We start from the raw sequence: 115343 nt of genomic DNA, 5'->3' as shown, positions 1-115343 counted from the left end.
TAGTCAGCTGCTTTTTATTATTGCTTCGCTATGGATCGAAAGGTACAGCGCTTAATCCCATTGAGCCGGAAAAACGTCCTGCGTTACTGAAAAAAGCAATCGGCATGTTTCTTTTATTTGCCCTTATCACTTTATTTTTCGCTGCTTCTTACTTTTCTACTTATTTGCTTCTCGGGATTGTTTTAGAAATAGCTACGTTGCTTCCTATCACAAACTACTTAATGAATATTGGAGGAATCTTTCATGAAAAAAACAATCGTTAAACAACTGACAAACCTATCTGACTTCTTTGTATCTGGCTGCTGCTTTGGTATGAGTTCTGAGTTCAAAATCCCTGAAAAATTAAAAAAATAATACGCTAATTGTGCTATAATTTGGAAAAACTCAATGGGAGCTGTACTTTATGTTTTTATGGTCTATAGCGTTGCAATACTTGATTTACACGAGTTGTGTATTACTCATTGATCACCGGGTACGAAAAAAGTATCTATTCGCTGCAACGATTCTGTTTTCTTGCTGGCTGATGGGTATCATTTACCCGTATTTGGGGATCTTTACTGCCTTATTTGCTATCGGAATGCTGATGCTTACTTTTTTCTTCTTTTCGACTTCGCGTCAACAGCTGATTTATGCATTTCCTTTTGGATTGCTGACATCGCTTTTAGGAGATCATTTGACGAGCATCGGCGATTTTTTTGTTTTGCAGTCAGATGTTATTGAGCCTGGTGATTCATTACAATATTTCCATCTTGCTTTATCTGCAGCATTGTCCTTATTATTAGCATTCGGGTTTAAAAAGTTATTGGATACTTGGTTTCATGCAGTAGATCGCCGCATGATTGGAACGATTGGTACTTTGGTATTGTTTACATACTACATCATTATTTTTTATACTCGTTTTTCTGGTGAAACGCCTGATATTTTAGCATTAAATACCAGTTTCTTTATACTTTATCTCTGTGTCGGCTTGATCATCTTAGTTTATTACTGGAAAATCTCCAATAAAAAGATGGCTGACAAACTGTTGGAACAGCAAGTGAAACTACAGCAGGATTACATCAAAGACCTTGAAAAGAATTATCAAGATCTGCGGGAATTCAAACATGATTACCAGAATCTGCTTTTTTCCTTACACAGCTATATTGCAGAAGGTGACCTTGAAGGCTTGCGTACGTATTATGACGAGAATGTTTTACCTACACGTGAAATGATGAATCATTTTCCAGCTAATCTGAGTTTACTGGATAACATGAAAGTACCTGAGATTCGAAGCTTGCTGTCTTTGAAGCTGATGATGGCACAGGAAAAAGGGCTGACTGTACAGCTGGTTTTCCCTCATGAGATCGATCTGGATACGAAACATACCGTGAATCTCGTGCGGATGCTCGGTATTATTTTGGACAACGCGATCGAAGGGGCAAGTGTCACGAAAAAGAAAAAAATAGAGTTGTCCCTGATGAAGAAAAACAGTTCAGTCATCATACGCGTGGTAAATACAACCATGAATCAGCTGCCATTGAGCCATTTGAAGCAAAAAGGCTTTTCGACGAAGCAAAACCCTAAAAATGAAGGACTTGGTCTATTCATACTAGATGAACTTACTAAAACGAATCCCTATCTGTTTCTTGAAACATCGATTGAAAACCAGCGATTCTCTCAAACGATTTATATACAGACAAAATAAAGGAGTAGTTCTATGATTCCCATTTATATTTGTGAAGATGATCCAAAGCAGTTAGAAGTCATATCTACTGTGATCAAGAATCGAATCATGATCGAAAACCTGGATAGTTATGTCCATATCGCCACCTCTGACCCGCTTGAACTTTTCGATGCCGCTAGAGTTCGTACCTCTTCTTTCGGCATTTATTTTCTAGATATCGAACTGAAGGACAGCGAATTGGATGGTGTGATGATTGGAAAACGGATCCGTGATCTGGACCCGTTGGGAAAAATCATTTATGTGACCTCGCATTCCGATTTATCCCTGACTATCTTAAAAAGCAATATCGAACCAACTGATTATATCATCAAAGAAGATCTCTTCGATCTGAAAGAGCGCGTAGAACAGATTTTGACGAAAATCTTTCATGATTTCCAAACTGCTCAGCTACAAAAAGATATTTTCAAAATCGAATTCAATGACGAGATCAAATTTTTGCCCATCAAGGATATCCAGTATTTTTCCACATCATCAGATACACCACATAAACTGGAGGTTCATCTGACACATGCGCAAATGCAATTTTATGAAAAAATCAAAGAGATCGAAAAAATGCACCGGAATTTTATCCGATGTCATAAATCATATGTCATCAATACGCAAAACGTCCGTGCAATCAACAAAAAAAGGCGTGAGATCACTTTAGCAAACGGCGAGATCATCCCTGCATCGATCCGTGGGTTAAAAAAGCTGATCTAGCAGCTTAAACAGAGGTTGTGACAGAAGTAGCTTCTTCGGAAAAAGGAGCTGCGACAAGACTTTTGTCACAGCTCCTGTTCTAATCGCTTGAATGTCCTTGTTACATCCATCCCTCAAAAACATCAGTTATCTTTCCTGATTTTTCCTTCTTCTGATCGCTACTAACGCATCTCCTAAATTCGACCAATCGACTGGTCTAGGCGGCGCTAACCAAACGATTTGTTTGATATTCGATGATTCATATAATTTCGTCGAATCACTTAAAATCAAATCAGTCTGACTGGAGACTGTATTCACCACTTGGATGTTGAAATTCGAAAAAAAGTGCAGATCTCTTTCAATGATCCGGTTGTAGTACTCCCCAAAAGAAAAATCAATACACACAGTTATTTCTTCATTCAGCATCGAGGTCGGTATCGATAAGGTCAGGATGAACAAATATTCTTTGAAGAGGAATTCCCGATTTTCTACGAGTATAGACAGTCCTCGTTTCTCTGCGTCTATCAAAAAAGTACGGCAAAATTCAAATATTTCGTAATTTGCTTCAAAAAAGTAGCTTACATCCATTTTTTTCGATAATTGCATTTGCTCGAGAAAAAAATAATTAATCTTAAAATGAAGTAAATCGATACTTGGTTTGATCGATTGGATCAGCTCTTCTTTCTTTTTTACAGACATTTGAAATTCTGTTCTGAAATAATCCAGGAATATACGTGTTAATTCCTCTACTTCTTGGCTTGCCGCAAATATCTTACTCAAAAGCTGCTTTGAATCAGGAATGATCTCTTCTACTAGCATGAATTCAGCTAACAAATGTCCCTCTGCTTGCTTATCGAAATGAGTTTCTGTCCATGACTGGATCAAACTGCACAACTCAGGAGAAGACTCTTCGATGATGTCCAGAAAATATTTTCTGTAGTGTGTATCTAATTTTGAATAATCGACTCCGCATTGCAATCCTCTCAGTACGGCGACGCACATATAATGCAGCAGGAGATACTCTTGGTGTTTCGTCATCCTTATTTTGCTATTTACGATTTTTTCAATGTACAACTGATTTTTTCGAAGAAGATCTTCTGAATACAGATCTGAGAAATCTGTCTCAAATATTTCTTTATAGAATTCTGTGAAAAACAAGCGGATCGTCTTCTCATCTCCGATCAATTGATATTTCTTACCGATCCGGACACCATAATGGATCAAAAATGTCTCAATCGTTTTCATTTTTTTATAGATTGCTGTATAGCTGGAAAAATGATCTTTTGCAAACCGATTGATCGATTTGAATTCCTGCTTGAACAGCAGCAAGATGATTTTCACCGAGAGCGATTCTCTCAATAAGTTCTTGATCAGAATATCGGAAGTCGCCCCTCCGTATTCTCTCAAAAAGATTTGGTGTTCTTCGATTTCGATCTTGAAAAAATCAGCTAACTGCTGCTTTTCGATATCATCGATCAAACCTTGAATCACTTTTTCCAGCACAAACTCAGAAAAACCAAGTTCTTTCATCAACGTTAATTTAGATTCTGCCAGCATCGGAGAATTTTCGAGATAACAAAATAAATCGATTTTCCTCCGATCTTCTTTTTCCAATAAATTTATCACATTCATGTCATCACTGCCTTCTCTTCAGGTACTTCACCAAAAAGTAAACTGCCGGTCAGCAAATAAGCGGTTTGACCAGTGGAAGTATGGCAAGTAGAGTGATCACCTCCAGAGCCTAATGGTTGTGCTGGCTCATTCAGATAAATATCGCTGGTGTCTGTAAAGAGATGATTATCCAGATAAATTTTTTTATGTCTTCGATCAGTTTCTTTTGTGGCAGACAGCTTTTTGTTGTTTTTTGCTTCTGTTTCCTTTGACTCAGTTCTCTTTGTCTTCGTTTCTGTATCCGTTGTTGTTGTAGTAACAGCCGGTTCATTTTCAGATGCCTCGTGCTCCGGTTCAAGTGGCTTCACGATAACGGTCGGATCTTCAGGATCATAAATTTTCACTGCCTGGACAGTGATCCCGCCAAAAGACAAAGAAAAAAACAAGGAGCTGTAAAGAATAAAATTTCGTTTTCGCATCATTCATCTTCCCTACGCTTTTTCTTCAAAATCAAGAAGAGGATCAAGAATAGAATCAAAAGGATTAAGAGAAGGAGCAGCATGTACAGCCATGAGTGATCTGGTTTTATGGTCACATCTTTTTGATTCAGTCTGCTTGCTGTTTCTCCGCTGATCGTGAAATCTTTTTCCAGTAGCCAATGATTGGTATATGTCTCTTTCTTTCGTGTATATGTCCCGTCATCCGCTCGATTCCCGTATACATCTAATTTGATATGATAGGTGCCAGCTTGCAGCTTTTTCCCGTTCAAATGAACTGGGAAGTCAAAATGGGTATTCGGAGCGATCTGCATTTCGTCTTTACTTATGGAATAGAGGGAATCCGTACTGCCTTTTTTTGTGATCGTTCCGTCTACAGCGACTTGATTGATGTAGGTAGCTTCACTGTTCTGGATTTTCGCGGAAATGACGTTTCGTGCATTGACCTGATCTGCCTTGACTGCTAATAAATTCAGTTTTGGTGCGACCGCCGTTTGATTTTCCCTCAACAGTAATGCAATGACATAAGAGTATTCATTCGTAATTGCCAAGCCATCGGATTTTTCATCCATCTTTTCTTCTTTCTTTTCTTTGAACGTCAATCCGCCTGCGATCAGCCCGTCGAATGCGTCATTCGGCATATGGACTTTTATGTTGACTGCTTGAGAAGAATGCGGGTCAAGCGTGACTTCCTCCGGGACCTCCACTATGTCGTTCAGTTTATATTTCAAGCTTTTATCAGGCGTGATCTCATTGGGACCATATTCAACTACCCCGTTCAAATTCGTGGTCGCATTATTCAACCCTATTTCTATCGTCACGTTCTCATTCGTATCATTTGTCAAATCGATCGTTAATTCTTGCGAAGCATTTCTAGCGAGTAGCAAATCGAAATAAGTTTTCGTCTTATCGATCTGGTTTTCTGGTATGACAGGTGTTACCGCAAAATTGAATTCATTGGCATCCACTGTTTGTTGACAAAAGAAGAGCATGCCTATCAAGCCAGCAATCAAGAGATATTTTTTTTGTTTCTTCATTCTTTTTGTCTCCTTTATAAATCAGAAAAGAGGAGCTGTGACAAACGTCTTGTCGCAGCTCATTTTTTTCGAATAAATGGTGTAGCATTCATGCTCTGTACGAGATGGATCAATTTCCCGGAACATCCGATAAAATCCAGCTTAAATGTGTCGTATACATCCCTTTATATTTCGTGGTGGAGCCAGGTACTGACAACTGAATGCTTTCTGGTGCATCTGCTTTTGTTTGTCCCCAGGTATTTAAATACGTACCTGCCCCTTCTCCTTGTTTGGCTGACATGATGACAGATGCGGTCCCCGGTACTAAATCGGTTTCTGTGCTTGAAGCAGGCGCGGGTGATTGGGCATTTGTAACAATTTGTCCTGCTTTTAAATGAATCTGTGCACCAGTTAATTCGCTGGTTCCATTTTTGAACTGAGCAGTTTGTGTCAATTGCAGCGTCCAGCCGGTTTCAAGTCCACGATTATCGGTTATTTGAACATAATTAGGACCTTCAGCAGGTGTCGTATCATATACTGGGTCGCCATTTTGATCGACAGAGATCTGCTTTAGATATTTTTGTGGAGCGACATTGTAAATCTGATCCTTCGAGGTGATCATTTGTTTGCCAAAATCTAAACTGGAAGCAAAATCGATGGACAAGGGACCTTGTGTTCCGGGATTCGGCCCATTCGGATCTGTCGGATCGATTGGCTCTACTGGTTCTCCAGGGTTTTCAGGATCTACTGGGTCTGTCGGATCGTCGGATGTCTCAAATTCAACCTGCCCGTTAGATACATAGTTGCCGCCATCTGCGGCGTAAGCGGCTACTGAAAAGAAGAAGCCTCCTGTTAACATTGCTGAACAAAATAATAATTGTATTTTTTTCATTGTTTCCTCCATACATAAAAATAGACTCTTTTTCTCTTAAGGGGTATTTTGCAGCTGCCATTCGATCGTCCCATTGAATTCTCCTGCTGCTTGTTTTTCTACCGGCACTTGCAGTTTTATTCCATCACTTGAGTCATTCCAATTATCCGAAACACTATAATCTCCATCTTGCACATTAGTATGATCCAAGACTTTGACAAAATTTGTGCCGATCTGGATGGACTGTTGATGATCTGTATAATACAAATCGTCCGCAAGGGAAATCGCGTGGTTCGTTAATGGTGCGACTTGTTTTACCGCTAAATGCCACTCTGTTTTAGCAGCACCCCGGGAGTCATTCACTATTAAATTCCCTGTAGGTTTTCCCCAGATCGTTTGGGTCTTTGCTGCTATTTTCTGTTTTCCAAAATCGATATCGTCTGGTACTTCTTTCAAAGTCAATGTGCCGTTAGCTACTTGGACAACGACTGTCTTCGCAGCATTCCCAGTTGTATCGGCAAAGCTGTAAACCACAGGAAACTGTTTAGGCAGCTGATCTGCTGTGACATTTTTGATTTCTGAAAATACAGCTGGTTCCATTAACGGCAGTTTTGCCGTCCCATCTGCCTGAATCACCACTGCTTGTGTATAGTTGTTGTCCAGCTCTTCTTCGTTGAGTAACTGATTTGCTTCTGTAAGTGTGAGCGTAGCATCCGATGCGAGTAAAGCGAACGGCCTATCTTTTGAAGGAAATACAGATGAATCAGCAACAACGATCAGATGAACAGTTTTCTTTGATTGCTGACTGGTCCCTGCTTGATAAGAAATCTGATGTACTTTATATCCTGGCGCGCGAATCGGCTCCTTGATGGCGGTCAAATCTGCATCATTTGTGACAGAAGGGACACCGGTCAAACCATTATAAGCAGAAACATCTTCTTTATCCATCAAACCTTTTGCTTCAGATTCTGTGATGATCGCATCATGGACCTCCCATTTGACCACATTGGTGAAATTCACCTTCACTTGATAGCTGTAAGTTAGATCCGGTACTTTCCATGTGACAATCTTCCCATCCTTTTGTTCTGAAAGAGTCGTGTCCTGACTATTTCTCTCGCTTGAATGGATCGTCCCTTGATAAAACCAAGAAGCACTTGGCTGATCGGGTGCAAAATCAAGCTGAGGTGAAACTGCAGCACCTTTTGGAATGACTAATCGTCCTTTAGAGACTTTCGTACCTGCGATCTCTGTCCCCCATACTTTTACAGGTAATGGTGTGTTGCCATTGATGACTTCCGACACATGATGCGAGATATAGCCCGTCCCTGTGTCCTCTGCCAATCCAGTTCCTATGACTTGATAATCAATGACCGATCCTTCAAGCATGATGCCGTAACCAGAAGAAGAGGTGCTTTGTTCGTTATCTCCGATGTACGTTTTTCCAGTAGCAGTCTCTTCGCCTTTGAAATTCATAGGTGTCAGATTTACGGCATTTTTTCCGTCCGGATCAATGGTCAAGACTTGGAACGCTTTATTGCTGCCGAACCAAGTACCGTTGCTGTCGACCATTTTTGTTTCGTCACTGGTTGTCGGTTTTTTCCAGTTCAGCCGGGTATCGTCATCTGCCATAACCACATCTGAGACATTGACCATTCCTTTTCCCGGGATCGATGTAAGATAAGCTTCTCCTGATAAGGAAAGTTTCCCTAATGAAAGAATACTGTTTTCTGACGTGACCCCAAGCTCTGCACCGTCTGTGATCGTCACGTCGCCAAATGTACTGTAGGTAGTACCGTGATTTGCGGCTGTAGCGCCATTTCCATTTACAATAGAGCCTCCTGCAGCCAGCAGTCTGGTTTGATGATCGATGTTTAGTTTCGTAAAATTCCTGATCCCGTCTTCTAGAATCTCAATGGGCTGTTCTGTTTCATATTCATCGCTGGTGACTTTTGTCCCAATATTGATGATCGATCCGTTCGTGCTTGCATTGACGATGTTATCTGTGAATGTATCTTCTTTTTTTCCGCCAGAGATCATGTTCAAGCTTTTCACACGCTGAATGTTCGTAGTGACATTCCGTAGAATATGCCCGCTGGAGATATTCGAGTATTGTGTCGCTGCTAATGACCCGATAGAAGAATCTGGTGCGTCGATATTCATGACGATACTGCCGGACTTCGTTTTATCCTGCAAAGTTCCCCCGTCGCCGTAAATCGTTGCACCATTCAAAACATCCGCACCGGAACCAGTATAGATATTCAACGTGATCTTGTTGTCTTCATTTGATCCCAGAGAAGTATTTCTTCCATCTGGTCTTCCGCCTGTGATCGAGATTCCTTTTGGCAGTTTGAACGGATTTCCTTCCCTCAAGTCGATCGTCAATTCTGCATCGCCAGTCAATGTTCCTAAATTGGTGATTCCTGCTGAAAAGCCTCGGATACCTCCTGCATGGCTAGGAAATCCTGAAAAATCCCCGCCTTTGACTAATACAGCTGCATTTCCTTCCACTGTATGAGCGGAAGAAGCGCCATATGAACCGCCAATAGGACAATTGATGACTCCTCCAGTGACTTGTGCAGAAGCATTACCGACGATTTTTTCATCATTCCATCCCCCACCGGAAAAGAAGAAATCTACTTCGCCGTTTTTCATGGCTGCACTTGTATCTCCATAAATGCGCTGTCCGTTATAGCCGCCGCCTTCTAAGGTATCCACTAATCCGTCATTCAATTCGATGGATGAACCGCCTTCGATGACACCAGAAAAACCGCCCCCATAAGTCCATCGCGCCAAAACATTATTTTCGATATTTTTTGTCTTGCCTTTGATATAAATACTCCAAGGCTCGCCTGGGTCTCCCCCGCCACCGACAATATCATAACTGTCTAGGTACGTACGTAAAGTAGAAGATGCGCCTGTGTTTGTCGAAGAAATGTAGCTCAAGTCACCATCCCAGATATGGCGGTTGACAGCTGTCCGAGAATAAACAAGTCCTTCCCCTCCAGCGCCGCCATTTGGATTCTCAGTTCCTACCGTAATCGTCGTATTTCCATCGATGTAACCACTGAATCCGGCTCCTCGCGTATAATCATCCTCTCCGACACCACCGCTCATCATACCACCTAGCAGATTTGTCGTTATATCGCCATAGACTTTGAATGTCGCATTCTGCTCTGCGAGACTCGCTCTTTGATCGGGTGTCATTTGGTCATAAGCTGTTTTATCAGAAGCACCAAGCTTACTTTGGCTCAAGCGATCGCCATTCGTACCCGTACCGCCAGAAACCGACTCAAATGAACCTTTGTTGTTGGTGCCGGCTTTTATCGTATTGTGGATAGATCCTGTGATCGTTCCTCTCAAGCGGTTTGCACCGACAAAATCAGCACTTCCTCCGCTGAATGAACTTGTATCTATGTCCGTTGTGATCGCCGTCTGGTCTCGGCTTGTCCCTACGTTTCCAGTTTCACTGCCACCGACGAATAAATCAGCATTTGAAGTCCAGCTCCCATTCCCTTTGATGTTATTCGTAATGGTCCCTGATACATTCCCAGAGAAACTGCCTCCATAGTAGTTATTCAGTTTCAATTGCGTAGCAGGATTCTGGACATCAACGGTCGTTTGGATATTCCCATTGACATTTCCATCGATTCCGCCACCATAGAGATTCGTTACTGTTCCGCTGGCATCATTGATCATGAGCGTTATGTCACCATTCAATGTCCCGCCTTCATTGTTTCCGCCATAAATATTCCATGTGCCATTACCTGTTGAGTTGACTGTTAAACTAGGTGATGCGTTCAAGTCAGCGTTTTTTGTCCCCATAAACAAATTGATCCCGCTACCGCCATAAGAACCGTGATCAAGTGTGAGATCATACCCATTTGCATAAATCGAGGCAGCATCATAGCTGATATTTCGAAATACTGTATTCGTTCCGAAAAACACGTCACTGCCGAAATTCAGATTTCTTGCATCTGCTGGAGAAGCAGTTGTTGTGTCAGCCGGATCAGAGACACTGCTTACCATAGTCAAAGTGATGTTTGGATCATTCAGTGTCGCGAAATTCATGGAACTGGCAGATGGTGCAGGAATCACTGTATTGTCTGTCACTGAGGTTCCTAGACTAAAATCTCCGCCGATATAAATGGTATAATCCTGCTTGTTCTGATAGATATCAAATAAAGCATTTTTCATCCCCGCTTCATTCGGATCATATGTTTTATATTCCGTTCCCCCATCAGGAGCTGGAAAAAGAGCTAGCTTTTTTTCATCTCCTGCTTGAAGCAGACCGGAAATCGAATGAGTCACAGGAGCAGATAGTCGATTCTGGTCCTTCTTTTCAGAAAGCTGCGCTTTTATTTCTGTCGTTTGTGTAAACAAAATTGTGCGCAATTCTTTTTCTGTATAAAGCTTTCCGTCAATCAGCCAGCCTTCAAAGCGTTCTGTTTCACCTAAGTCGACTTCAGGAAGCTGGGATTCTGAAAGACTGGCTCCAGCTGTTAGCTGTATTGTCTGTCTATCCTCACCATTTTCAAAGTGACTGCCTGATACTGTGAAAATCAGATCGATCATGTTTTTTTCAGATGGCTTTGTTTCTGCAATGGTTTCATCGCTTGTGCCCGTCTGCCTATCGACTGAAGCTGATTCTGCTGTTTCCTTGTTCACTGTATCCTTTGACCGTACTTCTGACTGACTGCTAGCTGACTGCTGTGTTTCGACAGAGGATTCCGTCTTGGTATCAGGACTTGGCGCTTCTACTGCAAAAACGGGTGAAGTACATAAGATCGTATTCATCAACAGCGTGACCATGATGGATAAAGAAATTATTTTTTTCATCTTATAATTGGTTCCCCCCTTTAAGTTTCTGGAATGTCAGCGATTGTCCAAACAAGCTCGGTCCGGTACGTGACAGCTGATTTCGGCGTTGTTCCAGGTATCTCCAAGATAACGCCATCATTTATGCTTACCACCTGGGTTCTCCGATGGCTGTCTGTTTCCGTTGTCTCGCGTATTTCTCCCCAATGATCGGCCCATGTGCCCATCCCTGTCCCGTTTTGTGCCGCAACAATGATCGATTCTGCGCCATTCGGGTCTAGTCTGATGTTATCTACTGGTACTGGTTTTCTTTGTTCTATCGAATTACTTTCTAATTTTGGATGGGTCAGTAGGATTTCCGCACCATCGAGCGTTTCGTATTCTACCTTTTCAGTAGCTGTGAACTGACCTTTTTGCTTTATTTTCAGCACCCAGCCACCACCAGTCCCTCGGTCATCCGTTATTTGGACATAGTTAGGTGTAACGTTTCCATCTTTGCCTTTATATGTCTGAGGTCGAGCAAAATAAGACTGATCCTTGTTTGATATCTCGTGGTTCCCAAAATCAAAACTGGAAGCAAAATCAATGGACAGCGGCCCCTTTGTCCCCTGTTCCGGTCCGTTGGGATTGGTTGGATCTTCTGGATAAACAGGATGGTTCGGGTCTGGTTTTTCCGGATCAACAATTCCGGGAAACTCACTCCCCGACCTGAATTCAATAGACGCATGGCTATCATAGTTTTGGACAGCAGCAGTTACATTTGCCGGTAATATGAACAAAAAGAAAAGAGATGCCGTACTGAAAAAGCTGAAACTTTTTTTCATAAGATCGCCCCTTGTTCCCTTTATGGATTTGGAGGAGTTGTGTTATCAGGAGTATCTGAGAGTGTCCATGTGATGGTAGTTGTATACGCTTTTGCTAATTTAACTGTTTTTCCTGGTACGACAAGCTTGACTGCATCTGCCCCAGACGCAGCATCGTTCCCAAAGCGATAGATCCATGTTCCCATCCCTTTTCCTGCTTCTGCATTGACAACTGTTCCAGAATCCTGACCAGGAATAAGTGTGACATTAGCTTTTGCTGTTGGTGCATAAGCTGCATCTGTTTCCGAAGCGACTTCCCCTTTGGTCAATGTGATTTGAGCGCCTTCTAAAACTTCATCTTCTGCTGTTTTGAAACTGTCATCTTGCATCACACTTAATTTCCAGCCTTGCATCGTTCCTCTTTTGTCTGTTACCTGTACATAATTGACATCATCATCTGAATTGGTGAAGGACTGCAACTTTGCATAATACGTTTTGTCTGTCGTCGTGATTTTTTGCGTACCAAAATCAAAACTGGAAGCAAAGTCTAGAGATAATGGGCCAGAAGTTCCTGGATTTGGTGTAGGGTCCGGATCAACTGGCGTGGTTGGATCAGTTGGATCAACAGGAGGTGTAGGTGAATTATCTGCTTCAAAGGCGACATGGCCATTTGTGGTATAAGTACTGTCAGCGGCATAGGCAACTGAACCGCCTGTCACTAGGCTACTTAAAAGCAATGTAGTGAACAATAACTGATTTTTCTTCATTTGAATTCCTTCTTTCTGTTTTTACTGGTGTATCCGTAATAAACGATCAGGAGAAGTGTAGCTCCAAGAAACAGACTACTTTTTGATTCTCTTTCTGCCGTTTTCGGATACTGTTTGATGGTTGTGTTGTTTTTTTCACTAATAGTATTTTCTGAAGTGTCATCCGGATACTCATACTTGCCGAAAAATGCAGTTTCCCCATTTGACACATACTTGTTTTCCTCAGCGAACGACTGATCCGTCCAAGTAAATAATGCAACAAACAGTAGCGCTATCATCACCTTTTTCATAAACTATCCTCCTTCAAACCACAAAATAATTAAATACTACTAGTAATTTGTATTATAGCCACAATTCCACTGGGAAAGTTGTTATCTTTTTTTTGATTTTTCCAAAAAAAAAGATAGCTATTTGAACACAACGCGAAAACTCGCAATCTTCCACGGGATTCTTCAAACAAAAGAAGCTGTGACAAAAGTCTTGTCACAGCTCCTCTTTCCGAATAAACGGTGTTCCAGAAGTAGCTTCTTCGAAAATAAGCCGAAATTTCACAAAAATTTGAGAAGCAATTTTCGTAAATTCCTTCTTATTTCTTGAAGCTGCCCACTTCTGTCACAACCTCTTTGTCTTAGTTATTTTTGCTCAATGCAAAAGCATTTCTTGAGCGATTTCTTCGCCGGTCATTGTTTCAGGATAAAAAGTCGGCCAGTTTTCCACTTCTTTCAATAAAGCTTCTTGGCTTTCATTGCCTAAATAGATATGAAAGTGATCTGATTTTGTCGGAGCGATGGAATGATCGCTGAATTGTACATATTTGAATGCACCGTTATTTGCATCTTCTGCTTCGAACAAGTAACGGACGCCGCGATTACCGGCTGCATACGTCAAAGTTTGTCTTCCTGCGTAACGGTATGCTGATTCTTTTTCTGTTCCGTCTTTATAGATAAATCTCATAGAGTTATCGGTGATCTCAATGTGAGCTACATCGGTTCGATAACCGGTCTCATAGTATTTTTTATACTCTGCTGCTGTTTTGTCGCGATTTGCTTTTGCTTTGTATTCAAAGACTGGGTCAAGCGTACCGTCTTCTAAATAAGGATCGACAGACTGCCAGCTGCCTTTCCAGTCAGAAAGCGGACGATCATGGATATCTTCGTCTTCAAAATAGCCATTATACACATTTTTTTCTTTTTCCGGTGTCAAAGTATCTTCTAGCGGATTCTCGATTTCTGTTGTTTTTTTCAGCGATTCCAGATTGGCTTCCATGATCGAAAGATAGTTTTCTCCATTTGCCATCTGTTCTTTAGTAAGTCCTTCTAACGGGTTCAGGACTGCCATAGAAACGTTGGCTTCATCAGCTAGGGTTTTGGCGATACTGTCTTTCGCATTTTCTTCAAAATAGATGTATTGAATCCCATGTTCTCTCACGAATGTTTTGAGCTCGGCGATTCTAGCTGCTGATGGTTCTTCACTGGAGGAAAGACCTGCAATCGAGACTTGGTTCAAGCCATATTCCAGCGCTAAATAATTGAAGGCTGCATGCTGTGTGACAAATGAAGTCTGTTTTGCTTTACTGAATGTATCTTGGTATTTCTGATGGAGTCCTTGAAGCTTTTCCAGATAGGCTGACGCATTTTTGGTCCATGCTTCTTTCTTCTGCGGGTAGGCAGCGATCAGCTGGTCACGGATATTTTCCACTTGTTTCATCGCTAAATTTGGCGCTAGCCAGACATGGGGGTCCAATTCATGAGAATGTCCCTCTTCTTCGTGATCGTGGTCATGTCCGTCTTCGCTTCCTGGAAGCAGGAGCATGCCTTTTGTTGCCTTGATCGTCTGTACGTTGCCTTCTTTTAATGTCTGCTCAATAGCAGGTACCCATGTTTCCATGTTTTCGTCATTGTACACAAAAACATCTGCCTCTTGGATCTTAGCCATTTCCTTTGCTGACGGCTCATAATCATGGGAGTCTGTCCCTGCTGGAATCAGTAATTCGACTGTTCCTTCTTTTCCTACTATTTCTTTTGTAAAATCATACATGGGGTAAAAAGTCGCGATCACGGATAATTGTTCTTCCTGATCAGCTGATTTCTGATGATTCCCGCAGCCTGTCAATAGACCTGCAAGAAATAGACCACCTAATACACCTAATAAACGCTTCATTTGTTACACTCCTTCTCATCTTCTTTCTGTTATGTTTACGATTTGCATTTGCAAATCGTAATAATTACGTTTTAACGCTATAAATAAATTTACCATGGTCAAGATAAACTGGTCAAGCGTTTTCTTTATTTTATGATTTATTGGGATCGTGACGGATGATCTGTATTGTTTTCTTTTTTTGAGCCGTTCTGGCTATAATGATTGTAAGGAGTAAGAAAGGAGAAAGATCAAGTGGAAAAAAACAACAAGGAAGATTCTCGCCTGATTCATTTTTTGGGAGGAAAAACTTCTTATTATGTCTTAGGTCTACTTATTTTGATTGCGTTAGTTATTTATTTTTATCAGCAAATCGCATTTATTTTCAAACCGTTTGTCGTTATCTTTGTGACTACACTCCCACCTGTGCTCTTTGCACTGATTCTATATTACTTGCTGGACCCGCTGATCCGGCGGCTGAGTCGCAAGATTTCCCGAAATTTATCGGTGATCGTTGTTTATGTGTTTATTTTGCTTTTCGTCGGCTTAGGCAGTGTGTGGCTTATCCCATTTCTTGAACAGCAGGCAAAATCACTGATTGAAAGTCTGCCTGATCTATTTCATGATTTCCAGCAAACGATTAGACAATTTCTGGATCAGACACCATTTGCCAGCACATTCGATCAGTTTTTCCTGTCGATCGATGATCTGACCTCACATGTTACTTCATTTGTTGGCGATTATTGGAAAAGCGGCGTACAAAGTATCGGAACGATTTTTTCTGCCGTCACAACTACGTTTATCACTTTATTCACAGGACCGATCATCGCCTTCTTTTTATTGAAAAATCCGCAAGCATTTTATCAATCGGTGTTAAGGATCATTCCGCCAGCTTTTCGGACAGATTTTAAAAGCTTGACGAAGATTGCCAATCAGCAATTAGGAGCATTTCTGAAAGGACAGATCATTGCTTCGTTCATCTTAGGTGCTGTGTATTGGGTGACTTTTTTACTGATCGGATTGGAGTTTGCAAGTATTTTGGCGATTGCGGCTGGGTTGTTATGTATTATTCCATATATTGGTCCTTTTATTGCTTTTTTCCCAGGGCTGTTTATTGCTTTTCAAGACTCGCCTTTTATGGCAGTCAAATTCGTTCTAGTCTGGTTTATTGTCCAGCTGCTACACGGGGATCTCGTGGTTCCGCGTGTCATGGGGGACCGATTGCAGATCCACCCTATTACGATTCTGATCGTTCTTTTAGTGATGGGCGATTTGATGGGGCTCATGGGTGTTATTTTCGGGATTCCGATCTATACCTTGATCAAGTTGTTTATTGTGTTTATTTTTCGGAAATTCAAGCAGCGCTATAACAAATATTATGGAGATTCAGGTGTTTATCAACAAGCAGATTTTTCGGAAAAAGACTACTTTGATCAGTAAAACTGAATCTTGAAAAATGACAATAGAGGCTAGAACAACCATATGTTCTCGCCTCTATTGTCATTTTATTTCGTTCGAATTTGCTTACCACGAAAAACTGAACATAGCTATTACAACCTCTTCCATAACCCGATTGCCTGATACGGCTGGAGTTGCAAGGTCGTCTGCAGCTTCGTTTCCTCATAATTGTCGATCAGGATTTTTGCTTCGATGAAATCTTCTGGAATATCGATTTCGGTCACTGTGTCGTAAAAGTTAGTCAGCACAAGCAATTGCTGTCCTTTTAGACTTCGAAGATAAGCATAGACTTTAGGATGCTCTGGTTCATAAGCCTGGTAGTCGCCTTCAGCGATAACCGGATAGCTTTTACGCAACTGGATCAGTTTTTTATAATAAGCAAAAATAGAAGTTGGGGAAGCTATTTCATTTGCTACATTGATTTCTTCATGGTTGGCTCCGAGCCCTAACCACGGCGTTCCTGAAGTAAAACCAGCTTGTTCCTGATTGGTCCACTGCATTGGGGTACGCGAATTATCTCTTGATTTAGCTTTGATACGGCGGAAAGCTTCTTTTTCTGAGAATCCTTGAGCGATCAGTAAACTATACGCATTCAGACTTTCTACATCGATGTAATCAGAAATCGATGGAAAATCCGGGTCGATCATCCCGATTTCTTCGCCCATATAAATATAAGGAGTTCCGCGGTTCAGATGGATCATCGTTGCCAGCATCTCTGCTCCTTGCTTTCGATACTTTTCGATCTTGACGAATCGATTCAGCGCGCGAGGCTGATCATGGTTATTCAAAAATAAAGCATTCCATCCATTACCGGCACTCATTTTTTCTCCCCATGTATGGAACAGGCTTTTCAATTCAGCAAAATCAAAAGGCGGTGTTGTCCATTTATTGCCGTTTTCATAATCGACTTTCAGATGGTGGAAATTGAATACCATAGACAGCTCTTTACGACTCGGTTCGGTATACAAAATACAATTTTCGATCGTTGTCGAACTCATTTCACCGACAGTGATGATTTCAGGGTCGGTTCCGAATGTCTGCTGGTTCAATTTATTCAAGTACGTATGGGTGATCGGTCTATCGGTATATTCAGGTTTTCCGTCATCAAACGGATTGTTTTTCAGCACCTCGTCTTTTCCGATCACATTGATCACATCAAAACGAAATCCTTTGACCCCTTTGTCCATCCAGAAACGGACTACTTTGAACAGCTCTTCTTGAACTGCTTCATTCCTCCAGTTCAAATCAGCCTGGGTTCGATCATACAAATGCAAATAATACTTGCCTGTATCTCCGAATGGTGCCCAAGCATTCCCGCCGAATTTCGAGACCCAATCTGTAGGTTCATCTCTTAAAATGAAGAAATCCTGATAATACGGGTCACCAGCCAAAGCTTTTTGGAACCACTCATGTTCGATCGAGACATGATTGAGCACCATATCTAGCATAATCTCGATCCCGTACTGTTTCGCTTCATCGATCACCGCCTCAAATTCTTCCATTGTTCCAAATATCGGATCGATGGCTGTGTAATCAGAGATATCATAGCCATTATCTTTTTGCGGACTTGGATAGATCGGGTTCAACCATATCATGTCAATCCCCAATTCATTCAGATAAGGGAGTTTTTCTTTGATTCCTTTCAAATCGCCAATCCCATCGCCATTACTGTCACGGTAAGATTTCGGATAAATTTGATAAATGACCTTTTCTTTAAATGACATGTATTTATGCCTCCAATTTGCTTTTTCGTCGAACTCTTAACTTATATATACAAGTTATTAACAATGATTATAACTGAAAAGGAAGCGTTTGTAAAATGAGCAGAATATCTAGTAAATATAAAAAGGCTGTGACACTGCGATTCAGCTTTGAGTAGTAAGAAACTTTTTGTGAAAATGACTTCCCTCATTTTTGCATCAATTTGGCTTATCGTCGAGAAACTGGAACTGGAACACCGTTTATCCAAAAAAGGAGTCGCGACATTTGTTTGTCACAACTCCGGGTAAGAATATTATTCAATTTCAGTAAACGGTGTTCAAGCAGCTGACCTTCAATATTAGCTCATAAAAATGAAAAATATGGGTAGCTATTTTACATTTTTTCTCTCTAATAACTGAGGTCAAAGCACTGCTTTCACAACCTCTTGATAAACGGTGTTCAAGCAGCTGACCTTCTACTCATTCGATTTCAATGCATCGATCATATGGATATGCTTCAGTTTGAAATGCGTAACGATCATGACGATGACTGTGAACAAGATCGTCAATCCTGCTGAAAGAACATAGGCTCCCCAAGTAATCACCAGAGGAAACACCACATTTTCCATTGACGCCTGCTGCAAAATAAAATCAGTCAGTACGTACCCTACACCAAATCCTCCAATGATCCCTAAAATCGTAAAAATAATATTTTCGCGAACGATATACATCGTCACTTCATTATCAAAAAAGCCTAATACTTTGATTGTCGAAAGCTCGCGCACACGTTCAGAAATATTGATGTTCGTCAGATTGTACAAAACGATGAATGCCAGCAGACCAGATAGCACAACAAAGATCAGTACGACTGAGTCTAAATTCGCCATCGATTCTTCCTGCGTCTCGATTTGCTTGGAGACAAACGAAGTATTGGTCACTGATCCTGACGCAAGCAACTCTTTTGAAAGCGATTCTTCTTGCGTGCGTGTCATTGGTTTTGTCTGGACTAGATAAGCATTATCCGTCATTTCCTCATCAGCGATTTCCTGATAATACGCAGGGCTCATATAGACGAAGTTCCCTAGATAATTTTCAAGGATCTCACTGATCTCCCCTTTCCATTCCTTCTGATCTTCGTCATACAGCGAAATGGTCTCGCCCTTTTCCAGATGGAACAATTCCGCTGTTTTTTGCGTGATCGCGATCCCTTTTTCCGGAAGAGCAACCGATTGACCATTCTCATCTTTCAAATGAACAAATGATGCCAGCCGTTGTGTCTGTTCTGGAACGATCATTGTCAGGCTTTGTTTCGCATGCCCTTTTTTTCTGATCTCAAGCTGTTGTGTATCGATTGCTAGTTTGTCTGTTACTTTCTCTTCTTTTTCCAAGACTGACGCTGTTTTTTCTTTACCGGACTCTTCCGCGCTGAATGTCACAATGGCTTGATAATCAACGATTGGTCCGAACTGTTTGGACGAAACTGAACTGAGCGAGTCCTTCAAACCGACTCCTGCAACCATCAGCCCCGCACAGCCGGCAATGCCGATGATGGCCATGAACATCCTTGATTTATAGCGGAAAAGGTTCCGATAACTGATTTTTTGATTGAAACTGAGTCTTGACCAAAGTGGCGTGATATATTCCAAAATGATCCGTTTGCCCGGTTTCGGCGCTTTCGGCTGGAGCAAAGCGGCGGGACGTTCCCGCAAATCTTTGAATAGCACAAGCATCGCTGCACCAAAAGCGGCAATGAAAAATGCGGCGGCCGCTTGGATAATTGGCGGCCAGTCATAAAAGATGATCGCTTTACCGATGTCATAACGTTCATTGGACAATTCAAAGATGATCCTTGGCAGGAGATTCGTGCCCAAAATCGTTCCTAAGATGATCCCGATTCCCGAAGCAAGACTGGCATAGATCGCATACTTTCGAGCGATTTCCAATTTTGTATATCCTAATGCTTTCAGCGTACCGATCTCTCGGCGATTTTCTTCGACCATCCGTGTCATAGTCGTGAAAGTGATCAGTGCCGCAATAAAGAAAAAGAATACGGGAAAGACATTGGCAATTGCTGCGATTCGATCTGCTAAATCACCGAATTCTTGGAATCCGACATTTTCAGATCGCTGATTGTAGAGATAGGACGGTTTTGAAAGCGTTCGTGCTTTTTCTTCATTTTCCGCCACTTCTTTTTCGGCATTGTTCAGTTCCTTTTCTTTCTCAGTCAGCTGAGTTTCCTGATCTGTCAATTGCTGTTTTTGCTGCGCTAGCTGGCTTGCTGCGTTTGCCCTTTGTGCTTCTGGCAGCTGTTGGATCGCTGTTTCTTGTTGTGCGATCTGTTCCTTTGCAGCCGTTAGTTGTTCACTGGCGTTAGCTAGCTGGGCTTTTCCTGCTGCGATTTCCTGTTTCGCAGGTTCAAGCGCTTCTTCTGCTGATTGTTTCAATTGATCCAAGCGCTGCTGCGGACGGTTTTTCAATATTTTTTCTGCATTTTCCTGATTTTTTTCCATCTTGTCCTGATAAGCTTTGCTATAAGTATTCAACCCGTCAACGTTAGAAAAATCAAGATACAAGACGGAGTACAGTTCTGTCTGGAAATTCGTTTCAGGCAGATACACAAAGTAATCGACATGGCCATTGCCGACGTTGGCAGCGCCGCGCTCTAAGTTGTTGATGAATAAAGGCGACCGTACAAAACCCGCGATTCGATACTCTTTTTCTTTCAGATCACTAGAATCGATCTGATAGCTGCTCCCGATTCGATAGCCTTTGTTTCTTGCCTTTTCATCTAAGACGAGTTGATCTTCTTTTTCAGGAAGTTTTCCTTCCACGACTTCTAGTTGGTTCTGTTTATCTGCTTTGTTATATGAAAATACTTGGACGACTTCATTCTTGTTCGGGTTGGCGTAATAGAATTGCTTTCCTGTTTCGACCTTGGCATCAGGTATTTTTTCAGACTGAGCAACATCTTCTTCTGTCAGTCCGCCTGTCGAGAGGATCTGCAAGTCAGATAACTCCAGACGATCGACATAATGATCCATCGTTTTTTGCATCACAGGTCCAGCTGTTTTTACTCCGACATACAAAAGGGTGCCTAACATAACGATCAGGATGATCGCGATGAATCGTCCTTTTGATTGCCGGATTTCTCTAAATCCTGCTTTGAGATACGTCTTTGTCTTCATCACGTCCTCCTTACCACACAAGCTCATCGATTGATGAAGGATGATCGTTCAATTCAACTGTCCGGACCTTGGCATCATTGATATGGATCACACGATCAGCAATCGGTGCTAAGGCAGAATTATGCGTGATGATAAGTACGGTATTCCCGTGTTTTCTGCTGGCATTTTGCAGCAGCTTCAGTACTTGCTTTCCTGTTTCAAAATCCAAGGCACCAGTTGGTTCATCACATAATAATAGCTTTGGATTCTTCGCAAGCGCTCGTGCGATCGAGACACGCTGCTGCTCGCCGCCGGACAATTGGGAAGGGAAATTATTCAGCCGGTGAGCCAATCCTACTTGTGTAAGTACTTCTACAGGATCCAATGCATCTGGAGAAACTTCGGTCGCAAGCTCGACATTCTCTTTAGCCGTCAGATTCGGTACAAGATTATAAAACTGAAAAACGAACCCGACATCCGTCCGCCGGTAAGCTGTCAGCTGTTTATCTGAGAATTGTGCGATGTCTGTTCCATCGATGATGATCTGTCCTTCATCTGGCGTATCCATGCCGCCTAATATATTGAGGACTGTTGATTTTCCTGCGCCACTTGGACCTAAAATGATCACTAACTCGCCTTTTTCAATCGAAAAGGAGATATCGTCATTGGCTGTAATGGTGGTTTCCCCCATGGTGTATCGCTTGTATTCATGTTTGACTTCTACGTAGTTCACTCTTATTCCTCCGTTTTACGATATCGCTCGCCCGCTTTTTAGAATACGGTTTCTCGCTCTTTTATATTTTACCATTGAACGCATTTATACTAAAGAAAGGAATCGCCCAATAGTTGACAAAAGATTCATTTATGTTTTACTTACTAAAAAAGAACTATATTTGAAAGAAGGAACACCATGTACCTATCAGCAAATGATCTTATCTCTGATTTATCGAAAACAGCTTTTCTGGCTATCGATCTCCAAAAAGGAATCGTTGAAAACGGCACTTTGCTTCCTTACGATAATCAAACGATCCTAAAGAAAAACCAACAGCTTGCAGCAGCATTGATGAATACCGCTGCCATGAATATCCTGGTGAATGTCGATATCGAGACATTTCGCTATTTGAGTAAAAAAAACGATGTTACCCAAAACAGTATTTCTAAAGCCACACCACCTGCCGCTATCTCGAAAGAATTTACGGATCTGCTGCTTGCACCAGCCCTTGAGAAGGCCGCGAACACTCTAACGATCACCAAACACAACCCTAGCGCATTCTTCGGGACCTCGCTTGATCTGCAGCTTCGCCGGCGCGGAATCGATACATTGATCCTTTCAGGTGTTGCCACATCTAATGGTGTCTACGCTACAGCACTGGATGCTTTTCAATATGGGTATCATGTCATTGTGGCAGAAGATGCCTGCAGTGACCGCGAAGAAGAGATCCATCGTCTGTTTGTTGAGAAAATCTTTCCAAGGACTACTCGAGTACGATCAACGGAAACGATTCTCTCAGCAATAAAAAACACAAAGGACCGTAAGCAGCAATAAGCCGTCGCTCCTATGCACGATCTTCCCCATCATCTCTCGCAAGCAAGTTCGTGGAAATAAAAAAACAGGAGAGCCGTTTTTACATTTACTTCTTCCTCGTTTCATGGGAAAATAGCTTCAAGATATAGTTAGGAGTATGAATATGGCGAAAAAAAAGATCACGATCAAGGATGTCGCTAAGCATTCCGGCGTATCGATCACTACTGTCTCACTTATTCTAAACGGCAAGGAAGAAAGATTCAGCCAACAAACGGTTCAAAAAGTTCTTGCCGCAAAAGAAGCACTAGGTTATCAGCCTGATTATTTTGCTCGGCAGATGATCACGAAAGAAACAAAAACGATCGGTGTCTTAGTCCCTGATATCACGAATCCGTTCTTCAGTACACTGACAAGGGGAATCGAAGATATTTTATACCAGCAGCATTTCGTCACGATTTTATGCAACGCAGATTCGGATCATCAAAAAGAAATCGAATATCTGTTTGAATTGACTCGTCGCGGTGTCGACGGATTCATTATTGCCACCTCTGCTGTCACGACGAACGCAATCAATGAGAATCTGAAAAAACAAGGACGCCCATTCATCGTCTTGGATCAAAAAAAATCTGAAGGATTCAGCGATTCCGTACGTACAGACGATTTTCGCGGTGGCTATCTAGCTGGCATGCATCTGTTATCTCTAGGACATAAAGAAATCGCACTTGTCTATCCGGAAAACCCGCCGGAAAATGTCCAGGAACGTATCGAAGGATTCAAATCAGCGCTGGATGTCTATCAGATTTCTTATGATCATCTGCTGCTTTTACCGACTCATTTTTCAAAGCAAGGCGGGTACGATGTGGTCTCTGGATTGCTCGACTCTTCTGCTACGGCAGTTTTCTCATTGAACGATGAATTAGCATTCGGCCTTTATCGCGGATTAGAGGAAGCTGGAAAAAGGGTTCCCGAAGATTACAGCATCATCGGGTATGACAACGTCGATATGTGTGAGTATGTGAAACCGAAACTCACCACGATCGCTCAGCCTATCTTTGAATTAGGTCAAGCTTCCGCACAGCTGTTGCTTGATCGCATCCATTTTCCTGAGAAAGATTGGGAAGAAAAATTATTGCCAGTCCGATTAGAAAAAAGATTTTCAACAGCACCCTTGAAATAGCTTTCAAGGTGTGCTATATTTTTATCAAGCTATTAAAACGTTTTACTAAAACGTTTTAAAGAGGACGTTCTCACAAAAAAAGAACAGATATTTCTGGAGGTTGATGAAATGAACACGGTTACAGTCATTGGCAGTATAAATATGGATACGACGTTGCGTTTGCCTAAAATGCCCAAACCAGGAGAAACCATGCATACACATGAGATTTTCCATGCAGGTGGCGGAAAAGGCGCAAATCAGGCAGTCGCTGCACAACGTTCAGGTGCTCGCACTTCATTTATCGGAGGCATCGGCACCGACAGCGAAGGCGCACAATTAGCAGATTTATTAGCAAATGAACAAATCGACACATCAGGGATCTCGATCATCGAAGGCGCTGCTACGGGACAGGCAATGATCATGGTTGATGCCGCAGGAGAAAACAGTATTCTGATCCATGCCGGAGCGAATAATGCGTTCCACGAAGCAGAAGTATCAAAAAACAAGGAATTAATCGAAAACAGTGATTTCCTAATTGCCCAATTTGAAAGCAGTTTAGATGCCACGATTCTCGCCTTCTCCATTGCTAAAAAAGCAGGAAAACGGACGATCCTGAATCCGGCCCCTGCCCGTGAAACCATCCCTAACGAACTGCTTTCACAAACGGATATCATTATCCCGAATGAAACAGAGACCGAGATTATCACAGGGATCGAAATCTCAGACGAAGCTAGCTTACAAGCTGCGGCTGAAAAAATGCATCAATTCGGGATCGAAACAGTGATCATCACGTTAGGCAGCAAAGGCGCATTTTATCATACTGCGAACGAACAAGGAATCATCCCTGCTTTCAAAGTAGACGCCGTTGATACTACCGCTGCTGGGGACACGTTCATCGGGGCATTGAGCAGTGTACTGAATCCAGATTTCAGCAATCTGAAAGACGCGATCCGTTATGGAAACCTAGCCTCTTCTGTCGCTGTCCAAAGTTACGGCGCACAGCCTTCTATCCCTTATCGCGCACAATTGGAAACAGAAATCAAAACATTCGTAAAGGAAGGAAATTAACATGAAAAAAGGAAAAGTAATCAATTCAGATATTTCTAGAGTCATCGCACAAATGGGCCATTTTGATAAACTGAGTATCGGGGATGCAGGAATGCCTGTTCCTTCTGATACTGAAAAGATCGATCTGGCGGTTTCAAATGGACTTCCCGGTTTTATTGACGTTTTAGAAAATGTGCTCGAAGAATTAGAAGTGCAGTCGATCGAATTAGCCGAAGAAATCAAAACGATGAATCCGACGATACTGGAAAAAATCAAAGAAATCATGCCAGAAACACCGATCACTTTCATTCCCCACGAAGAAATGAAAAAAGATCTGACAAACTGCCATGCTTTCATACGAACAGGTGAAATGACCCCTTATGCCAATATTATTCTAGTGAGTGGAGTGGTCTTCTGATGGAAACAACAACAAATCCTGAAAAACTGCTTTTGGCTGATCAGATCCAATTGCTGATCGAACAGCTGGGCGGGAAGAAAAATATCGAATCCGTCCTTCCCTGTGCGACACGGCTGCGCATCAAATTGCGCGAGCAGCCGAATGAAAGCGTTCAAAAAGAAGCAGAACAGATTCCGAATGTGAAATACTTTATTCTTTTGAACAAATACGCTGAAGTCATCATGGAACAAGGACTGGCACCTGCTTATCAAGAACTGTCAGATCAGCTTGAGTTGGATACGCCAAAAGAAAAACTGAACCCAATCGAAAAATTATTCGGGCTGATCTCCGAGATCTTCACACCGATCATTCCGTTATTTGCCGGTTCAGGTATCTTAAAAGGATTAGTAGTCTTGGCGACAACACTTGGATGGCTGAATGAAGCAAGCGGGACGTATCACATTTTATCTGCGGCTTCTAATGCTGTGTTTTATTTCCTGCCGATTTTCCTTGCTTTTTCTGCAGCCAGAACTTTTAAGGTGAATGGTTATATCGCAGCAGTCATTGCAGCAGCACTTATTGAACCAAATTTGACTTCTTTACTGACCGATGGCGGGAAAGCATCTACTGATTTTCTAGGTATCCCAGTCGTTTTGATGCAGTATACTTCCACTGTGATGCCAGCGATCTTGGGGATTTTCTTTTATTCATTCGTTGAGAGATTCCTGAAAAAATATATACGCGAAAGTATGCAGCTGGTTTTCGTCCCCCTACTCTCTCTTGTGATCACGGTCCCTCTTACACTGATGGTCTTCGGTCCTGCTGGTGTATATCTTGGGGAAGGTCTAGCTTTTGCAATCACTTGGATGATGGATATCAATGGGCCGATCAGCGGAGCGATCATTGCAGGCGGCTGGAACATCTTAGTGATTTTTGGTATCCAGTGGGCGGTCAATCCAGTCATGATCAGCAATATTTCCACATTTGGATTTGACCGTATCGTTCCTTTGACAGGCGCAGCAAATTTTGGCATGGCTGGTGCTGCTTTAGGGGTCTTTTTAAGAAGTAAACGTTCGAAGACCCGTTCGATTTCCGGTTCTGCTTTTGCTTCGATCTTACTGGCTGGTGTCACAGAGCCGACTGTTTACGGAATCGCGATCCCATTGAAAAAACCGTTTGTAGCAGCTTGTATCGGTGCAGCAGCAGGCGGAGCTGTCATGGGATTTGCCCAGGTAAAAGCTATCGCATTCGTTTTCGGAAGCTTGACGACTCTGCCAGCGTTCATTTCCGGAACATTCTTGTGGTATGTCGCCGGTCTTGCAGTCAGCTTGATCGTTGCGATGATCACTACACTAGTTAGTGGATTTGATGAAGAACTGTTGGCCTACGAATAATCCTTTTTTCATAAATAATGAGAACAAATCTCTAAAACATGAGCGAATGATTTCATGTTTTAGAGATTTTTCTTTTTTACGTTCGTTATTTTTACAAATATTTTGTAGAATGTTCCATCCTTTGGTACAATGAAACTATGCATGACCATTTTTGATCCCCAGTTGTTTCCCCAACAATAAAAAGAATGCGCATGCAGCTAACTGAATGTTGAAATCAAACGATTACTCGTAGTTTTTGTCACACAATTATCGTGAATAGCTTGATTAGATTTGTACACTTTTGTACAAGTGTATAGATTACCTGACTTAATTCTAGTAGTTTTTGAAAAAAGCACTAAAATAAGAACAGAAATCAAGGAAAGGAAAAGGAATAACACATGATGAAAAATAAAAAAGCAATGCGCCTATTAGCGGCATCTTGGCTGATTGCTCCAACTATTTTATCGACACAATCCGTCTTTGCGACGGAGGAAAGCCCGCAAACTGCCGAAAGCTCAGTAGTTGCCGGCTCAGAAAGCACAGATACAACGGAAACATCAACCAGCAGCGACAGTCAAACAACTGAAACAACGGATTCTTCAACGGATACATCCGGATCGGAAAACACGTCAGAAACGGAAGAACCGCCAGTTGAGACAACCTATACACTTACGATCAATCCAGTGTTGTCTGGAAAAATTCAGCTTACGACAGTCGAACCGGCAGCACAACCATTAGTCATCACTGCAGCCGGAACAGTCGAAGGACTGAAACAAGGAACGAAAGTCTCTTATACCATCACGCCTAATGAAGGTGAACAAGTAAGTTCTGTAGAAATCAACGGCGCACAAGAAGTTGACTACACGAACCATACTTTTGTAGTGGGTGCTACAGACTTGTCGATCACGGGTACATTTGAACCAGTCCCAGGTTCATCAACCGAAGAATCAACTGATCCAAGTGAAGAAAAACCGGATACACCAGAGCCAGAAACACCGCAGCAGCCAAACACGCCAGATACTGGAAACAGTGGCAATAACAACAATGGAAACAACGGGAATTCTGGAAACAATGGAAATCACGGCAATAATGGCAACAGCGGGAATTCCGGAAATAACGGGAACAATAACTCAGCGCATCCGTCTAATCCAGCTGGTTCGAACAATAACAATGCCGGAAAAGAAACGGCTCCTGTGAATCCAGGAAGCAGCTCTTCCGCAAATCAGCCAGTAAGTCCGGCTGCTCCTGCAAATCCAGCAGCCATTGAGAATCCAGCAGCTGGTTCTTCTGATTTCGTGGTGAAGTCACCGATCGAAGCAGTCTTGCCAACAAACACGACAAGCGTCCAGCAGGCAATCGTCAGAGAAGCCTATAAATATCTTGGTGCTCCATATGTTTGGGGGGCAAAAGGCCCTTCTACTTTCGACTGCTCAGGACTGACTTATTATGTGTACATGAAAGCTACCGGTCACTATATCGGCGGCTGGACAGGTGAACAGCAATATGCCGGGACACAGATTCCAGTCAGTCAAGCACAACCGGGCGATCTGCTGTTTTGGGGTCCATCTTCTGGTGTCACTCACCATGTTGGGATCTATATCGGCAACGGACAGTTTATCCATGCACCACAGCCAGGCGATCATGTTCGAATCACTTCGATCTCGGACTTCACACCTGACTTTGCTGTACGTGTCAACATCGCTGGTTTACCTGCTGCGAATGGATCATTGAAAGATTCATCTATTTTAGATGGAATTGGTGGTTCTTTCCACTTTACTCAAAACCAGACGACCGATCAATTTTTGAAAAAAATCGCAGACGATGCACAGGATATTGGTCAAAAAGAAGGAATCTATGCATCAGTCATGATGGCACAAGCAATCTTAGAGAGCGGTTCTGGAAATAGCTTGCTTTCTAGTGAACCGAATTATAACCTGTTTGGAATAAAAGGTTCCTATAAAGGAAGCAGTGTATCATTCAATACTCTGGAACAAGACAATGCCGGACAAAGCTACCAGATACGCGCACAATTCCGTAAATATCCATCATACAAAGAAAGCTTGGAAGATTACGCTGAATTGATCAAAAAAGGCTTGTCCCATAATCCTGACTTCTATAAACCAACTTGGAAATCAGAAACGAAGGATTACAAAGAAGCAACAAAATATCTTGAAGGTCGCTACGCAACAGATAAGCAGTATTCTCAAAAATTGAATGCGATCATCGAAGCCTATGACCTTACACAATATGATGAACCGAAAAAAGAAGAATCTTCTAATAAAACCGTCACAAATATGTCTAGAAAATTCAACGTACCGATCCGCTGGAACAAAAACAGTGTCGTACCATTTATGACGAATAAAGATTTTTCATCAGTAAGCCCACTGAGTGAATCACCATTTTATTTCTCAGGCTTGCGAGTAGCAACTGTTTGGGATCTCTGGGATCATTTTACAACCAGACAGATTCCTGAAACACCAACATTGACTGTCAGATCTACAGCAGAACCGATCATCAGCTTTTTGAGCTTAGATAAATCCTTCTGGCTGGAACTGCCTTTGATGAAAGTAAAATGGTAATAAGTCAGTTCATCTGATCAAAAAAAGTTGCGACGTTTGTCGCAACTTTTTTTGATCATTTTTTGATTTGGTATTCCGTAATATAAGTTCTGACCTCGTTCGCTTTCAAAGAAACATCCCCAAAGCTTTCTAAGTGTTCTGATCCCGGAATCTCTTGCGCTTCGAATGTGATCCCTCCATGATGCACTAATTTTTTCCCGTGCATTACCGGACCTTCTTCCCCGAAATTAGCAGTAAACAAAACGATTCCTGAAGCATTCGTTCTGACATTGATTGCCACTTTTTTATCTGGGCTAGTGAGCTCTGCTGCTTCTAGTAACCCCTCCTGTTTTTTCAGTAAGAATGGATGATCCATCCCACCCACCATTTTTGCTTGGTGAAAGTCACTCTCGAATACTTCCGCTAGTGGTTTAGGTGATTGAAAATCAAACGCTGTCCCATTGACAGAAGCAACTGCTCCTGTAGGGGTCGTATCTTTGTTCAAAGTGGCGAACAGGCGGCTATTCAGCCAAAGCGTGTGCTGATCGATCGGTTCGTCCACGTTACCAGTCAAATTGAAGTAGACGTGGTTCGTCGGATTGAAAATCGTTTCCCGATCACTGATACCGTGTATGGTCACTCTCCATGTGTCATTATTTGTCAACGTGTAGCGTACTTCTACATCCAAGGTACCTGGAAAGCCGTTTTCCTGATCCGGACTCGTTGTATAGAAAATGACCGATGCTTCATTTTCGCCATCGATTATCGTGTAGTTCCATTGTTTTTCCTCAAAACTCGGCGCTCCTCCATGTAAGCAATGGCCAGTTTCCGGATCTGTTTTTACTTGGATCGTTTCGCCGTTCAGCTTAAATGTGCCCCCGGTGATCCTTCCTGCTGTTCGTCCGATAGTAGCACCGATATACGGATCTTTTTCCAGATATTCTTCTGCCTGATCAAAGCCCAGAACCAATTCTCTTTTCTCATTATCGATCATCGTCTCCAGCTGTACGATACGTGCACCTAGATCTGTGACTGCTAGAGAAGTCCCTGAATGATTCGTGATGGTAATCAGATGGTAATCGCTACCAAAATCCTGTTCATTGATTTTCATGTTACTGCACCTTCTTTTCTTAAATTTGTTCTGATTCTAGTATACATGGAAATCGTTTTCTTGACAGTATGTTCTGGGAGGGCAGAAGTAAAATTTATGGAATTCTCATAAAGAGGATGTGACAGAAGTGGGCAGTTTCAAGAAATAAGAAGGGATTTACGAAAATTGCTTCTCAAATTTTTGTAAAATTTCGGCTTATTTCGAAGAAGCTACTTCTGGAACACCATTTATCAGAGGTCGTGAAAAAGCTGCCCTGCATCATGTAGTAAGAACGATCCGATAAAAACAAAAAACTGCCAAAGAGCGCAACGGCCCTTTGACAGCTTTTTATTAATCTATCTTCTTCAAAACAATACTTGTATATAACCATGTGGTCAACACATAATAAACAAAATACAACACGAAGAAAATCACGAATGGCAACCAGATATCTTTGTAAGGATCGACCATCAGCAACTTGAACATTTGCAGTCCAAATAACACATGAACGACACCTAAGATTCCTGGTGCTAAGAATAATACACCCACTTCTCTACGGATGGATTGCTTCAGCAATGCGCGACGAGTCCCGATTTTTTCCAGCATTTCGTAACGAACAATATCGCTTTTGCTTCCAGATAGAATCTTGAACATCAAGCAGCTTGCCAACATGGTCAAGAATGCTAGTCCTAGGAAGAAGCCCATGAATTCAAAACCGGAGAACAGACTATTGAACATTTCATATGAATAATATTTTTGTCCCATGTCCATTTCTGTGTTTTGTAAAGATTCATTGTTCTTCGCATTTTCTTCCACAAGGGATTGGATTGGTGCCAGATTCGCTTCGAAATCTTTGACTTGGATCAATTGCAATGTCGTCTCTGGAAGAGCCAACTGTTCAAATTCTTCTTGTGAGACCAGTTTGATTTCTTTTCCTTTTTGTTCCGGTAATTCATAGCCTCGCAACTCATCTTGATACTCAAGCTGTTTGGATAATTCGTCAGCCGAAACAGTTTTCTTCGTCACTTTAGGTATGTCCCCTTGGCTTCGGCTCAGTACAGTCAATGGTTTTTCTTCAAATTGGCTGTAATTGTAGTAAATCGTTTGTGCATCTTCTTTTTGTGAATAAGTAGCATTGACTGTTGGAGACAAGCTGGCTACTTTTTCCTGATCTGCTTTTTGTGCATTATTCAAAAACAGATCATAGGCAGAAGTACTTTCTGTCATCAAAGAGATTTCATTCTTGAAGCCCAATCCTACGGTCAATGCGCCAAGTGCTAAAGCAAAAAGCATAGCGACCATCGAAAGCATCTGCGTATATTCACGGATTCTGAAACTTAACTGTGACAAAGTGAAATTATTCAGTTTCTTCAATGAGATACTTTCTGTTTTCTTCAACAGTGACAAGAAGAAAATGATCACTGAATGGAAAATAAAATAAGTGCCCAAGACGATCGTAACAAGCGCTACGCCGATCGCCATCAACTGGTACGTACCTATATTGGCCATCATATAGTAACCAACACCTAGGAAAATCAAACCCAAGACAACTTCAAGGAAGAACAGAAATTTGTGCTGCTTGACTCTTGCCGGGGTCTGATCTGCACGAATCAATGTCAGAATCGGTTTTTTTACGATAGAAAACGCATTGACAAATGCAGCTAATAAAAACAGTACGGCGAAGAAAATCACAGTGATAATCAGCCCATGCAAGTTAAATGGTGAAAAATGTGAAATCTTGATATTCAGCTGATCCACCAGTAGCCGGTGAACGATACTTGTCAAACCAACTCCGACCGCTGAACCGACAAATGTTGCAACGATCCCGACAATAAAAGTTTCTGAAAAAATCATCTGTGCGATTTTCCTGCCTTTTGCGCCCAGCATCATGAACATCGCATAATCTTTCTGACGCATCGTCATCAAAAAGGAATTGGCATACAAAATGTAAACAAACGTAATGATCCCCAATAAAATCGAACCTAACCGGAAGATGATTACGGTTGAAGCAACCATGGAATTACTTTTCAAAAAAGCATCATTGCTTGCCATTGATTCAAACATATAAAAAATCGCTGAAGCCATAACTAAACCAGAAAACAAAACGATATAATCTCTTAAACGGCTTTTGATCCCAGTAAGTGATAATTTCCAAAGCATGTGAATTCCCCCCTTACTGTTCTAAGTTTCCTAGAATGGATAAGATTTCCCGATAGAACGAGTCCCGACTTTGATCGCCGCGTTTTACTTCCTGGTGGATCCCGCCATCTTTGATAAATAAGATCCGCTGACAATAGCTTGCTGAGAATGGATCATGTGTTACTAAAAGGATCGATACACGGTCTTTTGTATTCAATTCGTCCATGGTATCAAGCAAATCACGCGCACTTTTAGAATCCAACGCCCCTGTTGGTTCATCTCCTAATAAGATCGTAGGCTGCGTGATCAATGCGCGAGCTGCTGCTACACGCTGTTTTTGTCCCCCAGAAATTTCAGAAGGATAGCTTTCCAGAATATGAGAGATTGATAGACGTTCGGCTATTTTGCGTACACGCTGCTTGATTTCTTTTGGTCGTACGCCTTGTAAAGAAAGAGGAACTGCGATGTTTTCTTGAGCAGTCAGATTTTCTAGTAAATTGAAATCCTGGAAAATAAATCCGATCTCTTTTGCTCGAAAATCAGCTAACTGATTGCCTTTAAGAGTTGTCACATCTTTCTCATTGATACGGATGTGTCCGTTTGTCGGTTTGTCCAATGTGGATAAAATGTTCAGCAATGTGGATTTCCCGGAACCTGATGCACCCATGATCCCGATGAATTCACCTTTTTCCACATCGAATGTGATTCCGTTCAATGCTTGTGTTTTTTTCTCATTGTTTTTTCCATAAACTTTTGTTACATCTTGTACTTCAACGATTTTGTCCATTTTTTACCTATCCTTTGTTTAATTTTTTTTCTGCTGTTTTTGGAATGTCTGATTGTTTCACTTCTTCATAAGAAGTAACACCTTTCTTTTTATTCCAAGTTACTTTTAGATACGCACTTTTGCGCAACGGACGATCTTGTTGACCTGTAAATTCTAATTGCTTCTCTTTTCCGTCTTCGTCATAGCCTGTCACTATGTATTTATAATTGATGTATTCTTGTCCGTTATCCGCTTTGACAATCTCTTTTTGACCATCTGTCGTGATTTGGACGTAATAGTCATCCCCACCCATCACGAGATGTTCAGCGATTTGCAAGCCGGCAAACCCGATGACAATCACAGCAAGAATACCGATTAGAAATTTCTTCACTTGACTTTCCCTTCTCTCTTCCTTGATGAATCAAGTATAAAAAAAATAAGGCAGAAGTGCCTTAGAATCAACTATCATCTTCCTTTCAATATTGTCATGTTCCTAAAAAAGAGGTTGTGACAGAAGTGGGCAGCTTCAAGAAATAAGAAGGAATTTACGAAAATTGCTTCTCAAATTTTTGTGAAATTTCGGCTTATTTCCGAAGAAGCTACTTCTAGAACACCGTGTGTGAGGTTGTGACAACTGCGTTCTGCTTTAAGGAATAAGGACACTGAACAGAAAATAGCTCCTCATATTTTCTTGTTCAGTGAACTTATCACCGAAAAGCTGGCGCTGGAACACCGTGAATCAGAGGTTGTGAGCTGCCGTTTAACTCTGAGGCACAAGGAACAATTTCAAAAAACAGCTTCTCATGTTTGATGAATATTGTGACTTGTGCCCGAGGAGTTGGTAGGAGAACACCGTTTATATCAAGAGGTTGTGAAAAAGCTGTTCTGCATCAAGCAGTAAGAACGATCAGATAAAAATAGCTTTCCATATTTTTCATCTGATTGGGCTTAGTGCCGCAGATGCAAGCTTTTGAACACCGTTTAGTGGAGAGGTTGTGACAAAGACGTTCAGCCTTGAGCGATAAGAAGCGATTTTGAAAAATAGCTTCCCATATTTTACAAAATCGTGCCTTATTGCCGATAGGCTGTCTCTGGAACACCGTTTATTCGTAAAAAGAGAATGTGACAAGACTTTTGTCACATCCCCTTTCACATTATGTCCATACACTTTGTCCAAACTCTCAAGTTTCATTATTTCTCTTTCAAATCACCAGTATTGATCACTGGCTGCGTGCCTTTATCTGTAATGATCGAAACAAGCAGGTTGTTGATCAATTGTACTTTTCGATCGTCTGTAAAATTGATTTCTTGCCCTTCTTCGATTTGTTCCAGCGCCATCTGCGTCATCGTCACTGCGCCTTCTACAATCGTTTGCCTTGCCGAAAGGATCGCTCTTGCCTGCTGGCGCTGTAGCATCGCACTGGCAATCTCTGTGGCGTACGCCAAATGGTTCAGTCTTGTTTCAAGGACTTCCACTCCGGCGACAGATAGACGTTCCTGCAATTCACTTGCCAGTTCGTCTGAGACTGCTGTGATATTTCCTCGCAACGTCAGATCATCGTCATTAAAGGTATCATAAGGATATTGGCTTGCGATATGTCTGACCGCCGTTTCACTTTGGATCTCAACAAAATCATGATAATACGCGACATCAAACAGTGCTTTGGCTGTATCGACGACTTTAAAAACGACGACGGCTGAGATCTCGATCGGATTGCCATCCAAGTCATTGACTTTCAAAACAGAGCTGTTGAAATTTCGTACTTTCAGCGAAATGTCGATTTTTTGCGCAAAAGGTACGGTCAGAAAAAAGCCGCTTTCCCGAATCGTCCCCATATACTGACCAAAAAATAGAATCACTTTTGCTTGATTAGGACTGACTACTGTTGCTGAGCTTAACAAGATCAGCGCAATCCCCCACGACACCACACCTAAAGCTACTGCCCAGAACTTTTCACTAGTTGTACCTAAGTAAAAGAAATAGGCACCTGCGACAGCTAATAAAAACAAACCTGCGATTCCTGCATACCCATTGACGTATGCTGCTTTTTTCTCTTTCATAAATAGGATTCTCCTTTATTTTTTCAGACACTGACTAAACCATTGCCTGTTTTTACCATCATCTCTATCTTCGTCAATCGTAAGGATATACTTATTGTTTCTTGCGTATTCTTGCCATCGCACCTTCTAGTTCCAGGTCTTTGTCTTCGGTGATATACCAGCCTCTTGCCTGGGTCCCGCCTGCAGCTGGCGGCAGATAGTCCAAGCTTGTCCTTACCCAATGTTTTTCTTCTGTAAAGTAATCTTCCACCAGGATTTCTAAATCCATTCCAGCCGACAGCACAAGATCTTCCCGGACCGACTTGAAGACGAAGCGCTCCAATTCTTCGTCATACTTCAGTATCCCAGTATCGAGAATCGGTAAAGAATAGTAATCCAGTTCTTTTTTGACAGTCAGCAGATGTTTGAAGACCTCATTATAGACTTGTTCCAATTGGCGTCCTTCTGACGTATTCGGATAGCTGATGGTGACTCTTTCTTTTTCATTGTCGTAATAGTTCTTGCTAAGTGAAGTGATGTAACTATGTAAAGATGCCATTTCTTTTCTCAATTTTTCACGCTGTGTTTCTTCTACTTTCATTTGCTTCTCCATCCTATGCTCCCCATTTACAAGCTTTCTTACAGCTTCTGTCTTTATTTTACTATAGTTGAAGGAGTTATGCGATGAAAAAAAGCAAAGAACGAAACAATCGCTGCTTTGCTTTTTCTGGCTATTTATATGTTGGGTACGGCTAATCTTCAAATTCTTCGTCGTCTGTCGTTATTCGTACCATATTGTTCTGACCAGTCACTTTTATTTTTTTCTTTCCTTGACTGAAGGAACTCGTAGTAGATTCTTCGTCGCTTCTTTCGATCCGCGAATCGCCTTCAAGCTGGATATCATATCCCCCAGTTTCCATCTCGTGGAATGTCAGCTGGCTATTTTGCATATCAACCGTTCCGCTACTTTCTGGGTCCAGACGAGTAAGGTAAAAGCGGCTGTCGCTAGCAGAAGCTTTCATGGTTTGAATGTTTGAACCGATCAGAGAAAAGGTGCCTAATTTATCATCAGCGACCAGAGAATCTGCAGTCAGAGCATTGATCGTCGCCCAACCATCGTACATATTCAACACTACTTTTTTGCTTGTCAATTCATCCATTTCGATGGCACTGTTACTGCTCTCGATCTGAAGTTCGGATAGTTCGATATCTTTCGGGATCGTTATGGTCAGCTCTGCATCTGCATCGTCCATATCGATCATTGCACGATGCGGTTTACTATTTGCGATAATGGACAAGCGTTTGTTTTTAACTGTGAGTTGCGGTCTTTCCGATTTTTCGTAAGTCATTGCTACTTCGAAATTCAGCCCGCGTTTGATAGTGACATGCTGATATTCTGCATGGATCATGATTTGCTCTACACCATCGATTTTTTTTGTTTCTTGAGCGATATCAAGCAGTTTAGGACCGTTTTCCCAAGCCATGCTTTTTTGTGCACCGGCATTATAAGTGATCCCGGCAAGGATTCCTCCGATAAACATCAGGCTGATCCCTGTAATCAAAAAATATTTTAATTTCATTTCTGCCCCTCCGCTTTCTTATATATTCGCTGAATGGAACTGACGTTTTGTGATAAAGCGTCGCCCTACCCATTTGACAAAGTTCATCATGACGTAAAACATCCATTTCGTTCCCTTCAGTAACAAAGGTGCGAAGAAAACAGCTGCTCCTGTCGCAAACAAACCCGTACCTGCAAAAAACAAGCCGCTTGTGACGGACTGTCCTAAGACACTGATTCCTGCGAGGATCATGACCAGCCCGATACCTAAAACCGTGATACAAATAACGTAGATCCCAATGATAATCGCGGCTAATGCACCCAAGATACCTCCAATGACCAAAATGAATCCCAAGGCCAATGGAATCAGCACAGGTGATGCGAACAAGCCTAAGAGGATCATCCAGATCAGCCGCATTTGCCGTTTAGGCCCTCCAGCTGGGTAATCCGCTGCTTCGCCACTTTCTTCTGAGAAATAACTGATTTTCAACTTCAACGCAAATTGTTTCGGTGTACCGTACTCTTCTACGATCTGATCCAGACTTTTTCCAGAGTCCAAAAAATATTCTTCATAATATTGGATAAGATCAAACCGATCATCTTCTGGTATCTCGTGAAGATTGTCCATGACTTCATTCAAATATTCATTCATTGTTATTGTCCTCCAATAGTCGGTCTAGGGAATCGCGAAAAACGATCCATTCATCAATAATCTCTTCTAAGTGCTGATGTCCCAGAGATGTCAAACGATAATATCGGCGGTTCCTACCTTCGAATGGTTCGTCATAAGTTTCTAAGTAGCCTTCTTGCTTCAGTCTTCGTAATACCGGATACATCGTTGATTCGCTGACAGACAAACTGCTCTGTACGATCTTCGTCAATGCGTAACCATACATATCTTCTCTGCTAAGCGCGGCTAATACTGTGCCATCCAGAAGAACAGTCGGGATTTGAATATGCATTCTTCCACCTTCTCTTTTCAAATGTAATATAATTTTATTTTCTATATTATATCACATATAATATTGTTTTGAAACATCGTATGGCAAAGAAAAAAAGAGGAACTGTGACAAAAAAATTGTCACAGCTCCTCTTTTCCGAATAAACGGTGTTCAAAAACTTACATCTACGGCACTAAGACCGATCAGATGAAAAATATTCTTTACTCACAGCAATGGCATGATCCAGTTGGTCCACATCCAGCTCAATGGCATGATGACAACCATCGCCGGAATCATATCCGCTACTGGGAACATTTTCACGTTGATCATCCGAAATCCTGTAGCGACCATCAAGAAACCGCCGCATGCTTTGAAATCCAAGATCATATCAGGTGTTGTCAGCGGATAGATGAATTTTGCCAGTAAAAACAAAATATAGAAGATAATGAATTGCGGAATCGCTACAACTGAAACAACATAACCTAGATTACATGCAAAGATCGCCGCAGTGAAAAAGTCTAATACAGATTTAGAGATCAGAATCGTGCTGTCGCCTGTCATCCCTGAATCCAAACTTCCGTAAATCCCTGTACCACTTGCACAGAACAATACGATCACTGTCACTAATGTAGTGATGAACTCATCATGCGTCATCCCTAATTTTTCACTCGGAAAAATTTTAGAGATCGGTTTTTGCATCAGTGCTGCACCTTTATTGATCCCATTACCTAAATGGATGATCAACCCGATCGCTGTCCCTATGACTAAAGCAAAAATAACAGCTGGCATATTTTTCATCGGTGCGATAGAATAAATCCCCATCCCCATCGAACAAACACCAAAAACCATCGTAAGCTGTGTTTTAAAATTCTCGCTTAACTTATTGCCCAACACACCGCCGATCAATCCGCCAAATAAGACAGAACCGACGTTGATCAAAACTCCTGTTGGCATAAAAAAACTCCTCCCATTTTCTTTATATGAAAAATATTTCAGAAAAATTTCTGTAAAAATTGTTTTTCATCGCAAAAATGATTGTACCAGATTGTTTTGTTTACACCAATTCAAATTTTGTGTTAAAGTATTCTCATTTGGAATAGATAGGAGGAGCATCATGGATATCCATAAATTTGAAGTTTTCCTTGATTTAGCGGAGACATTGAATTTTACCAAAACAGCTGAAAGGCAATTTACGACCCAAGGAAATGTTTCGAAACAGATTCTTTCTTTAGAATCAGAATTAAACATCAGATTATTCGAACGCTCGCATCGAAAAATCGAATTGACTGAGGTTGGCAGTTTGTTGTTGCCTTATGTAAAAAACGTAGTGGAACAATATCATTCCATGCAGGGAGTACTGGAAACTTATACGAATGAACACAATCTTTCATTAAATATCCTGACGATCCCGACGATGATCAACTATGATGGTTTTGCGAAAATCACCGAATTCCTGAAGCTTCATCCTGAATTCACTGTCCAGCTAAAAGAAGTGGAAAGCGTCGAACTCACCTATGACGAGCCGAATGAACACAGTGATACGATCCATTTTGCCCGTAGTTTCCAAGCACCACCGAAATCCATTGAATGGCTCCCTACAGAAAAAGATTATTTTGCGGCCGTTCTTCCGAAAAGACATCCTTTAGCAGCAAAAACGCACCTGCAACTGGAGGAATTGCAGAACGAGAATTTCTTAGTACTTGGACCAAGCACCAATCTGTATCAGCCTGTCCTTGATTTATGTCACGAAGCAGGATTCGAACCTAAGATATCTTATAAAGGCTCAAGGATCGATTTGATCATCAATATGATCGCCAATGATATGGGTGTAGCTATCGTCATGGAAAAAACAGTGAAGAATCTGCTCAAAGAAAATACCGTCCTCGTTCCGATCACGCCCACAAGAGAAAGCTACTTGGCATTCACGCGGAGAATCGGGGAACATTCGCTAGCTTCGGATGCTTTTTGGGCTTATCTGAAGCAAGACAGCAAGGAAAACTGAATTTTTCCACTCCACTATATAACTAAGGAGAGAACGGCCTCTATCTCCGCTCTCTCCTTGCATCATTCTCTCTTGATTTGATCCGCTTACGTATCACGCTTAGCTTTCCCGCAGTTCAATAAAAAATCAGCGATGCGATGTCGAAAGAACATATTTTATTTTCTCCATCTCGTTTCTTTTTCCTATCCTTTACTCAAACGGATCATTGCGGTCGTACCGACTCCTTCGATACTGCTGTAATCGATGTGCCCGTCATGCAACTCGACGATTTTCTTCACCAGTGAAAGTCCCAAGCCATTCCCTGCAAGCTGTCGGCTGGTATCCCCCTGATAAAATTTCTCGAAAATCCGTTGCTGTGTTTCTTTGTTCATTCCCACACCTGAATCCGTGATTTCAAGTAAGATGTCCTCCTGATTTTGTGTGAGCCGCACTTGGATGTTGCCATTGGGACGGTTATACTTGATGGCATTATCCAGGATATTCAGCCAGACTTGGTACAAGAATTCTTCATTTCCTGCGTAATGGATGTTTTCCAATTCGATGGACCATTCCAAGTTCTCCTTTTCCCATTTCGGCTGTAGGAATACGATCACTTCACGAACCTGCTCATCTAGCCGGAATTCCTTCTTCTCTAACTGGATCCGCTGATTTTCTAATTTATTCAATTTCAGTACATTATCGGTCAATTGCGTCAGCTGCGTGATGCTTTCAATCATCCGTTGCAAAAAAATCTGACGTTCTTCCTCAGAAATATCCGGTGTCTGCAGCAGCTGGACATACCCTTGGATCGTTGCCAGAGGAGTCTTGAATTCATGTGACACACTAGAAACAAAATCATTCCTCAACGTTTCGATGCTGCTCAATTCGTGGACCATCACATTGAAGTCTTTATACAATTGCTGTACTTCTTCCACTTTTTGCTGTTCATCCATCCGTATCGAAAAATCACCTTTTGCCACCTTACTCATATTCATGCGCAATTCGCTGATCGGCTGCAAGATCCTGCGACCGACGAAGATCGATATGCCTGTCCCGACCATCATACTGAATCCAGCAAAAACGAACAGTGGAGACAATGTCGGCTTTTCAGAAGCTGGAATCGACTGTTGGGTCAGTAAAAAAATAAAGCCAAGAAAGCAGAGCAGCGTGACTAAAATCGAGACAAAGACGATGCTAGCGAAATAGATCCATAATTGTGAGAATATTTTTTTCTTCATTTTGAGATGACCGCCTTATACCCCAGTCCGCGGACAGTCATAATTTGAAAATCATCGTTTTCTTCAAATCGGGTTCTTAAACGCTTGATATGTACATCGATCGTACGTTCTTCCGTGTTCGTGTCCAGTCCCCAGATATCATCCATCAATTGCTGCCGGGTAAAAATCTTATTCGGGTAAGCGAGCAGCTTATAGAGCAGCTGGAATTCTTTTTGCGGAAGAATCGTTGTTTGCTGTTGTTTGGTTACTTCATAAGAATCCTGATCCAAACACGTCTCGCCTATCAGCAGCTGGCTGCTGTGGTTGATTTTTGATCGTCTCAGTAATGCTTCGACACGTAAGATCATTTCATTCACGTCTACAGGTTTCGTCATATAGTCATCTACTCCTAGATGAAACCCGCGTTTTTTGTCTTCAAAATCTGCTTTAGCTGTAATCATCAGTATGGGCGTCTCACTATCACAGCTGCGGAGCATTTCGACTAATTCATAGCCATTCATTTCCGGCATCATGATATCTGTGATCACTAACTCGACATGGATATCTTCTAGTTTGTTCAGTGCTTCTTCGCCACTTGATGCAGTGATCGCCACAAAACCTGCCCGTTCTAGGACTGAACGATACAGCAATTGAAGCTTTTCATCATCTTCTACGATTAAGATACGATTCATTTTTCTCCCTCTGTTTTTGAAAAATTTCTAGATTTTTTCTTTCTGTTCATCTTCAGTTAATATTCATACCGTATACTACGATCATTGTTCTGATATACTTGTAAGTATACCGAATATTTCAACATGGGAGAAGGGTGAATATGCTACAACTAAAAGAAATAAAAAAATATTATAAAGTCGGCGAAACAACGACAAAAGCATTAGATGGCGTATCCGTTGCCTTCAGACAAAAAGAATTCGTGGCGATTCTCGGTCCAAGCGGCTCCGGAAAAACAACGATGCTGAATGTGATCGGCGGACTAGATAACTATGATTCTGGCGATATGGTCATCAACGGAAAATCGACCAAGGATTTCAAAGACAGCGACTGGGATGCGTACCGCAATAATTCCATCGGGTTTATTTTCCAAAGCTATAATCTGATCGGTCATTTGGGGATCGTTGAAAATGTCGAACTAGGTATGACACTCAGCGGTGTTTCAAAAGAAGAGAAACGGAAAAAAGCAGAAGAAGCTTTACATCGTGTCGGTCTATCCGCTCATATGAACAAAAAACCGAACCAGTTATCCGGTGGACAGATGCAGCGGGTAGCCATTGCCAGAGCTTTGGCAAATGACCCCGACATTCTTTTGTGTGACGAACCTACTGGCGCACTAGATACAGAGACTAGTGTCCAGATCATGGAACTGATCGAAGAATTATCAAACGAAAAACTAGTCATCATGGTCACGCATAATCCTGAACTTGCACATCAATATGCCGACCGCATCATCGAGTTTTCTGATGGAAAGATCTTATCCGATTCTCATCCGCATATTGAACGACCTAAAACGGATCAGTTCAATCTGCGAAAAACAAAGATGAGCTTCTGGACAGCATTGAAACTGTCCTTCAACAATATCCGTACGAAAAAAGGACGGACATTCCTGACCTCCTTTGCTTCAAGTATCGGGATCATCGGGATCGCGATCGTACTCTCTCTTTCTTCTGGTTTCCAGAAACAAATCGACAGTACGCAAGCAGAAACCATGGCCAAATTCCCGATCACGATCTCCAAAGTAACGACAAGTCAGACAAATGATCAAGCTGCTTTAGGCTCCAGCAAGGCAGATTATCCCGACAGTAAAACCATCACCGCAAAAATCAGTGATGAGGATCGCGCACAGCACGTCAATAAAATCGATCAGAAATATGTCGATTACGTGAAAGACATCGATCCAGATCTAAGTAACAATATCGGGTTTACACGTACAACAGGCATCAATCTTTTACGAGATGTCGATGGGAAAGTACAGCCTGTGAAATTCTCGAATCAAGATCCAGATTCGGAAACCTTGTCATTTTCAAGTACGATGTCCGCTATGACAGGTGTTGGGGTATCAAGTTTCCCTACACAGCTTGACAATCAAAAAGAAAACTTTCTGAAGGCAAATTATTCCTTGCTTGCCGGAGAATATCCTGCTTCTCCTACAGATGTTGTTTTGATCGTCGATGGAAACAACAACACGAATATCAATGCGTTGAAAAATCTTGGCTTCGATGTCAAAGACGGTCAGAAACTGGACTTTGACAACATCGTCGGCACAACGCTCAAGCTGGTAAACAACAACGACTATTACACAAAATTGCCAACTGGAAATTTTGTTCCAAACACTGATTATGACGCAATGTACGCAAATTCGACCGGCGAAGTAAAAATCGCAGGAATCCTGCGTGTGAAATCTTCTTCCACGATGAACCTGTTATCACCCGGAATTGCTTATAGCGATCAGTTGACAACACAAATCGTAGAAGAAAACAAAGATTCCGATATCGTAAAAGCACAAAAAGACAGCGACATGAACGTCCTGACTACGGAAAAAGTCGATGGCACGACCAAGCAATCACTGATCAGTCTTTTAGGCGGCGACAGCCTTCCTTCAAGTATCATGATCTACCCGAACAACTTTGGCGATAAAGACAAAGTCCTTGATTACCTGGATGATTATAACAAAGGAAAATCAGAAGAAGACAAGATCATCTATTCCGATCTGGCTGGTACAATGACAGAACTGACAGGTGGATTGATGGACGCTATCACTTATGTTTTAGTAGCATTTGCAGGGATCTCATTGGTAACAAGTATGATCATGATCAGCATCATCACTTATACTTCTGTGATCGAACGGACGAAAGAAATCGGTGTGTTAAAAGCATTAGGGGCACGTAAAAAAGATATCACACGTGTATTCGATGCCGAAACGTGTATTTTGGGAATCACTTCTGGTCTGTTAGGTGTGTTCATCGCATGGTTAGCGACTTTCCCGATCAACAGTATCTTATACCAGATGACTGATCTGAAAAACGTTGCACAACTGAATCCTGTGCATGCGCTGATCCTGATCGTCGTATCCACCGTTCTGACAATGCTTGGCGGGCATATTCCGGCACGTATGGCAGCGAAGAAAGATGCAGCAATAGCATTGCGTGCAGAATAAGGTTGTGACAACCACGTTCAACTTTGAGACATAAGAACACTGAACAGAAAATAGCTCCACATATTTTCTTGTTTCGTGGGCTTATGACCGAAAAGTTGTGGTTGGAACACCGTCTATCAGGTTGCGACAACCACGTTCAGCTTTGAGTCATAAGAACACTGAAATAGTAGAAAACAGCACGAAACGAGGAAGCAATATATTCCTTGTTTCGCGCTGTTTTTTTCTAATTGTTTTTTATAATTCTGGTATACTTTTCTTTCCTTCGTACCATAACTCTTCTGGTGTATACCTGTCTTTTCCATTCAGGATCACCGTGCCATCGTCTTCGATCCTCACCTCTGAGCCAATCCACATATTACGAGAAAGAGCGAGCAGATTTTTTCTTTTTCCCTTTCCATTTTTACCAAATCGAAAGGCACCAGTAACCTCTCCTACCCAATGCGTTTTTAGATACCTTACTTCACCATTCTCATATTTCACTCGTAAGATATTCGCAAGATTTTCCGCTTTTACTGCTTTTGGCAACTGATTTTCCATCATCGCTCCCCCTCCTTAATGTATGCGTTATCAACCTTGTTAATACTAGTTTACTACAAAAACTTCGATTGACAAAAAAAACGCATCCATTCCATAACGGAATAAATACACCAACAAGTTGAATTGTTTTCCCGAATGCTTCCTCGTACTATTTGATTGTACAGAAAAAGGGAGGAATTTGACATGACAGATCAACCATATGATTTGAGAAAAGTCATCGAAGAACTAAAAAGTCTTCCAGGACAATATCACGAAACAGACATCGAGATCGATCCAGAAGCAGAATTATCCGGTGTCTATCGTTACATCGGTGCTGGCGGTACAGTTAAACGACCAACACAAGAAGGACCAGCAATGACCTTCAACAATATCAAGGGCTTCCCTGGAAAACGCGTCAATATCGGTACGATGGCCAGTCGTAAACGCGTAGGTGAAATCCTGCACCATGATTACCGTACATTAGGACGCTTTTTGAAAGATGCCGTAGAAAATCCGATCAAACCAGTGAAAGTCGAAAAAACAGATGCTCCTGCACAAGAAGTCGTCCATCTTTCGTCCGATGCTGATTTTGATATTCGTAAAATCTTACCAGCACCAACAAATACACCAGAAGATGCTGGTCCATATATCACAATGGGCGTTGTTTTAGGTTCAGATCCTGAAAAAACAATGAGTGATGTAACGATCCATCGTATGGTTTTAGAAGATGAAGATACGATCGGCATGTACATCATGCCTGGCGGACGCCACATCGGTCACTTCCAAAAACAATTTGAAGCATTGAATAAACCAATGCCTATCACTATCAATATCGGTTTAGATCCAGCAATCGCCATTGGTACGACCTTCGAACCACCTACCACACCACTTGGCTACAACGAATTATGGTGCGCAGGTGCTTTGCGGAATGAACCTGTCCAAATCGTAGACGGTGTCGCAGTCGATGAAGTTGGTATCGCTCGTGCTGAATTCATCATCGAAGCAGAAATCATGCCAAATGAAACCATGCAAGAAGATATCAACACAAACTCAGGAAAAGCGATGCCGGAATTTCCTGGCTATACTGGTGATGCAAATCCAGCAGTCCATGTAGTCAAAGTAAAAGCAGTGACGCATCGCAAAGACAATCCAATCATGCAAACAACGATCGGACCAAGTGAAGAACATGTTTCAATGGCTGGTATCCCAACAGAAGCAAGTATTTTAGCACTCGTTGACAAAGCAATCCCTGGAAAAGTAGTGAATGTCTACAATCCTCCAGCAGGCGGCGGTAAATTGATGACGATCATGCAGATCCGTAAAGAAAATGAAGCAGATGAAGGAATCCAACGTCAAGCTGCTATCCTTGCATTATCTGCCTTCAAAGAATTGAAAACTGTTATTTTAGTAGACGAAGACGTCGATATCTTTGACATGAACGATGTCGTTTGGACATTCAACACTCGTTTCCAAGGAGACAAAGACGTGATCGTGATCCCTGGCATGAGAAATCATCCATTAGATCCATCTGAATTACCGCAATACAATCCAGGTTCTATCCGTTTCCGCGGGATGAGTGCCAAAACGATCTTCGACGGCACAGTCCCATATGACATGAAGGAACACTTTGTTCGTGCCCAATTCAAAGAAGTCGACGATTGGGAAAAATACTTGAAGTAAACGTATAACCCGCGCTGTTTTGAAAAATCAACAATAAAGGAAAGTGATGGATGACATGGAACAACGAAAGAAAAAAATCGTTATTGGCGTAAGTGGTGCTTCAGGGACGATTTATGCGATCAATCTCGTGAAAAAACTAAAGGAATATCCAATGGTCGAAACACACGGGATCATCAGTACCTGGGCAAAACAAAACCTGAAATTGGAATCTGACTTGTCTCTTCATGAATTTGAAGACTTGTTCGATTACCATTATTCAAATAATGATCTAGGTGCAGCTGTAGCCAGTGGTTCATTTTTGACAGACGGTATGATCATCGTTCCAGCAAGTATGAAGACGATTGCCGGGATTTCTGTCGGTTTAGGCGACAATCTGATTGCACGAGCGGCAGACGTCACTATGAAAGAACAGCGTAAGCTAGTGATCGTTCCTCGTGAAACACCGCTAAATGCGATTCATTTAGAGAATTTGACGAAATTGGCACGTTTAGGGGTACAGATCATCCCGCCGATCCCTGCTTTTTACAATCAGCCTCAGACGATTCAAGACCTTGTCGATCATCATACAATGAAGCTATTGGATCAGTTCGGGATCGAAAATGAGCATTCCAAGCGATGGCAAGGTGATTGAGATGGAAAAAGAGTATCTTTTTGAGGTAACGAAACTTGATTTCACGATACGAGCTGCAGTAACAGTCATTGGAAAAGATTTACTGGTGACGCTGACGGGCGGCGATACACCGCATATTGGTACGATCACCGCCTTCTCTCGCGAGACCGATGTCCAGACCATCCGTTTTCCTAGCCATGACGGACGATTCCATAAAGATGATGTCTTGGCTCAAAAAATTGCTGAGATCATCAAAGAAGCTGTTCCTGGAAGTTGTACCATCACTTCCGGTGTCCACGTTGATCACATTTCAAATGCACAAATCCAAGCTTCCTTCCCAATGGCTGAAACGGTTGGGAGGAAGATCCTGGATTGGTTGAATCACACAGATTTTCAAAGCAAAGAACCTGTTTATTATAAAAACGGCGAAAAACCATTGTAACCATACAAGAAACTACGCGAATATCGTGTGCCCCAAAAGTCAGACCAAGAAGTCGACCTTTGTGGGCGCAGGATATTTTTTTCTTCTATCTTCTGCCCATTGATATCCTTGCCGATATTTTTCTGCTTTCTTTTCATCTCCCAAGAACATCAATTAAATCATCTAGATTTTGCATCCTCGCTTCCTTGCCCTTGAGATAACAAAAAAGAACCAAAAACAGCAGATTGCCGTTTTTGGTTCTTTTTCTTTGTAGGGATTATTCCCCTTTTACTTCTTTCACTAATTTAGCTAATGCCTGTTTTTGATAATCCGCAGCTAAGTCTTTTGTCAATTTTGCTTGTTCTTCTTGACTCATTTTCGGATTTTCAGTCATTGCTTTCACTAAACCTTCTTGCACGAATGTTTTGGCTTCGCTTTCCATCGTGCTTTGTTTTTCCTTCACTAGTCCAGCTAATTTCTCTGCCTGATCGGTACTTAATTCGACCCAGTCTGCTGGGATCTTGAAGGTATTGACACGCTTGTCGTATTCATGGTTGTTATCTGCGATATTGAACCAGAATTTGTACATGTCGCTTTTGTAGATCCAATAGGTGGTTTTTGATACTTTCTCAGCATCGCCATCTGTTTTTTCTACTTTATTCGTTTCATTGTCTGTACCTGTTGCTTTTGGTTTCTTCTGACTTTCGTCTGTGCGGTAAAGATAGACTTTTTCTGTTCCGTTTCCAAGAGCTTTGTATAACAGCATATTGGCGCTGTCAGACTCTGTACTTGAGACAATTTTTGTCGTTTTCGTTTCCGTTACTTTTTCCATACCGAAGTGGTTGGATAAATTAGCGACGATCAAGCCTAACGATGCAACGAAGATCAAGCCGAATACTAAGGATAAAAGTGTCTGCCATGATTTTTTCGCAAAAACATTCGTTAAAGCAAACGCAAGTAAACTAACAATCAATACACCTAAAATCATGCATTATCCCCCGCTTTCGTTAGAACAGGTTCTTTTTTCTTCAATGCAAAGGCAATCAAGAAGCCGATGATCCCAAAGACGATCGCCACGAAGAATGCAGCGTGGTAACCAGATAATGTGGCATTGATAGCTTGGTCTTTATAAGCTAAAGGTGTGTTGTTCAACACAGATTTGCTAGGGATGTTTGCTTTCGTCACATTTGTCAGCACACTGATCAGAATCGCTGTCCCGATTGAGCTCGCAATTTGTCGGAAAGTGTTGTTCACTGCTGTCCCGTGACTGATCAGTTTATTTGGCAAGGCGTTCATACCAGATGTCGTTACCGGCATCATGACCATAGAAATACCAAACATGCGGATCGCATAAAGAACGACGATATATAGAACAGGTGTCGTTTTTGTCAAAAAGGCAAATGGCGCTGTTGCAGCTGTCAGGATGAACATCCCGGTGATTGCTAGGCGTTTTGCACCATATTTATCAAAGATCGCACCTGTGACCGGCATCATCGCCCCCATGATCAGCGCACCTGGAAGCAGCATCAAACCGGAATGGAATGCTGATTCGCCACGAATATTCTGGATATATAATGGTACGACCATTTCGGCCCCCACCATCGCCATATTCGTCACACCAGCTAAAATAGCAGCAATCGTAAAGGTTGAAGATTTAAATACGCGCAATTCCAAAAATGGATGTTCCAAATGAAGTTGGCGCCATGCAAAGAATGCAATGAAAATTACCCCAACGATCAAGAAACCGATAACTTTGGCACTTCCCCAGCCATCGTCCCCAACACTTGAGAATCCGTAAAGCAAACTACCGAACCCGATCGTTGAAAGGATTGCTGAAAGAATGTCGATACTTGGATTTGACAATGGGATAACGCTCTTCATCAAGAAAAAGGCTAAGACCAAAACAAGAACAACGATTGGCAGAACCATCCCGAATAAATCACGCCAATGATAGTTATCAATGATATAACCAGATAAAGTAGGGCCTAATGCAGGAGCTAGACCGATAACGATCCCTGACATCCCCATAGCTGATCCTCTTTTTTCTGGCGGGAAGATTGATAGCATGATGTTTTGCAATAATGGCATCGATACTCCGACACCACATGCTTGGATCAAACGTCCAATCAATAAAGTGCTGAAGTTAGGTGCGACAAAACAAGTGATTGTCCCAATCAAGAAAATAGTCATAGCAGATAAATAAAGATTTCTGGAACTAAATTTATTGATTAGCCATGCAGTAATTGGGATCATGATCCCATTGACTAATAAGAATCCTGTTGTCAGCCATTGTACATCGGAAGCTGAAATATCAAAAGCTTTCATCAATGTTGGAAAGGCTGTTGTCAATAAGGTTTGGTTCAAAACGGTACAAAATGTACCAATTAATAAGACAACAACTAAAAGTGTCCGATTATATGGTTTGCCGTAAATATCTACGGGCTGATTTTTACTCATATTTCTCCTTCTTTCTGATTTTTTTCTGAAACCACTAGAATACTTTATTCCTAATTGCAACTTTTGTCAACCTACTTGACACATTAGTTAATGAAAGTATAATGGAGGAAACTGGAAGGACAAAAGGAGTGGAAAAAATGGTTGGTGCTTCCCTAAAGCGTTTGTTAGAGAACGATCAATTAGTTGTTGGTATCAGTGAATTAAGCGAAATCGTCGGAGTATCCCCTCGGCAGTTGAGATATTGGGAACAAAAAGGTTTCATCCAATCGATAGAAGCAGATGTGAATTGTCCTAGAAAATATCGTTTGCCTATCGTCATAAAAGTCGAATTGATCAAACATTATCTAGATGAAGGATATACCTTGGCAAAAGCCGCAGAAAAAGCAGAGATCCGTCAAAAGAAAATGCACCATGTACGCAAAGTTTTTTCAAAAGCAATCAAAGATATCGAATTGTTCGATGAACGCTATACGATTTTGTCGATCGGAAAATTCAAAGAAGACGATGCTCAAATGTATATCATCCATGATGACCAGACAGACGAGCTAGCTTACAAGCTCTTACCTGCAGATGAAAAAGTCGACTATGAACAGTTATTGAAGGAAATCTGACTGCCTTTTTCTTGCCCGTAAATGCAAACGTTTTGAAAAAACAGCAAAACGAATCATCTCATGCACTTCCCTTTTCATAAAAAACATCCGAACGATCCGTTCCTGTTCCTGCCTTTCGCAGGTTCAGAAATGATCTTTCGGATGTTTTTTTGTCTGATTGGCGTTCCTCACCGTCAGTACTTTGCGACTTAGCTAATTGCGTTTCTTTATTTCTTTCAGCACTTCTGTCAGCCAGTTCGTATATTCTGTTTCCCGATTGATCGCATGTGTCAGGATCAGATAATGTCCATAATTCTCATGCTGCTCTTTTTCAGTCGGGAAAATCAGCTTTTGCCGTTCTAAAAGATGCTGCCGCTTTTCTTCATGCAATTCGCGCTGCTGGTCGATGATCTCGATGAGTGCCGGATCATTCACATCTTTGACAAAATAAAGCTTCAAGACAAATTCATCCCGATTGACAGGCAATTCATTTGTAGCTGCATGGATCCACTCGTTCAACTGTTCTTTGCCTTCTTCTGTCAGCTGATACACCTTTTTTTCCAGCTTCGAACCAGTGATCGCTATTTCATGCTTGATGATCCCCTGTTCTTCCATTTTTGCCAGCTCCGGATAAATCTGACTATGCTTCGCCTGCCAGAACTCGCCAATTTCATTTTTGAAAGATTGATTCAATTCGTAGCCCGACATCTTCTTCTTACTCAATAACCCTAATAATATATAGCGCAACGTGTTTTTTCTTGCCATCAGTTTTCCTCCTTGACAAATCTTTAAAAACATTCTATCATAAATGAGTAATCAAAAACATGTAGTTTATTACATGTTTTAATTTAAAAGGAGATGCTTAGGCATGAAAGAATTTAAAGAACTAGAAGACTTTATCGGAACACACTTTATCTATACGTATGACAATGGCTGGGAATACGAATGGTACGCAAAAAATGACCATACTGTAGACTACCGTATCCATGGCGGCATGGTGAAGGGTCGTTGGGTGAAAGACCAAGAAGCCGATATCGTTAAACTGACAGACGGCGTATTCAAAATCACTTGGACAGAGCCAACAGGTACAGACGTTGCTTTAGACTTTATGCCAAATGAAAAGAAACTTCACGGAATGATCTTTTTCCCTAAATGGGTTGAAGAACATCCAGAAATCACAGTGACTTTCCAAAACGAACATATCGCAGAAATGGAAGAAGCACGTGAAAAATATGAAACTTATCCAAAAATGCTCGTTCCTGAATTTGCAACGATCACTTATATGGGTGAAGCTGGGATCGATAACGAAGACGTTATCAGCGAAGAACCATACGATGGTATGCCAGATGATATCCGAAACGGCAAATACTTCGATGAAAATTACAAACGAATCAAATAAAAACATAGAAAGGGGATGTGACAAAACTATCGTCACATCCCCTTTTTCCGAATAAACGGTGTTCCAGAAGTAGCTTCTTCGAAAAATAAGTCGAAATTTCACAAAAATTTGAAAAGCAATTTTCGTAAATTCCTTCTTATTTCTTGAAGCTGCCCACTTCTGTCACAACCTCTTTTTTCTATTAAAAATCAGAGACTAATTTGACCTTTTCCGCCACTCCATCACGAATTCCTGTTCATTCACCGCTTCATCGATTTGCTGCGCTTGGATGGTAAATCCTTGTGAGAGATAAAAATGGAAGGCGGACTGATTTTTCTGATAGACGGTCAACGTCAGTGCATCATGGTCTTCTTTTATCTTTTGGATCAATTGCGTACCGATTTTTTGGTGCCGGTATTCTTTTTTCAGGAAAATCCCCGCAATCGATTGATCGATCACGCCGGCAAAGCCTACGATTTCCTGATCCAGTTCTGCCAGATAGATGACCGCTTCCGGCAAAACGTTTTTGACTGCTTCTAGCTGGTTTTCCCAATAGCTGCCTGTAATGAACGCATGACTATCTAAGTTGGCGGACAACCAAATAGACGCAATATTCTCCAGTTCTTCAGCAGTTAATCCTAGTGTTTTACGAATCATATTCTTCTCCTCACTGATGCTTCATCGATCTTGAAATGCCAGCCGTTTATGTGAAGTTCGCTGACAGATTTTCTTCCTTCAAAAAAGTGCATTTGTTCTTGTTTCAGTTTCTTGACTCCAAAAGATGCTGTGATCTTAGGGTCTTCGGTCGAAACGATCCGATAGGTCCCTCCTGGCAATTGTTCGAATCTGATCTGTCCTTTGCTATCGCTGGATACGAGAAATGGCTGACCCTCTCTGGTAAGCGTTCTTTTTTTGTGCTTCAGCACCAAGGAACGACCAGCTACCGGCTCTCCTGACTCAGTTTGTACAAAAAAAGAAAAATCCATACGCTTTCGACTCAATCGGTATCGATGGATCCCACGAATAAGAGACAATAAAATCAGTCCAGCTAAAAGAGCAGTGCCTAAAAGGATCAGTAATTGCCGGAAAGTCCGTTCCTGGTTCCCTTGTCCTTCCTCTTCTTCGACTGATTCACTGTAAGGAATCCGGTGGCCCGTGACTAACAAACGATGCGAATTGATCATATAAGGCGTACAGGTCAGTAAAGTAACAAGATCTTGCCCTTCTTCGATCTTCAAGGCAGATGTATCGTCTGGTGTGACGACTTGGATATTGTTCACTTCATAAGCAAGCTTTTCTCCTAAGACAGTCAAGATAAAGGTATCTCCGATCTCTAACTCCTCCAGATCCGTAAACAGCCGCCGACTAGGCAATCCGCTATGAGCAGAAATGACCGAGTGTACCGATTCTCCACCCAATGGAAAAGACGTCCCTTGCAACACTCCAGCGCCCTTTTCCAAAATCGCCTCATTCAGACGATCATAAAGCAGAATGTGTACATTGATCTTAGGAATATTCACACTTCCGATCCGATATTTCTCCGTTTCCTCTTTACTAGCCTTTTGTGTTTTTTCCTCGAAAGGATCTGCACCTGGATGCATCCCCTGATCAGCCAATCGTTCGTTTTCTGCTGTCATTCTTTCTCTTGCTGCCTTTTTTTCGGTCTCAGAGATTCTCTGGACTTGCTCGATTCGTCTCTGGTCCAAGAAACTGTTCAAAGAAGCCACATAAAATGGATACAAGGCAACCAGTAATCCTACTAAAACAAAAACCAACATCACCAGTTGAAATAACAGCTGCTTTCTGCTTCCTTTCTGCTTCTGTGCCACCCAACCCCTCCCTTTTTTCCCTTTACTTCTATTATAGAATGCTCTGAGTAAAAAAGAAATCAATAGGGGGATACGAGCTTTTTTCAGAATAAAATATTTATCATTTGAAAATTCACTTGTTTTTTTCTTGCAAACTTCATAAATTCTTTCATGTTTTTTCTAATTTCTTGCCTCCTTTTTCGTTAAGCTTTATGATGAGTTTAACGAAACCACAAAAAGGAGTTATCCAATTGAAAAAATACGGTTCTTTTTTAGCAATTTTTTTCATTGCTTTGGCATTTATTCTGCCGCATTTATTCACACATAAACTGATCCTTGGTGCAGATGCGCCGTTTCATTACAATCGGTTCTATGATGCCGCTGAGCAAATCAAAAACGGCGACTTCCATTATTTTCCCTCTCTTTATGGGTTTCAGCAAAGCGGACGGATCGTCAATGCGGTTTACGGGCCATTTTTTGCTTATTTCCAAGGCTTGATCGTATTGCTTTCTGGAAGCTGGTTCCATTATCAGATTCTATCCAATTTTATTCTTTTCTTGATATCTGGCTGGTCTATGCTAGGGTTATTGCGATATGCCAAGGTGAGGGATTGGGTGAGCGTACCGATTGCTGTACTGTTCATGAGTACGTATTCGATCCAATATTGGGCGGTCAACCAAGGATTCACTAGCTGGGGGACATGCTTTTATCCACTGTGTATGATCCCGATCATCGATTTCGTCGTACACAAAAGATTCCCGATAATCAAAGTCGCCATTTCGATAGCATTGATGACTCAGATCCATTTACTGTCATCGATCATGCTGGCTTTGATGTACGTTCCTTTTTATCTCTATTATTTCTTCCAGCAGACAGAAAAAGGAAAATCACTGCTCGCACTCGGAAAATCGATCTTGCTTTATTTCGTGCTGACTGCCAATATCTGGGGCGGCTTAGCGATCGTCTACAGCGGGAATAAGATCCTTCCGCCATTCGTGAATCGAGAAATGAGCCAAAAGGCGATCGATCTAGACGGCAGTTACTGGCTCCACTATCCGAAAGTATTCCCGCTTCTCTTATTAGCAGGATTCTTGCTTTTCGTCTTGTTTTATCATACACAGGAGATGCTTCCTAAGCTTTTGTTGTATACGAGCTTCGGATTCTTTCTTTTGTCGACCAGCTTGATCCCTTGGACAACGATGATCGAAAAAGAGGTTCCTTTCGTCAGTCTGATACAGTTTCCTTTTCGCTTTTTCGTGCCATTCACGCTTCTTTTTCTGCTCTTTTTAGCACTTACGCTGAATCAGTGGAGCAAAAGCAAATGGTTTCGGCTGGTCGGTGTTTTGAGCATTCTTATTTGCTCGATGCAGACGATCCAGAATCTTTATGAACATCTCGGAAAATGGGAAAAAGAGACATTCGTCAGCCGACACACTTATCTGTTCGATACACCGGCACAGGCAAGAAAAACTTTTTTCAGCAAAGACATGTCGACCAGTCTGTTTGTCTTTCAAAAAACGACTCCTGACTATCTGCCGATCTACAAAGAAACCAAAGCAAACAAATATGACCGTTATAATGAAGAGATTCTAGAAAGCGAGACGACATTCATCAAGACACATCCCGGCGGTTTATTGACTGTCAAATGGAAAAATACGGGAGAAGACACGGTCCATCTTCCAGTCGTCGTCTATGATCGGACGATCTTGAGTCAAAATGGCAGAGATCTAACAGATTATGAACTCACAGATATCGGGACTCCGATCATCAAACAGCAAAAAGGAATCAACGAAGTCACCTTGCGTTATCAGACACCTGTCTATTTCTACTTTATTTTAGGAATGACGATCCTCGGCTGGCTTTACCTGTTCGTCTTATTCATCCGTCAAAAATTCTTCAATAGCAAAAAGAGAGAAGTCGGGACTTAGTTTCCCAGCTTCTCTCTTTTTATTCTCCAAGCTTTACTGCCACACCAAAGTGATCACTGATGATCGCTTCTTGTTTTCCATCAAAAATGACTTGATATTGCAGGACTTCCCTATTCTCAGGTACAAAGATATAGTCGATCCTCAATTTTTCATTGTTGTTTTCCCAACCGTCGATCGTTTTCTCGATGGTGGCTTCTCCAATGGTCTTACGCGCTTTCGTGAAAGCATCTTGGATATGCAAGACACTTTTCTCCACTAGCTGATAGCCGCTTTCCCCAGATGGATTATTGAAATCACCCAGTAGGAAAATCGGGGTATCCTGTCGGGACAGGTGTTTTTGTGATTTCGCCCACTCATAAGCAAATCCGCTTTTCTCATCTTCCCACCATGAAAAATGGCAGCTTGCTGCAATGATCTCTTTTCCTTGAAAAAACGTTTTGCCAACTAAAAGTTTCCTTGTCCGATAATTCTCTTTCTCTTGGCTTTCAGACACGAGAAGTGCCTCGCTTTCTAATGGCGTACGCGAAAGAAGAGCATTTCCTTCTTCATAGATATCGTAGCCGATATGGCTCATTTCCCAGCTCCAAAAATACTCTTCTCCCAGTTCTCTCAACCGTTTGATCAAGCAATAGACGAAATTGTCTTGATGAATCGGTGTCTGATTTTCAACTGGACAAAAACCCGAAAGCTCTTCTTCGGTGACGGATTCGGAATCGATCAGCTGGTTGATCTCCTGTAAACCAATCACATCATATTGTTCTATTTGGATTTTTTTCGCTAGCTGCTCTAGCTTTTCTAGAGGTTCCTGCTCCAGCCAGCTATGCGTATTCACGGTCATCAGTTTCATCGTTTTCTCCTCCATGAACTAAAAAGGGGAGGAGCAATCGCTATTTCCTCCCCGTACATTCACTTTTTCTCACATAAATATTGGTCGCGCTAGATTTTGATCGAACCGATCTCTTCACCCGTTTTCGCTGTACCAAGCTGTTTGATCATGACTTCTTCTACTTTGTCGTTGGTAAACACGATCATGATCGTCGGGTCTTTTTCTTCTTTCTTCACGATATCAAGGTCCATTACTGCCAGTAGCTCTCCTGCTTTTACCTCTTGTCCTTCTTGAACAGTGATGTCAAATGCTGGATTCTTCATTTGGACTGTATCGATTCCCATATGGATCAGCACTTCTGCGCCTTCTGCTGTCAGCAAACCAATTGCATGTTTGCTTGGGAAGATACTCGTGATCTTTCCGGCAATCGGTGCTGTGACTTCTCCTGAGATCGGTACGACTGCGAAGCCATCCCCCATCATTTTTTGTGAAAAGACTGGATCATTTACTTCGCTTAAAGCAAGTACCTCTCCAGATGCTGGCGCATAAAGCTTTCTTTCTTCGCCTAAGAAGGCTGTGGTCTCTGTTTTACCTGTGACTATCGGGGTAACTCCTGATTCACTTTGAAGTTCCGGGATCTCAGCACCGGATTCCAGCAAATCTTCGATATCTGATTTCAGAACATCTGCTTTCGGTCCGTAAACTGCTTGAACGCCATTGTCTTTGACGATCAGACCCATTGCGCCTGCTCGCTTCCATGCTTCTTCTGACCCGACTTTCTCCCGATCTTTGACACTGACACGTAAACGAGTCATACAAGCATCGACATCTTTGATATTTTCTTTCCCGCCTAACAAATGGATGATCTGGATCACTTGTTTATCTGCAGCGATGGCCCCACCAGCTGTATGGGTTGTTTCATCACTATCGTTGTCATAGTTCCCATTACGTCCCGGTGTTGCAAAATTGAACTTTCTGATCATAAAGTTGGCTAAAAAGTACGTAACTACGCCGAAAAGAATGACACAAAGCACAAAATTGATCAGATCTCCGCCTAATCCGGCTTTGATCGCTAGTGGTGTCCGAGTCAGTAATTCGATGTTCCCAAATGAATGGACCCGAAGCGGCAAGATATCTGCCATCGCAAACGCCGCTCCCTGGATCACTGCATAGATCGCATACAATGGCACAGCGGCGAACATGAACATAAATTCCAGTGGCTCTGTCACACCAGTCAGGAATACGGCTAAAGCAGCCGAAAAGTACATGGATTTATATCTCGATTTTTTATCAGGATCGACATTTCGATACATCGCAAGCGCCAGCCCCATCAAGATACCTGAAGAACCGATCATCTGACCGACTTTGAAACGAGCAGGTGTCCAGTTGTTCAGCACGAACTCGTACTGAGACATGTCTCCTGCACCTTTGAGATTGACCAAGTCAGTTGCCCAAGCTAGCCATAAAGGATCTTGTCCAAACACTTGGGTTCCTGCTTGTGCACCTGACAGAATTTCATAAGATCCGCCCAACTGAGTATAGTTGATGGGGATCGTCAGCATGTGATGCAGCCCAAAAGGCAATAGCAGCCGTTCTAATGTTCCAAACAAGAAAGGTGCCAAAATCGGTGCGCTTTCTTGTGATTGTGCGATCCACAAACCAAAATTATTGATTCCTGCCTGAACGTTCGGCCAGATAACAGCAAGTACTAGTGCAACGATCGTTGACCATAAGATGACGACAAAAGGAACAAAGCGCTTTCCATTGAAAAAAGACAAGGCATCTGGCAGTTTTCGATAATTATAATACTTATTATACGCCATCGCTCCGACAAAACCGGCAATGATCCCTACGAATACGCCCATATTCAGCGCTGGAGCTTCCAGTACACTTGTGAAAAATCCTTTGACCATGATCTTTGTCCCGAACAACGTATGCGTGAAGGCCTCTTCATTTGCCAGCATTTCCGTTGTCACGCCGAAAATCGCTCCGGTGATACGATTGATCAGGATAAATGAAATACCAGCTGCGAAAGCTCCTCCTGCACGCTCTTTTGCCCAGCTTCCTCCTATTGCTAATGCAAATAAAAGATGAAGATTCCCGATGATCGCCCAGCCAATATTCTCGATCACACCACCAGTTGTTACTAATGGAGCTAGATTGGGATTGATGAGCGGGATCGATTTCCCGATACTGATCATCAACCCAGCTGCCGGCATGACAGCTACGACAACCATTAAAGCCTTTCCAAATTTTTGCCAAAACTCAAAACTGAATAACTTTTTCATACTCCTTATCTCCTTTACGCAATCGGTTTCGTTATTTTCATTATAGCTTGTGTTTCTTTTTTTGTAAATGCTTTATTTTTTATTTTTATTCTCTCTGCTTCTTTCATGCGTATCATACGATTAACCTTTCCCTTATTAAACGGACAGATTCCAGATTATTTCGATCGCTTCTCTTTTCGTCTGTCAGAATCTCTTATAGAATTTCTATTGACTTGTGCAATCGGTTGCGTTTATTATAGACTTATAAAATGAAGCACATAGGAGGCGTACAATGAAACAGATCAAACGATTATTCGAAATCGATCCTTGGAAAATCCGCACGACTCAGTTAGATAAGGAAAACCTTCGCTTGCAAGAATCTCTGACCAGTATCGGAAACGGATATATGGGCATGCGGGGGAATTTTGAAGAAGCTTATTCTGGCGACCATCACAAAGGAACGTACCTGGCCGGTGTCTGGTATCCTGACAAAACTCGCGTTGGCTGGTGGAAAAACGGGTATCCTGAATATTTTGGCAAAGTGATCAATGCCGTAGATTTTATCTCGATCGATCTTTTCGTCGATGACCAGTTGATCGACTTAGCTGCTTTGCTGCCAGAGGATTTCTACTGGGAACTAGATATGAGGAATGGCGTAGTATCACGAGGTTACACACTTACCTTAGCTTCTTGCAAAATCCGTCTATCTTTTGAACGTTTTTTGAGTATCACAAAAAATGAAACTGCTTATATTCGATTGACTGCCGAAATGCTAGAAGGCACAGCCGACATCCGTATCATTTCCAAACTGGACGGGAATGTCCAAAACGAAGATAGTAACTATGACGAACATTTCTGGAATCAGATTGATCGCCATTTCCATCAAGAAATCGGCTACTTAACGACAAAAACGATCCCAAATCCATTCGGGATCGAACAATTCACGGTCACTGCTGCGATGCGTCATTTCATTGACGGAAAAGCGGTTGTCCCTGATTACCATGAAGACACGTTGGCATTGCACGGACACTTGTCAGCAAAATTATCTCAAGGTGAAAAACTGGTGCTGGATAAAGAAGTCATTGTCTTGACAAGTCGAGATGTCCCAGAAGCACAACAGGCAGAACAAGCAGTCACGAAACTCCAGCAACTCGACCATCACTATACACAAGCAAAAGAAGCACAGACGAAAGCCTGGTCACAACGATGGAAACTAGCAGATGTCACGATCGAAGGAGACGCCGAAGCACAGCAAGGCATCCGCTTCAACCTCTTCCAGCTCTTCTCCACGTATTATGGCGAAGATGAGCGCTTGAACATCGGACCAAAAGGATTCACTGGAGAGAAATACGGTGGCGCCACTTACTGGGATACGGAAGCGTACGCGGTTCCTCTATATCTTGCTTTAGCAAAACCGGAAGTGACAAAAAATCTGCTGAGATATCGTCACAACCAGTTGCCGCAAGCAATCCACAATGCGCAGCAGCAAGGACTGAAAGGTGCTCTTTATCCAATGGTGACGTTCACTGGTGTAGAATGCCACAACGAATGGGAAATCACTTTTGAAGAGATCCATCGAAACGGTGCGATTGCTTATGCGATCTACAACTATACGAATTACACCGGTGATACAACTTATCTGAAAAAAGAAGGACTTGAAGTCTTAGCTGAGATCGCACGTTTCTGGGCGGACAGAGTCCATTTTTCTAAAAGAAAGAACAAGTACATGATCCATGGCGTGACTGGCCCGAATGAATACGAAAATAATATCAACAACAACTGGTACACTAACACTATCGCTGCCTGGGTATTGCGTTACACACGAGAAAATTATTTGTCTTATCGAAACGAAGCTTCAGTCGCGATCAGTGAAGATGAATTGGCGAAATGGAAAGAAATCGCAGATAATATGTATTTCCCAACAGATGAGGAATTAGGGATTTTTGTCCAGCATGATACTTTCTTGGATAAAGAACTGATGCCTGTGTCAGAATTACCAGCAAACGATCTGCCATTGAACCAGCACTGGTCTTGGGATAAAATCTTGCGCTCTTGCTTCATCAAACAAGCAGATGTGCTTCAGGGAATCTATTTCTTCAACGATTCATTTACAAAGGAAGAAAAACAGCGGAACTTTGACTTCTACGAACCGATGACTGTACACGAATCTTCCTTGTCGCCAAGCATCCATGCGATTTTAGCGGCAGAGCTCGGGATGGAAGAAAAAGCAGTGGAAATGTATCAGCGCACCGCCCGTTTGGATTTGGACAACTACAACAATGATACAGAAGACGGGTTGCATATCACTTCGATGACTGGTAGCTGGTTAGCGATCGTCCAAGGATTTGCACAAATGAAAACAGATCACGGACAACTAAGCTTTGCCCCATTCCTGCCGAAAACGTGGAAAGCTTACTCTTTCCATATCAATTATCGTGGTCGTCTACTCTTTGTTTCTGTCACAAACGACCAGGTGACTTTCGATTTGTTAGAAGGTGCGCCTCTTTCGATTTCGATCTATGAAAAGAACGAGACATTGACGGATAAACTACAGATCCCTTTGAGAAAGGATGCTGCTTATGTTTAAAGGTGTATTATTCGATCTGGATGGCGTGATCACAGACACAGCGGAATTCCATTATCGTGCATGGAAACAATTGGGACAAGAAATCGGCATCACGATCGACCGCGCATTCAACGAACAGCTAAAAGGTGTCAGTCGCGAAGATTCTTTATCTCTGCTACTCGCTTACGGACATAGAGAAGAGGATTTTTCACCGGAAGAATTCGCTGCTTTAGCAAAAAGAAAAAATGACTATTATCTCAAAATGATCCAAGAAATAACACCAGATGATGTATTTCCAGGAATACTAGAACTATTGACTGAATTGAAAGGTGCCAAGATCAAAACCGCATTGGCTTCCGCCAGCAAAAATGGTCCTTTTCTACTTGAAAAAATGGCGTTGTCTTCTTATTTTGACGTCATCGCTGATCCTGCAAAAGCAGCACACGGAAAACCTGCGCCTGATGTTTTCTTACTTGCTGCAGAAGGTCTTGGTATACCTGTGACTGACTGCATCGCTATTGAAGATGCGCAAGCAGGGATCCAAGCTATCCTTGCAAGCGGTGCACAGCCAATTGGTATCGGACAAACGGAAGACTTAGGGGAAGGATTCCCGATTCTTGAAGATACCTCTTTACTGACCTTCGATTATTTAAAAGAAATGTGGCAGGACTATGAGTGAACCAACGATCTCAGTCTGCTCTGTCCCCAAAACGAGATTAAAAAAAATCACACTGAAGAACGACTATCTAACAGTCGTTCTTCTCAATTACGGTGCACGTCTTCATCAGATATTCGCACCGGACAAAAACGGACGGATGGAAAACATTTTATTGTCCTACGATCACCTTGACGATGTCTTGGCTGACAAAAGCTATTTTGGCGCCACTGTGGGTCCAGTAGCCGGCAGGATCAGAAACGGCAGCTGGGATCAGCATCAGCTCGAAAAAAACTGTGGTGATCACCATATACATGGCGGATCAGATGGCTGGTCTTTCCAATATTGGGAAGTCGAGATTTTTAAAACACCTGTAGCGATCGGCGTTGTCTTTTACTTGAAAGACACTTCTTCCGGATACCCCGGACCGATCACCACTACCGTCACCTATCGTCTGATCAATGACACATTGGAATGGACAACCACCGCCAGCAGTGATTGCGAAACGATCTGCAATCCGACGAACCACGCCTATTTCAACCTGTCAGGCGACGGCAAAAGAGATATCGACACCCATCGATTGACGGTATACCTAGACGGATTACTGGCACTAGACACTGAGAAACTGCCGACTGGGAAATTGATCGAACAAGAAAAGCTGCCCGTTCGCTTCAAGCAGCCTACAAGCATGAAAGAGATCTTCTCTCACTTCCCAAATGGACTAGATGACGTCTTCGTTTTGCACAATCCAAGACTTTCCAAGACTTCTCTCGTGCTGGCTGAAAAAGAATCAGGACGACAACTGTCTATAGCGACGACGAACAAAAGTATGGTATTATTTTCTACGACCGGTTTCGACGCTGACCTTGTCTTGAATGGGAAAAAGATGCATTCCAATTACGGATTAGCGATCGAACCTCAGGAATTCCCCGATCTCGTTCACTTGCCCGATCTTGGATCGATCAGCTTGCATCCTGGGCAGGAACGGATCAGCCAAACGATCTATCAGTTTTCAGCCCACTAACGGACGGCAATAGAAAGGTGTTTTAACTAATGACTATCACAGTGAAAGATGTTGCGAAAAAAGCAGGCGTCGCCACTTCAACTGTTTCCCGCGTCATCAACGATCATCCAAGTATCTCAGACGCAACAAAGAAAAAAGTACGAAAGATCATGGACGAACTTGGCTATGTCCCGAATATCACTGCCAGAAATCTGGGCAAACGCATCTCAAATGCGATCGGCGTCATCTTGCCTCCACTTGATTCAAAAGAACGGATAGGAAACCCCTTTTATCTCGAGATCATGGAAGCAATCAATGAAGAAGCACGTCATTACAACATGACGACTGCGATCGCTACTGCCAAAAGCTTCGATGTCTTACTCGAAAATGTCCAGCGCATGCACTTGCAAAAACAAGTGGACGGCTTCATCCTCGTTTATTCCGATAGTGAAGATCCAGTGATCGATTATTTGTATCAGAACCACATCCCTTTCACTTTGATCGGACAGCCTTATCGTCATGAGAGTGAAATCATTTATGTCGATAACGACAATCAGTTATTAGGCAAACAGGCCACAGAGTTTCTGATTCGAAACGGGCATGAAAACATCCTCTTCGTTACTAATACGACCCATGAAAGCTTGTATTTCGAGCGTTATTTCGGTTACCAAAAAGCGATGATGCTGGCAGGACTCCCTTCCCTTCCTAGTGTCGCATTGGAGCAGGCAGAAGATTATCTGGCATTCGAACGTATCTTAGATGATGCGAAAGCCACTGCACTTGTGGTCATCGATGATATCTTCGCCCTTCGCACCATGCAGCTGGCACAGATGTATGGTTACGTCATCCCTGAGACATTATCGGTGATCAGCTTCAACAATTCGATTTTCTCGACATTGACACATCCTTATCTCACAAGTATCGACATCGATATTTCAGAATTGGGACGCGTCGCTATGCAGAAGCTGCAGGAACTGATCCATGACGAGATCAGTAACGGCGTACGTTTAGTCATCCCCCACCGTTTAGTCAAAAGAGAGACCGTTGTGCCCTTAGATACCCTACAATAATCGATGAGACATCTTGCGGAGCTGTGACAAAAATCTTGTTGCAGCTTCTTTTTTCGGATAAGCGGTGTTCCACCCTTCATCTAGCTATTCTAGATTATAAAATAACAGTAAAATAGCGTACATAACCGGATCAGATGATAAATTCGATCAGCATAACCATACTGAAGATTTTCATTTATAAGCATCTCATTTTCATCAAAAAAATCCCACCACAGCAGTCTGAACGCAATCTTTTCAGAAACTGCTATGGTGGGAGTATCATCAACTAATTAGATTACACTTTTTTTCGATTCAAGAAAAATCCGACGACTATCGTAAAGACAGGCGCAAGGATAGAGAAAAAGGCGAATGGTAGATAATGCAAGGCACTTACCTTCATCGTCCCCATAATGAACGTTCCGCTCACACCCCATGGAACAAGGGAATTCACTGTCGCGCCTGCATCCGCAAGGGTCCGAGTCAAGTAGATCTTATTCAATCCAGCTTGATCGAAAGAATGTTTGAACGTCTCACCAGGCAGAATGATCGACAAGTACTGTTCTCCAACGATCAGATTGATCCCGATACTACTCAAAGCGGTAAATCCAATCAAGCGAGAAGGCCGATCCATTTTTTCGCGCAATTCTTGGACGATCGTTTCAACTACCGTATATTTGATCAATAGTCCGCCAAGTGCTAACGCAAGCAGAATCAGACTCGCTGAACCTAGCATACTCATGATACCGCCACGTGACAGTAATTCATTGAGCTTGTTGTCTGCTGTATGCGCTACATACCCATTCATCAAGATATCTGCTACTTTCCCGATACTCAAACTCTTCTCATGGATGAAGGAGAGAATGATCGCAGCAGTTGAACCAGCCAGTAATGTAGGGATAGCCGGGATTTTCTTGATGGCTCCACCGAATAAAATAATCAAAGGAATCAATGTCCATGGAGATACCCAGAAACTGGCTTCCATGTTCCGGACCATTTCGTTGATGCTCGCCAGATCAGCCGAATGACTATTATGCCCTAAGATCGTGTAAAAGATCAAAGATAAGAGGAACGCAGGGAAATCTGTGTAACGCATCCCGGCAATATGCTCGAATAGATTCACTCCGCCAATGCCCGCTGCCAAGTTCGTCGTATCAGATAGAGGTGAACAGTTATTTCCTAGAAAAGCCCCTGATACAACAGCACCGGTAGTCATCGCATCATTGAACCCAAGGATATGTCCAATCCCTAAAAAGGCGATCCCGATCGTAGAGATCGTAGTAAACGAGCTCCCGACGGTAATCCCCACGATCGTACATACAAGAAAAGCTGTAGGTAAAAAGAAGCGGACAGAAATCAGCTTGAATCCGTATACCATGATCGTTGGGATCGTTCCAGACAAGATCCACGAAGCAACCAATACGCCAATCAGCAAAAAAATCAGGATCGGGATGATCCCTGGAGTGATCCCTTTGATGATCCCATCATGGATCTCATCCCATGAAAACCGTTTGAATCTACCATAAAATAACAACAACATAAAAGCTGCAAGGATCGGGATATGCGGGGTTAATTGAAAACCGATAATCAACACGCCTAACATTGCTAACAATACGACCAGAACAGCTATACTTTCTTTTATTGACATTTTTTTATTCACTGTACGTCTCCCACTTCTTAGAAAAAGGCCCTGCCATGAAAAAGCTATTCACTTGGCAGGACCTTCTACTGAATCAGCGACTATTTGTCATCTGAGTAGAATATTCTTTTATTTTTCTTCTAAACTTTTTTCTACTTCCGCTCCCCAAGAATCTTTCTTGAAATGATTGATGATTAACGGAATAACAAACATAACAACCGTGATGACTGCTACGAGCAATGCATCGCTAAGTGTTGCAGTACCTAAAGTAGCAAATACGACAACGATAATCGAGAAAATCAGCATGCAGCTGACTACCCAAGCGAAGCCGTTTCCTTTTTTACCAATACGGTATGGGCGATCCAGTTCTGGATGTTTGCTGCGCATTTTAAGTAGAGATATAGCGATTAACACATATACGATACAATAAATAACAGTTGTAGCATTTGTTAATGTCAAGAATACAGCACTTACATCATCCATGATTCCGTAAAGCAATGCAAATAATGAGATAACGATTGATTGTGTCAATACAACATTTCTTGACACACCATATTTGTTTTCTTTATGGAAGCCGAATTTTGGAGGCAAGAAGCCTTCACGTGCTACTTGGATAATTGTTTTTGAAGGTCCAGTTACCCATGCAGATAATTGCAGAAGTACACCGATAAATACCATGAAGCTGAAGATATTACCGATCACTTCAGGCAGACCTAAAATTTGGCAGTCAATCAGGATTGGCTGTGTGATATTTGCTAGTTCCATTTTGCCGTCAGGAACGACATTGGCAACAAGCATCGCATTGATGACGTTCAATAGAACTAGACCGATCAAGGCGATGAATACACCTTTTGTATAATTCTTCGTTGCATCTTTCAAACGAGGCATGTACACAGAGCTCATTTCGATCCCAACGAAAATAAAGGTGATCCCAGCTAAGTATTTCAATGAATCGATATGTTCTAAGTCAGGGAATGCTTTAGACCAAGAAAATGCGCCTAAATAACCGTTAGAAACCAAGCCGACTTTGAATGCTGCAAGCACGCCTAGAACGAACATGATGACAACTGGGATATATACCCCTAGCCACACACCGATGTCCCCACCGACTTTGGCCATATCGAATTTCAAGTTCAAAATCGTGATGATCCAATAAATAACTAAAATACAACCTAAAACAAACCAGTGATTATTGCCGAGTTCTACATTACCGAACGTGTTTCCTAGCAATGGGCCTAATGTAGAGGCGACCATTACCATCCCTGGGAACATTTGCACCCATAATAGCCAGGCAACAACAAATCCCCATTTGCTTCCTAATGCGGTTTTTACCCATAATTGAGGACCGCCTTCTTGAGGAAGCATGGTTGAAAGTTCACCGGAAACCATTGAAATTGGTCCGGCAAAAAACAAAACTGCGAAAATCGAATAAAAAATCAATGTCCAACCGACTGCGGCTAACGTAGGGATACTCCGAACGGTCGCACACAACGCCATGGTCAGACCAATAAAGGTCCCAAGACCCATTTTACTTACTTCAGATTTACTCACCGTTGACACTCTCCTTGATTTTTTGGATAAAAATAACGGTGTCATCGAAGCAGTCTAAGCAACAAACGAAAACGAGCGAATAATCAAGGGGATTCTTTGAGTCTATTGCTTGAAGACATACTTCAAAGACAACCTCAAAACAAAGGGAAGCGAAAGGGATTCGTCAAAAGACGTCCCTTTCGAACTTCCTGTCTCAGAAGCGATACACTTCTGTCATCATCGCCTTGCTTATTTTTCTTCGCTTGCCAATAATTGGTCTGCGTAGATTTTTTCCAATTTTTCTTGAAGAGCTGCTTTGATCTTTTCAGCATATTCTTCAAAATGTTCTTCTTTGTTCATGTATGGTGTCATGACGCTTGCACGTAATACTGTGACTTTTCCGGCACGATTCCATTCGTCATCTGAAAATCCTAAGTTATTGACGAATTGCAATGGGCTGTTTCCGTAGTCAGGAATAGCAAAGTCTGTATGTGAAGTCAAGAATTCATTACCATAGATGCTTCCTTTGACGTATGAAGAATAATCATACACGTCATGGTTCAATTTATTCATTGCAACTAGATCATCGTTGCCTTTTTCTTTGAACACATAGTCAACCATATTGAAATCTGGATAAGTCAATGGATGAACTTCGATTTCTTTATCACCGACTTTGAATGACAAGTCATTCAAGAAGTCATAGAAACGATGTGCACCTTCGATTGAAGCACCCATCAATTTACCATAACCAGTGACATTCAATGGCAATACATGATGTGCAGCCCAAACGCTGGCAGCTGTTGCTCCGGCTTTTGAACCTTCTAGGATATACGCACCAAGTAATGCAGGGATGTCTGCCCCTTTTTCGAATACGTATGTTGCGAAGTAAGAGATCACGTCTCTCATGCGGATATCTTTAATTACGATACCACCGGCAGAGTAAGGAACATAACCCATTTTGTGAGGGTCGATCGTTACTGATTCTGCTTCTTCGATCGCTTTGTACGCACTGTGTACTTCTTCTAGAATATAATCTTTATTTTCTGTAAAGACGTTGTTTTTGTAATGAACTTCTTTTAGTTCTTCGAAAGGAATGAAGTTGTTGTCTTCGTCTAAGAAAATCGCACGGCCATATCCGCCATAAGCAGCATCTACATGCAAGTAGAAGTAAATTCCGTCTTTTTCTAATACGCGACGTAAAGCAACGATTTTATCGATTCCATCGATTGCTCCTTCTTCGGTAGAACCAACCACACCGACAACACCCAAGATTGGTGTTTTTTCAGCAGCTAATTCGCGAACGATTTTTTCAAGTTCGTTGATGTCCATGCGGTAGTTGTGATCAACTGGCACTGGAATCACTTGGTCTAAACCGATACCGATGATGTCGGCAGCTTTTAGCCATGAGTAGTGTTTTGTTTGAGGCACTAACCATTTTCCTAGTTTTTCTAAATGTTTTCCGCTACGTGCAGAATGTGCTTTGATGTCATCGATTTTTTCTGGCACGCTGTCTAACAGATTCATGATTTCTTCTGTTGACAGGTTCATCAATTCCCAATCGCTTTTTCCAGCAACTAGTTCTGGTGCAACTTCTTTCATTGCAAGAGGCAGAGATTTGATATTACGTGCATACCAAAGTCCTTCTAAGTTTGCTAGAGAACCGTCGGCAACGATGTGTCCCCAGCCATCTTTATAGCTCATTAATTTTGCAAATTCCATCCCTACTTCTTCTTCCATTTGGCTTGTTGCAGGAGAAGATTCGTAAGCAACGTTGTTACCATTCCATAACATCGCGAAATTATACGCTAATAAAGATGGCATTAATGTTTCAGAGTTCATGTGACCCCAGTAACGTCCGGCATTATGCCAAGGAACGGAATGAGTACGCATCCGTGCTGAAATTTCTGATAAAACATCTTTTGTTCTGTTCACAGTGTGTTCGAAACTTGCACTGCTTTTTTCTTCTGGCGTAATGATAGGCATGTCTTGTGGCATGTAGTTTTGACGCCAGCCTAGATGTTCGTCCACTAATTCATTCAACAAAGCTTTATAGATTTGGCCGTTCTCAGCTTTGTCCCCGATGAATAGGGCATTTAGGTTTAGATCGTTTGACAATGATTCACTCATAAGTGAAACCCTCCTAAAAAAATATTTAAATTTTGTCGAGCCCTACATTACACCTGTTCTTCTATTCTGTAAACTGATTCTCCAGAGCTTTTTTAATCTTATTTTAATATGTATCAATTATTCGAATTATTCACACATTTAAAAAAATTAAAAAAAACGGGGGAATTTACAAAAGTAAATTCCCCCGTTAAGATTGTATTAACGACAACCAGCGTTTCCTTTTAGGATGGGTTTCAAAATTGGAATCTTGTAATAGACCCTGCCTTTTTCAAGGCAAAAACTTACTAAATTCTAATCAATTACTTTGGCCAAAAAGTAATTTTTCTTACCTTTTCGAATAACCACAAACTTACCATCGAACTCATCTGATGGATTTATGACAAAATTTAAATCGGTAACGCGGTCACCGTTAATACTAATAGCTCCATTTGAAACATCTTCACGTGCTTGACGTTTAGATGGTTCAATTTTTGTGGAAACAAGTAATTCCACGATATTTTCAGGTGTACTTGAGATTTCGACATTCGGCATTTTACCGAATCCTTGCGCGATTTCATCGGCATTTAGTTCTTTGATATTGCCAGAGAACAATGCTTCCGTTATTTTTTGCGCTTCTTTCAAGTCTTCTTCACTATGCACGAACTTCGTCACTTCTTCTGCTAAACGACGTTGTGCTTCACGTTTCTCAGGTTCTGTTTCGACTTTTTTCGCTAATTCATTGATTTCTTCTTGTGTTAAGAAGGTAAAGAATTTCAAGTATTTGACGACATCACGGTCATCTTGATTCAACCAGAATTGGTAGAACTCAAATGGTGATGTTTTCTTAGGATCCAGCCAGACTGCACCGCCTGCTGTTTTCCCAAATTTCGTTCCATCAGCTTTCAGCATCAATGGGATCGTCAATCCGAACGCTTCGGCTTCTGGTCCTTCTAATTTACGGATCAGATCTAATCCTGCAGTGATGTTCCCCCATTGGTCTGCCCCGCCGATTTGCAATTGGACATCGAAGGTTTTGTGCAAATGCAGAAAATCGATCGATTGGAGGATTTGGTACGTAAATTCAGTAAATGAGATTCCTACTTCTAAACGACTTGCTACGATATCTTTTGCCAACATTGTGTTGATGTTGAAGTTTTTACCGTAATCTCTCAAAAATTCCAGTAAAGAGATTTTTGACAACCAGTCGTAGTTGTTCACAAAAGTGATGTTTGCGTCTTTACCAAATAATTTTCTCATTTGGTTCGAAAGTGCATCGACATTATGTTGCACTTGTTCCATTGTCTGTAAGACACGTTCTGTTTTTCGGCCGCTTGGATCGCCGATTGTTCCTGTTCCGCCGCCAATCAGAATATATGGATGATGGCCCGCCAATTGAAATCTCTTCATCATCATAAAAGGGATCAAATGTCCGATATGCATTGAATCGCCGGTTGGATCAACACCGCAATAAAGTGAAATACTCTTTTCTTCAACAAGTTCACGAAGTCTTTCTTCGTTCGTTTGCTGATTAATGGCGTCGCGCCAAGTTAATTCATCGATAATATTCATTTTACTACCTCCGTATAGTTTTTTTATGAAAGCAGGAACCTGCTAGCATGCTGATTATCAAAAGTACATCAAATTGAGTGTAATAAAAAAAGTCCCTCGGCTAAGCTAGCCAAGGGACGAAAATTCGCGGTACCACCCAATTTATATGCTTCATGACAAAACATATCTCTCAAACATATAACGCTGTCGCGCGGCATGACTGCCAAAGACTCCTGAAATGTAATTCGCTTTAAAGCTTGTACTAGTTCACAGCGACCACTAGCTTTCTGAAACATTGGCTTTAACAACTACTTCGTTTCGATCTTCGTCTTGTTATTATTAATATGTGTCTATCATAGAGCGCAACTTTTTCTTTGTCAACAGGAAAAACTCATTTTTTTCAAAAAACCTATTTTTTCTATTTGAATTCGCATTAATTCCGAACTTTTTTTATATTTCCTTAAAATTTAAACAATTGAAAAAATAGATTCAGACTGGTTTTTTTCTGTAATTTTCACTAAAAGTCTTGTCGCTTCCCCTCCCTTCTTATCTTCGATACAATGGACGTTGGGGGATTAAAAAAATGAAAAAGTAAGGGACGAGATACATGGATAAAAAACAGAAAATCATTTTAGGGGCTACTTCTTTTTTGACTGCCGTTATTTTAATTTTAAGCTTATTTTTCGTAGTCCAAGCTACCAACAAAAAAGAAACAGTTGAATCTGAAACAAAAATAACAGAAACACCTACGAATGAAAAAACAGAAGAGACAAATACTGTCGCTCAAGCGAAGCATCTCGCGCAAAGTTATGATTATGACAAGGCGATCGAATTACTGGAAAAGCATCCTTCCTCTTCATCAGACACAAAGCAGCTTCTCAAAACGATAAAGCAGGAAAAAGAACAACTTGTCGCTTGGGATGATCCTACGACGATCTCTCATATTTTCTACCACAGCCTGATTGTCGATCCCACGAAGGCCTTCCACTCGAAACAAGCACAAGGCTACAAAGATTATATGGTCACGATTCCCGAATTCAACAAAACAATCGAAGAACTTTATCGAAACAATTATGTGTTAGTCAATCTGGAAAAACTGGTCAAGCGAGAATCAGACGGGAGCCTTACTTTTGTCGGGATCTCGTTACCGAAAAGGAAAAAACCACTTGTTCTCTCTCAAGATGATGTCAGCTATTATGAATATATGGATCATTCCGGTTTTGCTAGCCGACTAGTATTGACCAAAGACAACGAGGTCAAGAATATCTATAAAGATGAAGACAAAGAAGAAGTGGGCGATTTCGATATGGTCCCTCTTATCGACACATTCGTCAAGAAACATCCCGATTTTTCCTACCAAGGGGCAAAAGGGACATTAGCTCTTACCGGATACAACGATGTACTGGGCTACCGGACTTCCAAATCGCAGTATGGGGATAACGAAAAAACCAAAAAAGAGATCGAAGAAGCCGTAAAAGTAGCAGACCGATTGAAAAAAGACGGATGGAATTTCGCTTCTCATACATGGGGGCACCTGAATATGACACAAGCCTCTCTTGAAGATGTCAAACAAGACAATGAGCGTTGGCAGCAGGAAGTCGCACCGATACTAGGGAACACATCGATTCTGATCTATCCTTTCGGGGCAGATATCAGCGACTGGCAGCCTTACTCACAGGAAAACCAGAAATTCGACTATCTGAAAAGCCAAGGATTCACTATTTTTTGTAACGTCGATGCTTCCACACCTGCTTGGGGACAATTAGGTACTGACTTTTATCGCAACGCACGGATCAATGTCGACGGGATTCGATTCCAATCCGATCTTACTGGCGAAAACACTGTGCTGGAACAGTTCTTCAAAGTGACGGATGTCTACGATCGTGATTCGCGAGAAGCCTCTTGATCTTTCTTATAAAAAAGCGACTGGATCTCCATTTCGGATTCCGGTCGTTTTTTCTCTTTCATCACTTTTCTTATAATGATTCTACTAAGCGTGATCCTTTTTTATTCGGTGCGATTCCCTTTATCAGCAGTTCCGTCCATTCTTCTGTGTAAGGAAGCAGTTTCCCGTAGATTTCTGGACTGGAGATTCCTTCAACCATTGCTTGGAAATATAAAATCAGAAATTCATCGGAGTACTTCCAATCCACTTTCCCTTCTTTTCGTCCTCGGTGGAAAAGATCTAGCATCATCTCGAAACTTTCTTTCAGATAAGATTCCATCACTGAAGAAAAGCGTCCTTCTTCTTTCTTTGTGTAATAATCCATCAGATCAAGATAAAACTGTTTGTTCACTCGATTCAGATAGCTGATTTTATTCTTGCTCATTTTGATCAGTGTGTCTTCAAATGGCAGGTTTTCTGCTGCGATTTCTCTGGCAGATTGTCCGATCTCATCGATGAAACCAAAAAACACTTCGTAGATCAGTGATTCTTTGTTCCCAAAATACTTAAAGATCGTGGCTTTACTGACGTGTGACTGTTCTGCGACCTTTTCCATTGTCAGATTTGCTGTTCCCCCGTCTGTATTCATCAGTTCAAAAGCCGCTTTTAAGATTTGCTTTTTCTTTTCTTGCGCTCTTTTTTCAAAGCCGTTCATGACAGATGCTCCTTTTTTAAACTTTCACATAAAAAATAGTTTATTTTTTTATCATTATAACGACTAACGATGACTCCCGCAAGTAACTACAAATCAGAAGCTGATACTTTCTTTGACAGCAATATCCGAAAAGAATATTATATACTCATAATAACAAATCAGTCTATAAAACTTTTGTGATAAGCTTTTTTGGACTTTTAGAACAACTAGCAGTATACAAAAAAAGCGTTCCTATGGACGGAAGGAGCTCAACGACTATGACAGAGATCATCAAAGTCGAACACTTAAAAAAGAATTTCGGCAAATTTGAAGCGTTGAAAGACGTTTCCTTCACTGTGGATTCAGGCGAAGTTGTCGGTTTTATCGGACCAAATGGCTCAGGGAAATCAACGACTATCCGAACATTGCTAGGTATTATTCGAAAAGACGGCGGGACGGCTCAGATTTTCGGACAAGATGTCTGGAAGGACAGTCTAGCGATCCATCAGCGCTTATCTTATGTGCCTGGAGATGTTTCTTTATGGGGAAATCTGACTGGCGGAGCGATCATCGATTTTTTCATGAAGCTTCATGGAAAGGGCGACTATGCGAAGAAAGAATATCTGATCGACCGTTTTGAACTGGACCCTAAGAAAAAAGCTAAAAATTACTCGAAAGGAAATCGTCAGAAAGTCGGACTGATCGCTGCTTTATCTGTCGATTCTGATCTTTATCTACTCGATGAACCGACGGCTGGATTAGATCCATTGATGGAAGCTGTTTTTCAGGAAGAAGTACAGAAATTGAAACAAGAAGGCAAATCGATTCTGCTTTCTTCCCATATCCTCAGCGAAGTCGAACGTTTGGCTGACAGGGTCGTCATCATCCGGCAAGGAAAAGTCGTAGAAGAAGGGTCATTGAAAGAATTGCGGCATCTTACCCGCTCTGTGATCACTCTTGAGACCAGAAATGACAGCAGCAGTCTGGAAAATCTTGAAGGAGTCCATGATTTCACTAGACAAGGCAACGAAGTTCGTTTTTCTGCAGATAGCAATCAGCTCGATGGGATCTTAGCTGAGGCAGCCAGATTAGGTGTGAAAAAAATCGAATCGGTTCCTCCAACACTCGAAGATTTATTCATGCGTCATTATAAAGGATAGGAGGCGTTGTTACGATGAATGAACGATTCTCACACTGGACGCTTCTGCTTTTTCAGAACCTGTCTCGTGACTGGAAAAAAATATTCGTTTGGGTCTTCGGGACGGCCTTGTTTGCTGGCGGATTCGTTCCGGCATTTGAGGAAGTGACTTCAGGCAATGGATTGATTGGCTTATACGAAACATTGCAGAATCCTGCCATGATCGCTATGGTCGGGTCAACGCCTGTATCATCTGCTGATCAATACACACTGGGTGCGATGTACGCACAAGAAATGCTCTTGTTCTGTGGGGTATTCGCAGCTGTTCTTTCTATCCTGCAAGTCATCAGTCAGACACGAAAAAAAGAAGATCTGGGCTTGATCGAACTTGTTCGCTCTTATAGCGTCGGACGGCAAGCAAATTCTTTAGCGGTATTGATCGAAACAATCGTCATCAATTTGGTATTGGCTGGGGTGATCAGCGGTTTGATGATCGTTTTTCAAGTAGAGACGATCACTGTAGAAGGTGCACTTTTATTTGGACTGTCTGTCGGAAGCGCTGGTGTTTTCGGCGGGATGATCGCCTTGTTTTTTGCTCAGCTCATGCCGAATGCCTCAAGTGCAACAGGCGCTTCTCTTGCGTTTCTTGGTCTGATGTATCTCGTTCGAGCTGGTACGGATATAGGCGCTGAGGCTTTTTCGATGGCGAATCCTTTGGGCTGGATCTATCTGACTTATCCATTTACCGAAAATAACTGGCTGCCATTGCTTTACTTGGTATCCGTTGCTCTTATTGGTAGTGCCGCCGCTTTTTTCCTAGAGGAGCACCGGGACTTGAATACAGGCTATCTGCGGGAAAGAGAAGGTCGTGCAAGTACCAAACGTTCCCTTTTATCGATCCGCGGCTTGCTGCTGTATTTGAATCGCGGGATGATCCTCAGCTGGCTTGCTGCTTTTGCAGTATTAGGTGCGGCTTACGGCTCTATCTATGGGAATATGCAGACTTTCCTGGAAAGCAACGAGTTGATGAAGCAAATGTTCATCAAGTCAGGGATTTCGCTGGAAAAGAACTTTACAAGTACGATCTTAGTGGTCTTAGCTTGTTTAGCTGCTATTTTACCGATTGCCGTTGTCCATAAAACGTTTGCTGAAGAAAAACATGGACGTATGGCACAGCTGTTTTCGACAAAAGTCTCTCGAAACCAGTTGTACTGGTCCACGATGTTGATCGCAGCCGGAGCAGCTATTTTAGCTATCTTCGTCAGCGCAGGATCACTTGGTCTGGCTGCTTTATCCGTGATGGATGAGTCGACTACGATGGATCTACCAATGTTTCTCGGCTCAGGGTTCAATCTTTTGCCTTCGATTTTATTCTTTGGCAGTCTATCTGGCTTTCTTTTCGGATGGATTCCTAAAGCCGGGAAAATCGTCTATGTGTATCTAGGTTATTCATTTGCTATCAATTATTTCGGGAATCTTTTGGATTTGCCCGAATGGTTCACAAAGACTGCCATACAAAGCTGGGTGCCTCGTTTGCCAGTCGATTCTTTTGAGTGGCCAGTCTTCCTCACTATACTCTTTCTTAGTGTTTTATTGGCTGTGTTGGGTGCTGTCGGCTATCGGCATCGAGATCTGATCGAAGAAAATTGAGAACAAAAACCGCCTTCTCGATGGCAAGACTGCTTTTGTCAGAACCACGAGAAGGCGGTTTTTCAAATTTCTTCTAACTGTTCTTCTTCTATGATCAAGATGTTTCGTTTTTCTCTTTTGATAAAGCCTTTGCTTTCCAATAGCTTGAGCTTTCTTGAGATTGTTTCTGGTGTGGTGCCCATGAATGCTGCGAGTTCTTTCATTTTCATCGGGATGCTGACTTGGCTGCTCCCCGTTGCTTTAGCCAGATCAAGCAGATAGACAGCCAGCCGTTCTTCTACTCGTTCCATCATCAGAAATTGCGTTTGCTGCTGGATCGTTGCCATTTTCCCTGCATTTATCTCTAATAATTTGACACTGATCGCCGGATACTGGAGGAGTAATTCGGAAAAATCCGTCTGTTTCAGCACACAAACTTCTGTTTTTTCCAGAGCTTCTCCAAAAAGTGTCTCATTCGGCACGCCAAATAATTGGGATTCCCCTTCATATCCTCCTGGCTCAACGACTCGCAGCAGCTGTTCCTTGCCATTTGTGGATAATTGATACACTTTCAAGCTGCCGCGTGCGACGATGACGAGTTGTGCATCTCCATCTGGTGCAAAAATCTGTTCCCCTTTTTCCACTTTTCTGTGTGTCACCAGCGAATGGATTTTTTGCTGATCTTCTATTTCGAGATGATTGAATAACGGAACGAGTGAAACACACAACCCTTCATGCCTCATAGCCGATCCCTCCTTCAGTCTTCTTCCTCTTCTAACATCTTATCTATTGTATCTTTGCCTAAATATTGCTGGAAAAGAAAAATCTGATGTTTGAGCCATCCATAAAGTTCCTTTAAGAATGCTGCCAAGAGAAATTTTTCTTCTTGCTCAGCCAACGCAATCGCTCTTGTCACGAATAAGTTTTGCGTGTCAAGATCCTTGACTATTTCCCCTAATATCACTTCTGCCGGTTCATATTTCAGTTGACCGCTCTCTTTTATCATCGCATAGTTGTTAAATTCAGCAAAGGTCGTGGGAATGAGTTCTCCTTCATCTAATACCAATTGGCTCAGTCTGTCAAATAGCGTATCTTCTTTTTCCTCCATCGTTTTTAGCACTGGTTCTGCAAAAGTCCTTGCTGGGCCTTCAAGATAATGCTTGGCTTGTTTGACTTTTGTTCGATGGACCATCAAATTGGCTAGGATATGGCTGATCATCGCTCCTGCTGTAGGAGTATGATGGTCTTTTTCACTCTGGACACATTCTGCCTGATATTTTTCTTGGGCGTTCATTCTAGCTCAGCTCCTTCATTTTCGTCCCTTGCACATCATAGCCGAGTGCTTCGATCGCATTTGCTAATTTTTCCGGATCTGTCAAATCTGGATCGATCTCTGCCTTGACTTTGCTGGAGTTGAACAAGACTTTTACTTTTGCTACTCCTGCTTGCTGTTTGACTGCTTGTTCGATTTTCTGCATACATGATGGACATGTTAATGTCCCTAATTGGATAATGACTTTCTTCATTATTCATTCCTCCTTTGTTTGTTATTCTACTTGTTCTTTTAATTTGGATAATTGATTTGTATCAAGATTTTTTCTTTTTGTGCGATAAGAAAGCAGACGCATGCCATTTATGACTACGACCAGAATACTCATTTCATGGAAAAGCATACCGCTTGCCATATAGATTCGACCTAAGAGCAGACCAGATAATAAAAGTAATACGGTCCCGATCGCAATTGCGATATTTTCTTTCATATTAGCCATTGTTTTTTTCGTCAGCTGGTACGCGTGAACCAGTTTTTTAAAGCTTGACTGCATCAGGACGATATCAGAAGTTTCGATGGCGACATCTGTCCCATTTCCCATAGCGATCCCTATATCTGCCAAAGCAATCGACGGGCTGTCATTGATTCCATCGCCTACGAAAGCAACGATATTTCCTTCTTGTTGCAGCTTACGGATAAACGCTGCTTTTTGTTCAGGAAGCAGCCCCCCATGGATTTCAGTCAGATCAAGTTCGCGGCCAGTATGCTCCGCAGTGAGTTGATTATCACCTGTAAGCATGATCAGCTGTTTGATCCCCTCTTGTTTTAATTGAACGAGTGTTTCTTTTACACCTGGACGAATCTGATCTTTGATGCCGATTAGCTGGACGATTTCTCGGTCGACAGCCAGAAAGACGGTCGAGTGTCCTGTTGCTTGCAGTTCTTCTTCTTCTTTTCGGACGTCCTCTGCCAAAGAGATTTTCTGTTCGTTCATCAGCTGCTGGTTTCCGATCAATACCGGTTGTCCGTTGATTTCTGCTTCGATCCCTTTTCCTTTGTGGACAATCGTTCTCCCTAGTTGATAATCGCTGTAGTCAGATAGACCTCTTTTGTCTGCATATTGCACGATTGCTTCACCCAATGGATGATCAGATTCTCTTTCTGCGGCAGCTGCTAATCCTAAAAAAACAGAAGCATCAGAAGTATATTCTTTGATTACCGCAACACTTGGCTTCCCATTCGTCAAAGTACCTGTCTTGTCGAAGACCATCGTATCTACATGATGGAAAATGTCCATGACTTCGCTGCCTTTGATCAAGATGCCATTTTTAGCTCCGTTCCCGATTCCCGCTACATTCGACACCGGTACACCAATGATCAATGCCCCAGGACAGCCTAATACTAAAATAGTGATCGCTAAACGTACATCCATTGAAATAAAGCCAACCACTACTGCCAGAAGCAAAACAAACGGCGTGTAATATTTGGCGAAACGATCGATAAAGTCTTCTGCATTGGACTTACTGTCTTGTGCTTCTTCTACCAATTCGATGATTTTTCCGAAAGTCGTATCTTCACCTACTCGCTGTGCTTGGACTTTCAAGGTACCGTTATCCAAGATTGTCCCAGCAAACACTCGGCTTTCATTTGTTTTGTGTACTGTATTTGATTCACCTGTCACACTGGCTTCATTGACATAGCCATTTCCTTCTGTCACTATGCCGTCAACTGGTATCTGTGCGCCGGTCTTCACTAATAGCGTATCACCGATTGCCACTTCCTCAATCGCTACTTTTTCGATCGTTTCTCCTACGATTTTCCAGGCAGAAGCTGGTGCTAGCTGGACAAGTTTTTGAATAGCAGAGCGTGTTTTTTCCAGTGTTTTCTGTTCCAAGAAATGACCAAATAAAAAGAGAAATTCAACGATTGCCGATTCACTGTACTCGCCGATGATAAATGCCCCCGCCACAGCAATCGAGACAAGCAGATCGATACTGATGACTTTTACTCTTGCTGCTTGGAACGCTTGGATTGCGATCGGCAGAAATCCAATCACAGAGGCAATTGCCAAGGCAAAAGTATAAAGAATGGGTTGCTGAAACAGGAATCTTGCCGCCTCGGCCACTAGGATCAGGCTCCCGGTAATAATGGTAATGAGTGTTTTATGTCCTAAAATCATTTTTTGATACTTCATTTTCTTTCCCTCCTCTTCGTCCCTCAGTATACAAGTGTTCGAAAAGAGAAAAATTGACCAGCATCAAGAAAGAAGAAAAAAATAGTCATTTTGATACTATGTATAAGAAAAATGAAAATTGCGTCTTATGCCAAATGGGGCTGTGACAAAAGTCTTGTTACAATCTCTTTTTCCGAATAAACGGTGTTCCATCTGCTGCTTTTCGGTAATAAGCTCACTGAACAAGAAAATATGAGGAGCTATTTTCTGTTCAGTATCCTTATTCCTTAAAGCAGAACGCAGTTGTCACAACCTCTGATTCACGGTGTTCAAAAGCTTGCATCTACGGCACTAAGCCCAATCAGATGAAAAATATGGAAAGCTATTTTTATCTGATCGTTCTTACTGCTTGATGCAGAGCAGCTTTTTCACAACCTCTTATTGCTATAGCTGATTTTCTAAAAACTTACTAACATTCGGCTTTTTTTACCAAATGCTTCTGTTACTTGTTTGCCGAAACGTCCCTTTATTGCTTTTTCCAATCCAGTCGTTGCGGAGGATACCGCTTTTTTTGCCGTGCTTGCTTCCACTTCTGCGGCTTGCTTCGCCTTTTTGCGTTTCGTGACTTTATCTTGAGTCATCGCAATCCCTAAAGCTCTTGCTGAGATTTTTTGTATCTCTTTCTGGTAGTCTTCCCAATTTTTTTCATCTAGAACGATCACTTGTTATCCCCTTTCCTGTTACTGTCTGTTTAATTGTTGCAGATCAGCACGATAACGGCGTTCGACTTCATCTTGCTGATCATAGATTTTTTTTCGTTCCTGCATCAATTCATGAGAGAACCTCTCTTCTAAACGTCTGAGTTCTTTTTGTGCAAAATGCAAAGAGTCTTCCGGGCATTCAAAGGAACGCACCGAAAAACGTATGTCGGAATAAGTCGTTTCTGCCAGCTGCTGCATGTTCTTTTGCATCTGTCTGAGCTGATCTTCCTGATCTTCTAGCTGCAGGCGTTCTTTTCGATATGTTTCATGAAGCTGGGTTTCTTTTTCCATCTCACTACTCCTTGTTTTAAAATAATTGTCGTGCTAACTCCCGATCATGCTGGACTAGTTCATTGATTTTCGTTTCGATCTCTTTTGCCAGAGCAGAGAATTCTGCTGAAAGCTGCTTGATTTTGAAGATCTTTTCCCGGAATTCCTGCGTGGGTTCATCAACGATCGTCTGCTTGGTACACCCCACTTCTCGCAGGGCTTCGAGCATTTCATTCTGAGTCAAAAGCGGGGTCTGTCTGCGGACCATCGCAAGGCCATCTGTCCACAGCTGTTCCAAGTCCCTGATCCCACGTTGGTAAATGACTAGCACTTGTTCCATGGCTTGATCGAAGACGGAAGCTGCATGTTTCACGATCATCAGTGCCTGCTGATCATCCAAATAGATCTGTTCATTGGTCGACAGTCCGCCACTTCTTGCTGTGAATCTTTTCCGCCAAGTCACTAGCTTGGAGAAAGCACTGATTTGCAGCTGGAGCCATTTGTTTTCTTCTTTCAGTTGACTGATCCGGTCATTCTCCCACTGATTTTTTTCGCCATATGTCTCCATTTGACGAATCATTGCTTTGTTTTTGATGATTTGCTGGGCAAGCAAGGTCTGTTCGAGGGCGATCCCTCCATGCTGGTCGGAATAGATGACGATATCGCCATATTTATCGATGTAATTCCCACTTTTGTCGAGATCGAACTGACTCAGATCGTGCCCGTAGTTTTTCCAGCCGGCGTTGTCGATCCCGAAACTGTGGAAAGGCAATCGGCCTTTCCCGCCAGTCAGCCAGCCGCTAGTCACGATGTCTGAAGTGTCATACAGATTGACGAGCTGCCCTTCATAATTCTTGAGCTGGTTCTCACTCAGGCCTGGGCCTGCCGCAGCATATGTAAATCCGTGATAGCCTTTTAAAACAGCGACATAGCTCGCCTGTGCTCCGCCTAAGGAATGACCGGTCGTGAAAATGGTGAAGCCGTCTTTGACAGAATAGGTCTTTTCGATTGCATCGGCATACGCTAAAGCCGACTGGAAAGCACCGTTGTCGTGTTTGTCCTCGAAGCCGACTTCTCGGATGTTCGTTTTCCAGTCCTGCCAGTTTTTGGTGCCTGCGTAAGCGATGGTCAGTTCTTTTTTGATGACGGATTTGGGGTAGCCAGAAATTTGCTGTAATTGATTTGGCTTTTTACTTTTATATTCATCTTTGATTTCAGCCACGACCATGGCCTGCATACTGTTTTTCTTTGGTGTTTTTTCTTTTCCAATCGTATGTTTGTCGGTGTTTACTGTATCAAGGATGATATATTCATCGCGTATCCCTGTTCTGTCACCAATTTTAATTTTCCCTATTTCTACTTGATAAACTGTTTCTGAAAAAATTCGATTCTGATCCATCAATCGATCCCCCCATTATAGAATGTGACGATACTCACGGGTAGGCTCATATTGGTCTCTTGTTCTTTTCTACTGAGGTAATGATCTTGCCCCTGCTTTTCTATACCGCTATCAATTCGATAGATCCACTGGCCTGTTTCTACAGACTTCGCCCCTAATGTCGCAGTGTGGGAAAGCAGTTCATTGATTTTGAAATGTACCTCTAAAGATTTCATAGGAGTCACAGAAAAACCTGTAAATTCTATTTTTTCGATATCCATATATTCAGTGATAGAATCTATTTTTTCAAAAAATTCCTGTTCAGTCATGTTTCCTTTCCCTTGATTAAATTCTTTGAAGATTTCTTTTTCCCGCTTTTCATCCACTGTTGAAATTTCATAATGATTATACAAATAATCTGCCAGATCGGTTTGGATGGTACGCAGTTCTTCGTTGTCTTTTTCTCTTTTGTCCATCAATATTTTCCCTCCTATGCTCAGTACAATGACGACCATGAGTCCTCTGAAAATGATTTTTTTCATGCTTGCTCCTTACTACTTGCTTTTAAAAGAAAACGCTTTATAAGGATTGTACCACGGGTCTACCAGTGAAAAAAGCAGCATTTTGTTTACTTTTCCTAGCTTGAGACTAATTCTGTTATGTATGTTGAGACGCGTATACAAAAAAATAAGCAGAGGCAAGGGCTCGTTATTTTTCGGCAGAACACAACTGTTATGTCTTTGGCTTCCATTAAATTTTTTTCTTGTTTTGGCTGTACCAAAATCAAGCAGACACCCACGAAAAATCCTTCGTGGGTGTCTGCATGTGTTACATCATACAAATTCAAGGGATTCGATAATGTGCTATATCTACTCGGTACGCAAAATAGAACATTTCACGCTCTCTTTTTTATCGCTTGATATAATGGCGCTAGTTCTTTGAGTGCCTCAGCAGTTCTCTCTTCGATGGCCGTGTATTCATTTGGAGAAAAAAATAGCTTGCCTAGTTGAAAGGTTCGATCGCCCATTGCTTCTCGCAGCTCTTCTTGCTTGCTCTTGTCTGATAAATAGACGGATAAAGGCAAATGATCTTCCAGCTCGTTTTCAGGCTGAGGCCAGATGTAATACTCCTCAATCGCTACTTGGGTACTCCATTCCTGCAGTAAAGACAGTACTTGATTGTATTCTTCAATACTTCCTTCTCTCGTGTCACTTTTATAGTGCTGATACATCAAATAGATTTGAAACTGTTTTTTATTCAGAAGTACAGCTAAACACGCGTTTTCGTTTTGCCGCTCTTCACTTCGATAAGCACTCCAAAAATGACTGCGAAGGTTCCAGCCGTTCGTCCAGCTTTCGATTTTAGGCGGATACATCGCCCATTCGCTCGGTAACTGTCTGGCTGTTTCCAGTTGAAGCATTTTCCATTTTTGCCAATGTGCTTTGTATTCTTGTTTGATTTGTTCGACTTCATCTGGTGTATGTAATTCTTTGAGTTGTTTGAAGGCATAATTGTCTCTGTCAAATAAATGATAGTCTTCTTTCATTAGATCCATTTTGTTCCCTCTTTTCTTTTTTATTTTAACTATCTTATTTAAAAGAAACAACTGCAAAAAAGCTGAATCGAAAAGAGGTTGTGACAGAAGTGGGCATCTTCAAGAAAATTCGGCTTATTTTCGAAGAAGCTACTTCTGGAACACCATTTATTCGAAAAAAAGAAGCTGCAACACGGCTTTTGTCACAGCTCCTCTCAAGTCCAGCTTCTGCCTCATGCGTAGGGGAATGGTCATGAAGTTTTGATCACATTGAGTAGTGTCGTGAACAAAATGGCACTGGACGCTGCGCCTGGGTCAACATGTCCGATTGCACGTTCGCCCAAATATGACGCACGACCTTTTTTCGCGACGAGATTTTTTGTATGCTCTTTTGCAGATTCAATGACGTCCTCGGTCAGATTTCCTTTTTTCAATGCTTCTGTCACGGGAATCCATACGTCCAGCATCGTTTTATCATCAGCTTCCGCTTTCCCTCTTGCCTCTATCCCTGATGTCCCCTGTCCAATGATCTCCCCAAGCTGTTCTTGCGAATCGATGGAATCGACCTCTTTCGTCGCTTTCATGAGATTCATAAATGCTGAGCCATATAATGGACCTGATGCACCGCCGACTTTTGAGATCATCGCCATTGAAAGGACCTTAAATGTATCACTAATCGTGGCTGGCTGCTCGTTTTTGAACGCTTCTTCGTATGCTGCTACGCCTCGTCCCATATTGTTTCCGTGATCCCCGTCACCGATTGGGGTATCCAGATCACTAAGTAGCGCTTTGTTTTGATTGATTTCATCTGCAAACTGAGTAAGCCACGCTTGGATTTCTTTTACTGTAAGTTTCATTTCCCATCATCCTTTACCATGAAATTGTCTCGACATCACTTGCCAATGCTTCTTTCCACTTCGTTTCTGCAAGATCGATCAGTGTTAAAGATACACCCTGCATATCTAGCGAGGTCATGAAGTTTCCTACTTTTTTGAAAGTTACATTGACCCCTTTTTCTTCCATCAAAGCTAACACGTCGTTCATGAACACGAATTGTTCCATTAAAGGCGTTCCGCCCATCCCATTGACTTAGGACACCGACTTCTTTCGGCACTTCTGAGTACGCATCTAAAAGCTTAGTGACTAATTCTTGGGCTAATACGCGTGAAGACTGGAGACTTTCTCTGCGGTAGCCAGGTTCGCCATGTATGCCGACTCCATATTCGATTTCATCCTCACCTAATTCAAAGCCTGGCTTGCCAACTTCTGGTACGGTAGCAGCACGAAGCGCGACTCCGATCGTTTTTGTTGCCTGGACGACCTTCTCGCCCAACTCTTTCAATTCTGTTAAGGAAGCACCTGATCTAGCAGCATCCCCTAAGATCTTGTGGACTAAAACAGTTCCAGCGACCCCACGTTTTCCTGCAGTGTACGTACTGTCTTCTACAGCGATATCGTCATCCACGAGAACACTTTCGACTTCGATGTCCTCCATGGCAGCCATTTCTTTTGCCATGTCAAAATTCAAGACATCTCCTGTGTAATTTTTGATAATCAGCAGCACGCCTTTGCCGCGATCTGCCTCTTTGATTGCAAGTTGGACTTGATCTGGCGTTGGCGAAGTGAAGACATCTCCTAATACCGCAGCGCTGAGCATCCCATCTCCTACAAAACCTGCGTGTGCCGGTTCATGCCCGCTTCCGCCTCCAGAAACTAGGCCTACTTGTTCGGCTTGCTGATTTTTAGCGACCACTCTGGAATCATCGACTCGATGGATCAGCTCTGGATAGCTTTTTACTAGCCCTTCTAGCATTTCTTCTACGATGTTTCCTGGTTCATTCATGATTTTTTTCAATTTATGCCCACCCTTTCTTTCCGGCTTTTTGCGCTTCTTCCAAAATCTGCTGGACATCATCTGTGATCCCTGCTGTGATGGATGCGGCAAATGCGCCTTCTACTAATGGTGCATCTACTAGATAGTATTTCTTCTGCTGCTCTTCTTCCAGCATGTCCTTTGCCAGTTCAGCATTCAAGACAGCGCTACCAATATCAGCGAATACAAAATAGCTATCTGCGTCTGGCGATTGATTGACTGCCTCGACGATTTTTGTGGCGTCTGAGCCGATCTGCCCGTCTACCCCGCCTAATGAAAAGATTTCCACTGTCTCTGATTGCTGCATCTGTTCAACCATTTCTTTGATACCATCTGTCACTTTTTGACTATGCGAAATCAACAATATACTTTTTTTCACGCTATTCTTCCTTTCTACACTTGAGATAGGTCCAATGGTTTCGTTCTCATCGTTACACTTCCAAGTATATAATACATTTGTCTTTTTATGAAAGCGATGCGCTGTGTTTCCTCTCGTTTTTTCTCATATATGTGTTTTTTTGCCAAAGACGCTAATTTTCCAAAAATTTGATATACTTTGAATTAAAGAAAGGAGTGATCGAATGATTACTACGACAACAAACTCCGTTGAAGGAAAAACGATAAACGCTTATCAGGGGATCGTTTTCGGTGAAGTGATAACGGGGATCAATGTATTGAAGGATTTTGGTGCAGGTATACGGAATGTATTTGGTGGACGGTCAAAAAGTTACGAAAACGAACTGATGACAGCCAGAGAAGAAGCCCTCGCTGAAATGTCACAGCGCGCACAATCTCTTGGCGCGGATGCTGTGATCGGTGTGAAGATGGATTATGAAGTACTAGGTAGCGACAATGGCATGCTGATGGTGACATGTAGCGGGACTGCCGTCAAATTGCGTTGATCCAATCGTCTGATCTAGCTTTGTACGCATAAATTTGATGGATACAAAAAGAGGTTGTGACAGAAGCTACTTCTGGAACACCGTTTATTTGGAAAAAAGGACTGTGACAAGACTTTTGTCACAGTCCCTTTTTCTTGAATACCATATAAACAACGGCCAGAAGTCCGAGACCGGCTGTAGACATGACAGCAGTGTCATTTCGCTCATTCGTTTTTGGCAATGTCTCGTAGGAAGAATCTGCTCCATCCTCATTGTCAGATGTAGTAGAGGTGTTCTCAGCAGCACTTACTTGAGATGCACTTGTTCCAGCAGAATGCAGCGCTGTTTTGATTCGTTGGACACTGGCTTCAAGATCTGTCTTTTTGGATTCAAAGTCATTTACGACCGCTTTGGCATCGTTGATTTTTGCACGGATATCTGCACTTGCCGCTTCAAGATCTGCTTGTCCTTGATTCAAATCTGAAGAAACAGAACTGCTGATACTATCGAGTTTTGTCTGGAATTCTTTTGCTTTTTGGATATTATGATCGATTTCAGTCTGAGCTGCTTCTGCTTTTGTCCGGGCGTCTGCTAAATCCTGTTCGATCTTTGCTCGGTCTGCTTCTGTCCGATTTTTAAGATCTGCCAAGTCCTGTTCGATCGCTGCCTGATTTTCTTTCAACTTCTCTTTTGCCTTTCCCAGTGCTTCTTCGACTGCTTTACGGTGATCTTCTAACTCCTGCAAAGAATCACTACTTGTGCTTGTACCAGTTGTAGTATCTGAAGAAGTTGTACTGGAAGCTGTCGTTGTTTCTGTAGTACTTGTAGAGGATGTTTCTGAAGTCGCAGATGTTGGTTCACTACTTGCAACTGTCGAATCCTCACGCGTAGTCATTGTCTCTGCCTGGTTCTCCGGACTGATCGAAGATTCTGCCTGTGCTGGCTGTGTCAGTAAACTAGCGCCTGAAAAAACTAGTAATGCGGAAAGGACCGCTGTCATTTTTTTCATCTATATTCCCGCCTTTATTCCTTTTTTACTAATTTATCATTATAATCGAACCATTAGTAAACGACTATAAACACTCTGCGTACTTTGTCTAAAAACAAAATGATCGACACCAAGGACGAAGAAACTCAGAAGTACTTACTATAACACTCATTTTCTGCTGCGTTCCGGGCTTTTCCACGTGCCACTGCCATAACCAAGGATCGTTTTGACCGCTGGAATAAAAGTTGTAAAAATAGTTATCGCATTGACCACCCAGAATACTAACATATATAACGGTGCAAAAAACAGATATTTCAGCTTTCTTTTCTGCACATCGACAAGGAGAGACGCGACTAATTGGAACAAACCGGCGATCATCTCAAAACAAATGAAAATAAAGCTGATCGTCAGTGTCTGGTAGATCGTTTCGTAATTCCCATGATACAAGTAAAAGCCCATCGTACCGACAAACACGATCATCGATAAACAAAAGAAGATCGACCAGATGATACTAAAGGTTTGGTCAATGAACATGATAGTCCGTCCTATATGGTCAAAGGGGTGTAGCAGCACTTTCTTGAAATTAGTCAGCCAGACTTCTGTTCCGCCTTTTGCCCATCGTTTCCTTTGACGATAAAGCATCCTCACAGTCTCCGGGACCTCCATAAAGAAAATGATATCGGGAGCAAAGACAGAAAGCCAGCCATTCAGCTGATGATCCCAAGCGATACTGATATCTTCTGTCGCACGATCTTGCCGAAAGCCGCCCACGTCCATCAATGCGGATTTCCGATACATGGTATTCGCTCCACTGTAAGCGTACAGTCCGCCAAATACAGCCATTTGCGTGCGCTTGATGATCCCAACGATACTTGAGAATTCCACCGTTTGCGATTTGGCGATCAGCTTTGTCCGATTTTGGACATCCATATTGGCTGTAACAGCTGCGATATGCTTTGCACCTGGTCGAATAAAATAATTCACATAACGGTTCAAAGCATCTGGTTCAGGCATCGTATCCGCGTCATTGCTCAAAATCAGTTTCCCCTTGGCAAAAGCAGTGCCTATATTGAACGCATGCGCTTTTCCTTTGTTTTTTTCGATGCGGATCACACGCAGATTATTATATTTTTTCATCAGCCTTGCTAGAATATCAGGCGTTCGGTCAGTCGAGCCATCATCCGTCACGATCACTTCATAATTATGATAATTCATTTTCGTCATCAAATATTCGATCGTCTCTTCGATTACGATTTCCTCGTTATGCGCCGGGACCATGATCGTGATAAAAGGCTCAACTACAGGAGGGACATCTATCCATTCTTTTTGTCTGTGCTTGTATAAGAATGTATAACACTGTACACCGATGAACCAGACGAAACCGCCTAAAATAGGATAAGAAATCAGAAAAAAATAAAGAAGTGTCAACATATTATCAAAAAATTGACTACCTGTATCGATAATCGTGATCATTTCAGTCCCACCTCGTTTTTTTCATAAAGCTCTGCAATGAAGGAGCTATCCATGTTCTGTTCTTCTGAAACAGAATAGAATCGCACCGATTCTCTTTCCTCTTTCGGTCCAAAACGTTCGGTATATGCTTCTTCCAGCAGCTAACAACGTTTTTCCAACTGTTCTTCATTATAATATTTCGTTCTTTGTATTATTTTACGAAACCGACGATTGTTCCATCTTGTCAGGATAAACGAGATACTTAAAAAACTGATGTATAGGACAAAGAAAAACAGAAACAAGAAGAACAAGAGCTTTTTTTCGAGTGAGAAAGCATACAAGTCAAATGCTTTTGCTCTTTCTGGTCTAGTCAATGGGAAAAAGACCCAAATAAATGGCAACAACACGATCAGCCAGCCAAACAATGCGACCAAAGACTGCCATATTTTCAAAGGAATATGTCCCTTTGAAAAAAATTTGTCTTTTATCAAGGTCGCAGCTACGTCTTTTCTTGATAATTTTTTCATTTTTTCTCTCCCTTTTATTCCACGTGATTTTTCATGCGGAAGGATTTTACCATATTTTCAGCTAACTTTCTTAGATGAACTTCCTAAGTTTTCTATAAGAAAAAGAACAGATTCTTTTCTTATACTGTAGTAGCATCAGAAAATGATCATCTGTTCTTTCTTTAGTCACGTTTTGTTGTTTCCATTCATTTCATCAAGGCTGTTTTAGAGGAAATCGGCTTATTTATCAGGAAACACAAGTTCTTCCGGTCGAACTGCCTGATACAACGCAAATGCGCCATCCAGATTGCGTACGTCAAAACCTGCTTGTTTCAGTATCCTTTCAGCTAAATAACTACGTAAACCGCTGTGACAACTGACGATATAGGCTTTGTTTTTATCCAATTCGTTCAGACGTTCGCGCAGTTCGAAAAGAGGGATCTGCAGCGCTTCTTTGAAGTGGCCGTTCGCCCATTCGTCTGGGTTGCGGACGTCGATCAGCTGGTTTCCTTTTGCCAGTTCTTCCGGCAAGTCATACCACTGAATTGATTGGCTCAATCCTTCTGCAAGATTCATAGCAGCATATCCCAGCATATTCACTGGATCTTTCGCGGAACCAAATGGCGGAGCATACGTGAATTCCAGCTCCGGTAGATCAAAGATCGTCAATCCGCCTTTGATAGCTGTCGCTAAAATATCGATGCGTTTATCGACGCCTTTTTCACCGACTCCTTGTGCGCCGTAGATTTTGCCGGTTTTCGGATCAAAGATCAGTTTAAGCCATATCTCTGTTGCACCTGGATAATAACCAGCGTGATCTTTTCCCGATACGTGGATCACTTCGACTGGCAAGCCGGCTTTTCTTGCTGCCTGCTCACTTAGCCCTGTAGAAGCCGCCGTTCTTTCGAATACTCGAATGATCGCTGTACCGATACTTCCTTTGTTTTCTCGAGAAAGACCAGCAATCACATCTGCCACTTGGCGTCCTTGACGATTGGCAGGAGAGGCTAATGAAATCAGCGTATCTTCATCGGTAAGCTGCTGTTTCACGACAATCGCGTCCCCTACAGCATAAATATCAGGCACACTCGTCTGATACTGCTCATCTACAATGATCCCGCCACGTAAACCTGTCTTGATCCCAGCTTTTTCTGCTAATTGACTATCTGGCCGGACCCCTACTGATAAAATGGTCATATCAGTGGTTAGGACGCGTCCGTCATCTAAACGTAATGCCTTTCCCCCATTTTCAAATGCGGTCACTGCATGAGCGGTGATCACTTCGATCTTTTGCTTTGTTAGCTCTTCCTGTACGAAAGCAGCCATTTCTTCATCTAGCGAGGGAAGAACATGCGATGCTTGCTCGATAATCGTCACTGAGATCCCGCGTTTTTTCAGATTCTCTGCCATTTCCAAACCAATAAATCCTGCACCGATGATCACTGCTTGTTCAGGATTGTGTTCTAAAGCCCCCATCACCTTGTCGATATCCGGCACATTGCGGACAGAAAATACATTTTCAGCTTCTGCTATTCCGTTTATCGGCGGAATGACTGGTTTTGCCCCCGGTGATAGGATCAATGCGTCATAGCTTTCGATACTCTTTTTGCCATCATGGACGACTTCTACTGTTTTTGTTGCTGGAAAAACAGTCGTGACTTCATGATTCGGACGCACATCTAAACGAAAACGCGCAGCCAATGATTCTGGTGTCTGGACGAGTAGCTTTTCCCGCTCATCGATTTCTCCTGAAAGATAATATGGCAGGCCGCAGTTTGCAAACGAAACGAATGGTCCCTTTTCAAACACAACGATCTGCGCATCTTCCATCAAACGACGCAATCGAGTAGCAGCTGACATCCCACCGGCTACTCCGCCTACAATCACGATTTTCATTTTATTTCCCTCCTGCTAGTTGTCCTGTCCATTGGTTCATGCCGCCGCGAACGTTGATCACATCATATCCTGCTTTTGTCAATTCTTTTGCAGCTTGTTTGCTCCGCATCCCTGACTGGCAGATCACATAAACAGTTTTATCCTTTTCTCCATTGTATCCGTTTATTTTTTGTAATGGAACATTCTTTGCCTGTTTGATATGCCCCGATCGGTATTCTGATGGTGTCCTTACATCTAGCAATACTGGAGAATCCGCTAATCTACCTTGTAATTCTTGGATCGAAATCGTTTTGACTGGTTGAAATAAAAAATTCATGTCTACACCTCTTTTTATTTTTAAAAATACCTTACGGGGTATATTAAACAAGAATATCCCTTTTCTGTCAACAAGAATGTTTTACCTGACAGCTGACTATTTTTTATATTTGCAAATTATACCGATACAGGGTATTATCTGATTATAAAAACAGAGGAGGATGCGCCATGGAGATCGACAACAAAAATATCATGAACCGTTTGAAGCGTACAGAAGGTCAGATTCGAGGCATCCAGAAGATGATCGAAGACGAAAAAGAATGTATGGATGTGATTACTCAATTGAGTGCGGTCCGTTCCAGTATCGATCGGGTCATGGGAATGATCGTGGCGGACAATCTCAAGAATTGTTTTGAGAATCCTGAAAAAGACCCGGCAGAACAGGCAGCAAAACTGGAACAAGCAATCAAGATGATTATTAAGAAGTAAAGGATTGATTTCAATGAACGTTGTTTTTCATATCGATGAATTAGAGAAATGGACAGAAACGAGTCATAATGTAAAAAATCTATTGAAGGCAGCTCCAGAAGCTGTCATCGTTGTTTCAGTCAACGGCATCGCGATCACCGGTTACTTAGATCCTGCCAATGAAGCTTTTTTGAGTATGGAAAACGTAACCTTCCATGCCTGTGCCAACGCTATGCGTGCCAATCACATCTCTGAGCAGTCCTTGCCTGACCAAGTGATCGTTGTTCCAGCAGGAGTTCTTGATTTGATCGAATTGCAGGAGAAAGGGTATGCGTATATCAAACCTTAGATCTCTATCTATCACTGGATACTAAAAAATGGAGCAAAGCCCCTTGACTTTCGCTCCATTTTTTCCGGTTTATTTATTTTGATCAGCCTTCAGCAACCGCCGATACTCGAAAATATACAACACAAAAGATTGTAATAAGCTATAAGTGATGACAGCAAAAACAGTTTTCACCCATATTTCCGGTAACTCCGGGAATAAAAGCAAGAGAACCATCCCCGCATATATCACCGCTGTTGCAACTTTTCCATACCACTTTGCACCGCTTAATCGGATATTTCGCCGCAAGCCAATCAGACCTGCCACAAACATGAACCCTTCTTTGATCACAAACAATCCTAGAATCAGCCAGATCCACGGCCGATGCCAAGCCATCGAGAAAATCAGGACAAGCTGTGTCAGCTTATCTGAAAAAGGATCAAGTACCTTACCAAGCTCTGTCACCTGATTGAACTTCCGAGCGATAAACCCGTCCAAAAAATCGGTCACTCCAGAAACAGCAATGACTGTACCCGCTACATAAAAAGACTGGTCCATCACAAAGTAAAGATAGACTGGCAGTAAAAAAATCCGGAACAAAGATAAGAGATTCGGAATAGTCCGTATTTCTTTTTGCCAATTCGTAGTTATTTTCATTTCGTCGCAACTCCTTGCAGCGTTCTTTTCTTTTATTTTAGCTTATCTATAGGATAAAACCAATCGATTCACCATTTCTTGCGTACTTCGAGAGGTTTCTTTGGCCTTACAGGACTGTTCCTTTACGGCTGTTTTTTCCTTTCAGCTTGCCGTTTCTGCATTTCTTTTCTCAGTTCTTTGTGCGCTTTTTTGGACCCGCGTGCTAAGTCCCGTTGCTGTTTTCTCGTTTTGAAATCAGTGAACAAGCTATCTAGGTCATACCCGTCTGGATAAAGTGCTTCAGCAGAACGCCGAAGTTGCACACGTTGTCTTGGCACAGAAATCTTTTCGTTATCTGAATGAACGATGATCTGATCTTCTCCAGTATCCTCAAAAACCAATACTTCTTTCTGGTGCAGCGAAGAAAACACGCGGTCACCTTTTGCAAATAATCGTTTTTCTTTTCGAGGGTGATCTGGGCGGTTCGCTGTTTGACAGAATGCCCGTTTTTTCGTCCCATATTCTTTGTGAGAAAGATACTGTTGTGCTCTGTGGATCAGCCCCTCTGACATCTGCATCTTCTGTGCGATCCAAAGTGCTTGGCTTTCACCGGTTTCACCTACTTGGAGAAGGTACTTAGGCTCCAAAGCTTCTCGATCGAAGGCCATGGCTGCAGGGACGAAATCTTCGTGCTCTTCGGCAAATTTCTTGATCTCTCCGTAATGGGTCGTGGCGATGATCAATGCTCCTTGCTCGTACATAGTTTCCATGATCGAGATTGCTAGCGCTGCACCTTCATTCGGTTCTGTCCCGCTACCGATCTCATCCAATAGAACTAAGATATTTCTTTTTGCCTTTTTCAATATCATTGCGATATTTCGCATATGGCCGGAAAAGGTACTCAATGCATTTCCCATGTCTTGCTGATCGCCGATATCTATCAGTATGTCATCGAATACAGCAAGCTCCGTCCCTTCTCTAGCTGGTATCTGCAATCCGTACATAGCCATCAGGGTCAATAATCCAACGGTTTTCAATACGACTGTTTTGCCGCCAGCATTGGCTCCGGTGATCACCAGACCTCGATAAGTGTCACCCAATTCGAAATCTAGAGGCACAGCATTTTCTGGCAAAAAAGGATGTCGCCCCTGTTTGATCCGGATCCGTTCCGATTTATTGAGGATCGGCGTGATTCCCTTGATTTCCCGACTATACTTCGCTTTGGCGAAAATCATGTCGAAAACGGTCACTGTTTCTAGGATCAACTCGATTGCCTGTTCATTTTCTGCCAGTGCTCCAGTCAATTCCGCTAAAATCTGGTATTCTTCTGCCGTTTCTTCTGCTTTTAGCAACTGATGCTGCGTATTCAGCTTTGTCACTACAGTAGGTTCTATAAATACGGTCGTGCCTTTGTTCGATTGTTCCACAATGGTTCCATCGACTTTATTTTTATAGCTTGATTTGATGGGGATCGTCTGATATCCCCCTTTTTGAACGATCATGGATTCCTGGATCATTTCTTTGTTGTTTGGATGACGCAAAAACTTCATCAATCGAGCTTGTATTTCTTTTTCGTTCATTTGCAGTTGTTTGCGTATTTTACGCAAATTTCTCGAAGCATCATCAATGATTTTGCCGTTTTTTATTTTCTGGTAAATCATTTCTTCAACAGACAGTAACTCCGGCAAGTTCTTGCTGTAAGCTAACAATAACGGAGTCTGGTACTGGTTTTTCTCAAAAAATTTTTTGATCATTCGACTGCTTCTTAGAAAATCCGCATATTCAATCAAGTCTGCCGGAAGCAAACTCAGCCCTTTTCTGATTTGTTCCGTTAATGAAGCGATCCGTTTCAGCCCCATGAATGGCACATGTTGGCTGCTTTCCAAGATCAGTCGGGCCTCTTTTGTTTCTTGTTGCCGAGTCTTTGCTGTTTGAAGGTCCGTGGAAGCGGTCATCTCCTGAAGACGCTTCTTACTGTAGTTCCCGATTGCACGTTCCTGTACTTCGTTTTTGATTTGATTGAATTGTAAGTTATCGATTGTTTCGTTCATATTCTCTCCTTTTCCTGAAGAGATACCTGTCTTTTCAAATAAATAAGGCCTAGAAAACGCTAAAAGGACCGGACACAGCTCAAAAAGACATGTCCCGCCCTTGAAAATACAGAGATATCGTGGACTGACAGGTATCATTCATAAGCACACCAAATAAACCTCGATAGGTTCACTGGTTATTCTACTTACTGAATTAGTTACCTGCTACACTCACAAAAATTCCCCATTCTTTATTCTAGGTTTTATTTATTTTCAATCTTACTATAGCAAGATGCTTTCGGGATGTCAAACACGGCAATCACTGATCAAAAAAGGCTTCTCGGACCATGAACGATCCAAAAAGCCTGTCTTGTTTTTTCTCACTTATCTATCGAAAACCTCAAACCATCAAAGAGTATACGCCAACTGCTACGATCGCACCGATCATAGGTCCTACGATCGGCACCCATGAGTAAGCCCAGTCAGAAGTGCCTTTGTTAGCGATCGGTAATACCGCATGTGCTAAACGTGGTCCAAAGTCTCGGGCTGGATTGATTGCATATCCAGTCGGTCCACCAAGTGAAAGACCAATAGCTAAGATCAGTCCGCCGACAGCAAAGACGTTCGTTCCTGGCGCAAATTGGTTTTGTCCAAATGCCAATAGACCAAGCACTAAGACAAATGTACCAATCAATTCAGTGATCACGTTCGCTGGATAATTTCGAATAGCAGGTCCTGTTGCAAAAGTTCCTAAAATCGCATCTTGATTTTCAGTTGCACTCCAGTGAGGCAGGTAAGAAAGCCACACGAGGAATGCACCCAAGAATGCGCCTACTAGCTGCGCGATAATAAAAGGAATGACCAGATTCCAGCCGATCGCACCTGTCATCGCCATGGCTAGTGAAACTGCCGGGTTCAAATGTGCCGGTCCCATAAATCCTGAAATATAGACAGCCATCGTTACAGCTAATCCCCAACCAAACGCAATAACGATCCAACCAGAAGCTTGTGCTTTACTTTTGTTCAGATTGACTGCTGCACAAACGCCATCCCCTAGTAATACAAGGATCAGTGTTCCGATAAACTCCCCCATGATTTGGGTCATCTCTCCACTCATCTATTTCTCCTCCTTTAATTCGCGTAAATCTGATTCAGCGATCAGTTTTTCTAAATGATTGGCTTCTTGTGTCTTTTCTTCTTCTGACCAGCCAAAATAATTGGCGATCGCATCGATCACAGGCTGTTTGATCGCATCAAGCTGATCTCTTTCAAATAGCAGATGATTCGTACGACGGATCAGATAATCACCTGGCACCAGTACCATTTCTTCTTCCAAGCCATAACGCAATCGAGCAGATTCTGCCAGACTCAGTCCTGGATAAGGCTGCATTTCTTTTGCTAGTTCAAAGATTTTCTTCGCATTTGTCCCATAAAAATCAGCGATATAGGCTGCATCTGCTTCGTCTAATCCGGCTGCTATTCCTTCTTTCGTCAATTCTGCTACTGTTTCTTCCAGTTTTGTCGGGTCAAAGTCCCCGCCAGAAACAGGATATGTTTTCGAATCGATTTCTTTGAAGGTCAATTGATACTCTTCTTCCAAGAGTTGTCGGATCAGTTTCATCGCGCCTTCTGCCATTTTTCGGTAATCAGTGATTTTCCCTCCTGACAAGGTCAGTAGGCCATCTGGTTCTCTTTCCAAAGAACTTCCTCTAGAAATCGATGAAGGTGCTTTTTCATCTCGGCTGCTTTCCAGATGATTCAAGACATCTTCTACTTCGATCCGAGAAACTTTGTTATCCTTGAAATCGGTCACCGTTTCGATCACCTTATTGAAACTTTTGTCTGAGATCGAACCGTTGTCCCCTCCGTTATAGTCAGAACCTGAATTGCCGATCAGCAAAGGACGCAATCCTGCCCAGCTTGCTTCGATATCGTCTAAGGTGATGTTGGCTTCTGGGTAACGATGATTGATCACATCCAACAGATAATCGACGTCTTCTTGGGTGATTTTCGGATCCGTGAAATCGCCTTGATAATCCGTATCGGTTGTTCCGAAATACGTTTTGTTCTCGCGTGGGATCGCAAAGACCATACGTCCATCTTGTTTTCCTGTATCGAAATAAGTGGGCTGAGGAACTGGCAGTTTCTTCGCATCAACAACTAGATGGATCCCTTTTGTCGGACGCATTTTTGGTGAAACTGGCCGTTTGAAATTCAAGTTGCGCACTTTGTCGACCCATGGACCACTCGTATTGATCACCAGTTTCGCTTTGATCTCGATAACTTCATCTGTCAGCAGATCGCGTGCTTTCACACCAATGATCTTGTCGCCTTCGTATAAAAATCCAACCGCTTTCATTTTGCTTACTAGATAAGCGCCGTCTTCTGCTGCTTTTTTGATGTTGTCGATTACCAAGCGAGCGTCGTTGTTCCGAAAATCAAGATACACGCCTCCGCCTTTCAACCCTTCTTTTTTCAAAAAAGGTTCTCTTTCCAAGACTTCTTCAGGGGTCAATGTGTAGTTTTCATACTTCGTTCCTGTAACGTTTGCCAATTTGTCATAAAGATCCATCGCGATTTTGACAGAGAACATATTGAAGGTCGTTGCGCCTTCGTCTTCGTAGATTGGCAAGAGCATTGGGTCTGGTTTTGGAATGTGCGGAGCGATGCTTTGGACGACTGCTCGTTCGCCTACAGTGTCTGCGACTACTTCCACATCAAAGGTTTTGAGATACCGGATCCCTCCATGAACTAATTTTGTCGAACGTGAAGAAGTGCCTTCTGCAAAGTCCTGCATTTCGATCAAACCTGTTTTGATCCCGGCAGCTGCTGATTGCAGTGCGACACCGGCACCTGTGATTCCTCCACCAATGATCAATAGATCCAATTCTTCTTGCTGCATTTTCTTTATACTTTCTTGTCTCGTTTCTTTTGAAAACATATGCTGACCCTCCCTTTACTCGAATGCGCGTGTTGCTGTCACAGCTTTTTTCCAGCCATTGTACAGTTTTTCTCGTTGTTCTTCTTCCATTTGGACTTCAAATAATTTCCCTGCTTCGTAAAACTCTCGGATCTCATCTGTATCTTTCCAATACCCGACTGCAAGTCCTGCTAGGAATGCAGCACCTAGAGCAGTTGTTTCCAGATTTTCTGCTCGCTGGATCGGTACATTCAAGATATCTGTCTGGAACTGCATCAGATATTCGTTATTTGCTGCCCCACCATCGACTTTCAGTACAGGTATCTTGATTCCCGTATCGTCTTGCATCGTGTCGATGATATCTCGGACTTGATAAGCGATCGATTGCAAGGTTGCTTTGATGATATCTTCTTTCGTAGTCCCACGTGTCAGTCCGAACATGGCGCCTCGTGCTGCCTGATCCCAATAAGGTGCGCCTAATCCGACAAATGCAGGTACGACATAGACTTCATCATCATTCGTGGAACGTTTTGCTGCCTCTTCTGAATCACTAGCTTTTTGCAGCATCTGCAGTCCATCTCTCAGCCATTGGATCGAGGAACCGGCAACGAAGATACTTCCTTCAAGTGCATAGTAAACCTTTCCATTTATACCGTAGCCAATCGTCGTCAATAAATTATTTTTTGATAATTGCGGTTTCTCTCCTGTGTTCATCACGATAAAGGAACCTGTGCCGTAAGTGTTCTTGACCATCCCAGGTTCAAAAGCCATTTGTCCGAACAAAGCCGCCTGCTGGTCTCCTGCCATACCTGAGATCGGCGCTTCGCTTCCGTAGAAATGATAGCCTTGCGTATAGCCGTATACTTCTGAATTTGACGTTGCTTTCGGCAGCATCACCCGCGGGATATTCAATAGATCTAAAATCTCCTGATCCCAGTCCATCTGATGGATATTGAAAAGCATCGTACGGCTGGCGTTGGAATAATCAGTGACATGTGCTTGGCCATCTGTCAATTTCCAGACAAGCCAGGAATCGATCGTTCCGAAAAGCAGTTCTCCTTTTTCTGCGCGTTCCTGCGCACCTTCCACATGATCCAAGATCCAGCGAATCTTGGTAGCAGAGAAATAAGCATCGATCACTAATCCTGTTTTTTCATGAAAGAATTCCTGATAGCCTTCGTTTTTCAGATTATCTGCGATTCCTGCCGATTGTCGTGATTGCCACACGACGGCATGATAGATTGGACGACCTGTATCTTTTTCCCAGATGACCGTTGTTTCCCGCTGGTTAGTGATACCGATACCGGCGATTTGATTTGGTTTGATCCCAGATTCGATAAAGGCACCGGCGATCACTGACTGAACGGAATTCCAGATCTCATTCGCATCATGCTCTACCCAGCCTTCTTGCGGGAAATACTGCGTGAACTCTTTTTGTGAGCTTCCGATATGTCTTCCCTGCTTGTCAAAGATGATTGCTCGTGAGCTTGTCGTACCTTGGTCGATTGCCATGATATAAGTTGATTCTGTCATACTGTTTCCCTCCATTATCTGCAAACGCTTTCTTTGATAGTCTTATCATACTCCGTTTTCAAAAAAAGAAACTGCCAAATTTTTTTTGATTTTTCTTTTTTTTGACAGTTTTTCTATTTTTTGATAAAAGGAGCTTTAATTCTTTTCTTTTTTATAGGCTTCGATTCTTTTTTTCAATCGCGCAATGTCATAGCTAGACGCGAATTCAGATAAATAATACGTATTTACGTGTTGATTTCGTGGATTCAGCGTAATAACAAGGTCATAATCCTTGCCTTCTTCATAATTCTCGAGTTCAATCCCGCTGATCCCTTTTAATTCGCCGATCAAAAATTGCTGGAAAGCGACACGATAAATCGGTAATGTATTCAAATCGATCCCGATTACTACTGGCTTTGCGATATAAAAGTCGATCATCATCAAAACACTAGCGTAACGAAGCATCAGTTCATTGAAAGATCGTTCATCTGTTGCTTTTGAAGGAAGCTGCCTTCTCGCCGTTTCTTTTAGTTGATCCAGCAAACGGCTCAACGAGCGCCCTAACATCTGCTTTTGTTTTCTTAAAAGATTCCCTCGATCATATCGTTCCACTTTTCCATAAAAGAAATACCATTCATTGTCGATTTGAGCCAATTGATAGCCCACTGCTTTTTCTTCCTCGATCTTCAATCGTCTTGGGCGATAGTGCCACAACATAGTCTCTCGAATGTATGTGTCAAGAACTGCAGTAGGGAGTTTTTTACTGCGAGTCAGATCGTACTGATAGAATGTTTCTTCATCCATGATCGAAAAAGATACAAAGAAGCTGTAAAACATCAATGTCTCATAAACATTCAGCTGAGCTGCCGTCCGACTGAGATACATCACCAAGACTGGATCGATTGTTTGATATAAACGATCCGTCTGATAGAGCATTTTCTTGTCTTTCAACGAAGCAAACGTGCTTTTTTCACATAACAATCGTTTCTTAGTGATCCCTAACCAACAGGACAGCCTAGACATACTGATCGAAGAAAAAACGGTTTCCAGTGCACGCTCCAATCCCAAGAAAAGCGGTCTTTTTTCTGGCGTTTCTTGCAGATACAGCGGTCGCTGCTCTTCGGGAATGAATTGAAACAATTCATAATAAAAATAGCGGATCTGAAGCTCCTCACCATGCAGCTGCCCATTTTTGATCTGCAGTCCGAATTCTTTCAACAGCTGATTCAACTCTTTGATTTTCCGAAAAACTGAGGACTCGCTAAGATTGAACGCGGTCGCTAATCGGATGATCGATGCTTGCTGGTGTTCTAATAAAAAAATCAGTAGATTGAATTTCACACTTTCTTGCAGCAAAAACAAAAGAACTTGATCCAAGCTGATATCATCGCCTAATTCCAAAACAGCCTGATACTCATTTCTTCTTACTGCCACTGTTTGTTTCATTCGACTTCCGATCGATTCGATATCCTCTAGATACTGATCAAAAGCGGACTTTGAGAGGCCGCTTCTGTCTCTTAACTCAGGGATCGGCAGTGTCCCGCCTTCCATCACCAGTGTTCTCAAAATAACAAACTGAAGCTGCTCTTTTTTCTCTAATAGTTCTTCAATTTTCATTGGCAGAATCCGCCACCTTTGTCCACAGCTTGGGCACACGATATTCTGGCTGGAAGAATAGCTCCTGCTCCTCTAGCTGTGCCAGTGTCCACTGATGCTCTACCGCAATGGTCAGCAGATCGAGCAGATGGAAGATGGATGACTTGCTTTGAAGCTGAGCACCGATCAAATGCTGGTGCGTGTCACACAATAGTTTGAGCTTGACTGTTTTTCGACTGACTGCTGATACAGGGCATTCTATTTCATGGATCTCGATTTTTCCAGGGTAAAAAATACTTTCGCCTTCTGTGAGTCCGACACTTCCTAAATAATAACCAAACCACTGATTGCCAACAGGGCGATAGGTCCCGACATCTTTCGTTGGAAAACCGCTGATCGTTTTACTTACTGCTTGAGCTGTCCGTATCGCATTGTTGACTAAGGAAACAAACATTTTTTCTAGCGTTGGTCGAAAAGTGACTTGGATCGCATCTCCGATCGCATAGACATCTTCTTGAGAGGTCTGCAAATAATCATCGACCCAAATCGTCCCGTCATCATTCAATCTCAGCTGTTCTTTCCAGATGCGATTATCCGGTCGTGTGTGATTGGCAAGTAAGATGAGGTCGTACGCTTCTTTTCGCTTTTCTGTTTCTAGAAACGCTTCATTTTGTTCTGTCAGCACTTGAACTTGTTCCTTCAAAAATAAATGGACCCCTCGTTTTTCCATCTCTTTTGCTAAATCTTCAGTCATTTCCGCATCAAAGTAACGAAACAAAAGTGAGCGGCGACTTTCATAAAGATGGACTTCTTTTCCAGCAGTTATTACTGCTTCTGCTATGTCCAAGCCTACTTGGCCAGCTCCGATAATAGCTATTTTTTTGGCAGTTTCGATTTTTTGCTGCAGGTTTGCCATTTCACTTGAGGCTTTGACTGAATAAATCTGATCAAGTTCAGAAAGAGACAGTTCCGGGAAACTCTGGCTTGAACCGGTCGCTATGACTAAGCGATCGAATTGCATTGTTTCTCTGTTCTCATTGTCCTCATGATCCTTCGTACTTGCCAACATGATTTTTTTCCCTTTGATTCCAGTGACGGTCACACCAGTATAGACTTCGATATGATATTCCTTTGCTAGTTCTTCTTTCGTCATCCAGCACAGCTGTTCTTTGTCTGTGATCTTATGCTGTAGAAACAGACTGAAACCGCTCGGGATATAACCGATTTCATTTTGCTTTTCGATCAAAATGATCTCGCTGTCCGAACAATATCTTCGTAGTAACATTGCCGTATGGATACCTGCGAACGATCCGCCGACGATTACGATCTTCATTTGAATTCCTCTTTCTTTGACGAATGTGCCAGTGCCAATCTCGAAAACCCCTCAATATTCTAAACATGTGAAAAATTGCTTTTCTGACCGTTCTTACTGCTTGATGCAGAGCAGCTTTTTCACAACCTCTGATTCACGGTGTTCTCCTTCCAACTCCTCGGGCACAAGTCACAATATACATAAAACATGAGAAGCTGTTTTTTGAAATCGTTCCTTGTGCCTCAGAGTTAAACGGCAGACTCACAACCTCATAAACGGTGTTCCAGAAGTAGCTTCTTCGAAAATAAGCCGGAATTTCACAAAAATTTAAGAAGCAATTTTCGTAAATTCCTTCTTATTTCTTGAAGCTGCCCACTTCTGTCACAACCTCTATACTTGAAGGGTATCATTTATCGTATCATGTTTCAAAATATGTACTCTTTGAAATAAAAAAAGCTTATCTTCGACGATCCATCTATACCAATACTTCATGTAAAGTATAGATGATCCATCGAGATAAGCATGTGTGTGAATGTAATGGTGTTACAGTTCGTTACGAATTCGTGCGTAATGCTTTGACAACCGCTTCGCCTAGTTGATGGGCAGATTGCGGGTTTTGTCCAGTGAGCAAGCGACCATCGACGCGAACGATTTCTGCAAAAGCTGCTCCTGACTGATAATCTGCTCCTTTTTCTCTCAACGCATCTTCTGCCAAAAATGGCACTTCGTTTGTCGTACCATTTGCGGCTTCTTCTTCATTGCTGAATCCCGTTACTGTCCGACCAGCTAAAAGGGGACGACCAGCTTCATCTACAACCGGAAGCAGACCAACCACCCCGTGACAAACAGCAGTGACCAATCCGTCGTTTCGATAAATCGCAGAAGCAATCGTTCCTAGATCCTCAGCTTCCGGGAAATCCCACATCGTTCCATGACCACCTGCATAATAGATAGCGTCATAGTCTTCTGCTTTTACTTCATCAGGTCGCAAGGTATTGCCCAGTGCGCGATTACGGAAATCTTCGTCTTTATAGTAGGTCCAGTCGATTTCATCCATATTCAAGATGCTTTGAGGTTCTAATGGAATATAGCCGCCATTTGGGCTGACGAAATCTGCTTCGATGCCGTTTTTTGCCAGTACGTCATAAAAGTGTGTCAGCTCGCTAAGCCACAATCCAGTAGGACGATCGATGTTCGCATATTTTTCTACATTCGTTAATACGATCAATACTTTCATTTTTCCATCTTCTTTCCTATACATTAGGTGTTGTTTGATACCGTGCTTTTAAGAAATTATATAACGGACTAGGTAAATAAAGCTCCTGATACGCTTTTTCAAACGGTTTGACTACAAATTCCTCATCGCGATTTTCAGCTAGTTTGACTGCCCATTCAGGATCGACAATCATCTGTTGACCAACTGCAGCGAATTCTGCATGTGCCAGTACACGTGAAACATCGTTGCGGTTTCTGATGCTGCCAACACCTACCAGAGGAATTTTCCCTTGGAGCGTGTCATGTACATATTCAAGAATCGTTTTATCACTATAACGTTCAGAGCGAGCGATGCGGTCATACGTATTTAAAGATACATGCAGATAATCCAGTTTTGTTTCACGTAGCTGTTCTAAAAGCCAGATGGTATCTTCAAAACGGATCCCAGGAGTTTCAAATTCTTCAGGAGAAAAACGGTAGCCAACGATGAATGGTTTCTTCGCATAGGTATCGACCGCTGAAAAGACAGATTTCAACAATTCATCGATAAAGCGATAGCGATTTTCCAGACTACCACCCCAACGGTCTTCCCGTCGATTAGAGTGTGGGGAAAAGAATTGCTGGATCAGATACGTATTCGCTCCATGCAGCTCGACTCCGTCAAATCCGGCTTCGATCGCTCTGCGTGTTGCATCGCCAAATGCTTGGATTGTTTCCAAGATCTCCTCTTCACTTAATTCTCGAGGTGTTTCAGCATCTGGACGCTCCGCAGCGACTGCACTTGCAGAAACAGGCTGTTCTCCTGACAAAGTTGCCCGACTCGTCATACGGCCACCGTGGAAAATTTGTACGATCGCCTTTGCACCTTCTCCTTGGATCGCTTTAGCCAATTCACTTAAACGAGGGATCATTTCATCATGTGCGATGCTGAGTTCTCCCGGCCAGCCTTTACCGATATCTTGGACATTCGCTGCGCCAGTGATGACTGCGCCTAATCCTTTTGCTCGTTGCGCATAATAGGTGATTTCATCCTCTGTGATCACACCGTTGTAAAAGCTCAATTGTGTCGTCATAGGTGAGAGCATCAACCGATTTTTTAATGTTGTGCCAGACGATAAAGTTATCTGTTCGTTGAACTGTGTCATTGTCATTCCTCCATATCACTCTTACTTCGTTTTTTATTAAATCATTTAGTTAGGTGTACATGCAACTATATTGCTTAAAAAATTTTTTTATTTCTTTTTCAGTTTATCGGTTGCTTCGTTCATTGATTTTGCTAACTGTTCACTTGCTGCACTTCCTAAAGCAGCATTGTATGCCTGATGCAGTTCTTCCCAGCTTCCGTCAACTTCTTTTGAGAATGAATGCCCTTGTTCAGTAAGATAGACCAGAGATAATCGTCCTTCATTGACTGTTTTGACGTATCCTTTGTTTTCGAGCTTTTCTACAAAACGGGCGATCGTTGACGGTGCTGAATAAAGCATTTGGGCAATGTCCTTTTGTGGGATGCCGTCTTTTTCTTTTAAGATCAATAAGATGAATCCATAAGTCGGTGCAAGCCCAGTTTTTCTGAACGCTTCATCCGCTAATTTGTTCAGCATGCGATCCAGCTTTTTCACACTAAAGAAAAGACATTCATCTAAGGCTTTTTCGATCGGCTTTTCCATTTTATCCCCTCCATCAGCGTACATATCATAGTATGATTTTTATGATTTGTCAAAAAACAAGAGGTTGTGAAAGTAGTGCTTTGACCTGAGCATTAGAGAAGAAAAATGGAAAATAGTTCTCCATATTTTTCGTTTGGTTGGGCTTATTACCGCAGATGCAAGCTTTTGAACACTATTTATCAGGGTCATCGTTCCACTTTAAAACAAAAAAGTACAGCAAAACCTGCTGCACTTCTTTCGTTGCTGATTTTTCACGTGTTTCTGTTCGACTGACTCACTGTTTCTGTCAAACAGCTATTATTTATTTCATCTCCAGGGCGAATGCCTCGTAAGGCCGCAACTCCACATGTCCACTCGGTCTCTCTGGCAATTCGTAATTTGAGAGAATGACGGATAAAGCTTCACGTGGAACAGTGATCTGCTGCTTTGTTTCAGACAGATTGCAGATAATGAGCCACTCCTGTTCTTGATACGTGCGAGAATAAGCAAACACTTCATCTGGCGTATCTTCCAGCAGCTGATACTCTCCCCAGACGACGATGTCATTGTTTTTACGCAAAGAGATCAATTGTTTGTACGTATAAAAAATCGATCGTTTATCTGACAATGCTTGTTTTGCATTGATTTCCTTGTGATTCGGATTCACAGAAAGCCAAGGTTCAACGTTAGAGAATCCGGCATATCGCGTCTCGTCCCATTGCATAGGCGTTCTGGCATTATCTCTTCCTTTGGCGTTGATGGATCGCAGTACTTCTTCTTTTGAGTAACCTGATGCTATCCGCTCATGATACATATTGATCGTTTCGATATCGTTTGCTTCTGTGATATCGCTGATGGGATAATTCGTCATGCCCAATTCTTCCCCTTGGTAAATATATGGTGTCCCTTTCATCAAATGAAGCAAGATAGCAAACATCTTGGCACTTTCTATCCGATATTCTTTGTCATTTCCCCAACGTGAGACGATTCGTGGCAGATCATGGTTATTCCAAAACAAACTATTCCAACCCTCATCACCTAAAGAAGTCTGCCATTTAGAAAGTACAGTTTTCAATTCGGGTATACTCAACGGTTTCAGATCCCACTTGTCTTTGCCGTCTTGCTGATCCAATCCCACATGTTCAAATTGGAAAACCATCGATAGTTCCTTTCTTTTAGGATCGGAATAAAGTTTTGCACTCTCAGTAGTCGCTCCCCATGTTTCCCCCACAGTCATCAGATCTTTCCCACCAAACGTTTCACGGTTCATTTCCTGCAGATACTCATGCAGTTTGGGACCATTTCCAGTTATTTCTCTGTCTGGGACTTTTCCGATCATATCGATGACATCCATCCTGAACCCGCCGATACCTTTTCCGATCCAGAAATTCATCATCTGATAGATCGCATGGCGGACTTGTTCATTTTCCCAGTTCAAATCTGGCTGCCTTTTACTGTATAAATGCAAAAAGTATTGGCCTGTCTGCGCATCGAATTGCCAAGCAGAACCGCTGAATATCGAGCGTAATGCATTTGGTTCTTCGCCATTGACAGGATCACACCAAATATAATACTCGCGGTAAGGATTCTCTTTGCTTTTGCGTGCCTCAACAAACCACGGGTGTTCATCGGAAGTATGATTCACCACCAGATCCATGATGATACGGATATCTCTTTTTTTTGCTTCTGAGATCAGCTCTTCCATGTCTGCCATCGTACCGAATTCTGCCATGATCGCCTGATAGTCACTGATATCATATCCGTTGTCATCGTTTGGCGATCGGTAAACCGGCGAAAGCCAGATGGCATCGATCCCTAAATACTCAAGATAATCCAATCTCGAAATAACCCCCTGCAAGTCGCCGACCCCATCGTTGTTCGTATCTTGGAAACTTCTCGGATAGACTTGATAGACCACTGAATGATGCCACCAATTATGTGTCTTATGTGCCATTTTCTTCCTCCTGTCTGTACTTGTTTTATGATGAAAAACTGCTGTCATCCATAACTATTCCCAGAAATTGTAACGCTTTCAACCTTAAGAGTAAACAGGGGATTTGATGCTTGGTAACTGACTGAAATGCTCTATTTCCTGTTTTGATGCGTTTTTTTGGAAAAACAGTTCATTTCTGTTACCGTTAACAAAATCGAATGGTCAAAAAAAGTACTAGATCAAGCTGTCTTCGCTTCATCTAGTACTTCTTCATTATTTCACTATACGTTCAGTATCCACATGAATCCGATAAATACGAAGAACAACCCATACATGATTGGTGAGACTTCTTTGCCTCGTTTGGCTGCTAACATCGTGATCGGATAGAAAATGAATCCTAAAGCGATACCGTCAGAGATACTGTAAGTCAATGGCATACCGATCAGGATCAAGAATGAAGGGATCGCGATTTCCAGTTTTCCCCATTCGATTTGACGCAAGGATTGTGCCATCAAAACCCCGACCATGATCAAAGCAGGTGCTGTCACTTGTGAAGTAACGACCGACAATAATGGGGAAAAGAACAGGCCAAGCAAGAAGAAAATCCCTGTTGTGACTGCTGTGATCCCTGAACGTCCGCCAACTGCGATACCAGCAGAAGATTCGACAAATGCACCGACTGGAGAAGTACCAAGCAATGATCCAGCCAGCATCGCTGTCGAATCAGACGCTAAGGCTTTACCGACCCGCGGCATCTTGTTATCTCTCATGAATCCTGCCTGGTTTGCAAGACCAACTAAAGTACCAGCTGTATCAAAGAACGTTACTAGTAGGAACGTCAAAACAACTACCCACATCTGTAAGGAATTGATATCCCCTACATGTTTCAGCGCAACTAGGAAAGTCGGTTTCAAGCTAGGTGCTGCCGCAACGATTTGAGAAGGCATCGGGATCAGTCCAGTGATCAGCCCAAGAATCGTCGTTGCTGCCATCCCGATAAAAATACCTCCGGGAATACGGCGAACCAGTAAGATCGCTGTGATCGCCAAACCAAAAATCGTCAGCCAAGTCGTTCCCACGTTCAATGAACCCAAACCAACTAATGTCGATTCATTCGAAACGATGATCCCGCCTTCGCTCAATCCAAGAAAGGCAATAAACAACCCGATCCCGCCGGAAATCGCATATTTCAGATCTGATGGAATCGCATCGATGATCATTTCACGTAATTTGAAAATCGTGATCAGAATAAAGATCAGTGAAGCAACGAACACCCCTGCTAAAGCTGTTTCCCAAGGCACACCCATTCCTAAACAGACAGAATAAGCAAAGAACGCATTGATCCCTAACGCAGGCGCTGTTCCGATCGGATAGCGAGCTAAAACCCCCATCAAGATACAGCCGATCGCACTAGCAAGAGCTGTAGCGGTAAAAACAGCTCCTTCATCCATGCCAGAAGCCCCTAGAACTGTCGGATTGACGAACAAGATATACGCCATTGAAATGAATGTGGTAAATCCTGCTAATATTTCTCGTTTCACCGTTGTGTTTAATTTTTCTATCTCGAAGTAGGAAAGTATCTTTTCCTTCATCTTCCATCCCCCTAAAACCCGAACATTATAAAAAAAGTTCGTTAAAATTTCGATTTATCAATAAAACAACGTGTTCTATCATATACTAAAACATAACATAAGTAAACAAAAAATTCGAATTTTCAGCAAAACCCGAACATTAACTCTTCTGATTACACTTCAAGAACTTTCTGGTGAACATTCATTTTTCTGATGAGTTATCAAAAGTAAAACAAAAAAGACAAATCCTCCTGATTCGATTTGCCTTTTTCACTAAAAATCAACTTCATGTCGTTTCAATTATCCTTACTCACACGCTTTTGCTCTTCTTTGATAAATCCCTTCGTATCCACATGATTCATTTTGTTCAGTCCGCCAAATCCTGTGTCCACCATGTTTCCCCAGCCTTTTTGGTTCTTTTTCCCTGACTTTAGATTTCTTATTCTCAGCTTCTCGCTTCTTTTTGAACGCCTGTGCTTCAGATAGACTTCCAGCTTTCCCATCAGATTCATTGTCTTATCCTCCTTTGGCTTGCGCCCGTTCAGCTGCTTTCAGATTTCCCGATAACAAAATAATTTCCTTCCGGGTCAGAAAAATTGAAGGTCAGTACGCCATTGTTTTCCATGATTTCTCCCGGCTCCTCCATATTCTCATAGATTTCCTCGAACTGATCCGTAAAAAAGACAAGTGAAGGCGGTGGCCCTAATACTTCCGGAGAGAATTTTTGGATGAATACTTTTGGGAATATCCCTAATTCGAGCTCTTTGGAAATCGTTACGACGACACTTTGGAATTCTTCCGGCAACTCGATCGTTTCTGTGAGTGTCGCACCGATCTTCTCAACAAAAAACTGGCAGATCAATTCCACATCATCGACATAAAGCATCACTCGTGTTTTTTGGATCATCAGCTGTCCCTTCTTTCTGTTTCAATTTCTTTCAGTTATATTCACTGATCTGATTATACCACGAAAGCGTGAACAACTTGTATTTGATACTATTCAAGTAAAATAAACACAATTCCTGTACTTGACATAATCACTCAGATTTTTTCAAAAAAAAGGAACGGCAGAGAAGACTGTCATTCCTTTTTCGATCGTTTTTTATAATTCTGTTTCTGTCTCATCTTTGGTCAATGTATGTCTGACACTAGTCACACCGAATGTCTGATCGATCAGTTCTTTCAATGCATGGATTGCTTGAGCGCCACGTTCGGCTTGTTCTTTATTGATCGATTCGATGACTAGTACGGCTTTCCCAGTTTCTTCGGTCAGCATCGTCCGTTGTGCTTCTCTCCAATTGAGGCAACGGCAGATGGCTCCTTTTTCATCATAATAAATGATTTCTTCTGGTAAAGCAGGCGCATCGGATTCTGCACCAAGCGGTAAAAATGTCTCCCCGCCTTTTGCTTTGCCCAAGTGAAGGTCTCCTTCGATCTTTTCGATATCTTCACCACCACATGGTACTCCAAAGCGCAGTGAAATACTGTTATAGATATCGACAAGCGGATTGATCGGGAAAAATTCACGTTCCTGGTTGGCCCTTTTCAGCAATGCTTCGATCGACGAACGTGCGCCTTTTTTTGTTTTGAACAACGTAAACGCCTGGCGCCATTGGGCAATCACTTCGTTCTGGCTGAAAGGTTCTTCGGTCAGATAACTTCTTGCTTCTTTTGCTGCTTGATTGAGCAGTTGATGATAGGATTCTTCTTTTTCACTATCGACATGGTTATCGATTCCTTCTACGGCCAATAGTTCAATCGTTGCTTCAGGGAACAGTTCCCAAAAATTCGGATCGACAATTACTTTTTTCATAGCTATGCACCTCAATAATTAGTTGATTTTTTTGACAAGTATATAATCGGTTTGTGGATCGTCTCCCACATAAAAAATATGCTGACTATGGAAGATGAACCCGTGTTTCTTATAAAAAGCCTGCGCAGGCTGATTATGCTCCCATACACCTAGCCATACAGCGGACTTTTTCTTTGCTCTTGCTTTTTTGAACGCTAATTCCAGTAGCCATGTACCGATTCTTTGATGTTTGAATGACTTTCGGACATAGATTCGCTCGATTTCTAGAAAGGAATGACCCATCTCTTCCGATTGCGCTTCTTCTGTGTTCAATTTCAAATAGCCGGCTGGTTCACCAGCCACTGTTACCAAAATAAATTCTGTATGGATCTCCTGCAGTTCCTGCGTCAATTGTGTTCGGCTATAGGCTTGGGAAAGGTAATCTTCCAGCTGTTCCGGCGTATTGTCCTTGCCGAACGTATCAGTAAATGTCTCTATACTGATCCGTTGCAGTAAGTCCACATCTTCAAGTGTCATCTTTCTGCTTTTGATTTCTATCACAGATACGTTCCTTTCAGTAATTTCTTTTGCTGCCCTTTTTTACAAAGTTCCAGTCCTCACTGACATTTTCTCTCACTCGCTTCAGCAGTATCTCCAGCTGTTCGGCTTCCTTTTCAGTGAGTCCTTTCAGTGCTGTCTGGTTGGAATAGTTGTTCTCACGGATGATAAATGGATATACTTCAGAACCTTTTGCCGTTGGATAAAGCTTTTTGATCTTTTTATTCTCAGCATCTGCTAATCGTTCGATGAATCCATTCGTTTCTAGTTTCTTGATGGCACGTGCCGTTGTCGTTCGATCGACTTTGATCATTTCTGCCAGTTTTTCTTGGATGATGCCTGGGTTCTCACAAATCCGTACAAGATAGAGATATTGTCCTCTGGTAAGGTCTACTTCTTTGAACTCGATATTGCTGATGGAGTCTAGCGCGCGTGCAATCATACCGATCTCACGGAGAATTTCGGCCATTTCTTCCCTCCTTCATATCATTCTTATCTTTAGTTTACTTATTTTTGTTGCAAATGCAACTATTTTTCGATAAAAAAACGAGTTCTTTTTTGATGATTCGCAAAGTATCCCGCTTTCTCCCATTACGAAAAACTCAATCGCAATAGATCTGGTCTTCGTTTCCTAAGATAAGCAACTGCTTCTTTGTCGTTCGCTTTTCTGATAGCTTTGGCAATTCTTCTATACTAAAAAACCCCATATCGGAATTTTCATTGTTCTCAATAAACTTGGCATCTCCATCGTGGATCGTACAAGCAAATACAAGTTTATAATACTGGAAAAGCTGTGGGATATCTTTTTGCTTGTTCGTGTCAAAAACCGCTCGTAGATGAGTAGATCCTACTGTTAATCCTGTTTCTTCATAGACTTCTTTACGCACGTTTTCTTCAGGGGACAATCCTATTTCGGCAAATCCGCCTGGCAGGGACCATTCTTTCGTCCGTTTGTCTTCGATCAGTAGGATCTTGTCGTCTTTTTTGATATAGGCACGGACGTCTACTTTTGGCGTTGGATGACCTTCTTCAACTGCTGTGAGCGCTTGTATCTCTTCAAAAGTTTCTTTTCCTATTTCACTGATCAATTCCAATGCGATCGTCCGGATCTCCTCAAAACGTTCTTTATCAAACACATCTTTTCCATAATACAGACCAGCTTGAGAAAGTGCGAGTAGTCTTTTATATTGCGCCAGCTTATTATCCATTCTCTCCCCTTCTTTTCAGCAAATGTATGACTATGTAATCAAGTATAGAAGACTGTCCTAATTACGGCAAATAAACGTAAGGAGATCTGCAATAAATAAAAGAATGTTAAAAATATCCTAGAACAAAAAGACACTCGGCTCTTCTGAGGCTAGGTCAAAAGTCTTGTCGCAGTTCCTTTTTCCGAATAAACGGTGTTCTCCTGCCAACTCCTCGGGCACAAGTCACAATATTCATCAAACATGAGAGGCTGTTTTTTGAAATTGTTCCTTGTGCCTCAGAGTTAAACGGCAGGCTCACAACCTCCGAGTGTCTCTATTAATTATCCATACTAAATCGTTTCTTCGTTATTTATTATCATTGATTTCTTTTTCTAATTGATCCAATAGCGGAGTGTAGTCGACTTGAGTATAGTCTGTTACATCGAATTCATATAGTGTCCCTAACTGGAATTCGTCATATTTTCGGTCAGTGATGATCTTTTTGAATGCTTCTTTCGTAATATGGTTCGTCCCTTTCGTTCGATCTTCCAATACGTCACCATAATGATAATGATCCATGATATAGCTCAAATGACGATCGGGCTCACGATCACGTTTGTATCGGCGTTGCCATAACACTTCAAAGTCTGCTGTCAGGCGAATCGTGATCACCTGATATCCGTATTTTTCTGCTAGTTCTTGGAGTCGAGATTTTTGCTTATCACTAAAAGGATATTCGGACACGATCACTTTCTTTCCTGCTTCCATGTACAAATCGAGAGCTTTGTAATAGAAAGGATAGACTTTTGTCCTTTCTTGTTCCGCCCGTTCTTCCAAGTTGTCAAAACCGATGGATTCTGCATAGTATTCCTTGATTTCATCGAGTGTGATCGAATACATATCTGGAAATCGTTCTTTCAGTTCATTCATAAGATACGTTTTTCCTGTACCGGGGCTACCAGCTAGGAGAATGAAATACTTTTTCATTTCATCTGTTTCCTAAATTGATCGGACTTTCCAAGTTCATGAATAGACCGATCTTATGTTTGACGATTTCTTTTACTGCTTCATTTGCTGGAATCACATTATGGCGAAGAGACTTGTTGATTTCTGTTTCGCTGAAGGTTCCTTTAGCCACTTTTGTCCAGTTGACTAGAAGCTCCGTTCCAACATTGAATTTACGGATCCCATTATTGATCAATTCAGGATAATCTTCTTCTTTCACACCTGTCCCGCCATGGATGACTAGGGGTACATCGACTACTGCATCGATTTCTTTCAGCAAAGGGATGTTCACTTCTGTTTTTGACTTGAATTGTCCATGATTCGTACCAATGGCAATAGCTAATGCATCTACCCCTGTAGCTTCTACGAATTCCACTGCATCTTCCGGTCTTGTATAGACTTTGTCATTCTCAGCGACATGGATCCCCTCTTCTGTACCGCCAATCGTTCCAAGTTCTCCTTCTACGGAAACACCGTGTGCATGGGCATATTCTACAACTGCTTTTGTCTTCAAGATATTTTCTTTGAAAGGAAGATGAGAGCCGTCATACATGACAGAAGTATATCCGCTGTCGATTGCTTCTTTGATATCATCAAAATCGCGAGCATGGTCTAAGTGCAAGACTGCATCGACCATCTCTTCTTCTGCAATAGCTGTCATTACATTGACTAACACATGCATGCCGATATATTTAGCGGTATCGACACTTGTTTGGATAATGATTGGCGAACCCATTTCTTTTGCTGCGCCTAACATGGCCGGAAGCATCTCTAAGTTATGCGTATTAAAAGCTCCGACTGTAAAATTCAATTCTTCCGCTGTTTTTGTTACTTCTTTCAGTGTTGTATACATCTTTCATTGCCACCTTATCTTTTTATTTATTTCCTTTGATCGTTACTTGCTTTGCGATTTGCCGCATCTCATCCATTTTGACCATGTAGTAATCGATACCTTGATCATCCCCAGCACGAGCAGCATCCGCACGTTTTCGGTTATAAAGGCTCATAAGTTTTTTATATCCATCTCCGATCGTCTGTTTATTTTCCAGACTTTTTTCTAAGCATCGGATCGCCTGGTCGTTCTCATATAATTCAGAAAATTTAAGTCCAGCCTGTTCATAAAGTTTCGCTAGTCTGTCCTTATCTTGGGTAGTTGAAATCTCTTGATTCAAATGTGTGATCTCTGATCGAATCTTTTCGGTTGCTTCTGGCGAGAGTACTTTTTCTTCCACCAGTCCTTTTTTCGGTTCATTTTCTTTTTTCTTAAAAAATCCAAACATCGTTTTCCCTACTTTCAATTAGAATGCTTTCAAAATTGGGCTCAAGATCCATGCATATAAGAGCGCGGCAGCTACTGTGTCTACATCAGTTGCTGTAGCATTGATGAATCCCATGGAATTGAAGATCGTTACTAGCAAAGCAGGCAATAATGTGATAAAGAACCCATGAGCGACACCGCCAATGATCGCTCCTCGACGTCCGCCAACTGCATTGCCAAATATCCCTGCTGTTCCTCCGGCAAAGAAATTCGTTAGCATACCTGGTAAGATCATCGCCAAACCGAACATCGGCAAAGTGAACATGGCAATGATCGTACCGATCGTTGTCGTGATGAACCCTAAAATGACAGCATTGGGGCTATAAGGAAAGAAAACTGGACAATCTAAGGCAGGAATCGCATCAGGAACTAATTTCATCGCTATCCCTCGAAATGCGGGCACGATCTCTCCCAATAGCAACCGTACGCCGGCTAACAATACATACACACCTACTACGAATTGGATCGCTTGTAAAAAGGCAAACATGATATAGTTTTGATCTCCAGATAATTCAGAAGCGAATGGCTCACCTGCAAATAAAACAGTGATGATATATAGCGGGACCATCACTACCATGACGGACAAATAAGTATCTTGCAAAAACTCGAAATGTGTCGGCAATTTGATATCTTCGATCGATTTTTTGTTTTCACCTTTCTCGCCAAAAATCTTAGCAACACCTGCTTCAAATAAATATCCGATCGTACAAAAATGACCTAAAGCAATATCATTCGATCCTGTGATCTTACGAATGATCGGTTGCGCTACTGCCGGCATAGCAATCGCGAAACAAGCGCCGACAAAACCACCGACCAAGATCAATACGATGCCTCGCAGCCCGGCAAAATAGCCGAAGACTGTCGTCATCGTGGCCATCCATAAAATTGCTTGACCGGTCAGAAAAATGTACTTCCATTTTGTGAAACGAGCTAGAATGATATTGAATATAAAAATGGCTAAGAACG

General features: G+C 42.1%; 103 protein-coding genes, 1 pseudogene and 1 other annotated feature (2 of these 105 cut by a window edge). Of the genes and pseudogenes, 28 read left to right on the top strand and 76 right to left on the bottom strand.

All coding sequences use genetic code 11. The features are described 5' to 3' along the window. From G7Y42_RS08705 to G7Y42_RS08695, 3 genes are all read left to right on the top strand, one after another. Positions 1-263, top strand: partial view of an accessory gene regulator B family protein gene (locus tag G7Y42_RS08705; RefSeq protein ID WP_165037971.1) — the end only. It extends 340 nt beyond the left edge of the window; only the last 263 of its 603 coding nucleotides appear in the window; the start codon falls outside the window, past its left edge; the stop codon is at positions 261-263. 140 nt (positions 264-403) lie between these two features. Next, entirely contained in the window at positions 404-1684 is a 1281-nt protein-coding gene (locus G7Y42_RS08700; protein ID WP_165037969.1) for a sensor histidine kinase, read from the top strand. A gap of 12 nt (positions 1685-1696) precedes the next feature. After that, entirely contained in the window at positions 1697-2422 is a 726-nt protein-coding gene (locus G7Y42_RS08695; protein ID WP_165037966.1) for a LytTR family DNA-binding domain-containing protein, read from the top strand. A 126-nt stretch (positions 2423-2548) separates the two neighbouring features. Here G7Y42_RS08695 and G7Y42_RS08690 read toward each other — a convergent pair whose 3' ends face one another. From G7Y42_RS08690 to G7Y42_RS08650, 9 genes are all read right to left on the bottom strand, one after another. Further along, complete coding sequence (locus tag G7Y42_RS08690; RefSeq protein WP_165037963.1) at positions 2549-4033, bottom strand: helix-turn-helix domain-containing protein; 1485 nt, start codon at positions 4031-4033, stop codon at positions 2549-2551. Then, entirely contained in the window at positions 4030-4491 is a 462-nt protein-coding gene (locus tag G7Y42_RS08685) for a hypothetical protein (RefSeq protein ID WP_165037960.1), read from the bottom strand. Before G7Y42_RS08685 ends, G7Y42_RS08690 begins: the two co-directional genes overlap by 4 nt. Then, the gene (locus tag G7Y42_RS08680) at positions 4491-5546 is read right to left on the bottom strand and encodes a DUF916 and DUF3324 domain-containing protein (protein WP_165037957.1); all 1056 of its coding nucleotides are present in this window, start codon (positions 5544-5546) and stop codon (positions 4491-4493) included. Before G7Y42_RS08680 ends, G7Y42_RS08685 begins: the two co-directional genes overlap by 1 nt. A 109-nt stretch (positions 5547-5655) precedes the next feature. After that, positions 5656-6417 carry a WxL domain-containing protein gene (locus G7Y42_RS08675; protein WP_165037955.1) on the bottom strand — a complete coding sequence of 254 codons (762 nt, stop codon included), beginning with the start codon at positions 6415-6417 and terminating at the stop codon, positions 5656-5658. A gap of 36 nt (positions 6418-6453) precedes the next feature. Then, on the bottom strand, positions 6454-11232 hold the full coding sequence (locus G7Y42_RS08670) for a hypothetical protein (protein ID WP_165037953.1): 4779 nt from the start codon (positions 11230-11232) through the stop codon (positions 6454-6456). Positions 11233-11252: 20 nt separating this feature from the next. Then, entirely contained in the window at positions 11253-12035 is a 783-nt protein-coding gene (locus G7Y42_RS08665) for a WxL domain-containing protein (RefSeq protein ID WP_165037951.1), read from the bottom strand. A gap of 20 nt (positions 12036-12055) precedes the next feature. After that, the gene (locus G7Y42_RS08660) at positions 12056-12781 is read right to left on the bottom strand and encodes a WxL domain-containing protein (protein ID WP_165037948.1); all 726 of its coding nucleotides are present in this window, start codon (positions 12779-12781) and stop codon (positions 12056-12058) included. Continuing rightward, positions 12778-13071 (bottom strand): hypothetical protein, encoded by a 294-nt coding sequence (locus G7Y42_RS08655; RefSeq protein WP_165037946.1) that lies wholly within the window; start codon positions 13069-13071, stop codon positions 12778-12780. The genes G7Y42_RS08660 and G7Y42_RS08655 overlap by 4 nt, the downstream gene beginning before the upstream one ends. 352 nt (positions 13072-13423) lie before the next feature. After that, on the bottom strand, positions 13424-14941 hold the full coding sequence (locus G7Y42_RS08650; RefSeq protein ID WP_165037944.1) for a zinc ABC transporter substrate-binding protein AdcA: 1518 nt from the start codon (positions 14939-14941) through the stop codon (positions 13424-13426). Between the two features lie 231 nt (positions 14942-15172). Between G7Y42_RS08650 and G7Y42_RS08645 the strand changes: the two genes are divergently transcribed. Beyond that, positions 15173-16357, top strand: coding sequence for an AI-2E family transporter (locus tag G7Y42_RS08645; protein ID WP_165037942.1), 1185 nt, complete (start codon positions 15173-15175; stop codon positions 16355-16357). A 110-nt stretch (positions 16358-16467) separates the two neighbouring features. Here the strand turns inward: G7Y42_RS08645 and treC are convergent, their stop codons facing one another. The 3 genes from treC to G7Y42_RS08630 all read right to left on the bottom strand — a co-directional run bounded on the left by treC (position 16468) and on the right by G7Y42_RS08630 (position 21972). Then, complete coding sequence (treC, locus tag G7Y42_RS08640) at positions 16468-18099, bottom strand: alpha,alpha-phosphotrehalase (RefSeq protein WP_165037940.1); 1632 nt, start codon at positions 18097-18099, stop codon at positions 16468-16470. Positions 18100-18551: 452 nt separating this feature from the next. Then, positions 18552-21260: an FtsX-like permease family protein gene (locus tag G7Y42_RS08635; RefSeq protein WP_165037938.1), complete on the bottom strand. Its 2709-nt coding sequence runs from the start codon at positions 21258-21260 to the stop codon at positions 18552-18554. A 10-nt stretch (positions 21261-21270) separates the two neighbouring features. After that, complete coding sequence (locus G7Y42_RS08630; protein ID WP_165037936.1) at positions 21271-21972, bottom strand: ABC transporter ATP-binding protein; 702 nt, start codon at positions 21970-21972, stop codon at positions 21271-21273. 177 nt (positions 21973-22149) lie between these two features. Here G7Y42_RS08630 and G7Y42_RS08625 point away from each other — a divergent pair, with 177 nt between their 5' ends. The 6 genes from G7Y42_RS08625 to G7Y42_RS08600 all read left to right on the top strand — a co-directional run bounded on the left by G7Y42_RS08625 (position 22150) and on the right by G7Y42_RS08600 (position 29316). Then, positions 22150-22785, top strand: coding sequence for an isochorismatase family protein (locus tag G7Y42_RS08625; RefSeq protein WP_165037934.1), 636 nt, complete (start codon positions 22150-22152; stop codon positions 22783-22785). Between the two features lie 142 nt (positions 22786-22927). Further along, positions 22928-23941 (top strand): substrate-binding domain-containing protein, encoded by a 1014-nt coding sequence (locus G7Y42_RS08620; RefSeq protein ID WP_165037932.1) that lies wholly within the window; start codon positions 22928-22930, stop codon positions 23939-23941. Positions 23942-24049: 108 nt separating this feature from the next. Then, positions 24050-24988: a ribokinase gene (rbsK, locus tag G7Y42_RS08615; protein ID WP_165037930.1), complete on the top strand. Its 939-nt coding sequence runs from the start codon at positions 24050-24052 to the stop codon at positions 24986-24988. 1 nt (position 24989) lies between these two features. Next, positions 24990-25385: a D-ribose pyranase gene (gene rbsD, locus G7Y42_RS08610; RefSeq protein WP_165037927.1), complete on the top strand. Its 396-nt coding sequence runs from the start codon at positions 24990-24992 to the stop codon at positions 25383-25385. Continuing rightward, on the top strand, positions 25385-26758 hold the full coding sequence (locus G7Y42_RS08605) for a PTS transporter subunit EIIC (RefSeq protein ID WP_165037925.1): 1374 nt from the start codon (positions 25385-25387) through the stop codon (positions 26756-26758). Before rbsD ends, G7Y42_RS08605 begins: the two co-directional genes overlap by 1 nt. A gap of 380 nt (positions 26759-27138) precedes the next feature. Next, a complete protein-coding gene (locus G7Y42_RS08600; RefSeq protein WP_165037922.1) occupies positions 27139-29316 on the top strand; it encodes a glucosaminidase domain-containing protein in 2178 nt (725 codons plus the stop codon). 55 nt (positions 29317-29371) lie between these two features. Here the strand turns inward: G7Y42_RS08600 and G7Y42_RS08595 are convergent, their stop codons facing one another. The 10 genes from G7Y42_RS08595 to G7Y42_RS08550 all read right to left on the bottom strand — a co-directional run bounded on the left by G7Y42_RS08595 (position 29372) and on the right by G7Y42_RS08550 (position 38783). Then, on the bottom strand, positions 29372-30406 hold the full coding sequence (locus G7Y42_RS08595) for an aldose epimerase family protein (RefSeq protein ID WP_165037920.1): 1035 nt from the start codon (positions 30404-30406) through the stop codon (positions 29372-29374). A 330-nt stretch (positions 30407-30736) separates the two neighbouring features. Then, a complete protein-coding gene (locus tag G7Y42_RS08590; protein WP_165037918.1) occupies positions 30737-32545 on the bottom strand; it encodes an ABC transporter permease in 1809 nt (602 codons plus the stop codon). A gap of 13 nt (positions 32546-32558) precedes the next feature. Further along, positions 32559-33311 carry an ABC transporter ATP-binding protein gene (locus G7Y42_RS08585; RefSeq protein WP_165037916.1) on the bottom strand — a complete coding sequence of 251 codons (753 nt, stop codon included), beginning with the start codon at positions 33309-33311 and terminating at the stop codon, positions 32559-32561. Positions 33312-33318: 7 nt separating this feature from the next. Continuing rightward, positions 33319-33681 (bottom strand): YxeA family protein, encoded by a 363-nt coding sequence (locus G7Y42_RS08580; RefSeq protein WP_165037914.1) that lies wholly within the window; start codon positions 33679-33681, stop codon positions 33319-33321. 800 nt (positions 33682-34481) lie between these two features. Continuing rightward, positions 34482-35351, bottom strand: coding sequence for an SPFH domain-containing protein (locus tag G7Y42_RS08575; RefSeq protein ID WP_165037912.1), 870 nt, complete (start codon positions 35349-35351; stop codon positions 34482-34484). Positions 35352-35442: 91 nt separating this feature from the next. Beyond that, positions 35443-35931: a DUF5348 domain-containing protein gene (locus G7Y42_RS08570; protein WP_165037981.1), complete on the bottom strand. Its 489-nt coding sequence runs from the start codon at positions 35929-35931 to the stop codon at positions 35443-35445. Positions 35932-36082: 151 nt separating this feature from the next. Beyond that, positions 36083-36910: a DUF4097 family beta strand repeat-containing protein gene (locus G7Y42_RS08565; RefSeq protein WP_165037910.1), complete on the bottom strand. Its 828-nt coding sequence runs from the start codon at positions 36908-36910 to the stop codon at positions 36083-36085. Between the two features lie 18 nt (positions 36911-36928). Further along, entirely contained in the window at positions 36929-37540 is a 612-nt protein-coding gene (locus G7Y42_RS08560) for a DUF1700 domain-containing protein (RefSeq protein ID WP_165037908.1), read from the bottom strand. Beyond that, positions 37533-37850, bottom strand: coding sequence for a PadR family transcriptional regulator (locus G7Y42_RS08555; RefSeq protein ID WP_165005741.1), 318 nt, complete (start codon positions 37848-37850; stop codon positions 37533-37535). The genes G7Y42_RS08560 and G7Y42_RS08555 overlap by 8 nt, the downstream gene beginning before the upstream one ends. Before the next feature lie 204 nt (positions 37851-38054). Further along, a complete protein-coding gene (locus G7Y42_RS08550) occupies positions 38055-38783 on the bottom strand; it encodes a DUF554 domain-containing protein (protein WP_165005740.1) in 729 nt (242 codons plus the stop codon). A gap of 160 nt (positions 38784-38943) precedes the next feature. Here G7Y42_RS08550 and G7Y42_RS08545 point away from each other — a divergent pair, with 160 nt between their 5' ends. After that, positions 38944-39831: a LysR family transcriptional regulator gene (locus G7Y42_RS08545; protein ID WP_165037906.1), complete on the top strand. Its 888-nt coding sequence runs from the start codon at positions 38944-38946 to the stop codon at positions 39829-39831. 182 nt (positions 39832-40013) lie between these two features. On the opposite strand, the gene G7Y42_RS08540 is transcribed toward G7Y42_RS08545, so the two are convergent. Further along, the gene (locus G7Y42_RS08540; protein ID WP_165037904.1) at positions 40014-41048 is read right to left on the bottom strand and encodes a HAMP domain-containing sensor histidine kinase; all 1035 of its coding nucleotides are present in this window, start codon (positions 41046-41048) and stop codon (positions 40014-40016) included. After that, positions 41045-41719 (bottom strand): response regulator transcription factor, encoded by a 675-nt coding sequence (locus tag G7Y42_RS08535; RefSeq protein WP_165037902.1) that lies wholly within the window; start codon positions 41717-41719, stop codon positions 41045-41047. The genes G7Y42_RS08540 and G7Y42_RS08535 overlap by 4 nt, the downstream gene beginning before the upstream one ends. Before the next feature lie 140 nt (positions 41720-41859). On the opposite strand from G7Y42_RS08535, the gene G7Y42_RS08530 reads away from it, so the two are divergent. Then, positions 41860-44196: an ABC transporter ATP-binding protein/permease gene (locus G7Y42_RS08530; RefSeq protein WP_165037900.1), complete on the top strand. Its 2337-nt coding sequence runs from the start codon at positions 41860-41862 to the stop codon at positions 44194-44196. Positions 44197-44430: 234 nt separating this feature from the next. Here the strand turns inward: G7Y42_RS08530 and G7Y42_RS08525 are convergent, their stop codons facing one another. Next, complete coding sequence (locus G7Y42_RS08525) at positions 44431-44733, bottom strand: hypothetical protein (protein WP_165037980.1); 303 nt, start codon at positions 44731-44733, stop codon at positions 44431-44433. A 183-nt stretch (positions 44734-44916) separates the two neighbouring features. Between G7Y42_RS08525 and G7Y42_RS08520 the strand changes: the two genes are divergently transcribed. Genes G7Y42_RS08520 through G7Y42_RS08510 form a run of 3 tightly spaced genes read left to right on the top strand, consistent with a single transcriptional unit; the run spans position 44917 to position 47444 of the window. Continuing rightward, positions 44917-46392, top strand: a complete 1476-nt coding sequence (locus tag G7Y42_RS08520; RefSeq protein WP_165037897.1) for a UbiD family decarboxylase — start codon at positions 44917-44919, stop codon at positions 46390-46392. A 46-nt stretch (positions 46393-46438) separates the two neighbouring features. After that, a complete protein-coding gene (locus G7Y42_RS08515) occupies positions 46439-47023 on the top strand; it encodes a UbiX family flavin prenyltransferase (RefSeq protein WP_165037895.1) in 585 nt (194 codons plus the stop codon). 1 nt (position 47024) lies between these two features. Then, positions 47025-47444, top strand: coding sequence for an amino acid decarboxylase (locus G7Y42_RS08510; protein ID WP_165037893.1), 420 nt, complete (start codon positions 47025-47027; stop codon positions 47442-47444). 256 nt (positions 47445-47700) lie between these two features. Here G7Y42_RS08510 and G7Y42_RS08505 read toward each other — a convergent pair whose 3' ends face one another. Together G7Y42_RS08505 and G7Y42_RS08500 are read right to left on the bottom strand one after the other, a co-directional pair. After that, on the bottom strand, positions 47701-48411 hold the full coding sequence (locus G7Y42_RS08505; RefSeq protein WP_165037891.1) for a DUF4811 domain-containing protein: 711 nt from the start codon (positions 48409-48411) through the stop codon (positions 47701-47703). Further along, the gene (locus G7Y42_RS08500) at positions 48408-49880 is read right to left on the bottom strand and encodes an MDR family MFS transporter (protein WP_165037889.1); all 1473 of its coding nucleotides are present in this window, start codon (positions 49878-49880) and stop codon (positions 48408-48410) included. Before G7Y42_RS08500 ends, G7Y42_RS08505 begins: the two co-directional genes overlap by 4 nt. A 137-nt stretch (positions 49881-50017) precedes the next feature. Here G7Y42_RS08500 and G7Y42_RS08495 point away from each other — a divergent pair, with 137 nt between their 5' ends. Next, a complete protein-coding gene (locus tag G7Y42_RS08495; RefSeq protein WP_165005797.1) occupies positions 50018-50491 on the top strand; it encodes a MerR family transcriptional regulator in 474 nt (157 codons plus the stop codon). A gap of 192 nt (positions 50492-50683) precedes the next feature. On the opposite strand, the gene G7Y42_RS08490 is transcribed toward G7Y42_RS08495, so the two are convergent. Continuing rightward, entirely contained in the window at positions 50684-51235 is a 552-nt protein-coding gene (locus G7Y42_RS08490) for a PadR family transcriptional regulator (RefSeq protein WP_165005728.1), read from the bottom strand. A gap of 103 nt (positions 51236-51338) precedes the next feature. Here G7Y42_RS08490 and G7Y42_RS08485 point away from each other — a divergent pair, with 103 nt between their 5' ends. After that, positions 51339-51869 (top strand): phenolic acid decarboxylase, encoded by a 531-nt coding sequence (locus tag G7Y42_RS08485; protein ID WP_165005727.1) that lies wholly within the window; start codon positions 51339-51341, stop codon positions 51867-51869. A 195-nt stretch (positions 51870-52064) separates the two neighbouring features. Here G7Y42_RS08485 and G7Y42_RS08480 read toward each other — a convergent pair whose 3' ends face one another. Next, a complete protein-coding gene (locus tag G7Y42_RS08480; protein WP_165005726.1) occupies positions 52065-52505 on the bottom strand; it encodes a GNAT family N-acetyltransferase in 441 nt (146 codons plus the stop codon). Then, entirely contained in the window at positions 52502-53626 is a 1125-nt protein-coding gene (locus G7Y42_RS08475) for a class C sortase (protein ID WP_165005796.1), read from the bottom strand. The genes G7Y42_RS08480 and G7Y42_RS08475 overlap by 4 nt, the downstream gene beginning before the upstream one ends. 242 nt (positions 53627-53868) lie before the next feature. On the opposite strand from G7Y42_RS08475, the gene G7Y42_RS08470 reads away from it, so the two are divergent. Further along, complete coding sequence (locus G7Y42_RS08470; RefSeq protein ID WP_165005725.1) at positions 53869-55584, top strand: hypothetical protein; 1716 nt, start codon at positions 53869-53871, stop codon at positions 55582-55584. Positions 55585-55603: 19 nt separating this feature from the next. On the opposite strand, the gene G7Y42_RS08465 is transcribed toward G7Y42_RS08470, so the two are convergent. Together G7Y42_RS08465 and G7Y42_RS08460 are read right to left on the bottom strand one after the other, a co-directional pair. Further along, positions 55604-56431 (bottom strand): endonuclease/exonuclease/phosphatase family protein, encoded by an 828-nt coding sequence (locus tag G7Y42_RS08465; protein ID WP_165005724.1) that lies wholly within the window; start codon positions 56429-56431, stop codon positions 55604-55606. Between the two features lie 89 nt (positions 56432-56520). Further along, positions 56521-58698: a PTS transporter subunit IIBC gene (locus G7Y42_RS08460; RefSeq protein ID WP_165005723.1), complete on the bottom strand. Its 2178-nt coding sequence runs from the start codon at positions 58696-58698 to the stop codon at positions 56521-56523. Positions 58699-58969: 271 nt separating this feature from the next. On the opposite strand from G7Y42_RS08460, the gene G7Y42_RS08455 reads away from it, so the two are divergent. The 4 genes from G7Y42_RS08455 to G7Y42_RS08440 are packed head-to-tail and all read left to right on the top strand — an operon-like array spanning position 58970 to position 63971. Further along, complete coding sequence (locus G7Y42_RS08455) at positions 58970-61264, top strand: glycoside hydrolase family 65 protein (protein WP_165005722.1); 2295 nt, start codon at positions 58970-58972, stop codon at positions 61262-61264. Continuing rightward, complete coding sequence (gene pgmB, locus G7Y42_RS08450) at positions 61257-61922, top strand: beta-phosphoglucomutase (protein WP_165005721.1); 666 nt, start codon at positions 61257-61259, stop codon at positions 61920-61922. Before G7Y42_RS08455 ends, pgmB begins: the two co-directional genes overlap by 8 nt. Further along, on the top strand, positions 61915-62922 hold the full coding sequence (locus G7Y42_RS08445; RefSeq protein WP_165005720.1) for an aldose epimerase family protein: 1008 nt from the start codon (positions 61915-61917) through the stop codon (positions 62920-62922). Before pgmB ends, G7Y42_RS08445 begins: the two co-directional genes overlap by 8 nt. Before the next feature lie 29 nt (positions 62923-62951). Continuing rightward, entirely contained in the window at positions 62952-63971 is a 1020-nt protein-coding gene (locus G7Y42_RS08440; protein ID WP_165005719.1) for a LacI family DNA-binding transcriptional regulator, read from the top strand. 274 nt (positions 63972-64245) lie between these two features. On the opposite strand, the gene nhaC is transcribed toward G7Y42_RS08440, so the two are convergent. From nhaC to tyrS, 4 genes are all read right to left on the bottom strand, one after another. Next, a complete protein-coding gene (gene nhaC, locus G7Y42_RS08435; RefSeq protein ID WP_165005718.1) occupies positions 64246-65607 on the bottom strand; it encodes a Na+/H+ antiporter NhaC in 1362 nt (453 codons plus the stop codon). A 108-nt stretch (positions 65608-65715) separates the two neighbouring features. After that, a complete protein-coding gene (gene tyrP, locus G7Y42_RS08430; RefSeq protein ID WP_165005717.1) occupies positions 65716-67137 on the bottom strand; it encodes a tyrosine-tyramine antiporter in 1422 nt (473 codons plus the stop codon). Positions 67138-67365: 228 nt separating this feature from the next. Further along, positions 67366-69243 carry a tyrosine decarboxylase gene (tdc, locus tag G7Y42_RS08425; protein WP_165005716.1) on the bottom strand — a complete coding sequence of 626 codons (1878 nt, stop codon included), beginning with the start codon at positions 69241-69243 and terminating at the stop codon, positions 67366-67368. 291 nt (positions 69244-69534) lie between these two features. Next, a complete protein-coding gene (gene tyrS / locus G7Y42_RS08420; RefSeq protein WP_165005715.1) occupies positions 69535-70791 on the bottom strand; it encodes a tyrosine--tRNA ligase in 1257 nt (418 codons plus the stop codon). A gap of 109 nt (positions 70792-70900) precedes the next feature. Continuing rightward, positions 70901-71105 (bottom strand) — a binding site (T-box leader). Between the two features lie 272 nt (positions 71106-71377). Between tyrS and G7Y42_RS08415 the strand changes: the two genes are divergently transcribed. After that, entirely contained in the window at positions 71378-72676 is a 1299-nt protein-coding gene (locus G7Y42_RS08415) for a polysaccharide deacetylase family protein (RefSeq protein WP_165005714.1), read from the top strand. Between the two features lie 70 nt (positions 72677-72746). On the opposite strand, the gene G7Y42_RS08410 is transcribed toward G7Y42_RS08415, so the two are convergent. Beyond that, a complete protein-coding gene (locus G7Y42_RS08410) occupies positions 72747-73370 on the bottom strand; it encodes a TetR/AcrR family transcriptional regulator (RefSeq protein ID WP_165005713.1) in 624 nt (207 codons plus the stop codon). A 257-nt stretch (positions 73371-73627) separates the two neighbouring features. Here G7Y42_RS08410 and G7Y42_RS08405 point away from each other — a divergent pair, with 257 nt between their 5' ends. Continuing rightward, the gene (locus G7Y42_RS08405) at positions 73628-74509 is read left to right on the top strand and encodes an ABC transporter ATP-binding protein (RefSeq protein WP_165005712.1); all 882 of its coding nucleotides are present in this window, start codon (positions 73628-73630) and stop codon (positions 74507-74509) included. Positions 74510-74523: 14 nt separating this feature from the next. After that, on the top strand, positions 74524-76137 hold the full coding sequence (locus G7Y42_RS08400) for a tetronasin resistance protein (RefSeq protein WP_165005711.1): 1614 nt from the start codon (positions 74524-74526) through the stop codon (positions 76135-76137). Between the two features lie 62 nt (positions 76138-76199). On the opposite strand, the gene G7Y42_RS08395 is transcribed toward G7Y42_RS08400, so the two are convergent. From G7Y42_RS08395 to dhaM, 12 genes and pseudogenes are all read right to left on the bottom strand, one after another. Continuing rightward, positions 76200-76859, bottom strand: a complete 660-nt coding sequence (locus tag G7Y42_RS08395) for a Crp/Fnr family transcriptional regulator (RefSeq protein WP_165005710.1) — start codon at positions 76857-76859, stop codon at positions 76200-76202. Positions 76860-76873: 14 nt separating this feature from the next. Then, a complete protein-coding gene (locus G7Y42_RS08390; RefSeq protein ID WP_165005709.1) occupies positions 76874-77410 on the bottom strand; it encodes a ferritin-like domain-containing protein in 537 nt (178 codons plus the stop codon). 1 nt (position 77411) lies between these two features. After that, positions 77412-77642, bottom strand: coding sequence for a heavy metal-associated domain-containing protein (locus tag G7Y42_RS08385; RefSeq protein ID WP_165005708.1), 231 nt, complete (start codon positions 77640-77642; stop codon positions 77412-77414). A gap of 21 nt (positions 77643-77663) precedes the next feature. Further along, positions 77664-79580, bottom strand: coding sequence for a heavy metal translocating P-type ATPase (locus G7Y42_RS08380; protein ID WP_165005707.1), 1917 nt, complete (start codon positions 79578-79580; stop codon positions 77664-77666). Positions 79581-80017: 437 nt separating this feature from the next. Continuing rightward, positions 80018-80281: a hypothetical protein gene (locus tag G7Y42_RS08375; RefSeq protein WP_165005706.1), complete on the bottom strand. Its 264-nt coding sequence runs from the start codon at positions 80279-80281 to the stop codon at positions 80018-80020. Positions 80282-80299: 18 nt separating this feature from the next. Next, entirely contained in the window at positions 80300-80611 is a 312-nt protein-coding gene (locus G7Y42_RS08370; RefSeq protein WP_165005705.1) for a hypothetical protein, read from the bottom strand. Between the two features lie 16 nt (positions 80612-80627). After that, the gene (locus G7Y42_RS08365; protein WP_165005704.1) at positions 80628-81989 is read right to left on the bottom strand and encodes a DUF2974 domain-containing protein; all 1362 of its coding nucleotides are present in this window, start codon (positions 81987-81989) and stop codon (positions 80628-80630) included. Then, positions 81989-82510 (bottom strand): hypothetical protein, encoded by a 522-nt coding sequence (locus tag G7Y42_RS08360; protein WP_165005703.1) that lies wholly within the window; start codon positions 82508-82510, stop codon positions 81989-81991. Before G7Y42_RS08360 ends, G7Y42_RS08365 begins: the two co-directional genes overlap by 1 nt. Positions 82511-82863: 353 nt before the next feature. After that, positions 82864-83523, bottom strand: coding sequence for an HI_0552 family protein (locus G7Y42_RS08355; RefSeq protein ID WP_165005702.1), 660 nt, complete (start codon positions 83521-83523; stop codon positions 82864-82866). Between the two features lie 230 nt (positions 83524-83753). Continuing rightward, the gene (gene dhaL / locus G7Y42_RS08350; RefSeq protein ID WP_165005701.1) at positions 83754-84359 is read right to left on the bottom strand and encodes a dihydroxyacetone kinase subunit DhaL; all 606 of its coding nucleotides are present in this window, start codon (positions 84357-84359) and stop codon (positions 83754-83756) included. Between the two features lie 13 nt (positions 84360-84372). After that, positions 84373-85357 (bottom strand): annotated as a pseudogene (gene dhaK, locus G7Y42_RS08345) (dihydroxyacetone kinase subunit DhaK). 1 nt (position 85358) lies between these two features. Further along, entirely contained in the window at positions 85359-85754 is a 396-nt protein-coding gene (dhaM, locus tag G7Y42_RS08340; protein WP_165005700.1) for a dihydroxyacetone kinase phosphoryl donor subunit DhaM, read from the bottom strand. 202 nt (positions 85755-85956) lie between these two features. Between dhaM and G7Y42_RS08335 the strand changes: the two genes are divergently transcribed. Continuing rightward, entirely contained in the window at positions 85957-86277 is a 321-nt protein-coding gene (locus G7Y42_RS08335) for a putative heavy metal-binding protein (RefSeq protein WP_165005699.1), read from the top strand. Between the two features lie 118 nt (positions 86278-86395). Here G7Y42_RS08335 and G7Y42_RS08330 read toward each other — a convergent pair whose 3' ends face one another. The 5 genes from G7Y42_RS08330 to G7Y42_RS08310 all read right to left on the bottom strand — a co-directional run bounded on the left by G7Y42_RS08330 (position 86396) and on the right by G7Y42_RS08310 (position 91414). Next, positions 86396-87265, bottom strand: coding sequence for a peptidase (locus G7Y42_RS08330; RefSeq protein WP_165005698.1), 870 nt, complete (start codon positions 87263-87265; stop codon positions 86396-86398). 147 nt (positions 87266-87412) lie between these two features. Then, positions 87413-88717 carry a glycosyltransferase family 2 protein gene (locus G7Y42_RS08325; RefSeq protein ID WP_165005697.1) on the bottom strand — a complete coding sequence of 435 codons (1305 nt, stop codon included), beginning with the start codon at positions 88715-88717 and terminating at the stop codon, positions 87413-87415. Positions 88718-88857: 140 nt separating this feature from the next. Further along, positions 88858-89223, bottom strand: a complete 366-nt coding sequence (locus G7Y42_RS08320; protein WP_241161936.1) for a hypothetical protein — start codon at positions 89221-89223, stop codon at positions 88858-88860. Between the two features lie 219 nt (positions 89224-89442). Next, on the bottom strand, positions 89443-91098 hold the full coding sequence (locus tag G7Y42_RS08315) for an FAD-dependent oxidoreductase (RefSeq protein WP_165005696.1): 1656 nt from the start codon (positions 91096-91098) through the stop codon (positions 89443-89445). Between the two features lies 1 nt (position 91099). Further along, positions 91100-91414, bottom strand: coding sequence for a rhodanese-like domain-containing protein (locus G7Y42_RS08310; protein ID WP_165005695.1), 315 nt, complete (start codon positions 91412-91414; stop codon positions 91100-91102). A gap of 167 nt (positions 91415-91581) precedes the next feature. Here G7Y42_RS08310 and G7Y42_RS08305 point away from each other — a divergent pair, with 167 nt between their 5' ends. Then, on the top strand, positions 91582-91842 hold the full coding sequence (locus G7Y42_RS08305; RefSeq protein ID WP_165005694.1) for a metal-sensitive transcriptional regulator: 261 nt from the start codon (positions 91582-91584) through the stop codon (positions 91840-91842). A gap of 13 nt (positions 91843-91855) precedes the next feature. Next, on the top strand, positions 91856-92170 hold the full coding sequence (locus G7Y42_RS08300; protein WP_165005693.1) for a DsrE family protein: 315 nt from the start codon (positions 91856-91858) through the stop codon (positions 92168-92170). Between the two features lie 69 nt (positions 92171-92239). Here G7Y42_RS08300 and G7Y42_RS08295 read toward each other — a convergent pair whose 3' ends face one another. From G7Y42_RS08295 to G7Y42_RS08190, 22 genes are all read right to left on the bottom strand, one after another. Continuing rightward, entirely contained in the window at positions 92240-92803 is a 564-nt protein-coding gene (locus tag G7Y42_RS08295; RefSeq protein ID WP_165005692.1) for a CDP-alcohol phosphatidyltransferase family protein, read from the bottom strand. Positions 92804-92925: 122 nt separating this feature from the next. Continuing rightward, positions 92926-94833, bottom strand: coding sequence for an endonuclease MutS2 (locus tag G7Y42_RS08290; protein ID WP_165005691.1), 1908 nt, complete (start codon positions 94831-94833; stop codon positions 92926-92928). A 379-nt stretch (positions 94834-95212) separates the two neighbouring features. Continuing rightward, entirely contained in the window at positions 95213-95929 is a 717-nt protein-coding gene (locus G7Y42_RS08285) for an MIP/aquaporin family protein (RefSeq protein ID WP_165005690.1), read from the bottom strand. Continuing rightward, positions 95930-97753 (bottom strand): type 1 glycerol-3-phosphate oxidase, encoded by a 1824-nt coding sequence (glpO, locus tag G7Y42_RS08280; RefSeq protein ID WP_165005689.1) that lies wholly within the window; start codon positions 97751-97753, stop codon positions 95930-95932. It lies immediately after the preceding gene. A gap of 15 nt (positions 97754-97768) precedes the next feature. After that, the gene (gene glpK / locus G7Y42_RS08275) at positions 97769-99265 is read right to left on the bottom strand and encodes a glycerol kinase GlpK (protein ID WP_165005688.1); all 1497 of its coding nucleotides are present in this window, start codon (positions 99263-99265) and stop codon (positions 97769-97771) included. A 135-nt stretch (positions 99266-99400) separates the two neighbouring features. Further along, complete coding sequence (locus G7Y42_RS08270) at positions 99401-100861, bottom strand: helix-turn-helix domain-containing protein (protein ID WP_165005687.1); 1461 nt, start codon at positions 100859-100861, stop codon at positions 99401-99403. Next, the gene (locus G7Y42_RS08265; RefSeq protein ID WP_165005686.1) at positions 100851-102173 is read right to left on the bottom strand and encodes an FAD-dependent oxidoreductase; all 1323 of its coding nucleotides are present in this window, start codon (positions 102171-102173) and stop codon (positions 100851-100853) included. The genes G7Y42_RS08270 and G7Y42_RS08265 overlap by 11 nt, the downstream gene beginning before the upstream one ends. Before the next feature lie 532 nt (positions 102174-102705). Continuing rightward, positions 102706-103389, bottom strand: coding sequence for a type 1 glutamine amidotransferase domain-containing protein (locus G7Y42_RS08260; protein ID WP_165005685.1), 684 nt, complete (start codon positions 103387-103389; stop codon positions 102706-102708). A gap of 16 nt (positions 103390-103405) precedes the next feature. Then, positions 103406-104512, bottom strand: coding sequence for an NADH-dependent flavin oxidoreductase (locus G7Y42_RS08255; protein ID WP_165005684.1), 1107 nt, complete (start codon positions 104510-104512; stop codon positions 103406-103408). 87 nt (positions 104513-104599) lie between these two features. Continuing rightward, complete coding sequence (locus G7Y42_RS08250) at positions 104600-105034, bottom strand: winged helix-turn-helix transcriptional regulator (protein ID WP_165005683.1); 435 nt, start codon at positions 105032-105034, stop codon at positions 104600-104602. Between the two features lie 301 nt (positions 105035-105335). Continuing rightward, entirely contained in the window at positions 105336-106967 is a 1632-nt protein-coding gene (locus tag G7Y42_RS08245) for an alpha-glucosidase (RefSeq protein ID WP_165005682.1), read from the bottom strand. Positions 106968-107227: 260 nt separating this feature from the next. Further along, on the bottom strand, positions 107228-108538 hold the full coding sequence (locus G7Y42_RS08240; RefSeq protein ID WP_165005681.1) for an NCS2 family permease: 1311 nt from the start codon (positions 108536-108538) through the stop codon (positions 107228-107230). 275 nt (positions 108539-108813) lie between these two features. Continuing rightward, positions 108814-109029: a hypothetical protein gene (locus tag G7Y42_RS08235; RefSeq protein ID WP_165005680.1), complete on the bottom strand. Its 216-nt coding sequence runs from the start codon at positions 109027-109029 to the stop codon at positions 108814-108816. Positions 109030-109058: 29 nt separating this feature from the next. Continuing rightward, positions 109059-109424 carry a VOC family protein gene (locus tag G7Y42_RS08230; RefSeq protein ID WP_165005679.1) on the bottom strand — a complete coding sequence of 122 codons (366 nt, stop codon included), beginning with the start codon at positions 109422-109424 and terminating at the stop codon, positions 109059-109061. A gap of 195 nt (positions 109425-109619) precedes the next feature. After that, on the bottom strand, positions 109620-110330 hold the full coding sequence (locus tag G7Y42_RS08225; protein ID WP_165005678.1) for a phenylalanine--tRNA ligase beta subunit-related protein: 711 nt from the start codon (positions 110328-110330) through the stop codon (positions 109620-109622). Between the two features lie 18 nt (positions 110331-110348). Continuing rightward, on the bottom strand, positions 110349-110846 hold the full coding sequence (locus tag G7Y42_RS08220; RefSeq protein ID WP_206215454.1) for an N-acetyltransferase: 498 nt from the start codon (positions 110844-110846) through the stop codon (positions 110349-110351). A gap of 37 nt (positions 110847-110883) precedes the next feature. Then, on the bottom strand, positions 110884-111336 hold the full coding sequence (locus G7Y42_RS08215) for a MarR family transcriptional regulator (protein ID WP_165005676.1): 453 nt from the start codon (positions 111334-111336) through the stop codon (positions 110884-110886). A gap of 133 nt (positions 111337-111469) precedes the next feature. Then, complete coding sequence (locus G7Y42_RS08210) at positions 111470-112075, bottom strand: NUDIX hydrolase (protein ID WP_165005675.1); 606 nt, start codon at positions 112073-112075, stop codon at positions 111470-111472. Between the two features lie 345 nt (positions 112076-112420). Next, a complete protein-coding gene (locus G7Y42_RS08205; protein WP_165005674.1) occupies positions 112421-113041 on the bottom strand; it encodes an AAA family ATPase in 621 nt (206 codons plus the stop codon). Position 113042: 1 nt separating this feature from the next. Then, positions 113043-113912, bottom strand: a complete 870-nt coding sequence (locus G7Y42_RS08200) for a class II fructose-bisphosphate aldolase (RefSeq protein ID WP_165005673.1) — start codon at positions 113910-113912, stop codon at positions 113043-113045. Between the two features lie 22 nt (positions 113913-113934). Next, positions 113935-114339, bottom strand: a complete 405-nt coding sequence (locus tag G7Y42_RS08195) for a tetratricopeptide repeat protein (protein ID WP_165005672.1) — start codon at positions 114337-114339, stop codon at positions 113935-113937. An 18-nt stretch (positions 114340-114357) separates the two neighbouring features. After that, positions 114358-115343, bottom strand: the 3' portion of a protein-coding gene (locus G7Y42_RS08190) for a PTS sugar transporter subunit IIC (protein WP_165005671.1). Its footprint extends 304 nt past the window's final position; 986 of the gene's 1290 nt are visible here — the last part of the coding sequence; its start codon lies beyond the right edge, outside the window; its stop codon occupies positions 114358-114360.

The organism is Enterococcus sp. ZJ1622 (genome assembly GCF_011038845.1).
GTDB lineage: Bacteria > Bacillota > Bacilli > Lactobacillales > Enterococcaceae > Enterococcus_B.
The sequence above is the reverse complement of the archived record's forward strand: the minus strand, read 5'-3'. Positions and strand labels throughout refer to the sequence as shown.

Bases quoted from the DNA above. Each gene is read 5' to 3' on its own strand.
- G7Y42_RS08700 (WP_165037969.1), top strand. From the start codon at position 404: ATGTTTTTATGGTCTATAGCGTTGCAATACTTGATTTACACGAGTTGT.
- G7Y42_RS08695 (WP_165037966.1), top strand. From the start codon at position 1,697: ATGATTCCCATTTATATTTGTGAAGATGATCCAAAGCAGTTAGAAGTC.
- G7Y42_RS08690 (WP_165037963.1), bottom strand. From the start codon at position 4,033: ATGAATGTGATAAATTTATTGGAAAAAGAAGATCGGAGGAAAATCGAT.
- G7Y42_RS08685 (WP_165037960.1), bottom strand. From the start codon at position 4,491: ATGCGAAAACGAAATTTTATTCTTTACAGCTCCTTGTTTTTTTCTTTG.
- G7Y42_RS08680 (WP_165037957.1), bottom strand. From the start codon at position 5,546: ATGAAGAAACAAAAAAAATATCTCTTGATTGCTGGCTTGATAGGCATG.
- G7Y42_RS08675 (WP_165037955.1), bottom strand. From the start codon at position 6,417: ATGAAAAAAATACAATTATTATTTTGTTCAGCAATGTTAACAGGAGGC.
- G7Y42_RS08670 (WP_165037953.1), bottom strand. From the start codon at position 11,232: ATGAAAAAAATAATTTCTTTATCCATCATGGTCACGCTGTTGATGAAT.
- G7Y42_RS08665 (WP_165037951.1), bottom strand. From the start codon at position 12,035: ATGAAAAAAAGTTTCAGCTTTTTCAGTACGGCATCTCTTTTCTTTTTG.
- G7Y42_RS08660 (WP_165037948.1), bottom strand. From the start codon at position 12,781: ATGAAGAAAAATCAGTTATTGTTCACTACATTGCTTTTAAGTAGCCTA.
- G7Y42_RS08655 (WP_165037946.1), bottom strand. From the start codon at position 13,071: ATGAAAAAGGTGATGATAGCGCTACTGTTTGTTGCATTATTTACTTGG.
- G7Y42_RS08650 (WP_165037944.1), bottom strand. From the start codon at position 14,941: ATGAAGCGTTTATTAGGTGTATTAGGTGGTCTATTTCTTGCAGGTCTA.
- treC (WP_165037940.1), bottom strand. From the start codon at position 18,099: ATGTCATTTAAAGAAAAGGTCATTTATCAAATTTATCCGAAATCTTAC.
- G7Y42_RS08635 (WP_165037938.1), bottom strand. From the start codon at position 21,260: ATGAAGACAAAGACGTATCTCAAAGCAGGATTTAGAGAAATCCGGCAA.
- G7Y42_RS08625 (WP_165037934.1), top strand. From the start codon at position 22,150: ATGTACCTATCAGCAAATGATCTTATCTCTGATTTATCGAAAACAGCT.
- G7Y42_RS08620 (WP_165037932.1), top strand. From the start codon at position 22,928: ATGGCGAAAAAAAAGATCACGATCAAGGATGTCGCTAAGCATTCCGGC.
- rbsK (WP_165037930.1), top strand. From the start codon at position 24,050: ATGAACACGGTTACAGTCATTGGCAGTATAAATATGGATACGACGTTG.
- rbsD (WP_165037927.1), top strand. From the start codon at position 24,990: ATGAAAAAAGGAAAAGTAATCAATTCAGATATTTCTAGAGTCATCGCA.
- G7Y42_RS08605 (WP_165037925.1), top strand. From the start codon at position 25,385: ATGGAAACAACAACAAATCCTGAAAAACTGCTTTTGGCTGATCAGATC.
- G7Y42_RS08600 (WP_165037922.1), top strand. From the start codon at position 27,139: ATGAAAAATAAAAAAGCAATGCGCCTATTAGCGGCATCTTGGCTGATT.
- G7Y42_RS08595 (WP_165037920.1), bottom strand. From the start codon at position 30,406: ATGAAAATCAATGAACAGGATTTTGGTAGCGATTACCATCTGATTACC.
- G7Y42_RS08590 (WP_165037918.1), bottom strand. From the start codon at position 32,545: ATGCTTTGGAAATTATCACTTACTGGGATCAAAAGCCGTTTAAGAGAT.
- G7Y42_RS08585 (WP_165037916.1), bottom strand. From the start codon at position 33,311: ATGGACAAAATCGTTGAAGTACAAGATGTAACAAAAGTTTATGGAAAA.
- G7Y42_RS08575 (WP_165037912.1), bottom strand. From the start codon at position 35,351: ATGAAAGAGAAAAAAGCAGCATACGTCAATGGGTATGCAGGAATCGCA.
- G7Y42_RS08570 (WP_165037981.1), bottom strand. From the start codon at position 35,931: ATGAAAGTAGAAGAAACACAGCGTGAAAAATTGAGAAAAGAAATGGCA.
- G7Y42_RS08565 (WP_165037910.1), bottom strand. From the start codon at position 36,910: ATGAAATTAAAATATTTTTTGATTACAGGGATCAGCCTGATGTTTATC.
- G7Y42_RS08560 (WP_165037908.1), bottom strand. From the start codon at position 37,540: ATGAATGAATATTTGAATGAAGTCATGGACAATCTTCACGAGATACCA.
- G7Y42_RS08555 (WP_165005741.1), bottom strand. From the start codon at position 37,850: ATGCATATTCAAATCCCGACTGTTCTTCTGGATGGCACAGTATTAGCC.
- G7Y42_RS08550 (WP_165005740.1), bottom strand. From the start codon at position 38,783: ATGCCAACAGGAGTTTTGATCAACGTCGGTTCTGTCTTATTTGGCGGA.
- G7Y42_RS08545 (WP_165037906.1), top strand. From the start codon at position 38,944: ATGGATATCCATAAATTTGAAGTTTTCCTTGATTTAGCGGAGACATTG.
- G7Y42_RS08540 (WP_165037904.1), bottom strand. From the start codon at position 41,048: ATGAAGAAAAAAATATTCTCACAATTATGGATCTATTTCGCTAGCATC.
- G7Y42_RS08535 (WP_165037902.1), bottom strand. From the start codon at position 41,719: ATGAATCGTATCTTAATCGTAGAAGATGATGAAAAGCTTCAATTGCTG.
- G7Y42_RS08530 (WP_165037900.1), top strand. From the start codon at position 41,860: ATGCTACAACTAAAAGAAATAAAAAAATATTATAAAGTCGGCGAAACA.
- G7Y42_RS08525 (WP_165037980.1), bottom strand. From the start codon at position 44,733: ATGGAAAATCAGTTGCCAAAAGCAGTAAAAGCGGAAAATCTTGCGAAT.
- G7Y42_RS08520 (WP_165037897.1), top strand. From the start codon at position 44,917: ATGACAGATCAACCATATGATTTGAGAAAAGTCATCGAAGAACTAAAA.
- G7Y42_RS08515 (WP_165037895.1), top strand. From the start codon at position 46,439: ATGGATGACATGGAACAACGAAAGAAAAAAATCGTTATTGGCGTAAGT.
- G7Y42_RS08510 (WP_165037893.1), top strand. From the start codon at position 47,025: ATGGAAAAAGAGTATCTTTTTGAGGTAACGAAACTTGATTTCACGATA.
- G7Y42_RS08505 (WP_165037891.1), bottom strand. From the start codon at position 48,411: ATGATTTTAGGTGTATTGATTGTTAGTTTACTTGCGTTTGCTTTAACG.
- G7Y42_RS08500 (WP_165037889.1), bottom strand. From the start codon at position 49,880: ATGAGTAAAAATCAGCCCGTAGATATTTACGGCAAACCATATAATCGG.
- G7Y42_RS08495 (WP_165005797.1), top strand. From the start codon at position 50,018: ATGGTTGGTGCTTCCCTAAAGCGTTTGTTAGAGAACGATCAATTAGTT.
- G7Y42_RS08490 (WP_165005728.1), bottom strand. From the start codon at position 51,235: ATGGCAAGAAAAAACACGTTGCGCTATATATTATTAGGGTTATTGAGT.
- G7Y42_RS08485 (WP_165005727.1), top strand. From the start codon at position 51,339: ATGAAAGAATTTAAAGAACTAGAAGACTTTATCGGAACACACTTTATC.
- G7Y42_RS08480 (WP_165005726.1), bottom strand. From the start codon at position 52,505: ATGATTCGTAAAACACTAGGATTAACTGCTGAAGAACTGGAGAATATT.
- G7Y42_RS08475 (WP_165005796.1), bottom strand. From the start codon at position 53,626: ATGTTGGTTTTTGTTTTAGTAGGATTACTGGTTGCCTTGTATCCATTT.
- G7Y42_RS08470 (WP_165005725.1), top strand. From the start codon at position 53,869: ATGATGAGTTTAACGAAACCACAAAAAGGAGTTATCCAATTGAAAAAA.
- G7Y42_RS08465 (WP_165005724.1), bottom strand. From the start codon at position 56,431: ATGAAACTGATGACCGTGAATACGCATAGCTGGCTGGAGCAGGAACCT.
- G7Y42_RS08460 (WP_165005723.1), bottom strand. From the start codon at position 58,698: ATGAAAAAGTTATTCAGTTTTGAGTTTTGGCAAAAATTTGGAAAGGCT.
- G7Y42_RS08455 (WP_165005722.1), top strand. From the start codon at position 58,970: ATGAAACAGATCAAACGATTATTCGAAATCGATCCTTGGAAAATCCGC.
- pgmB (WP_165005721.1), top strand. From the start codon at position 61,257: ATGTTTAAAGGTGTATTATTCGATCTGGATGGCGTGATCACAGACACA.
- G7Y42_RS08445 (WP_165005720.1), top strand. From the start codon at position 61,915: ATGAGTGAACCAACGATCTCAGTCTGCTCTGTCCCCAAAACGAGATTA.
- G7Y42_RS08440 (WP_165005719.1), top strand. From the start codon at position 62,952: ATGACTATCACAGTGAAAGATGTTGCGAAAAAAGCAGGCGTCGCCACT.
- tdc (WP_165005716.1), bottom strand. From the start codon at position 69,243: ATGAGTGAATCATTGTCAAACGATCTAAACCTAAATGCCCTATTCATC.
- tyrS (WP_165005715.1), bottom strand. From the start codon at position 70,791: ATGAATATTATCGATGAATTAACTTGGCGCGACGCCATTAATCAGCAA.
- G7Y42_RS08415 (WP_165005714.1), top strand. From the start codon at position 71,378: ATGGATAAAAAACAGAAAATCATTTTAGGGGCTACTTCTTTTTTGACT.
- G7Y42_RS08410 (WP_165005713.1), bottom strand. From the start codon at position 73,370: ATGAACGGCTTTGAAAAAAGAGCGCAAGAAAAGAAAAAGCAAATCTTA.
- G7Y42_RS08405 (WP_165005712.1), top strand. From the start codon at position 73,628: ATGACAGAGATCATCAAAGTCGAACACTTAAAAAAGAATTTCGGCAAA.
- G7Y42_RS08400 (WP_165005711.1), top strand. From the start codon at position 74,524: ATGAATGAACGATTCTCACACTGGACGCTTCTGCTTTTTCAGAACCTG.
- G7Y42_RS08395 (WP_165005710.1), bottom strand. From the start codon at position 76,859: ATGAGGCATGAAGGGTTGTGTGTTTCACTCGTTCCGTTATTCAATCAT.
- G7Y42_RS08390 (WP_165005709.1), bottom strand. From the start codon at position 77,410: ATGAACGCCCAAGAAAAATATCAGGCAGAATGTGTCCAGAGTGAAAAA.
- G7Y42_RS08385 (WP_165005708.1), bottom strand. From the start codon at position 77,642: ATGAAGAAAGTCATTATCCAATTAGGGACATTAACATGTCCATCATGT.
- G7Y42_RS08380 (WP_165005707.1), bottom strand. From the start codon at position 79,580: ATGAAGTATCAAAAAATGATTTTAGGACATAAAACACTCATTACCATT.
- G7Y42_RS08370 (WP_165005705.1), bottom strand. From the start codon at position 80,611: ATGGAAAAAGAAACCCAGCTTCATGAAACATATCGAAAAGAACGCCTG.
- G7Y42_RS08365 (WP_165005704.1), bottom strand. From the start codon at position 81,989: ATGGATCAGAATCGAATTTTTTCAGAAACAGTTTATCAAGTAGAAATA.
- G7Y42_RS08360 (WP_165005703.1), bottom strand. From the start codon at position 82,510: ATGAAAAAAATCATTTTCAGAGGACTCATGGTCGTCATTGTACTGAGC.
- G7Y42_RS08355 (WP_165005702.1), bottom strand. From the start codon at position 83,523: ATGGATCTAATGAAAGAAGACTATCATTTATTTGACAGAGACAATTAT.
- dhaL (WP_165005701.1), bottom strand. From the start codon at position 84,359: ATGAAACTTACAGTAAAAGAAATCCAAGCGTGGCTTACTCAGTTTGCA.
- G7Y42_RS08335 (WP_165005699.1), top strand. From the start codon at position 85,957: ATGATTACTACGACAACAAACTCCGTTGAAGGAAAAACGATAAACGCT.
- G7Y42_RS08330 (WP_165005698.1), bottom strand. From the start codon at position 87,265: ATGAAAAAAATGACAGCGGTCCTTTCCGCATTACTAGTTTTTTCAGGC.
- G7Y42_RS08325 (WP_165005697.1), bottom strand. From the start codon at position 88,717: ATGATCACGATTATCGATACAGGTAGTCAATTTTTTGATAATATGTTG.
- G7Y42_RS08320 (WP_241161936.1), bottom strand. From the start codon at position 89,223: ATGAAAAAATTATCAAGAAAAGACGTAGCTGCGACCTTGATAAAAGAC.
- G7Y42_RS08315 (WP_165005696.1), bottom strand. From the start codon at position 91,098: ATGAAAATCGTGATTGTAGGCGGAGTAGCCGGTGGGATGTCAGCTGCT.
- G7Y42_RS08310 (WP_165005695.1), bottom strand. From the start codon at position 91,414: ATGAATTTTTTATTTCAACCAGTCAAAACGATTTCGATCCAAGAATTA.
- G7Y42_RS08305 (WP_165005694.1), top strand. From the start codon at position 91,582: ATGGAGATCGACAACAAAAATATCATGAACCGTTTGAAGCGTACAGAA.
- G7Y42_RS08300 (WP_165005693.1), top strand. From the start codon at position 91,856: ATGAACGTTGTTTTTCATATCGATGAATTAGAGAAATGGACAGAAACG.
- G7Y42_RS08295 (WP_165005692.1), bottom strand. From the start codon at position 92,803: ATGAAAATAACTACGAATTGGCAAAAAGAAATACGGACTATTCCGAAT.
- G7Y42_RS08290 (WP_165005691.1), bottom strand. From the start codon at position 94,833: ATGAACGAAACAATCGATAACTTACAATTCAATCAAATCAAAAACGAA.
- G7Y42_RS08285 (WP_165005690.1), bottom strand. From the start codon at position 95,929: ATGAGTGGAGAGATGACCCAAATCATGGGGGAGTTTATCGGAACACTG.
- glpO (WP_165005689.1), bottom strand. From the start codon at position 97,753: ATGTTTTCAAAAGAAACGAGACAAGAAAGTATAAAGAAAATGCAGCAA.
- glpK (WP_165005688.1), bottom strand. From the start codon at position 99,265: ATGACAGAATCAACTTATATCATGGCAATCGACCAAGGTACGACAAGC.
- G7Y42_RS08270 (WP_165005687.1), bottom strand. From the start codon at position 100,861: ATGAAAATTGAAGAACTATTAGAGAAAAAAGAGCAGCTTCAGTTTGTT.
- G7Y42_RS08265 (WP_165005686.1), bottom strand. From the start codon at position 102,173: ATGAAGATCGTAATCGTCGGCGGATCGTTCGCAGGTATCCATACGGCA.
- G7Y42_RS08260 (WP_165005685.1), bottom strand. From the start codon at position 103,389: ATGAAAGTATTGATCGTATTAACGAATGTAGAAAAATATGCGAACATC.
- G7Y42_RS08255 (WP_165005684.1), bottom strand. From the start codon at position 104,512: ATGACACAGTTCAACGAACAGATAACTTTATCGTCTGGCACAACATTA.
- G7Y42_RS08250 (WP_165005683.1), bottom strand. From the start codon at position 105,034: ATGGAAAAGCCGATCGAAAAAGCCTTAGATGAATGTCTTTTCTTTAGT.
- G7Y42_RS08245 (WP_165005682.1), bottom strand. From the start codon at position 106,967: ATGGCACATAAGACACATAATTGGTGGCATCATTCAGTGGTCTATCAA.
- G7Y42_RS08240 (WP_165005681.1), bottom strand. From the start codon at position 108,538: ATGAAGGAAAAGATACTTTCCTACTTCGAGATAGAAAAATTAAACACA.
- G7Y42_RS08235 (WP_165005680.1), bottom strand. From the start codon at position 109,029: ATGAATCTGATGGGAAAGCTGGAAGTCTATCTGAAGCACAGGCGTTCA.
- G7Y42_RS08230 (WP_165005679.1), bottom strand. From the start codon at position 109,424: ATGATCCAAAAAACACGAGTGATGCTTTATGTCGATGATGTGGAATTG.
- G7Y42_RS08225 (WP_165005678.1), bottom strand. From the start codon at position 110,330: ATGAAAAAAGTAATTGTCGATCCGAATTTTTGGGAACTGTTCCCTGAA.
- G7Y42_RS08220 (WP_206215454.1), bottom strand. From the start codon at position 110,846: ATGACACTTGAAGATGTGGACTTACTGCAACGGATCAGTATAGAGACA.
- G7Y42_RS08215 (WP_165005676.1), bottom strand. From the start codon at position 111,336: ATGGCCGAAATTCTCCGTGAGATCGGTATGATTGCACGCGCGCTAGAC.
- G7Y42_RS08210 (WP_165005675.1), bottom strand. From the start codon at position 112,075: ATGGATAATAAGCTGGCGCAATATAAAAGACTACTCGCACTTTCTCAA.
- G7Y42_RS08205 (WP_165005674.1), bottom strand. From the start codon at position 113,041: ATGAAAAAGTATTTCATTCTCCTAGCTGGTAGCCCCGGTACAGGAAAA.
- G7Y42_RS08200 (WP_165005673.1), bottom strand. From the start codon at position 113,912: ATGTATACAACACTGAAAGAAGTAACAAAAACAGCGGAAGAATTGAAT.
- G7Y42_RS08195 (WP_165005672.1), bottom strand. From the start codon at position 114,339: ATGTTTGGATTTTTTAAGAAAAAAGAAAATGAACCGAAAAAAGGACTG.